Raw genomic sequence first — 115,343 nt, 5'->3', positions numbered from 1 at the left:
ACGGTATACTTTCGCCATGAGCGTTATGGGATTACTCGGTACGTTCACTTCTTCCTTCATCTCCTCTATTCATTGTACAAATAATTTACTTATTTGTTTCTATTATGTTATTGATACGTATTTCAGTAAATGCCTGAATATAATTCAAAATTTCATCACGCTCATACTCATTTAATAATTCATGATAACAATTAGGCCATTCTTTATATGCCTTATCACTTATTTTAACATTATCAAACCACATGCGGACACGTGTTTTATCTACAAGTTTATCCTCACATGCTTGCATTAGCAAGAGTGGAACGTCTGGAAACTCGTCTATTTTTTTATGAGCAATTTCAATAGACTTAATTAATTCACTATACCAACGTACTGACACTTTGCGCAAGAACAAAGAATCATTCTCCATCGCATCTCTCACTTCATGATTACGTGTCGACATTTCCACTGTAAGATTCGTTGCAAATTGCAATTTTGGTGCAACAACATTTAATATTTTTGAAGCCGCTCGAAGTGGAGCAGCAGGTGCAGCTAATACGCCTAAACATGGCGAACTTAAAATGATACCATCTATATCTTCTCTCTTCGTTTCTTGCATCATACGAATCACGATAAGACCGCCCATACTATGACCGAATAGAAAAATAGGTACCCGATATTTTCTTGCTTCTTTCACCCATAATTTAACTTCTTCTATGTATTCATCAAATGAATCAATATGTCCTCTATTTCTCGAAGTCGTTCCATGTGACGGAAGGTCTCCCATCACGACGTGGTAGCCAATATGATTCCACATTTCCGCGACCGCTTCGTAGCGTCCGTGATATTCCATTGCGCCGTGTACAATAACGACTACAGCTTTCGCTTCCTCCGCTTCATAATTCCACATACAGACCTCCTCCATTTCACTCTTTTTCATAATTTGATACACTAAAACTAGTCTCTAGGAAAGGAAGGCTTTACATGATATATCCTTATAAAGAAAAAAAACCAAAAATTTCGAGTAGTGCTTTTATCGCTGACTATGTTACGATTACAGGCGATGTTTCCATTGGTGAAGAAGCAAGTATTTGGTTTAATACAGTCATCCGAGGTGACGTATCACCGACTATAATTGGAGACCGGGTAAATGTACAAGATCAATGTACACTCCATCAAAGCCCTCAGTATCCTCTTATTTTAGAAGATGACGTTACAGTTGGACATCAAGTTATTTTACATAGCTGTCACATTAAAAAAGATGCTTTAATTGGAATGGGATCTATTATATTAGATGGTGCTGAAATTGGTGAAGGAGCCTTTATCGGGGCTGGGAGTCTCGTTTCACAAGGGAAGAAAATTCCACCAAATACGTTAGCGTTCGGTCGCCCAGCGAAAGTCATTCGTGAATTAACAGAAGAAGACCGTAAAGACATGGAACGAATTCGCACACAATACGTTGAAAAAGGTCAATACTATAAATCATTACAAAAATAATTTTCCTGCTGCCATAAGATTGGCAGCTTTTTTCATCCCGATTGGTGAAGGCTAATAATCAGTGGTGGATGAACAGAATCCCCACTGATTAAAGTTTCACTTTATAAAAACTAACTTTTTCTTTACAAAACATTATTATTCCCTCAACAAAATCTTATTAAAATAGAAGCAAATATCTCCATATATATGTAGATGAGGGAGGATAATTTTCATGAAGGTCAGTGGATTATATAAAATAGAATGTTACATTTTCAAAGGAATTAATCGCTACTTTGATCAAAAAACATTAAATATCTTTTTCAGCAATATTACTCATATTGGTGGTGCCACTTTCTCCATTGCACTCACACTTTTCTTTTTAATTTTCGCAAAAGGGACTTTGCATCAAGCTGCAATTGCAACTGCTATTTCTTTAGCAATTAGCCATATTCCTGTGCAAATATTAAAAAGATATTATCCACGAAAACGTCCTTATTTAACAATTCAGGATGCAAAATATCCAGTCCATCCATTAAAAGACCACTCTTTCCCGTCTGGTCATACAACGGCTGTTTTCTCTGTGTTCATTCCATTTATTTGCTATAATCCAAGCTTACTTGTTTTTCTATTACCGTTAGCATTATGCGTCGGGATTTCTCGCATTTATTTAGGGCTTCACTATCCGTCAGATGTATTCGTTGGTATGTGCCTCGGCACTTGCTCTGGCATCATCTCTTTTTATCAATGCATCCCACTCTTCACGTAAAGGAGTGATATGATGAGAGTCGCCATATTTACCGATACTTTTACACCACAAATCAATGGGGTTGCGAAAACATTAGAGCGATTAACACGTTACTTTCAAAAAGAAAATATCGCCTATTCTGTTTTCGCCCCTCAGCATACCGCTGAAGATAATTTCGTAGCAAATGTGAACAAAATGAGAAGTATCCCGTTAACAATATTATATCCAGAATGCCGCTTTTCTTTTCCTACTCCGCGCATTAAACGGGAACTTCTTACCTTTAAACCTGATATGATTCACATTGCTACACCTTTCAACATGGGACTTTGTGGATTGTATTATGCAAAAAAGTTAAACATTCCAGTTGTCGGTTCTTATCATACTGATTTCGATGCCTATTTACGCTATTACAAAATCGAATTCCTCTCTAATATGCTTTGGAACTATTTAAAATGGTTTCATAGTCATATGCAAAAGAATTTTGTTCCTTCCTCTGAAACATTACATCAACTAAAAAATAAAGGGTTTCAGTCCCTCTCTATTTGGGGACGTGGTGTAGATTGCACACTCTTTCATCCAGCTTATAATACAGACCTATTCCGAAAAAAATATAATATTACAGCGAAGTATGTCCTTTCCTATGTTGGACGGATTGCTCCTGAAAAAGATATTGATACGTTGCAAGACCTTATCGTTAAATCCGCGCATACTCGCAACGACATTCATTGGCTCATCGCCGGAGATGGTCCTCTAGCAGCAAACTTATGTGAATCTGTCTCGAAAACAAATGTCACTTTTACTGGCTATTTACAAGGTGAAGATTTAGCTGAAGCATATGCTTGTTCTAACATAATGGTATTTCCATCAGCTACTGAAACGTTTGGAAATGTCGTACTCGAATCACTTGCATGTGGTACCCCTGTCATTGGTGCAAATAGTGGCGGAGTTAAAAATATTATTACAGATGGAAAAACGGGAGTTCTTTGTCCACCAAAAGATGCGGATGCATTTCTATCATCCATTTATTCTTTATTACAAAATGAAGAAAAACTTATACAGATGGGAATAGCAGCTTCGTCTTATGCGAAATCCAAAAGCTGGGATGAGATTTTTCGTGGCTTACTTAATCAATATGAAGAAGTCCTTCAGCACACCACATCAGAATTACTCGCTTAAACACAAAAACTCCCTTCAAAAAAATGAAGGGAGTTTATTACACGAACACAAATTTTAGTTTAATAAATGATACATAAGGTTAAATATCACTTTATTTCTATATTCATTATAACAAAAATAAACATAACTAAACAGACTTGTAATAAAAACCCATAAAAATTAATATATGGTTATACAGTATTTTTACTGTATAGTGATTTTAAGAATTCCCCTTAAAATCAGCTTACTCACATACCTTTATACAGCAATTGTTTCCCAATTCTGTATATCAAAAAACCTTTCATTCATTTGAAAGGTTTTTTTGAGCTTGCGCATATTCATCTTTCGTATTTACATTTATAAACCATTCTGCATTTGCTTGTATATCTTCTCCGGCAACATATTTCACATTACATTGTAATAAAAGCTGCCCCATACTTCTTTTTTCTTCTTGAAGTAAAGTATAAATCTTTTCTTTCACACGGTTATGATACGCTGCAAGTAACGGTTGTTTTCTTCCATTAATAATAGGTACAACCGCATCATATTCATTGTTCGTTTGCTCTAATAAAATAGTAAACCACTCATGCGAAACATTTGGCGCATCGCAAGGCATAATAGCGTACCAATCTGCTTCTATATATTCCATTCCTGATACAATTCCAGCAAGTGGACCGTTTCCTTTATAGTGCGGAATATCTTCTATAACAGGAACTTGTACGAATTGCTCTACTCGCTCTTTTATATCAGAATGACTAATGACTACAACCTCTTGGAGCGTCCTTGTCATCACTTTCAAAATATGCTCAATAAACGTACTCCCTTGCCAGCTCGCTAACGCTTTCGGCTCACCAAACCTACTCGACATACCGCCCGCTAATACAATTCCAGCCCATTTACTCATTGGCGATGCAGCTCGAATGTAATATGACCTAACTCCGGTAAAATCAACTTATTCATCGCAAGGCGAACTGCTCCGCTAGATCCTGGCATTGAAAAGACAACTTTTCGCCCAATTGTGCCACCAATCGCTCTACTTAACATTGCACTACTTCCGATATCTTCTAAATAACTAATCATGCGGAACAACTCACCAAATCCGACAATTTCTTTATCTAATAAAGCTGATACAGCTTCAATTGTGACATCACGTTTCGTAATACCTGTACCACCATTTGTTAATACAACATCAACATCTTCCTTATGATAACCAGCTAACACTGCTTGCTGAATACTTTCTTGATCATCTTTTACAATTTCATAAGAAGTCACTGTATGGCCTGCTTCTTTTAACAATTCATGTAATAGTTGTCCGCTCTTATCTGTCTCTTCCGTACGTGTATCGGAAATTGTTACAATCTTGCAACGCATTTCTTTTGGCGCTTGTTTTTTATGTTCATTGACACTCATTTTTCCTCTTCCTTTCTTAAAGACTTTTCTTCATTTTATCATACATATCTTTACACAATTATGTATGAAGCCGATGATGCATCATGATACAATATAAGTATAGTAATCCACAAAAAGGAAAATAAAAACATTCTTTCTTATCCCCCTAGACTTCACATCATTAGCTAACCTTTAACTTTTCTTATATTTTCTACGTAGTAGAATTCAGTTTTTAAAATTGCACTACCAAATAAATCGGAGGTCTACCTATTATGGAACTATACAAAAAATTAACAACAACATTCATCCTCTTATTCGTTGCTTCCATCACTGTCGGTTTTTCTCTAAAAGGAGCAATTCCATACGCCACATTAGTAAGTATTATATTCGCAACGCTATTTTTACTAAGCAGTGCCTTTTGCGCGGGTAAAGCACGTCAAATGAAAGGTTGATTGCATATGTTACATAAGAAACGGACCATTTGTAAATCATGTGAAAAAGAAATACAAACATATGAAAAATCATGGATTCATATGCCATTTCCAGCAAGTGGTATGACTAATATGAAAAAAATATATTGAGCTAGACGGAGAAGTGTATTGTAAATCATGCATTCAAATTGTAAGTAAAACGAAATAAAAAAAGCTTTGCGCTCACTGCGCAAAGCTTTTTTTCATATATTATAGACCAGCTTGCTCTTTTAAAGTAGCTGCTTTGTCTGTACGTTCCCATGAAAGATCTACATCAGTACGTCCAAAATGACCGTAAGCTGCTGTTTGTTTGTAAATTGGGCGACGTAAGTCTAGCATTTTAATAATACCAGCTGGGCGAAGATCGAAGTTGTTACGAACTAGTTCTACTAGTACGTCTTCAGATACTTTACCAGTGCCAAATGTATCAACTGAAATTGATACTGGTTGTGCTACGCCAATTGCGTATGCAAGTTGTACTTCTGCTTTGTCAGCAAGTCCAGCTGCTACGATATTTTTCGCAACATAACGAGCTGCATATGCTGCAGAACGGTCAACTTTCGTTGCATCTTTACCAGAGAATGCACCGCCACCGTGGCGAGCGTATCCACCGTAAGTATCAACGATGATTTTACGTCCTGTTAAACCAGCATCACCTTGTGGTCCACCAATTACGAAGCGGCCAGTTGGGTTAATGAAGAATTTCGTTTCTCCATCCATTAATTCTGCTGGAACTACAGCTTTAATTACATGCTCTTTTAAATCGCGATCGATTTCTTCCCATGTAACATCTGGATGATGCTGTGTAGAAATTACAATTGTATCTACACGTACAGGTTTACCATTTTCATCATACTCAATTGTAACTTGCGTTTTTCCATCCGGACGTAAGTATGATAATGTGTCATCTTTACGTACTTCAGTTAAACGGCGAGCTAATTTGTGAGCAAGCGAGATTGGAAGTGGCATTAATTCTTGTGTTTCATTACATGCAAAACCAAACATTAAACCTTGGTCTCCTGCACCAATTGCCTCAATCTCAGCGTCAGTCATTTGACCTTCGCGTGCTTCTAGCGCTTGGTCAACACCCATAGCGATGTCAGCAGATTGCTCATCGATAGATGTTAAAACTGCACAAGTTTCTGCATCGAATCCGTATTTTGCGCGTGTGTAACCAATGCCTTGAATTGTTTCACGAACGATTTTTGGAATGTCTACGTAAGTAGAAGTCGTAATTTCCCCCGCTACCAATACTAAACCAGTTGTTACAGTTGTTTCACAAGCTACACGTGCATTTGCGTCTTTTGATAAGATCGCATCTAAAATTGAATCAGAAATTTGGTCACAAATTTTATCTGGATGTCCTTCAGTTACAGACTCAGATGTGAACAGATGACGTTTTTTTGTCATGTGGTAAACCTCCCTACAGTAATTGTATATATTGTACGGAACTCATCCTTAATTTGCCACAAACTGCGACATACATTTATTCTCCCACACAAGCATACAGAAAAACCTTTCCTACTTAACATAGAGGAAAGGTTTAATTTGCTACTTGCATACTGCTTTTTGCCCTTTGCTCTTATCGTTCGAGACCATTAGCCTCGCACAGGTTTTAGCACCTATTCACATGTATTTACCACTACAAGTGAGGTTGCTGGGCTTCATCGGGCCTGTCCCTCCGCCAGCTCGGGATAAGAGAGTATCCGTCCCAACCTATACTAAAGAAATGATATTCATTTGTCAATTAATATTCACATTTTCCTGAAAGTTTTTCTCAATACGCCTGGAATGAAATATTAATAAGGAAATAATACATTCACACAAACAAAAATAAATAAATAGTATACATTATTTATATAATTGTGTTATACTCTTGATGGGGATTACGAGAAATATTTCATTAAATGAAAAGGATGGTATATAAATATGAGTACTGTGAATGTCCAAATCGGTTTACATGAATTATTGAACGGAAGCAATGCACAGATTCAACTAAGTGTTCCGCAATTAGTGGAAAAAGTATTAATGCGAAATGAAGGGAAATTAACTTCTACTGGTGCAGTTTCTGCTTCAACAGGAAAATACACAGGACGTTCTCCTAAAGATAAATTTATTGTGAAAGAAGCATCGGTTGCTGACAAAATTGCTTGGGGAGCTGTGAACCAACCGATTTCTGAAGAACATTTTAATAAATTATATACTAAAGTTTTAGAATACTTAAAAGAAAAAGAAGAGTTATTCGTCTTCAAAGGATTTGCAGGCGCTGATCGCAACTATCGCCTACCAATTCAAGTTATTAACGAATATGCATGGCACAATCTATTTGTACATCAATTATTTATTCGTCCAACTGAAGAAGAATTAACAACTCATGAATCAGAGTTTACAATTGTTTCTGCACCGAACTTTAAAGCAGATCCAGTAATTGACGGTACAAACTCTGAAGCATTCATCATGGTTTCATTCGAAAAACGTATCGTACTAATTGGTGGTACAGAATACGCTGGAGAAATGAAAAAATCAATCTTCTCTATTATGAACTTCTTACTACCTGAACAAGATATTCTTTCTATGCATTGCTCTGCAAACGTAGGTGAAGAAGGTGACGTAGCACTATTCTTCGGTTTATCTGGAACAGGTAAAACAACTTTATCTGCTGATCCAAACCGTAAATTAATCGGTGATGATGAGCATGGTTGGTCTGATAACGGTGTATTCAATATTGAAGGCGGTTGCTATGCGAAATGTGTAAACCTTTCTCATGAGAAAGAACCACAAATCTTTGATGCAATCAAATTTGGATCTGTTTTAGAAAACGTTGTCATTAATGATCAAACACGCATCGCTGACTATAACGATACTACTTTAACAGAAAATACACGTGCTGCCTACCCTATGCATGCGATTGACAATATCGTGCTGCCAAGTGTTGCAGGACATCCAAATACAATCATTTTCTTAACTGCTGATGCATCTGGCGTATTGCCTCCAATCAGTAAGTTATCAAAAGAACAAGCTATGTACCATTTCTTAAGTGGTTACACTAGTAAACTAGCAGGAACAGAGCGCGGCGTTACATCTCCGCAAGCTACATTCTCAACTTGCTTCGGTTCACCATTCTTACCACTTGATGCATCTCGCTATGCTGAAATGCTTGGTGAAAAAATTGAGAAACACGATGCGAAAGTATTCTTAGTAAACACTGGCTGGACTGGTGGCGAATACGGTGTTGGTAAGCGTATGAACTTAGGTTACACTCGCGCAATGATTCAAGCAGCACTAAGCGGTGAACTTGCAAAAGCTGAAACTGCTAAACATGACATCTTCGGTCTTGAAGTACCTCTTCACGTACCAGGTGTACCTGACGAAGTATTAATGCCTGAACAAACTTGGGCTGATAAAGCTGCTTACAAAACAAAAGCAATTGAACTTGCAAACGAATTCAAAGAGAACTTCAAAAAGTTCGACAGCGTTTCTGAAGCTATTATTAACTTAGGCGGTCCAATCGCTTAAGTTAAAACTTTCTGTTGGAATAACCCTTTACTCATATGAATAAGTGTCGTGTAACCGAAAAGTTTCGCGTACTCACCGACAAAACCCAATGCGGCTTAACGGTTACACACACTTACATAAAAAAGAAGCTTACGTTTTTACGTAAGCTTCTTTCTATCTATTTTTTATACAAGTACGGAGCTAAAAAAGGCTCTAATCGCTTCTAACCATCGCCGGATTCTCTATTCCATCTAAAAAATTCCCGACCACAATCTACAATTCATATACTTAAATTTTCACACATATAAATCACAGATTCAAACACACAAACTTTTTTCCTACTTACTGCATCCTTCTGGTCTCACACTGCCTGGAACTAAAAAAGGCTCTAACCGCTTCTAGCCACCGCTGGATCCTCTATCCCATCTAAAAAGCAGCTTTTATCTTTTTATCTTTTTATCTTTTTATCTTTTTATCTCTTCGTTAATTCTTTCTCATCTTTCATGCTATAGTAGCCTAAATTAACAACAATTAAGAAATAACCGCCCATAATCCCTACTGCAAAAGCCCACATCACCATATGGTGCTCAATTTCGTACATAATAATAGCACCCAAAATAGCAGCGGCAAAACGGTTAAACATACCGAGCGTCGGTGCTTTCGTTTTCTTTACAATGCTATCTCCAAGCTTCTCAATTCGTCTCCCTAAAAGCCAAACACAATACATACTTACGATAAGTCCAATTCCTGCACCTAGAAAATGCGCTGAAAACGGCGTTAACATCCATCCTAATAGCAGAATACCTAGTAAATAATACGATTGAATTTTAAACGATCTTAATGACATACTAATCATGCTGTACCCCTCTTCAGTAGTTTTAATCTATCCAACAAAAGCTGTATAACTCATTTCTTTCGAGTTCATACTACTTAAAATTCTCTTCACTCAAATTAAAAACAACATAAACCCAATGTTTATGTTGTTTAAATGTTTTCAGAAAATAATATTATACAAGATTTCGAACATCATATTCTTATAATTTGTGACGTTTTTCCAAACATTTTTCGTCCATTTATGAAAAAAGTGATATCAATCTATGAACATACGGATATGATGTAATAAATACACAAATAAAGGGGGCGTCTAATGATTTATTTTTTAATGGCTCTCATTCACCTCATTGTCCCTGCACTTATTGGACTTTCGCTATATTGGTACACGAAAAATCATAGTATTTTCTACGCTGTCCTCGGTGTTCTCCTTCCAGGTATTATTCTTATCACACTCTTCCGTATTCCATTTTTAAACTTAATTCCACTTATTACTGCTATCTTATTTCTCGTCTTCTTACCAAAAATAAAAAAATAGGAAAGCAGATCATAAGTGATCTGTTTTCCTATTTTGATATAGGTTCCTGTACGGTAGTATGAACTTTTACTTTCTCCAATTTTACAAACCATAGACCAAAGAAAATGATTATCCCACCGATCATTTGTTGTAATGAAATAGATTCATTTGCCCATATAGCTGCAAATAAAACTGCTACAATCGGTGTAATATACATATATACCATCGTATGGGATGCCCCAATTTTTTGAACACCGATATACCACATTACTAAACCAAATACTGTTACAAAGAAAATAGAATATAGTAAAGCAAATAGTGTCATCCCTTTTGTAATGTGAAACGGCATGACAAATACATGTGGACCACTTAATAATAAAAGCGGAATTGCTCCAACTAATGCCGACCATGCAGTAACACGTAGTGCTGAATATTTTTTAATTAATGGCCCTGCTAAAACAGGATAAAACCCCCAGCATATTGATGTAATCATTCCAATTCCATTCCCGTAAAAAGAACTAGCTAGTGAATGCCCCGCTACTAAAACTAATGCTGCACCCACAAAGGCAATCATAGAACCAATTAACTTCCGAGAAGAAAACTTTTCTTGTTTCAAAAAAACCGCAAATAAAGTTGTAAAAATAGGTGAAATAGAAATGAGTAAAGAGGCATTTGTAGCGGATGTATATTTAACAGTTTCCATAAATAACGTTTGATATAGTACAATACCTACAAAACTAACAACGATTAATCTTGGTATATCTTTTCGCTCCACATAAAGCGACTTTTCAATAAAGAATGTAAGCAATAACAGTAACGGTGCCGCCGCCATCATCCGAATAGCAGTAAACTCAATTGCTGTAAATTCTACAAGCCCATATTTTGCAATGGTATAGTTAATACCCCAAATCATAACGACACTTAAAATTAATAACTCAATTCCCCATCTTCTCATGCGTATCCCCTCCGCAAAGAAAATTATACAGAAAATTCAATCATATGTACATTTCATTATGTGAAAAAATCTTTTTATTGTATCAAGAGCTTTACTTTGACACATGAAATTATATCGGCGATTTTTTAAGTATATCTACTTATCAACAAAAAACGGCAATAATAACACCTTATGCAATAAAAAAGACGATTCCAAAAACATATTGGAACCGTCTTTTCTTTATTATACTCGAACATGTAACTTCATATTTGGATTATAAAACTGGCTCGGGCTTTTCAACTGAAGAGTTCCTCCACCTTCATGCCAATCAACCGTTAACTTATCATCCATAAATACAAGCTTTGTACGATCGGCGATAAAGCTAAGTGTACTTGATTCAATATCTACATCACGCTCATCTTTTTCAGCTACAGCTACTAAATCAATGATTCCGCTCATAACACAACCGCAACCTTCATTATCGTAAAATAATTTTATATATTTCGCTTCATTTGGAATCGTATCCATAATTTTTTTATATGCTGCTTCTGTTACAGTAACGTACATCTGTTAATGTTCATCCCCTCTTCTCGTATCATTCATATATTGTACCACTTTTTTTCTAAAACTTTGTATACAGAAAATTAAGACTAATATACAATGTATGTGATAAAGGAGGTTCTATCACTGATGTCTCAACTAAAGCGATATCCTATTTTATTAGGCCTATTAGGTAGCTTTTTTATTTCTAGCGGAATGATATTACAACATATACTTCCCTATTCTCCTTCTATTGGTTGGATTCTAGGTTTTATTTGTTTCCTATCCGCTTCTTATTTTGCCATGAAAAACAAAAATAACTAATAGAGTAAGAATTAGTTTAAGGAGGATAACACAACATGCCAGCTTTAAAAGAAATAGAACAATCACTCAATCATATATTCCAAATCGAAAAATACGGAAAAGACATTGCCTTTAGTCGCTTTATCCCTGCTGTATATGATTCTATCCAATTCCCATGGCAACAATTTTTTGAAGCAACTTTTGTGGAGCTATTTAACGGTCTTATTTTTGTGGAGCTATTTAACGGTCTTATGATACGAGGGGCTGAAAATGTAAACAAAGTATTTTTAGCTGTATTCCCTACAGATGACGTTCTTGAAGCCTTCATTTCACAATCGACACCTGGTGATTTACTCTTTATGCATCATCCACTTGTAATGGAGTGCGGTGATCCGCTTGGAAAATCAGGCCGTGGTTTTATTCCCATTCCAGAAAAATATTTGCAGGCGATAAAAGAAAAACAACTTTCTATATATACATGTCACGGACCAATGGATTTTCATCAAACGTATGGAACAAGCATTTCAATCGCAAAAGCACTCCAAGCCAGTGTAATTGATGGATTTGCTTACGGTGGTCCAGAAAGCGAGCCAGTCGGTCTCATTTGTGAAATTGATGAAACATCAACAGAAGCACTCCAAAAACGTCTAAAAAAACTCTTCCACATTCCTTACACAGACTTCGAAGGTAAACAACACGATTCCATTAAAAAAATTGCAATTATCGCTGGATGTGGCGATATCGTATCTTTAATGAACGAAGCAGAAGAAAAAGGTGCTGAAGCATATATTGCAGGAGAAATCCATTGCCATATCGACAATGATTACGGTAGACATAAATACTCGCTCATTATGGATTACGTAAAAACAACGAATATGTCACTCATCGGTGTGTCGCACTCTGCCTCTGAATATTTAGTGAAAGAGACATTGATATATGATTGGTTTAAAGAGAACTTTCGTTTGGATATTACTTTAATTCCGCAGGAGAAATGGTGGTTATAAAAGGACGCTTTAATTAGTGAAGATGGGTACACACACCAATTGATTTTTTACAGAATAAAAAAGGAGATCGCTCTCAAGTAAGTAATCTCCCTTTTTCGAATATTTTATCATTACATCGGCAACATTACCTTTACCGTCGTTCCAACTCCAACTTCACTTTCAAAGCTCATTTTACCGTTGTGGTCTTTAATAATTTTTTCTGTAACTACTAACCCTAAACCTGTGCCCGTTTCTTTCGTTGTGTAAAAAGCTTCATTTAACTTTGGAATTTTATCTTTTGGAATGCCGCACCCCTCATCTTTCACCTGAACGACGATTCCATCTTCTACGGTAACTTTAATCGTAATCGTTCCACCAACTGACATTGCTTCAATCCCATTTTTGATTAAATTAAAAAATACTTGTTTTAATCGTTTTTCGTCGCATGTAATTGACGGTATGTCTTTACTGTAAATACCTTGTATGTGCACCCCTTGTTCTAAAGCAGGTTTACCCATAACCCGAATAACATAAGCGATAATTTCTTGTATGTTATGAGTTTCTGATTCTATCGATTTAGATTTCTCAAACCCACTAAGTTCTGTAGTAATTGTATGAATTCGTTCTACCTCTTGCTTCATAATATCGCTATAAATCTTATCCTCGGGATGCTTGTTCGCTTGTTTATTCACAAGTTTTTTTAAAGTTGCTAAAGGTCTTCTAATCTTATAGCCAATAACTGTTGCCATTTTTCCAACAGTTGCTAGTTTTTCTGTTTGTTTTATTTCTTTATCCATCATCTCAATCGTACGAATGTAAGACTGGAATCTCAAAAATATAATCCAACATATAATGGAGAATACGCTACATAATGCCATTGGGATTAAAACGAGAGAAGATTGAATAATGATTCCAATAAGAGCGTACCTTCCAACAATTATCCCTATAACTAACCAAAAATATTTTTTACTCACGAAGATTGGTGCAAATAAAATGAAAAATCCTTCTACTATATTTCCACCATCAAACTCAGCATCACTACCAGAATAAATCATAATATTATGGATAAAATCTAATACATTATAGCCAATTAAAATGATATACTTTACCGCAAATGGATTCTTCCATTTCATAAAATATATGCCGATGCAAAACAATATCACCATCCAAAAATAGAGCCATAAACCTAAACCATCTTCGAATTTTCCTACTCCTTCTTGTTCTCCCCCTATTAAAGGTACGATAAATTCATAGGCAAGATCATATACAAAAAATATAATAAAAAATAAGCTTAAAAATACTTTGAGTGCCTTTATTTCTTCATTTTTAAATATATAGCCTTTATTCATATGGTAACTCCTAGCTTTTCTTCCACTTGGATTTCATAATTTCCAAACTTCATTGGAAGAATGATGTCTATTCTTGTTCCAATATCTCTTTCACTTACAATGCATAATTCACCAAGATGCTCGGCAACAATTCGATCCGCTACCGTAAGTCCTAGACCAATTTTATCTTGTTTCGTTGTATAAAAAGCCTCTGTCACACGGGCTAAATTTTCCTTCTTAATACCGTAACCACTATCGATTATACTTATCATCACATAATCTTTCCCTTTATTTTCTAATCGCAAATCTAAAATGCCACCTTGCTCCATTGCCTCCAGAGCATTATTTATGACATATAAAAAAACTCCTCTTATTTTTCGTTCATCACATTCAACTTCCACTGTTTTTTCTTCCACATTAGAAATAAGTTGAACATTTGATTCATTCATTTTTTCGCGAAGAGTTTTTACTGCTTGTAATACAATTTCTCCTACATCATGTTTCTCATAAATAGAAGGTTTACATGTAGCAACTTCCATTAACTCGCTTATCATATTATTCATATTTTCTATTTCAAAAATCATTCGTTTATAAATAGGATCATCTTCATGCTTCTCTCGCTGTAATTGCGTAAATCCTTTTAACGAAGCAAGTGGATTTTTAATTTCATGCCCGACTGTCGCTGCCATTTTTCCGATCACTGCTAATTTTTGTGATTCACTAGCAATCATAATACTTTCCTTTACAGCTGAAAGATATTGTAAAAATCGATTTAAAATGATGTATGCAGCTATTAATAAAAGTGTGTACATAATAAGAAACATAAACGCTTTTACTTCCTCTAATACAAATAAATAAATCACATATTTCCCTATAATCGTAGCAAGTAAAAACACAAAATACTTTTTATTTAAAAATATAGGTACAAAGAAAATGAGAATAATTTCTATTATATTTACCCCATCAAATGCCGCCTTATTATAAAGAATATACGAAAGTATATTAGCCATTTCTATCCCTATGTATGCAAATAAACATGTATATTTAACAAGGTTTGCTTTCTCTTTTTTTATTAAATATATATTCACGCCGAGTATTGCTGTTCCACAAATAACTTGCCATAGTATGTTATGTCCCTTATCCGTTAGTGATTTATTTTCTAATACGATTGCATAGAAAATTTGATATGCAGTAACAGTAACAAATAGCACCCATAAGAAAATTTTTGCATTCCTTTCTTCTTCTTTATATGATAGAAAACTTTCTTTCACTTTAACACCCCTTCAAAATAATATCTCGAAGAATACCATTTATTATAATAAATGATTTTCATAGACAAACAAAGATAAATCGAACATTTGAGGAAAATCATACCAACAGTGTAATATCTTCAGACTATATGCAAGCATAAAAACTACAATCAATAATACGTATATTATGGGAGGTGTTTTATATGGACGGCAAAAAAAATAAAAAGACAGAACAGCTCCAATCCTTTACACGCGAAAATGAAGGAAAGGAGATGACAACAAATACAGGTGTTAAAATTTCAAATGATGAAAACTCTTTAACTGCCAGTGATCGTGGCCCTACCCTTCTGGAAGATTTTCTTATGCGAGAAAAGCTTTCTCATTTTGATCGTGAACGAATTCCTGAAAGAGTCGTTCATGCACGAGGATACGGAGCACATGGCATTTTTGAGTTATATGAATCTTTAGAAGAGCTAACAATGGCACACTTTCTACAAAACCCTTCAAAAACAACACCACTTTTCGTTCGTTTTTCTGAAGTAGCGGGATCAAAAGGAGCCAATGAAACGAATCGAGATGTTAGAGGATTCGCTGTTAAATTTTATACAGAAGAAGGAAATTTCGACTTAGTAGGAAATAACATACCAATTTTCTTCATTCAAGATGGTATTAAATTTCCTGATCTTATTCACGCCCTTAAACCAGAGCCACATAATGAAATTCCACAGGGCCAAACAGCACATGATACTTTTTGGGACTTCATCGCCAATAATCAAGAATCAGCTGCAATGATGATGTGGATTATGTCCGACCGTACAATTCCAAGAAGTTTTCGAATGATGCAAGGATTTGACGTTCATACATTTCGTTTCGTTAATAAAAATGGAAAGTCGCGATTCATAAAATTCCACTGGAAGCCAAAGCTCGGCGTTCATTCGTTAATTTGGGATAGAGCATACTAACACACATAAGGGGGATACTTCATGTTTGTTACGGTCGAGAAAGATGTTCATATTTTTGTGCAAGACGTTAATCCCGGTCCCGGTAGTAAAACTGTTTTTTTCGTCCATGGCTGGCCTTTAAATCATCAAATGTATCAATATCAACTCAATGTTTTACCGGAGCACGGCTTTCGCTGCATCGCCATGGATATACGCGGAAATGGGCAATCTGATAAGCCATGGACTGGTTACACGTATGACCGATTAGCTGATGATATTGCAATTGTTCTGGAAGCACTCCAAGTAGAAAATGCTACGTTAGTCGGTTTTTCAGTCGGCGGTGCTCTTTCTATTCGCTATATGTCTCGCTACAATGGGAGTCGTATTTCTAAGCTCGCATTAATTGATGCCGTCTCTCCTTCTTTCGTGAAAAATCAAGAGTCCCCTTACGGTGTACCAAAAGAACAAGCAGATACCCTCATTCATCAAATGTATGTAAATTTACCAAAATTTTTAAGTGATGTATCTTTATCATTTTTCAATAGAAACTTAGGAGCTGCAACCCTTGAATGGTTTTCTTATCTCGGTATGCAATCCGCTTCCTATGCTCTCATCAAAATTTTGCAAGCAGCTGCAAACGAAGACGTAACGAAAGACTTAAGTAAAATTAACGTTCCAACAAAAATATTCCACGGCGTTCACGACCAACTGATTCCATACAAGAGCGCTGAACTCACGCAAAAACGGATTAAAAACGCTCAACTACATGCTCTTACAAATAGTGGTCACGGCTCTCCAATCGACCAAGCAGATGAATTAAATGCAGAACTTATAAAATTTTTAAATTCATAGTTTCCTTACAGCAAATTCTTTTTTATTAACTATCTTTTTTGTTTACCCAATTAAACCGGCCCATTCGTAAGTAAGAATAACTACGATACGAATGATACATTCTGTTATCTTCCCATCTCTTTTTTTAATTTATCCCATCGAATATCATTACAACTTATTTTTCCGTTAATATAATTTATTTTTCAAAGAAAGTGAAAGTATATGCCCTATAGGTTATTTGTTGAAGTGAATGAAGTTTTCACAAAATAAAATTCACACATTTCTCACAAATCAATCAATAAAACGATTACATTTTTGTTTATACTAAATGTACAAGTAATACTCCCTAAACCCAGCTTGTCTGGTTACCCCGTTAAATACTATGAAAAAAGGACTTGTATCCTATACAAGTCCTTTTTTGTTTCCCCTATTTAAAGAGTATATCTTTACTATACTGCTTTCCAGCGAGTAAATCATATTGAATCATTTTATATTGCTCTAACATTTCTTTTTGTTTCTTTGTTAAGTCTTTAATCTCTTCGCCATTTTTATCAACTTTTAATTCATCTCTAAGCACTGGTATTTCTTCATGTAACTCCGATAAAAATTGATAAAATGGTGATTTATTTAATCCTGCGTAATCAAAAACAAGATTTGAAAAATAAATTGGACTTACTAAACCTAAATTGTCATTTGGTATATCAAAATTTGCATACATTAATAATGGCGTTTCTGCCATTGCTAATCTTTCATTTATAGTTTCTTCATTCTCAATATATCCAGCTTCTTTATAGATAGCTTTATTTGTCCCTAATACCGGTAAGTGATCCCCAAAGAAAACCAATATAGTAGGTCTTTCTAGCTCTTGAATTTGTTCTATTAAATATTTAAGAGCCTCATCAGAACGCCGTACACCCTCAGTATATGTTTCTAATTCTGCTTTCGATCCCTCATCTGTTAATCCGCTAATTTCTATTTGCTTTTCTTCAAACCTTCCTGGATTGAATGGAAAATGATTTTGCATCGTAACTGCATGAATAAACGTAGGTTGCTTTCTCTTATTCAATTCCTCTATTATTTCTTTACTAATAGATATATCGCTAATATAATCTCCATCTACCTCTACGTTTTTCATTGTATCTTCTGCATTGAAATTATCAAATCCAAAAACATTATATACATCATCCCGCTTATAAAACGATCTTCCATAAGCATGAATTGCATTCGTATAATATCCATGGTTTTTCAACTCACTTGCGATAGATGGAATTTCTTTCTGCCCCGCCACTGCTTGTTGATATGGTACAGAACCCGGCTTTAAAAAGCTCATTGAATAGCTCGTTAACGCTTCAAATTCTGTATTCGCTGTGCTTCCCCCGAATACAGGAGCTATTGTTTGTCCACCCGGAAAATTCTCAATATAGTGATGTAAATTCGCCAATGGATCTTCGCTAAATGAAAGATTCACTAGCTTTGTTGGATCCCAAAAAGCCTCACTCATGAAAAATATAATATTTGGTTTCTCTATCTTCTCTTTTTTCCCTACATTGCTTTCATATTGTTTCTTTATATTATTTGAAATTTGTATCATAGTTTCTTTTGAATATTCTTCTGGCTTCTCAATGACAGTTGTGTCTAAGTTACTGACAAATCCTAAAACAAAACCATTATCACCATAGTTTACATTTTGATTCCAAGCCACGAAGGTTACCCCATATTTTTGCAATACATTACTCATAAATGTATTAGGATAATTACTATATGCATACACCATAAACGTAGAGCCACATATTAAAATAATTCTCGTAATAATATGAGGTTTTATAACTGGAATATGCTTCCTTATATAAATAACTAAATATACAAGCAAAACAATACCAACTATTACTAGGAATATATTCCACCAACTGAAATATTCCATAACCATTGGTATAACAGACTGCATTTGAGTAATCTGTGTGAAATCAGACGGATAGAATGGATCTCCTCTAAAAATGATTTTAAAATGGTTCACAATCCCAAAAATAATTAGCACCAAACTTGTTATCGTGACACTCAAAAATATTCGTCCGAGCAAACTGTACACAAAGACATATATCATATAAATAAATAATAAGCTTAACATATACTGTCCGTATCGCTCATAAACCCAGTTATTAACTAATAAAAGGTTCATATTCTCCTGCATCATGATGTACATCCAATTCACTGTGTGGGCTATTAAAAACAAGAAAATATACCCTCGAATAACCGGTCTAAACTTATAACTAACACTTTTATTTAAATGAATGGCGTATAGTAGTACGCCCCACAAAACAATAATTAGCATACTGATTTGCATTTTCTCATTAAAAAATTCTTTAGTTTTCTCGAATTCGAAAGATTTTAGTATTACAAAAAACAATGTTTCTAAACAAATTGCCCACATTCCACTAAGAATGATTGAAGTTAATAGGTTTTTTTTCGGTTGTTGGGCCGAAAAACTAAAATGAAATTCATCTCTTCTTCGTTGTTGTGTTAAAACATTAAAACGCAATTTATTCCCTCTTTCCTTTACCCCTTGCCTCGCATTAGCAAACATATTGTCCTATACAAAATACCATATTTGTGTGTAGTTAGTCTCCCTATCTGTTTATATTATACACATGTATCCTTAATTTCCTCTTAAAAATAAAGTGAAACTTTAATCAGATTGGGGTTGTCCAGCCCGCACCAATTAGGATAAAAATTCTTCGTCTCTATATTACTAGCATAATATGAACTATGCTTTATCAAAATATTCCTCTAAGAAAAAAACCTGTCAACAGTGACAGGTTCTCCTTCATTCTAACAGACATTAGCATATTTATTATATAAAAGAAAATATCCATACTTTCCATATAATACATACGATCACTATAAATACAAAATCAAAAAAATCTAATCTCGGACCTTTTTCCATATGCATATGTAGCCACATATGAACCCATTTCATTTTTGTATATTTTTGAATGTTTTTCTTTGCAAATCGGTAAATGAGCAATTGTATAATAAAAAATCCAACTACGAAAATGAATACTAAAATGAGAAATTCAATCACGAAATTCCTTCCTATTTTTGTAGCGCTTTTTCGACGATATGGTTCTTCAAAACCCACTCCTCAAACTGAGCACTTCCAAATTCCCAGCTTAAATCACGAGCATGTACAGAAAAAACGTAATGACCAGCATATTCGTCCATAAACCTTCCTAACTCTACATCGTCTTTCTGAATACCGTATACTCCAAAATTAAAATACACATCCCACACGTCTTCATTCTTCCTCTTATAAGCAATCGATTCCATATCACATTCTGTTCCGAAATAATCAAGATGTAAATGTACGCTATCATCATATTCGTACTTCATTTTATCACCCCTTATATTTGTACTTCTTTATCACTCAAAAAATTCCTGCTATCTATACTCACATATGGGCACTTACCTACATATCATGCTTGTAGAGTGACTTCTAGGAGGTGTTATATAGTGAAAAAATTAATAGCTGTTTTTTGCATCATGTTACTAACTGTTTTCACTTTTGCTGCTTGTAGTAGTAAAAAAGAAGGGCCAAAAGATCAAACTCAAAACATTCGCGTCGGCGAAGTTACCCATTCTCTTTTCTATGCACCGTTATATGTTGGGATTGAAAAAGGTTTTTTTAAAGATGAAGGACTAAATATTGACCTACAAACAACAGCTGGCGGAGATAAGACGATGACCGCCCTATTATCTGGTGGAATTGATATTGCTCTTGTCGGTTCTGAAACGTCTATTTACGTTCATCAACAAGGAGCAAAAGACCCTGTTATTAACTTCGCACAGCTTACACAAACAGATGGGACATTTTTAGTTTCACGTAAAAAGCTAGATTCTTTTAATTGGAATGACGTAAAAGGTGTTACGTTTTTAGGTCAGCGTAAAGGCGGCATGCCGCAAATGGTTGGAGAATACGTTTTAAAGAAAAATGGCATTGATCCTCACAAAGATACGAACTTAATTCAAAACATCGAGTTTGCTAATATTGCAAATGCCTACGCGTCTGGTACGGGAGAATTTGTACAGCTCTTTGAACCGACTGCAAGTATATTCGAAAAAGAAGGTAAAGGTTATATCGTCGCTTCGTTCGGAAATGAATCTGGTACTGTTCCTTATACATCGTTCATGGCAAGAGAAAGTTTCTTAAAGAAAGATAAAACTGCTGCTGAAAAGTTCACACGTGCGCTCTATAAAGCGCAGCAATGGGTTGATACACATAGTCCCGAAGAGATCGCTGATGCCGTTTCTCCGTTATTTAAAGACACTTCAAAAGACATTACAGTAAAAGTAATTGAACGGTATAAAAAGCAACATTCTTATGCGACAAATCCGCTATTAGATGCGGAAGAATGGAAACAGCTCCAAACTATTATGAAAGACGCTGGTGAATTACAAAAAGAAGTCCCACATGAAGCGCTCGTCAATACGAAAATTGCCGAAAGCGTTATTAAGAAATAGAGGCGAAGTGTATGAGTTTTTTACAAATACGTAACGTTTCTCACTGCTTTTTCGCAAAAGAGAACGCCAAACTAATTCTCGAAGATATGAGTTTACAAGTGGAAGAAGGAGAATTTATTTCTATACTCGGTCCAAGTGGTTGCGGGAAAACAACGCTTCTCTCGATTATCGCCGGTCTACTTGATCCAATTGAAGGCATCATATTTTTAGATGGTGAACCAATTACAACAAAAAGTCCATCTATGGGTTATATGCTCCAGCAAGATTACTTGTTTCCGTGGAAAACAATTGAAGAAAATATTATGCTTGGACTTCATATTCGAAAGATTTATGATGAACGAACGAAAGAACATACTTTAAAGCTTTTAAAACAAGTCGGTTTGCATGATGTAGAACAGCAATATCCTCGTGAATTGTCCGGTGGTATGCGTCAACGCGCTGCACTCGTTCGAACATTAGCGACTGATCCAAAAATTTTATTGTTAGATGAACCATTTTCCGCTCTCGATTATCAAACAAAGTTAAAACTAGAGGATCTCGTCTTCACATTATTACGTAACTTTAAAAAAACATCTTTACTCGTGACACATGATATTGAAGAAGCAATTGCGATGAGTGATCGTATTTATTTACTACAAGCGAATCCTGGGAAAATTGCAAAAACGTTCGTCGTCCCAGAAAGTATTCGCTCCTTATCACCGTTAGAATCGCGCCATCACTACGACTTTCCAGCCCTTTTCCGAGACATATGGAAGGAGCTGGAGCGCCTTGGATAATATAAAACAGCTACATGAACAATTTCGAAAGAAAGAACGCAGGCGTGCATGGATTGCTCGCTCGCTACAACTTTTACTGCTCATTCTTTTCTTTGCATTATGGGAAATAGCTAGCAAAAACGAATGGATCGATCCTTTACTCTTTAGCTCTCCGTCGAGTATTTGGGAGCTCTTTCTTAGCAAGTGGATTGACGGTTCGCTTTGGATTCATATATGGACGACGCTACTTGAAACAGGAGTAGGCTTCATTCTTGGAACAGTACTCGGGGCTATTATTGCCACGTTCCTTTGGTGGATACCACTTTTAGCTCGCGTTCTTGATCCATATCTCGTCGTCCTAAATGCAATGCCCAAAGTCGCACTCGGCCCTATTATCATTGTAACCTTCGGTCCTAATATTTCATCGTCTATTGCAATGGGCGTAATCATTTCCATCATCATTACCATTCTCGTTATTTACAGCGCATTTCAAGAAGTCGATTCTAACTATATAAAAGTAATGGACACATTTGGCGCAAATAAATGGCAATGCTATAAGCAAGTTATACTCCCCTCATCGTTCCCTGCAATTATTTCAACGCTAAAAGTGAATGTTGGATTATCATGGGTCGGTGTTATTTTCGGTGAGCTTCTCGTTTCTAAACAAGGACTTGGCTACTTAATTAGCTATGGATTCCAAGTCTTTAACTTCACACTCGTCTTACTGAGTGTGCTACTCACATGTGTTCTCGCAACACTGATGTATGTGTTTGTAGAAGCATTTGAAAAACTTCTAATCGGAAAACGAAAAAGAAGCTGACTCAAAACGATATGCTAGAGTCAGCTTCTTTCTTTTACCTTTTATCACACATTTTTGTTTCATTTGTAACATTTCCATCAGCAACCGTAACTGTATGGAAACAGTCTTTCACACGTACTGTAACGACATTATCTTTTCGATCTATTACATGATAATCGTTGAACTTTTTATTTAGTGCACTACGAATTTGCTCCCCTTCAAAAATCGGAAAACCGTGAGACATTACCCAAATGAGACCAGCAACAGCAAGAATCGTTTTCATACGTTTCATTACCTCCTCGAGAGTAAACTTATAGTCCCTACAACACGCGCATTATAATTGTGTCTAAATTGTGACATTTTTATACTAATTCTCTTTTATAGCACTAGTTCCTTCTTCTTTTTTAAAAAAGACAGAATTTTCAACTTTCTCAACATAAAAAACGTAAAGAACTAAAATTCTTCACGTTTTCTCTTGGCTAAAATATATCGGATACATAGCTCACATTCGTGTCCAATTGGTTACTCTATCGTTTTTGAAACATCATATAATCCAGCTAACACTTCCGCTCTCATTTTTACAAGCTCAGGGAACTGATAGAAAAACGCAATTTTTTTATATTTTAACTCCGTTCCTTCTTCCACCTTTTTTGAATCTTGTAAAATAAACGCTGTAAATGTATCTGCAATGTCTTCTGCTACATTTGTCGTCCCGTAAAGAGAAACAAACTCATTTTGTTTCTCTTTAAAAAATTCAATTTGAGCTTCTTCGCTTTCTTCCACTTTCTTTTCTGTCCACTCCTGCTCAATTGGTTTCCAGAACAAATTATGGAATTGATTTATATAAGAGCTCTCCTTCGCACATCCTTCTTGCAAGAAAAGAGATTTACATTTATTTTGGTATGATGAAATATCTTTTTCTTCTTCAAAAGCCTTTAAGTATTTTTCATTTACTGATATTTGTTTATGTCCGAGTGTTAATACGTGGGCTGTCTCATGTATTAATGTTTTCATCACTTGATCAATATTTACTGCAGAATCAAGCGTATCTAAACTAAGGGTCCACTCTTTCGGATACTCTACACTCGGCATAACGTGGGCGACAATTCCGTCGTAACCATCTGTTACCATGTCAAACTCTTTTATGTCAGTGCGATACTTAGCTGGAATAAGAGTGCTATACATCTCCCATAATGATTGATGATACTCTTTATCTTGACGTTGTTTTAGTATCTCTTCTTTCGCTTCTTTATCTTCTGCGAACGCCTTATTCAATCGTTTCCGATCTAGTTTATCGAAATACGGATCTACAATTTCATCACCATCAATATAATAAGAAGCTAAAAAGAAATAATTTTCATCATCCTCTTTTTTCATTTCCGCTTCTTTCATATCATTACTTGAATTTCCTTCTAAATCATAATCCTCTAGTACTTCAAGTTCTGAAAGTCCATCTATTTTTTTATATACCTTTTGAAGCGTCTTATCACCTATTTGTGCACATTCTTCTGTCGTTTCGCACGCATCTTTTTTCTCTCTTTTTGAAGTTTGCTCCGACATATCGCATCCAGCTACTAAGCCCGTTGAAATCATAAAACACACTAACTTGCCATACAGTTTTTTCATACGCCCCTCCATTATTCCATTCTACAAAAATATCATAATCATTTTTTAACGAATATGCGATAATTAATTATAAAAACTGTATGGAGGTTTCCCATGATTCGAGCAGTCTTATTTGACTTAGATGGAACACTATTAGATCGTCGCCAATCTCTAGAGCAATTTATTCGTGATCAATATAATCGTTTCGCCTTTCATTTGATAAACATAGAAAAATTCGAGTATTGCTCTCGTTTTCTCGAGCTCGATAATAATGGTTACACGTGGAAAGATAAGGTATATTCCACTCTCCTTTGCGAATACAACATTACCACTTTAACGCCAGAGCAACTGTTGCACGACTACATTACAAACTTCCGACATCATTGTATTCCTTTCCCAAACATGCATGAACTACTTCAACAATTAAAACAGCTAAACATTAAAATTGGTATAATTACAAACGGCTTTACTGAATTTCAAATGAGCAACCTTCAAGCATTAAACATACATACGTATACAAATACAATTCTCGTTTCAGAAGCGGAAGGAATCAAAAAACCTCATCCTGAAATTTTCAAACGTGCTTTACAAAAGCTGAATGTAAAAGCCGAAGAATGTCTTTACGTTGGAGATCATCCAGAAAACGACGCGCTCGGTTCTGAACAAGTAGGAATTCTTGGCGTTTGGAAGAGAGATTTATTTTGGGGTGACTTCGAGCATTCACGTGTGATAGATGATTTATTAGATGTTCTTTCATTTTTAGAGGTAGAGATAAAAACAAGATAATAGTAAATAAATTATATAAGCGATTTACCGCCAAAAAGAGGAGGCCGTTATTCAAAAACGCCTCCTCTTCCTTTATTGTTCATAAACTGTAAACTGCGGTTTACTCGGATGATCTTTTACTAGTGCATCATCTGGAAATTTTGAAACTTTTTGATATAGAGCAATGTCACCAATACAACTTGCTGTTAGTAGAACACCTAAAAATGAAAGTGGCTCCAGATTCATGGCTAATCCTAATACAATTGGTAAAATTCCAGTCGGTAAAAATGGCAACATTAAAACTTTCTTCATTTGCTTTACTGTAATCACCTGTTTAGAATGAGCATATGCTACACCTAATTTCCAATTGACACCCCATGTTAGTTCACTCCACGGAACACCTCCGATATAACGAAACCCTATTAAATGTATCGCTTCATGAATACAAATGAGAACAATCATTCCAATAATTAAAAGAAACATAACGGGCAATGTAATTTCAACTTGAAACCCGCCTGAAAAAAGCGCATGTAAAAAACTAATTCCAATCGCTAGAGCGAATATTATAAAAAATGAATAGATATTTAATTTAACCATCGAAACAGTAACAGTCGTTTCTTTTCTTTTATCCATCTTCTCCTCCTAAAATGTAAATACATCTTTACAAAATTGTATAATATACCCAAAATTATATAAAGATATATTTACATTCTCGAACAAAAAAAGAAACCGGCCATTTTACTTCGTAAAACAGCCGATTTCTTCTATATGTTTCATCGTACGCGCTAATACATCGTCGCGCATAATAAAGCTAAATTTTCTATCAGTTTTAATGTTATCAGGAATGTCTTTTAATAAAACAGACCCTTTCGTTTCTTCGTAATGCGTATGTTCTTCTACCGCACTAATTGTTGCAAAATAAATGTTTTTAATGATTATTTTGTCTTTTCCAGATACTTTATATTGTCCTAAGTAAGTTAAATCCGAAACTATGCCGCCGGTTTCTTCATGAACTTCTCGAACCGCCGCTTCTTCCGGTGTTTCCCCTAGTTCTACTTTACCACCTGGAAATTCAAGACCGCGACGTAAATGATGCGTTAATAACCATTGATCCCCGTACCGGCATACAACCCAAACATGCTTTGGCTCAGGAGAAAATGGATAACGTTCAAACGATAATTGTACAGTGTTGTGGTAATAATCTTTAAATTTGTACATGCCATTACTCCCCTATTGATGGTTACAAGTTTTTCCTACCACAAATTGTAGCATATTCTCGCTTTTCTGCATAATATTATCCAATTACAATCTATTGATTATTCCCATTTGTTCGACTAATTCTTTCGTCTCATGATTTCCTAATTCGTAAATCATTTTATATGCTTTTTGTAGTTGTTCATCATATCGATCATTATTTGAATCGTGATGATATTCAACAAATGGAACGTGAGACCGTACAAATGAACCTAAATCCTCTACATATGCTTGATCAAAGTACGCTCTTAACTCCGTAATTTCCTCATCATTTGCGTAAACTTCAAAATTGTACGTATCTGCCGTCTTCACTTGTGAAATTTGACCATTACCTATTGATATATAATATGTTTTTTTCTTCTCCATGTAACACCCTTCTTTCATCCTTTTAGTTTCTATTGTTTTCATCAATTACAAAATTATGTAAAATAAAGAAAAGGAGGGATTTCATGTTCAAAATATTAATTATCGGTATCATAATCGTCCTATTCATACTAGTACTCTCCGTCATGACGATTAATAAAGGCTATGCATACAAACATTCCGTTGATAAACCAGAAGATAATCCTTATACAAAAAATAATAAGGAGGATTCATAATATGCTTCGTGTACTTCGCATTGCAATCGCACTCACTGTGATCATAATGTCGATAATCGGGCTCTATACAGGTCAAAATAACTTTCTACCACTTTCACAATTTTTATTAGGAGCTCTCATGTTCCTCATTGCAATGGAACAAATAAAAAAGAAGGATTCAGGAACAGGATTCATTTGTATTGTTGCCGGTGCTTTCATTTGGATTGTTCTTATCATTAGCTATATAAAATAAAGGGGATACATGTATGCTAAAAGGATTGCGAATTACTTTTTCACTTATTGCTTTATGTATAGCAATCTATAGTTTCTTTACTAGTAATAGAGAAATTATGCCTTATATGTTCATCTTTTTAGGGATGATGGCTTTCGTTATTAGTATAGAGGAAATCTTAAAACAGCAAAAAGGTGGTAGTATACTTGCTCTGTTAGCAGGAGCTGGTGCTTTATTTCTTGGCTTCTCAGAAATATTTCGATAAATAGTCTCTTTAAAGGAGGTATACAATGCTAACTGGATTACGCTATTTTTTCATGCTTCTCACATTCTCTCTTTGCACTTATTCTCTTGCTACCGACAACTTCACACTTCTCCCGTACATGCAATTTGCTCTCAGTTGTTTCTTTATTCTTCTAGGAATTAATGAACTGAAATCCGGAAGAAAATCAATGGGTATCTCGCATTTTTTCGTTTCTAGTCTTATGCTCTTCATTGTAATATCGAATTACTTTCACTAAAGATAACATGTAATTTCCAATCACCTACTGCCTTTCATTTCTTAAAAATGCTCATAAGTGAAACTCGTTGTTTTTCTATACAACCTTTACTTTTCTCTTTTACAAATAAAAAAACTGCCTTTTCACAGGCAGTTTTTCTTTATCCAAATACTTTTTCAAGTTCGTCTTTATCTTGGCTTAACCAGAAGTTCATTAAGCGTTGTGCTCCTTCTAAATCGTGAAGCTTCGCTTGGCCACATTGTGTTTCGTTTGCAGCTGGAATTTCTGTAATTTGAACCGCATCTTTTAATGTTAGTTCTAATAAATCAATGATTTCACGAACTGTTGGTGTTCCGCTTACAACAAGATAATATCCTGTTTGGCAACCCATTGGTGAAATATCGATAATATCAAAATGCGGATAACGATCAATATATTTACGTAAATTAAATGCTAATAAATGCTCTAACGTATGAATAACATCTGGTTTCATTGCTTGTTTATTCGGTTGGCAAAAACGAATATCGAATTTATTTACAATACCGTCACTACCTACGTTGTGAACTCCGCAATGTCTTACATAAGGTGCCTTTACAATCGTATGATCTAATTCAAAGCTTTCTACTGATGGCATACAACATCTCTCCCGCTTTTAATTTAATTCCGTTATATCCAATATGATATAACGGAAATTCACATTAGTAAAGTATTATGTACAGTCGTGCTATAATACTTTAAGAATATGCTGAAAAGGAGACCATTATGAAACAGATTTTTATTGGGATTATACGCTTTTATCAAAAATTCATTTCTCCGGTGACGCCGCCAACGTGCCGCTTTTATCCGACTTGTTCTCATTACGGATTAGAGGCGTTTCAAAAACATGGCGCACTCAAAGGCTTTTGGCTTACTTGTACGCGTATATTAAAATGTCACCCTTTCCACCCGGGAGGATTTGATCCTGTCCCAGATAAAAAGGATGACAAAGTAAATTCTTAATTGTCGTAACCATTCACAACTAAATCTAATTTTCCTGTATCAGGATCTATAACAAGACCGTGAACAGGTACTTCTTCTGGAAGTAATGGATGGTTGCGAAGTATTGATACGCTATGTTCTACACTTTCTTCTACACTAGAGAACCCTTGTAGGAATCTTTCTAAATCGATTCCAGAATAACGAAGTGTATCTAATTTCTCATTTGTTATACCGCGCTCTTTCATCTTCTCAATTGTACTGCTTGCTTGTATTTTTGCCATACCGCAATCATGGTGACCAACTACACAAACTTCATCGGCACCAAGTTCATATACAGCAACTAAAATACTACGCATAATACTTCCGAATGGATGGGAGATAACAGCGCCTGCTACTTTAATAATTTTCACATCACCGTTACGCATATTCATCGCTTTCGGTAATAATTCAACAAGACGAGTATCCATACAAGAGATAATTACCATTTTTTTATTTGGAAATTTTCCTGTTTCATACTCTTCGTATTTTTTCTCTTCAACAAATTTTTCATTGTATTGTAAAATCTCTTCTAATGACTTCATAGTACAGAACCCTCTTTTCTCTCATTTACATTACATATGTAGTGTACCAAAATTTGAAAAACTCAAAAAGGATATTGCATTATAGTAAAAATGAGATATTTTCAGATAACCGACATAATTCTTTCAAAATATACACACACCTTTGTAACAAGTCTCACATACTTTAAACGTATTTTCACTATAAACTGATTGTAGATAATGTAAAAAAGGAGTGAATATTTATTATGTCCGACGTTCTGTTACTAAGTCGTTTTCAATTTGCAATTACTATTTTTTATCACTTTTTATTTGTACCTTTAACAATCGGACTTGTTATTTTAGTAGCATGTATGGAAACTCAATACGCCCGCACATTGAATCCAACATACCGCAAAATGGCAAATTTCTGGGGTAAATTATTTACAATTAACTTCGTAATGGGGATTATAACCGGGATTACGATGGAATTCCAATTTGGAACAAACTGGTCTGAGTACTCCAAATATATGGGAGATATTTTCGGATCCCCTCTCGCAATCGAAGCACTCGTTGCCTTCTTCTTAGAATCTACGTTCATGGGAATATGGTTATTCGGTAAAGACAAAATTTCACCAAAGTTCCGTGCCTTCTGTATGTGGATGGTTGCACTTGGAACAAATATTTCCGCACTTTGGATTATTACAGCAAACGGCTTTATGCAAAATCCTGTTGGCTATGTAGTACGTAACGGCCGCGCTGAATTAAATGATTTCTGGGCACTTGTTACAAATCCATATGCTTGGAACATGTTCTTCCATACTGTAATTAGTTGTTATATCGTTGGTGCTTTCTTCGTTATGGCCATTAGTGCCTATCACTTGCTACGTAAAAACGAAGTGGAATTCTTCAAAAAATCATTTAAGTTTGGTTTAATGTTAGGCTTATTCGCCGCAACTATTACACCGTTTATGGGACATCAATCTGGTGTATCGGCAGCTAAATATCAACCTGCTAAAGGAGCTGCGATGGAAGCAGTTTGGGAAACTGGAAAAGGACAAGGTTTCTCAATCATTCAAATTCCTGATGTAAAAAATGAAAAGAACTTTGAACTACTTACAATTCCAAAACTCGGAAGTTTCTTCTATACAAACTCATTTGATGGAGAAATTGTTGGTTTAAAAGATATTCCGAAAGAAGATCGTCCAAACGTTAACCTCGTGTACTATAGCTTCCGCTTAATGGTCGCACTTGGCATGTTCTTTATGGCATTAACTTGGTACGGCTTCTATTTAAACCGAAAAGGAAAACTAGAAAAATCAAACCGTTATTTAAAAATTACAATGTGGTCTGCCTTACTTCCGTACATTGCAATTAATGCTGGCTGGGTTGTCGCTGAAGTAGGTCGTCAACCGTGGACAGTATATAAACTAATGCGTACAGCAGAATCTGTGTCACCTATATCCGTTCCACAAATTTGGTTCTCATTAATTAGTTTAATATTGTTCTATACTTTACTTTTAATTGCAGACGTATACTTAATGCTAAAGTTCGCAAAAAAAGGACCTGCTGCATTAGAAGAACCTGCTACTGAAGGAGGTACAGCTCATGTCTCATGATATGCTTGCAATCATCTGGTTCGGTTTATGGGGCGTAATTTGGACAGTTTACTTCATTCTTGATGGCTACGCACTCGGTAACGGAATGATTTTCCCATTCGTTGCGAAAGACCGACAAGAACGAAATCAATTACAAGAAGCAATTGGTCCATTTTGGGGTGGTAATGAAGTATGGTTAATTACAGCTGGTGGCGCAACATTTGCTGCCTTTCCAATCACATATGCAAATATGTTTAGTTACCTATACACACCACTATTTTTAGTGTTACTTGCACTATTTGCTCGTGCTGCTGGACTTGAATTTATGCATAAAGATGATTCACCAATTTGGCAAAAAACTTGTAAATGGGCATTTACAATTGGTAGTTTCCTAATCGCTTTTTTATTCGGTGTTACATTCGCTAACCTATATTACGGACTACAAATCGGAAAAAATGGCTATGAAGGAAATTTACTTAGCTTACTAAACCATTACGGTATTTTAGGTGGTCTGTTCTTCACTGCTATATTCGTCGTATCTGGTGCTCTTTGGGTTATGATTAAAACGACTGGTGAAGTATCCGATCGTGCTTATAAAATCGCAAGACCATTTTCAATGGCAGCTGCTATCATTTTAGCTATCTTCTATGTAGCAACTGCAAATCGCACAAACTTATTCCAAAACTTTACGGAATATCCGGTACTATTTACTCTTCCAGTACTTGCAATGTTAATGAGTGTACTCGCACTTATTATGGTGTACAAACATAAAATCGGCCTTGCCTTTACATTTGTTTGCTTAACAATCGCAATGTTTATGACAACTGGCTTTGCGGGTATGTTCCCAAGAATGTTACCTTCTCGCATTAACGACGCCTATAGTACAACGTTATACAACGCAGCTGGTAGCCAATTAAACTTAAAAATTATGTTCTTCGTTGCAATAGTTATGGTACCAATTGTTATTGGCTATCAACTTTGGAGCTACAGTATTTTTAAAAATAAAATCCACAAAGACTCTGCTAAAGGATATCACTAAGATAAAAAAGACACTTCGTTTGAAGTGTCTTTTTTCCGTATGATTTTCGATAAAGTGAAACTATAATCAGTGGGGGTTTTGTTCACCCCCACTGATTATTAGCCCACACCAATCGGACATTTCCGGACATTCGATCCCCTACCTAAATTGAGGTGGGAGTCTTACTGCCCGCAAATAGCAGGATAAGATGTTATACTTTCAATCTAACAACTATGATACAGAAGAATCACAAACAGCTCACAACTAAATTGTATCATAGGGCAAATTCATCATTTTATGCAATTTTACATATTGCACTATAAGGTAAATTGTATCTCTTGGTCATTTACATCATTATCCCTTACATCTGCTGTACTAATCCCGCTAAATGTTCTCACATTTAATCCAGTGTTCGATGATCCCGATCCATTATAAGCTTTCGTCTTTTCAATCGGTTGCACGTTATATTTATCCCCTAAATTAATCGTCCCATTGCAGTTTTCAATAATAACACCTTCAACAACTGCCGGCATATTGTCACCTACTTTCATTTCCTTACTTTCATTTTATGAAAATCGCCTATAAAAATAGCATGTTTCAATAAGAAAAAGCACTCAAAATGAGTGCTTTTTCTCTAAGCATGAATGGCAAGTTTGGAGACAGTTGACTTCTTCAAAATTTTATTAGGGGTAATATTTTGAAAAAGAAAGCCTTTCATATTTAACTTAACACCACTGGAATATATAGTAAATTGATAATGTTTATACGGAAGATTGCTAATGTTTAGTATAGATAGTTTCCACTATGTTAACAGTAAAAACTCATCTCCACTAAACAACAAAAAGTGCCCTCAAAGAAGACACTTTTCATAAACAGACACTATAAAACAGAATTATTTATTGTTATACGATTGTTAGATACAAAAAAGTAGAGGGAAATGCTTGTACAAAATTCTGCTTTATAAAGTCTGTCTACAACTTATATTTTAATCCTCTTCATTTGAAAATAAATATAATATGCACAATTACATACAAAAAAGAAAAGACACTCTACCGAGTGCCTTTTCAACCATTTTACTTTTAATATATCGCCTTACATACATTTTAACATATGTATCTATATGATTTATTGAGAAAATTCAAAATCCTTTTTCTTTCATTTTCACTTATGAAATCATGTAATATAAAAGATATGTCAAATTCTTATACAAGTTGAGGTGTACTATATTTATGCTGTATTTTGGAATTATTCCTCTTATTTTGTTTATTATTTTTCTTATCTCTTATTTAAAAGATCCGCGAAAAATCATAAACGGCTTTTTATTTAATGCCCTTATCTGTTTTTTCCTTCTTTTTTGCGTAATCGTATCTTTGAACTCAGATAGTGCTGTCTTGCGTTACATTATATTTTTACCTTTTTTAGCACTCCTCATTATGCTTCCTTTTGGTATTATCGCTTTAATGTTTGGATTATTTCTTAATGCAAGAATTTTAATGAAGCGAGAAGGAAGACGGTTCACTAACTGTTTAACGCTCCTTGCTGCTTTAGGGATGTTATTCTTTATGTTACTCCCTATTATAAATCCAGCAAGTTTGGTCTCATCACATTTAGAGCCTATTTTTGCAGGTATTTCTCTTATAAGCGTATATTTCTTTATACACTTATCTAACTTTTTAAGTGCTTATTTTCTATACCAATTCAACAGACCTAGACGTAATCAAGATTTCATCATCGTTCTCGGTAGTGGCTTAATTAATGATAAAGTACCACCTTTACTTGCAAGCCGCATTAATAAAGCTATCGACTTTTATTGGAAACAAGCAGCTGTGAATACACCACCAACAATTATTTTCTCTGGTGGACAAGGTCCAGATGAAGGGCTTCCTGAAGCAGAAGCGATGCAAAATTATGCGGTTGAAAAAGGAATTCCTCTTGAACATACAGTGCAAGAAAATCGTTCTGTAAACACATATCAAAATATGTCGTTCTCTAAAGAAATTATGGATTCTTTAAAACCTGAAGGTAAGTATAGAAGTATTTTTACAACGAATAATTTCCACCTTTTCCGCGCTGGTATATATGCAAGACAAGCTGGCCTGAATAGCCAAGGAATTGGATCAAAAACTGCATTTTATTACTGGCCTAATGCAATGATTCGTGAATACGTTGCGATTGTCGTAATGGGACGTAAACGTCATATGAAGTTTTGCGGAGCTATTTTAGGATTCGCTTTATTCATGTCAGTACTTAGTTTTATATTTTCTTAATAGCATCCCATCCTTTGAAAGGATGGGATTTCTTATACTCATTTCAAAAATATTTTAAAGATAACATGGCGATAATATTCCCTCCATACATCCATTAAAGGAGAATTTTTTCAAATTAAATGTTAAAATGAAATTTAGGTGTGAATGATGTAACAAACAAGAAACTAGTTTGAAACGAGGAAATTATATGGAGAAAACTATCAAAAACAAGCCCAATAAGCTAAAAATCGCTTCAAAAGCTTTGATGATTATTATTGGGGCATTTATTACAGCGTACGGATTAGAGGCTGTCTTAATTCCAAATAACGTATCCGACGGTGGTGTAACTGGTTTAAGTATCGTTAGTTCAAGATTATTTGGATTGCCATTAGGGGCTCTAATCGCAGTTATTAACATTCCTTTCGTTTGGTTAGGATATAAGCAAATCGGTAAAAGCTTTGCAATTTATTCCATTATCGGGATTGCTTCATTAGCAATAGGTACCGTTGTCATGCACGGAATACCAACTATTATTGAAGGCGATACATTATTAGTTACAGTTGTTGGTGGTATTATTATCGGTTTTGGTATGGGACTAGCATTACGTAATGGCGGAGCATTAGATGGAATCGATATGCTAGCTGTATTACTTTCTCGCAAGTTACCTTTTGGAACGAGTGACCTTATTTTATTCTTAAACATGTTCGTGTTTATTTTCGTATCAACAGTATTCGGTCTTCAAGGAGCTATTCTTTCGGCAATTGCTTACTTTATTGCTTCGAAAGTGATTCATATCGTTGAAGTTGGTTTAAGTGGTTCGAAAACATTTAAAATTATCACAAAAGAGCCTGAATTAATGGTAGAAACAATTCGCGATCGTTTAGGCCGAAGCGCAACGTATAACGAAGTATACGGTGGTTATTCAAGAGAGAAATTCAAAGAAATTTCTTGTGTAATTAACCGTTTAGAAGAAAGTAAAATGAAAGATCTTATTAATGAAATCGATCCAAATGCCTTTATTACAGTTTATGACGTAGCAGAAGTAAAAGGCGGTAATTTCAAGAAACGTGATATTCATTAATCGTTATGAAAAACGAGGCTGTGCCAACATTTTGGCACAGCCTCGTTTTATTATTAAGTTGCTATCGTTGTCAGTTTTTGTCGGTAAGTCGATATATTTCAATAATCGCTGATATATTTTGAGTTGTGGTCGATATATTCCAATAAGCGCTGATATATTTTTACTCGCCCCACCGGCTCCCTCGTTTAATCCACTCTACATACTTTTGAAAAACCGGCACTTCTTGTTGAAAACGAAGCGGAACATATAGAAAAAGAGTACATGTGCATAGTATCCATAGAATACCTACTACAAAGTGAAATTTCATCGTTGTGCTAATAAACAAACTTAAGAATAATACGAGGAACATAATTACACTAAATCTTTTATACATAGTCATAATAATCTCCTCCTTATAACTTCATTGTACCAGCTATAAGGAATTAATTTCCACGACGAAAAAAAAAGACCAAAAAGCAATTTACACTTTTCGGTCTCTATACTATCTTCTCTTCGTAATTTTCCCAGAACCACCGACCCTCGTTTTCGGAGGAGATGTATTCCTTGGCGGGGTTTTAATAGATGATTTCGGCTTCACATCTAATCCGCTTGAACCACCTGGTGTTTTTGTAATTTTCCCTTTGCTTCCGGTAGAAGGTGGAGGCGTCGTATTATTTCCTTTTTCAGTAATACTTCCCTTATCACCTACTGATGACTTCGAATCTACATTATCGCCTCGCTTAATGATAGATCCTTTCCCTTCCTTCGTAATTGGAGGCGGGGTTTTCTTTTCTTCTTTCGTAGGTGGCCTTTCCGGAATAACTGGTTTATGATTTTGTCTGTCATTATATCCTCGATAATCACCAGATGATGATTTTTTTGAACCGAATATATCGTTTAATATACTCCCCATAATATACCCTTGCAAGAAGGATGGTTGGTAATTTTGACGGACAAACTCTTTATTACTTATTTCAATTAACGTATCAGACGGTTTCTCTTTATCCTTTTGCAGATTATAAATCTTATCAGAATAAACGAGGAACATTTGATTTTCGTCTTCTTTAGATGCTTGCTTCGGTTCTCTTTCATTAATGAGTTCCTTTGCTACTTCAGGAACAGACCGATTGGCGGCCCTATACACGTAAGATTCTTGTTTACCTTCCTTTGCAACAGACTCGAGTGGATAACGGTCTTGAATCGACTTCGTCTGCCCGCCTTGACAGCCTGATAAAGCATAACCGGCAACAACAAGTAAAATAACGATAGCAAGTATAGGGATCACGAACGATTTAATCATGGTAAACAATCGGTTTGACATGATTACGCCCCCTTACGTTGCTCTTATAATTTGTACATCAGCAGGAATGATTGCTTCTCCCTCATACATCATTGTGCGACCATTTTGCCATTCAATACGTAATAATTTTCGGTTATCAGATTGAAATTCCCATACGTACTGTTCTTCTGAAGCAGCGAATGGTGTTTTCCCCATTACAACAACACGTCCGTTATATTGCTCTTCCATATGGTACTCAGTATCATCCATTTCAATTGTCGTCGGAACTTCATCAATTGAATCTAAACGACCATCAATTGGTGTATATAATTTGTAATACGTATTTTCACGATCTTCAATTTTCAAATAACGAATATCTTTCCCATCTTGCAGTGTTAAAACAATTTCCTTACGAGAATGCATGCTCGTTTTTCCAGTTAATTCGTACATGACTAATGAAACTTCAATCATATCGCCAGGAGCTAACGTTAAAAGACTCTTTTCAGGCTTCGGCGGCTCTGGACTTTTCATTATATTTTTAATTCGTTTAAATAAGCTCACAATCTACCCCCTCCTTTTCTCTTTATAAACAAGCGCCTAAAATAAGTGCACCGACAATATGTAATGATCCAGCTAACATCGCATGCGCAACACTGCCTTCTTTCGTACCTTCTTCTAAATCTAAACCAGACATTTTCTTTAGCACAAATTCAATAAACATTTCTACCACTAATAAAATAACGAAAGAAACTGCTGAAGCAAGTAGTGCTTGCCATAAGTCATTCGCTTTTGTTATTGATTGAGATAAAATGTACCCTTGTGCAAATAATTTCATGACGAAACGAGTTGTTACAGCTGTATTCCCATTTTTTATTTCTTTTAAATCATTGTATTTTGTAAAAATTGAATCAACCCACATAATTGCAAATAAAAGTACTGCACTCGCTCCAGTCCATACAAGCATGGCTACTACATTCATCCATGTCATTGCAAAACCTCCTCTAAATATAAAGTGAAACTTTAATCGGTGGGGCGTTTTCCATCCCCTACTGATTATTGGCTCCTACCAACCTCTCTGCTTTCACGAAATGTTGAGGTGGGAGTCTTACTACCGTCAAATAGCGGGGAATAGAAAACCGACATGAATTTGTTTAGACATGTCGGTTCATTTGTCTCTATTCTATATTATTTCTCATACTGCTTCATAATACGAGCTAATTCATCGTCAACAGCAGAATTTTTGTTTAAGCTTGCGAATTCATCATCTAATGACTTTTCTTTTTTGTAAACTTCACCGCTTGCTTCTGCTTCAGCTTCTAATTGAAGAGCTTTCTCTTCCATACGGCTTAAACCAGCTTTTGCTGAATTTGAATCAAACCCAGACATCGCCTGATTAATATTCTTTTGTGCTTTCGCTGCATTTACACGTGCTACAAGTGTTTCACGTTTATTTTTCAGCTCTGTTAATTGCTTACGCATTTCTTCTAACTTCGCACGAAGATTATCAGCAGCTGCTTTATTTTGCTCATAGCTTGCTTTATACTCATTCATTTTTTGCTCTGCATTTTGTTTTTCTTCTAGTGCACGGCGCGCAAGATCTAAGTTACTAGCTTGAACAGCCATATGAGCTTGATCTTCACGCTTTTTCACAAGTGCTTCTTGTTCTTCAAATAATAATTTGAACTTTTTCTCAAGCGCGATTTGAGCTGCTACACTTTTCTCAGCTTCTTGTACATCCGCTTGCATATCGCGTAAATATTGATCCGTCATCTTAACTGGATCTTCCGCTTTTTCAATTAATGAATACACATTTGACATTGTTAAATCTCGTAATCGTTTAAATACAGACATCCAAATTCCTCCTATGATATACCTCATATTTCAAATTCACTACTTGGAAAACTTAAAAATCTCCCTTTACAGTAAAGAATATTCATTTTTACAGCCTATGTGTTTATTATAACAAAACTAATATGTCCTTACATGTTATTTCCAAAATATAACCAATATAATATGACATTCCAGATATAACATTGTATTCCTAATATATTATATTAACAATATATTATAATTAAAACCATCAAAAATTGACTTATTTTTATTTACTTTCACTAAATTACATTATTGTAATGTTACTGTAAGCTAACTCGATAGTTACATTCCGATATTTCTTATACACTAATACCAGAAGCAACAAACAAGCTTCTCAAACTGTAAGAACTAATACAAAAACTGTATTTACTATAAAACATATGACAAGGAGAAATCATCATGAAAAAATTAGTAGGAATCGGATTAGCAGCAGCAATTTCATTCGGAGCATTATCAGGTTGTTCTTTATTAGGAGAAAAGGCAAACGGCTTTGTATTGTACGGATCAGAAGAGCAAGTAACACAAATTGCAGATAAAAACAAAAAAGAAGTGAAAGAAAAAGACTTCTATAAAATGAAACTTACAACGTTAGAAGATAAAAAAGTTCTTGTAATGGATAAAAAAACTGGTGAAGAACTAGTGAAGAAAGAGTTACTTAGCAAAGTGGATGCAAAAGACGACACGAAACCACTGGATAAATTACCAGCTGTAACAACAGAACAAGGTGTATTATTCGCAAAAAACAAAGTTGAAAATGCTAAAATCGATGGCGCGAAATTAAAATATGAAGGCAACATAATTATCGGAAGTGGCCGTGCATATGCAGATATGTTCGCGATTGTTGATGATGCAACTTACAACAATGTAAAAGGTGAAGAAAAATCGGTGGGTGTATTAAAATTTGATAAGGACCCGAGTAAAGAATTCCCTGGCAAAAATGGTGTAGAAACATCACAACTTGTAAAAATTAAAAAGTAAGAAAAAAGCTTTGCGAGATTCGCAAAGCTTTTTTTCTACTTGTGAGCGATTTGCTCCATATCCGGACTACAAGTTTGCGACTGGCATGACTTATTTAAAGAACATGCTGCGCATTTTCCTTTTTTACTTCTTTTTACGAAATTAACTAACGTATATGCTGCATAACCAAAAATGATAGCTCCAATTATAATATTGACCATCATCATACATCTCCTTTTAGAATCCGAGTAAAGATCCAACTTGGTATATAATAAGCGTTAATACATAAGCAACTACGAGCGGATAAACGACTGAGAAAATCGTCCATTTCGCTGATCCTGTTTCACGTTTAATAACAGCTACTGTCGCTAAGCACGGAACGTATAATAAAATAAAGAACATAAATGCATACGCTGATAATGCTGTATAATGTGCTCCCATTACGTTTCCAAGCACATCTTCTTTAACCGCATAAATAATCGCCATTGTAGAAACGACAACTTCTTTCGCTAAAAATCCTGTTAAAAGGGATGCTGCAGCTTGCCACGTTCCAAAGCCTAGCGGTGCAAATAGCGGTGCGATAAATCCACCAATCATCGCTAAGTAACTGTCTCCCATATCAACACCAAATCCTGATGGACCTGCATAATTTAATAGCCAAATGACAACCGAACCACCAAAGATGAATGTACCAGCTTTACGAACAAACCCTTTCCCTTTTTCCCATGTGCTAAGCCATAACGTTTTCGCTTGTGGCACGCGGTAAGGCGGTAGTTCAATGACGAAAATAGATTTTTCCGCTTTTAAAATAGTAAGAGACATTATTTTTGTAACTAATAACGCAAGGACAATCCCTGCAACGTATAAAGAGAACACAACAGTTGCCTGACTATGAGGGAAGAACACTCCCGCAAATAATGCATATACAGGTAAACGTGCTGAACAAGACATAAATGGTGTTACAAGAACTGTAAGTAAACGCTCTTTCTCCTGTTCAATCGTTCTCGCTGCCATAATACCTGGAACGTTACATCCAAAACCGATAATCATCGGAATAAAAGCTTTACCGTTTAATCCGAAGAACTCCATAATCCTATCCATCACAACTGCAATTCGCGCCATATATCCTGAGTCTTCTAATAATGAAATGAAAAAGAATAGTGCAAAGATTTGTGGCACAAATACTAACACAGCACCAACACCGGCGATAATACCTTCCGTAACAAGTGCTTGAATAAAATCAGAAGCTCCAATACTTGTAAGTCCAGCCGTCACCCAATCCGTAAGCTGCCCACCAAAAAACTCATCTAACATATCCGATAAAGGTGTCCCAATCCACGTAAACGTAACCTGAAAAATAAAAAACATAACTGCTAAAAAGATTGGAAGTCCTAAAATTTTATGTGTAATTAATCTATCAATTTTTTCTGAAAAAGGAATTTTTCCTTCTTTCTCATGCTTCATAACGTTTGTTTTTAACTTTTCAATATACGCTTCACGAGTTTTGTAAATGTGCTCTTCTAACGTACAATCAAGTTTTCCTTCTAAGCGAGATCGAATGGCTATGAGTTCCTTATAAATTGGTAATGCTTTCATTTCTTTTTCTACTACTTCGTTATTGCTTAAAAATTGAAGTGCTAACCATCTCGGATGCTCGTAATTCACTGTCTCTAAAAGAGCAATTACTTCTCCAATTCCTTCATCCATTTGTACACCATATGAAATAAGGAATGGCTTTTTCTCTTTTTTGTCAATTTCTTTAAGAGTCGCAAGTAGTTCTTCACAGCCTTTTCCGCTTCTTGCAACGACAGGAACGACAGTTACACCTAATAGTTCTGATAATCGTTTTACATCAATTACAATTCCTCTTTGCTTCGCCACATCAACCATATTTAAACCAATTGAAACTGGCTTGCCAAATTCGAGCAACTGCAACGTTAAATGCATATTTCGTTCAAACTGCGAGGAATCCACAATATTTAACATATGCTGAAATTCTTCTGTTAATAGAAAGTTTGTTACAACACCTTCATCACGCGAAACTGGATTTAAATCATAAACACCTGGTAAATCAATCAATGTGCCTTGCTTATCTTTTAATTTACCAACCTTCTTTTCTACTGTTACACCGCTCCAGTTTCCTACATATTCATAAGAACCAGTAAGTGCATTAAATAATGATGTCTTCCCTGTATTCGGATTCCCTAGCAAAGCTACCTTATTCACGCTAATTCCACCTTTATCATTTTCGCGTCACAATGACGAATACTAATTAACTGTCCACGACACTCCAATGTACAAGGACCTTTAAACATCGCTTTCTGTTTCAGGCGAAGTTCGCTTCCTTCAGCAAGACCGAAAGCAGCTAGTCTACGCTTTAATAGCTGATCTAAAGACTGAATACTTTTTACTAACACTTTCTCTCCAATTTTAATATCTACTAAGCTCATAACCTTCCCCCTCAGAAGAGAATGATAATTATTTTCAAAAAAATTATACCACACCCAATTTCTCTTGTACTATACCCTTTTGCTTCATATTTATTAACATTTCGCTACAATTGTATTTCAATTATTGTCATACTGTATTCGTTTGCCATTCTCATCCATTTCGCTTACAATAAACAATAGCAAATAAAGAATCTCGTTATCACTGGGGGAGCCATGCCGCTGAGAGGGAACACTTCGTTCCGACCCTTCGAACCTGTTAGTTAATGCTAACGCAGGGATTGTGCAAACGTCCGAAATACATACCTCATTTTTATTTACGTATTTCGTATCCTCCTATGATATCTATTCTTTTTTGTACAACTTGGATTTAGGGGGAGACAACATGCGTAACACTAATTTACAAGCGATGATCGAATCTGCTATTCTTGCAGCCTTCGCCATGGTCATCGACATTTTACCATTATCAATTAAACTTCCAACAGGCGGTTCTATCTCATTCGCTATGATTCCTATTTTTATTATTGCTTACCGCTGGGGCTTTAAATCAGCTTTCTTAGGTGGTTTAGTTTGGGGACTGTTACAAATTGTCGTAGGTGATGCCTACATTTTAACACCAGTTCAAGCATTCATTGAGTACTTCATTGCCTTTGCTTTTATCGGATTTGCCGGGTTATTCTATCGTCCAATTCAAAATGCACTTTTAGCATCTAATGCGAATGGCGACGAACAATCAAACTTAAGTAGCCATAAAGATAAACCTTCATCAAAACAAAACCAAGGAAAGAAAGTAATTGGATTCATTATCGTTGCTACATTTATCGGTAGTCTAGCTCGTTACTTCTGTCACTTTATTGCCGGTATTATTTTCTGGGGACAATATGCACCGAAAGGTCAATCAGCTGTGCTATATTCATTAATCGTAAATGGCAGCACAATGCTTGGTTCTTTTATTCTATGTACAGTTTTACTTATATTTTTATTTATCACTTCACCACGCTTATTCAAAAGCATCAATGCTTATCAAATAAATGCAAACAAAAAGGGCGCTTAACTAGCGCCCTTTTTTATATCAAAATTCTCAATGAGTAATATCAATAATAAATACAATAAATGCACAAAGAAAAATAAATACCATCACACCTAGTAAATTGCTATTCATGGCTAATCTACTCCTTACATAACCTCTTTTTCTAACAAGATTATATCTCTTAAAAATAAAGATTAGGTAAAGATAATATGAAAATAACTTAAAAAAAAGCGTAGCATGTATGATCTACGCTTTTTTCAGTAAGTAGAAGTAAAATAACACACCATCTTCTGTATTCTTTACCCCATATTCAGCATCGTGCAGTTCTAAAATATTCTTTGAAATAGCAAGCCCAAGCCCTGTTCCACCTTGTGAACGATGACGTGCTGCATCCACGCGATAAAAACGATCCCAAATTTTATCTAATTGCTCTTCTTCAATATGAGTACCTTTATTTTCAATACACACTTTTATACGATTTTTCTCATCTATTGTAGAAATAATAATATCCTCTTTATTCGGTGTATAACGTATGGCATTCGTAATGAAGTTCACGATGACTTGTTCAATCCGGCCTTGATTTGCGACTACTTCAAATGGACCTATATTTTTATGAACACGAAGTTCTTTTTTCTCTATTTCTACAGAAAGGTGTTCACATATATCTTCAATTACTGTATCGATATAAAATGAATCTTTTTTCATTTTATATGTACCTGACTCAAATTTAGCTAACTCAAGCATATCTAAAATTAACGTATCCATTTTATCTACTTCTCGTTCCATCGCTTGAAAATAGTACTCTTTTTTATGTTCAGCTACCCCATCCTTTAAAATAGAAATACAGCTTTTCATAATACTTAACGGTGTTTTTAATTCATGTGAAACACCAGAAATGAATTCCTTCCGCGTCTTTTCTAGCTTTCTTTCCTTTTCAATATCTTGTTCTAGCTGTCCAATATGCGAATGGAGTTTATTCGATAGCGTATTAATATTTTTCGATAAATCACCAATTTCATCTTTTGAAGTAATTGGTATTTTTTCTGTGAAATCTAAATGCGCTATTTTTTTCGTTGTATCATTTATTTTTAGTAGCGGTTTTGCAATTTGTTTCGAGTAATAAAACGAAGCTAGAAAAACCAAAACGACTACAAATGCAATAATGTAAATGTAATAATCTTGTACCATTTGTACAGCCTCATCTACTGGTTGTAAAGAAGCCATCGCATATATATATGCTACTGATCCATCTTTTTCTTTTATTGGCTTAATTAATAATTTATATTTTATATCATTCTTTTCAAAATCCATTGTTTCTATTGTATATCGTATTTTATTGCTTTCTTTTAATAATAAATCAGTTTGAAAATCCTTAATGTTATCTAAAAATATACTATTTTTATAAATTGGATTCACAGGACCTTTTACATCAGGTAACTGTACTTTTGTAACACGTCCTCCTATGTAAAAGCCTAATTCCTGAGCAGCTTCTTCCTGAACAGCTGGTTTCTTTTCCTTAACAAGTTGCTCCCCAGCTGCTCTCTTTTTCTCCTCATCTAATTTCACTTTCTCCTGAAACGCTTTTTCTAAAGGCTTATTAGATCCATTTAAATTTTGCTTACTTAACGTGAAAGAGAATGGAATGAAACTATCTTCTTGTTTCACTCCAGAAACATGCATTGTTTGTCCTAAAAACTGATCTGATGATTTATTATCAATCTCCTCTATATTGACGAGATTGTATAAGGGAATCTTGAATATTTGTTGTCCAAAGCTCTTTTGCTCCCTACGGTCTATCGTTACCTCAAAATAAAAATCATCCACATGTTTTAAATTCCCATTCTGATCTAATGTCGTAATCCACGTATTATTTTCTCTAAAAAAGTCTTGCTCCAGTTTCTGAATTCCTTCTGCATTTCCTGCATAATTTAAATAATTCTTTTCAAAGGAATTTAAATTCACTTTAATATCTTCTACTTTTCGATTTGCATAATATTGTTTGAAAAATATCGTTTGTCCAATAAAAATCGTCGCTAAAATCAACATACATAATGCTGTTGTGAGAGTAAATAATTTTAGTACAATCCCTTTTCTCATACATTCCCCTCAAACTTATATCCAGTTCGCACTACAGTTGTAATGTACTTTGCTTTCTCTCCTAATTTATTTCTTAAATTACGAATATGGCTATTAACCGTTCGATCATCACCAGCAAATTCATATCCCCAAATTCTTGAAATTAATTGTTCCCTTGTTAGTACAATTCCTTGGTTTTTCATGAAATACACCAATATTTCAAACTCCGTATGCGTTAAACTAACATCTACCTCATCAACAGTAACAGTACGTGATGGAAAATGAACGTGGATACCATGAATTGATAACGTATCATCTTCATTCTCTAAAGGTTTCTTCGATGCTTTTCTACTTTCTAATAATCGTTTCGCTCTTGCTAATAAAATTGGTGGACTGTACGGCTTCGTCACATAGTCATCTGCCCCAAGTTCAAAACCAAGTAACGTATCATCTTCATCTACGCGCGCCGTCAACATAATAATAGGCACCTCAGACGTCTTCCGAATTCTTCGGCAAACAGACCATCCATCGAGTTCCGGCAACATAATATCTAAAATAACTAAATCAACCTCTTCTTCTTCAAATACAACTAAAGCTTCTTTCCCGTCCCTTGCTTCAAACACTACATATTGTTCACTTAAAAAATAATCTTTTAATATTTCACGTAAAATCTCTTCATCTTCAACAATTAAAATGTTTTTTGACATAACCTATGTATCCCCCTCTCGCCTTCAGAAACTATAATTTTATTTTGAATAACTAGCAGTTAACTTCGCCTCGATAATATATCTATCTGGTGCATCGCCTATATACTCAAATGGATAGCAAGTCGTCAGTGTTAATATCGGTTCTTCTTTTTTTATAATAACAGTACGATCATCCGCATGGGTAATCCATGTCTTTTGAATTTCATATGTGTAAGTTTTATTATCATACTCTAAAGTAAGAGTATCCTTTTCTTTCAACTCTCCTAAATCTGTAAATACAGTATCTCGATGTCCACTCAGTACAGTATGTCCCCCTCCAGATGGCGTTGTCGTTAAATCACTAACGAACATACCAACTCCTTTTTTGAGCGTTGCATCATTTGCTCCCCAATATATAGAAAACTTCTTCTTTATTTTCGGTATATTTAACATTGCTACTTTTTCTCCTTCTTTATGTTCTATTTGAGAAGAAGGCACTTGAGAAGTTACAGGTGTTTCATGAGAAAGTTGAGTATCTTGTATATTTTTAAGTTTCTTTATTTCTTCTGCCGTTAATTCTTGCGCAGAGCTTTTTCCTTTATACCATTCCACAGCGTAATATGATCCCATGAATAGCCCTATGGCCATCAATATGATACCGATATAATTGAGTAACTTCATGTTTCATCCCTCCATGCAAAAAATGGTAGGAATAACCTACCATTTTTAATATGTGAAATTATCCCATTCTTTATAGGACAATATTTTATTTACGCCTTAACTTTATTACGACGATTCAAACCAAATAATGTACCTACCGCTACAAGACATGCGCTTAATCCCATCATTGCTACATTATTAGATGCTGTATTTGGTAATTTTTCACCTTTTACAACTGGCTTCGCTACTTCTTTTTTTGCCGCATCTTTTTTTTGTTGCACTTGTGCTTCTTCTTTTTTCCTTACTTCATTCTTTTGTTGCTCTTTTATCGCAGCTTCTTTTTTAGCCATATCACTTTTCTCTTGGACTTGTACCGCTTGCTTTTTCTCTTCTTCATTTTTTTGCTGCGCCTTAATTGCTTCTTCTTTTTTAGCTTTATCTTGTTGCACTTGCGCTGCTTCTTCCTTTGTTACTGTTCCAGTATCCGCACTTGCTACTGAAGAATATCCTACTGTTAAAAGTGCCATTGCACAGATTGGTAATAGTTTCTTTTTCATTTTATCTCTCTCCTCTTATACGTTTTACATCACTTCGCATCGGATGTATCACTAGAATAAACAAGAGATATAAATATAAGATGCAGATGAAATATATTTCATTTAAAGATTTCATTGTAAAAAATAAAAAAACATCGCAATATATACGATGTTTTTTGGGTGCGTGTCTCAATATTTACATGTTACTTTCGCGTGTTTCAGAAGTAGAATGGGCCGGAGCGATAACTAATTGTCTCGGCTCAGTTTTCTTGAAGTGATTTTTGACGTTACACTTACGACGTTGAACAACCCACGCTTTAATAGGATTTGTTAAAATAATCTTTTGCTCTTCGTTAGGGGCCTCTTCTTCCAATCTACAACTTTCGCTCCATTTACGCCATTTCATTGTAAATTGGGAAGAAGAATGATCGTCTTTACGATCAAACAAGTGCAAAAAATCCATTTCTCCAGCTAGCATTACGGTGTTACTAGTCGCTAAAAAAGAAAAGGTTGTCCAACGTTTCTCCATGCCCTCCTACTCCTTCTTCACATATAGAGTGCCTAAAACTTAATTTACCTAAAATATGCTTGCCTTTTACCTTACACCCTTAGTTTATCCAAAATACTATTATGCAACTATCGATTTGTCTTACAACTACCTTACAGTTTTGTAAGAAACGAAAAAACCTTCACTATATATACGTGAAGGTTTCTTAATTCTTATCTATATGATTTTTCATATTATCAAGTCCAGCTTCTTTGAGCTGTGATATCATACCATGGGAAATTGCGCCTAATACTAAAGTCATTCCAATTAGTGAAATGCGAATTACAGGTACATCAATTATGTAAGCCAACATACCAAGAACAATTGTTAAAAGCAATGCTTTTATAAATGTTACACTTGTATACTGTTTCTTTTTCATCATAATCACCCTTTGTGGAAGCGTTTTCTTAATGTAATCAGTATATCATATCATCTGACTATTTTGTGGGGATTTTTGTAAAAACCTTATGTCTTCTTTGACTTTTTTCTTTCTATCCTTTACAGTCGAAATGTTCACAAGTTTTACACTGTAGGAGGATTCAAATGAAAATTGAAATAAAAGACACTTTAATTTCTGAAGAACAATTACAAGCAAAAGTAAAAGAACTAGCACTTCAAATCGAGCGTGACTTTGAAGAAGAAGAAATCGTAGTAATCGCAGTATTAAAAGGTTCATTCGTATTTGCTGCTGATTTAATTCGTCACATTAAAAACGAAGTAACAATCGACTTTATCTCTGCATCTAGCTACGGAAATCAAACAGAAACAACTGGAAAAGTAAAACTATTAAAAGATATCGATGTAAACATTACTGGAAAAAACGTAATTGTCGTAGAAGACATTATCGATTCTGGTTTAACACTTCACTTCTTAAAAGATCACTTCTTCATGCACAAACCAAAAGCATTGAAATTCTGTACGTTACTTGATAAACCTGAACGCCGTAAAGTGGACTTAAAAGCTGAATATGTTGGCTTCCAAATTCCAGACGAATTTATCGTTGGCTACGGCATCGACTGCGCAGAAAAATATCGTAACTTACCATTTATCGCTTCAGTTGTAACGGAGTAATATAATAAAATAAAGTGAAACTTTAATCAGTGGTTTTTTTCTCCCACTGATTATTAGCCTTCACCAATCGGGCTTTTACGGGCAGTTAATCTCCCACCTGACTTCCTCTTATTCGGCGAAATTTGAGGTGGGAGTCTTACTGCCCGTTAAGCGGGGTAAACTTCCATCAATTACTGATGGAAGTTTATTTTCTATCACAATTCGTAAAAGACAAAGGGAGAGAATAAAAATGACAAAGACAAAATTTGAAAAGGTACTCCTCATCGTAAATCCAAAAGCTGGACAAGGCGACTTACATACAAATTTGGCGAAAATCGTACCACCTCTTGCGGCAAATTTTCCTGACTTACGTATCCTTCATACGAAAAAACAAGGTGATGCAACAAAATATTGTCAGGAATTTGCTAGTAAAGTAGATTTAATTATCGTCTTTGGCGGTGACGGAACTGTATTTGAATGCACAAACGGCTTAGCCCCTCTTGAAACTAGACCTACACTTGCAATTATTCCAGGCGGAACTTGCAACGACTTCTCCCGCACACTTGGTGTTCCGCAAAACATTGCAGAAGCGGCAAAACTTATCACAAAGGAACACGTAAAACCAATTGACGTTGCAAAAGCAAATGGACAACATTTCTTAAACTTCTGGGGCATTGGTCTCGTATCTGAAGTATCAAACAATATCGATGCAGAAGAAAAAGCAAAGCTTGGTAAAATCGGTTACTATTTAAGTACAATTCGAACTGTAAAAAACGCTGAAACATTCCCAGTTAAAATCACTTATGACGGACAAGTATATGAAGACGAAGCTGTTCTTGTTATGGTTGGAAACGGTGAATATCTTGGTGGTATTCCTTCCTTTATTCCGAACGTAAAATGTGATGACGGTACACTTGATATTTTCGTAGTTAAGTCAACAGGCATTCAAGCGTTTAAAGATTATATCGGAAAGAAACTATTTGAAGACTCAAATGAAAATGATATTTTCCACGTAAAGGCGAAATCCATTCATATTGAAACAAAAGAAGAAAAAGAAGTAGATACAGATGGAGAAAGTTCGCTTCATACACCGTGTCATATTGAATTATTACCAGGACACTTTACGATGATTTATAATCCTGCGGTTGTATAAGAAAAAACGAGTGCTATCACTCGTTTTTCTCTTCTAATCTAGTTATGTTGTTGAATCATCTCTTGTATTTCTTTAACTCTCTCCAAAGTAATTCCATTTCTTTGTTCGATCGCTAAAGTAAGTGCATTAAATGTGCATGAAGTTTAGCATATTTTAGGACATAAATAACGATAAAAAAGCAAAAAAACATAGTCTTCACTACGTTCTCTTGCTTTTTTCATTTACTAACAATCCGAAAATAAGCACGAACCGTCAACAAATAATAACCAATATAAATAACGCTATACACGCCAATGCTAATTAATAACGGGACTGCAATTTCATACGGAATAACTGTCGCTAATCCTTTCAGCGCAAATAAAGTGTGTAATATACCAAGTACTAAAGGAGTGAAGAAGATAAATCTCATTTGTTTTGCGATTGCCTTTTTCATTTCTTTTTTCGTAACACCGAGTTTTCGAAGAACGATGTACCGTTCACGGTCTGCATGTGCTTCTGTTAATTGTTTGAAGTAAATGATAGATCCTGTTGCAAGTAAAAATACAAGTCCTAAGAACATACCACTAAACATCATTAAACCTGATATTTCAATACCATCACGGAAAATAGTATAGAAATCACTGAATTGTTCTCCTCCTTCTGCATCTTCTTCCGGTATTACTTTCTTTAATTTCTCTGTTAACACTTCACTATTTCTTTCATCTTTCACATCAATATTTTTCACAGTATGAGCTCCAATTGCCTTCTTCGCTTGCTCATACACTTCATCCGGAACGACAACTAGAAGTTCATATAAGTTTGTAATATTTTTTGCTTGTACATCTTTCACTTGTACTGGTGCTACTTCTCCAATCGGGAAGATAGCTTCTCGATTTTTATATACGCCACTATCCCTCTTCCCTTCACTGTACATGCCATCAAATGCATACGCTTCTGTCTTCTTTAAAGACACAGTTTCTTCATTCAAATATTTTGCTATTTTATTAAATGCTGACTGTGCGATAATTTCAGTTGTTCTTGCATGTAAACTATCTTTATTTGAAATATCATCACCGTATTCACCTACTACTTTTACCGTCTCTAACTCATATTGATGAATGACTTCATTCTTTTCTTCTTTTAAAATCTCATTCACTTTACGATCTACATGATTATCTTTCATTTCATATGAATAACTAACTGGCTTATATTTTTTTGCTTGCATGTATGTGTTGTAATACATCGTAACAGAAGTTCCAACCGCCGTTAACGTTACTGCACTTAATACTGCAATCGTCGCTAACGATTTCGCATTTCCTTTAATGCGGTATAGTAACTGAGATGTCGTCACAATTTGCATTCCGTTATAGAATGAAGATTTTTTGTTTCGCACTCTTTTTAATACAAAGACTGTAAAGAACATAAATAATAAATACGTTCCAAGTACTGTTGCTAATAAAATGTAAAGAGCAAGTGGCATAAAGTTATCACTATTTGCATTTTTAATAGCCGTTACTGATAAGAAATACCCTGATCCAATTAATAATATAGAAATGATAGCCATTATTTTAGAACCTTTTGGCATGACTTCGCCTTCGTTATCTGCACGGAATAGCTCAATTAACTTAAATTGATAAATAACGCGGTACCCTTTAAACGATGTGTATAAAATAATGAAACAAAAAATAACTGCTGTATCTATAACCGCTCCAATCGGTACTTCAAAGTGAACTTTTACACCTAACTCCATCATATTTACAAGTAAATTCAGGAACCCTTTTGAAAGTAAACTACCTATTATAATTCCGATTACTAACGATAATAACCCCATTAACATGTTTTCATAAAAAAGCATTTTACCTATTTCTTTCTTTCGAATACCAAGTAAAGAATAAAGACCTATTTCTTTCTTACGCTTTCGTGTAAAGAAACCATTCGAATATATAATAAATATAGCAACGAAAATAATGAGCATTACACTCGCAAGCTGGAATCCTCGTCCGATGTTATCTCCAGCTTCACTTATTTGTGAATTGTATTGCAACGCCTTAAACGTAAAATAAATGACGATGCTAAAAATCATAGACGCAAAGTAAATAAAATAATCTTTAAAATTTCGTTTTATATTACGAAGCGCAATGCTAGATAAGCTCATTTATAGCACCTCCAGAAATTGAAGACATCACATCAATAATTTGTTGGAAGAATTGTTTGCGTGTCATACCCCCTCGGTGTAATTCTTTATATAACTTGCCATCTTTAATAAATACAACGCGTTTACAATAACTTGCTGCAAATGCATCATGCGTTACCATTAAAATTGTTACACGATCTTTCTCGTTTAATGTTTTCATGCTTTCTAATAAATCTGTCGCTGACTTTGAATCAAGTGCACCCGTTGGCTCATCCCCAAAAATCATGCTTGGATTTGTTACAATCGCTCTTGATGCTGCACAGCGCTGTTTTTGTCCACCTGATGCTTCATACGGATATTGATTTAAAATATGATCTATTCCAAACTTCTTCGCAATCGTCTCGACTCGTAATTCTACTTCTTTCGCCTTCACTTTTGATAAAGCGAGTGGCAGTGCAATATTCTCTCGTACTGTTAACGTATCTAACAAGTTATAATCTTGAAAAATGAATCCTAAATGATTACGACGAAATAGCGCCAATTCATCATCATTCATCTTCACAATATCTTTTCCATCAATTAAAATCTCACCTTTTGAAGCTGTATCAATGGTAGAAAGGACATTTAAAAGTGTCGTCTTACCAGAACCAGACGGTCCCATAATACCGACAAACTCTCCTTCTTTTACCTGTAAATGAATATCTTTCAACGCTTCAAACGTATTCCCGCCTGTATCATATATTTTCGAAATCCCTTTCGCCTCTAACATTGTTTTCATCTATCTGTACCTCCTGTTATGATTCTTGATGTTCTCTTTAAGCAACAGAATTCAGTATAGATACATTTTCTTAACAAATAGTGACGGGGTTTCTTAATATTTTCTTAAAAAAGAAATTTAATAATCATAAAAAAGCCTGCAGTTGTTACACTGCAGACTTTCAAATGTTTAATAAATTGATTAACCTAAATATGCTTGTTGTAATGCCTCTAAACCATCTTTATAAATTCCATGGAATAGATTAATTGCCTCTTCATCAGTAACCGCTACAGGAGTGAAGCTACCAGACCATTCAACTAATGATGTGTTAGCATCTTTACCTTCTTTCACACGAATTGTAGATAAATAGTTTGTCACAGGGAACGGTGCTTGCATAATTGAATATGTGTAGTAGCGCTCTTTCTCATTAAATGCTTCTAAACGCTCTACAATCGCATCGCCATCAGGATTAGCTAAATGGCGTACACGCCCGCCTTCCGTTACTTTACTGCTAGGAATATACGGTAACCAATCTGGAAGTGCATCAAAACCTCCAATTAATTTCCATACTTGTTCAGGTGAAGCTGGAATTTCAATAGATGTAATAGTGTTTGCCATTTTCATTACGCTCCTTTTTATTTAACGTTAATTGGTAGTGGTGCATTAGCTGCAACTAGTTTTTGTTCACGCATTTCTTCCCAGAACGCTGCCGGAATCACTGTTTTCAATGCAGCTTGGTCTTCTGCAATTCGTTCCGGTTTACTTGCACCAGGAATAACAGCTGCAACTGCTGGATTAGCCAATGCAAATTGTAAAGCAGCAGCTTTAATGCTAATTCCATGACGATCTGCAAGGTTTTTCATTTTATTAACTTTTGCAATGATTTCTGGTGACGCTTTTTGGTATTCGAAGTGAGCACCTCCAGCAAGTACACCTGAGCTATATGGTCCACCAACAACAATGTCCATATTGTTTTTTACAGCTGCAGGCATTACGCGTTGTAACGCACGCTCATGGTCTAATAATGAATAGCGACCCGCTAGTAAAGAAACATTTGGTTTTGCTTCTTCTAAGTCCAGCATAAGTTCAATTGATTCTACTTTGTTTACTCCAAGGCCCCAGCCTTTAATTACACCTTCATCACGCAATTGAGTAAGTGCACGGAATGCTCCTGTTCGAGCAATTTCAAATTGTGAAATCCACTCATCTCCATAAAAATCTTGTGCTACATCATGAATATAAACAAAATCTAGACGATCTGTTTTTAAACGTTTTAAACTATCCTCAATAGAACGAAGCGTCGCATCCGCACTGTAGTCATTGATGATTTTATTTTTACGACCAAATTCGAATAGTCCGCCCTTTTCACCTAAATCACGTGTAGATGGATCTTCCAATTCATCTGAAATAATTCGACCTACTTTTGTACTTAAGAAGTAATCATCACGATTTCGTTTCGATAGTGCTTCACCAAGACGAATCTCTGCTAAACCAGATCCATAAAGTGGCGCTGTATCGAAGTAACGAACACCATTATCCCAAGCAGCATCCACTGTTGCGATTGCTTCTTCTTCTGGAATATTACGGTACATATTACCTAGTGGTGCCGTACCAAAACCAAGTGTGCCTTTTAATAAATCTTTCATTTAAAATCTCCTCCTAAAATCTATTTAAAAATAATGAATGGATATCAATTAATGTGAAAAGGAATGACTGATCAAAAGCGATATAAAGGGTTCGAACAGTCAGAGAAGTATGCACTCCAAAGCACGATAGTTATTAAAAAAACATAGATACTTTGTAGTTTCATATTACTCATGTCCCTCTTACGTATGTAATTATGTCTCATCTAAGATCCAATAAAAAGTACGCACTTTAAAGTGTTATAGATACTAATAAGTAACAATTTTATGTTTCAACGTCTGTAGCTCCAAAATAAAATGATTTAAATTGATTTTATTAAAAAAATCCACTATTCCTGTGGAGGTCACTATAGAAGTTATCAGTGGAAAATGGAAAGTTAGTATTATTCCTTATAAAAAAAGGCAAAACGAACCGAAGTATGTTCGTTTTGCCTTTTTATCTTCTCTAAAATATTACATTACATTTTGAACAAAAAGGAGCAGAATTCCCTTTTCTAATTTTCGCATCACATTTTGGACAATATACATATCGCTCTTCTATCTTTTGCCGCTCTATCATATGTAAGGATACTATTCTCATACTACACATAACCCCAATTAATATAAGACTAACAATGAGTAGCATAACTCTCACTCCCCTTCTACATTTTACCATAAAATAACAAACCCGATTCTCTCATCAGGAATCGGGTTTATACTTACAATCCTAACTTTGCCTTTGCACCATCAGGAATTTTATCTACTTCTATTTGCACTTTATCATGTAAAAACTTCCCTCTCGTAATAACATGCCAATACGATCCTTTCGGTAATTCATCTACCCCATTAATCGTAACTTCTTTTACCTCTCCTTTTTCATCATAAGCTTTTACTGTATACTCACGACCTTTATTTCCATCTAACTCTTTTCCATCATTATCGATCACTGCATAACGATATTCTAAATCAAGAAATGGGTTCATTCGATCAATTGCAGCACTCCCATTTAATAAATATGCCGCTCCTGCTACAATCACAAGTAATGATCCTAAAATAAATCTTTTCATCTATATTCCGCCTTTCATTATGTTTTTCAATAAGACCTTTCTAAGTATAGAGAGCATTTCTTAATAAAAACTCGTACAGTTTCTTAACTTTTTCTTAATGTAACAGGGCTGTGCATCAGCACTTCGATAAATAAAGCCATACTCATAATAAAAGGAGGCTGCCGCCTCCTTTATTTACTCATCACTGTATTCCTTTTTTGTCTGTATAAATAAAACACACTCACAATCACTGCAATGATTCCTCCAAAATACACGCCATACTCTATCGCAATCGCCACAATACTTTCAATATGTTGTCCAAATATAGAACCAAGCACAAAGTAAACGAGCGTCCAAACAAAGCCTGTCGTATAGGAATATAAAACATACGTCTTAAATGACATGTTATTCATTCCAACTAAATACGGCACGATATGTCTTACAACCGGTATGAAATAACTCGTAATTAGTGCGTAATGTCCGTATGCCTCGACCATTTCTTGTGATTTTATAAAATACTTCGCCTTCTTCTTTTTCATTAATTTATGGAGTACTTTTGTCCCAAATATTTTCCCTAATATATATCCTAAAGAAAGCCCGGACACAACGCCTAAATATGTTAATAAAAACGCAGGAATAACACTTAATATACCTAATGAAGATACAAATCCTCCGCTCATCACAATCATTTCATCTGGAATTGGCATACCGATAATTCCTAACCATAAACAGAAAAATAATGCCCAATACCCGTACTGTTCAATGTATGATAATAATTCATGTAATTCCATTATGCATACGCTCTCCTTAGCTCTTTTTTACAGCTAAAGACGTAAGCTGGCGGGAAATTGAGCCACACTTTTTCTAATATAATTTCAGGGAAGAAATGCTGTATAAAGCCTTTTTTCACAAGTGAATATTGAAATGTTATGAATTCCCCATTCTCATGTATCGCTTCCATTGCATTTTTTAAAATACGTTTTGAAACTTCTTCTGGTAAAGAAGTAAAAGGCAATCCTGATAAGACGTAATCAATGCATTCTATATTGAACTCTTCCATATACTTCTTTATATTTTCAGCTGAACCGTGTACAACAATGACGTTCTGCTCATCTTTAAATTTTCTCTTTAGCTCTTTGCAAAACACTTCATTAATTTCAATAAGAAGAAATATTGTTTCCTTCTTCTTTCTCTTCATAATTTCTTTCGTAAAGACCCCTGTACCAGGACCTAACTCTACAATGCATTTCGCTTTATTAAAATCAATTACATCTACCATTTTCTTTGCTAATATTTTTGAACTTGGCGCAATTGCACCAGTATGTTTCGGATGTTTAATAAATTCATGTAAGAATGTTATGAGTTGCATGTAAACCTCTCCCCATTCGTTCAATTGTTTTTAACTTGTTTCTAAGTATAACTATCGTTTCTTAATAAAAATTGAGGAGATTTCTTAAGATTTTATGAAGAATAAAAAAACAGCTATCGCCTATAGCGATAGCTGCCCCTCATTACTTCGCACTCACGATCTTATAATAAGAACGAACCGTTAAGAAGTAATATCCAATATAAATGACACCGTATACTCCTATACTAATTAGAAGCGGAATCATAATTTCAAATGGTAATATATTTGATAAACCTTTTAGTGCAAATAAGCTGTGTAAAATACCGATTACTAACGGAATAGCGAAGATAAAGCTTACTTGTTTCGCGATAGCTTTCTTCATTTCTTGCTTCGTTACACCAACTTTATGAAGGACAATGTAACGATCACGGTCAGCACTTGCTTCTGTTAATTGTTTAAAGTAAATGATTGAGCCTGTCGCTAATAGGAAGACTAATCCTAAGAATAACCCAATAAACATCATTAAGCCTGTCGTTTCAAGCCCCATTTGGAATCCTGTATAGAAATCGTTAAATGGTTTTAAAACTTCTGATTCACCAGCTGGCATAATGCTTGCTAATTTTGCTGTTAACTCTTTACTATTTCGCTCACCTTTTACATCAATATTTTTTACAGTGCGCGTTTCGTTTACTTGTTTCACTTGCTCATATGTTTTATCAGAAACGATTACAAATAGTTCATTTAAATTTGTAAGGCTTCTATTATTTACACCTTTAATTTTTAATTCTTTTGACTCATTTCCAACAGGGAATACAGCTGTATTTCCTGTATAAAGAGGACCAAAATCCAGTTTCTCAATATATAAGCTATCATATACGAAAGCTTCATTCGCACTTAAATTTACAGGTTCTACATCTAAATGTTTCACATGTTCATTAAAGCTTGATTGAGAAATAAGCTGGTACTGATTCGTAACATTATAGTGTGTGTTCAGAACTTGATCAGCTCTTTCACCTTTAAATGTTCCTTTCACAGGAATCATTTCAACTTCTGATTCATATTTGACTGGGTGATTATTCTTCTCTCCAGCAAGTATTTCATTTACTTTTTTATCTAATGCTGCATCTTTTTTCTCATAGGAATAACTATACGGCGCAGCAACTTTTGATTGCGTAAATGTGTTGTAATACATCGTAACTGACGTACCAACCGCTGTTAATGTAACTGCACTTAAAATAGCGATTGTCGCCAGTGATTTCGCATTTCCTTTAATACGATATAGTAACTGCGATGTCGTTACCATATTCATACCATTATAAAATGCTGACTTATTATTTCTTGCACGTTTCAATACAAATACTGTGAAGAACATGAACAGTAAATAAGTCCCTGCTACTGTCGCTAATAAAATGTATAATGCAACGACCATAAAGTCTGCATACATAACTGCTTTCATGTACATTAGCGCTAAAAAATAACCTGAACCGATTAAGAAAACTGAAATTAATGCCATAATGACAGATCCTTTTGGCATTGCTTCTCCTTCACGTTCTGCGCGGAAAAGTTCAATTAACTTAAAGCGATAAATTAAACGATATCCTTGGAGTGATGTATATAAAATAATCACAAAGAAAATAATTGCTGTATCAATAATGGCAGCCATCGGTACTTCAAAATGAACGTTTAAATTTAATCCCATCATATTTACTAATAACTCAAGGAATAATTTTGAAAGGACACTACCGATTGCAATCCCGATTACTAATGACATTAATCCCATTAACATATTTTCATAAAAGAGCATTTTACCGATTTGTCTTTTTCGAATACCTAGTAAAGAATATAAGCCAACTTCTTTTTTACGTTTCCGTGTAAAGAATCCGTTTGAATATATAATGAACACTGCTACAAAAATGATAAGCATCACACTGGAAACTTGAAACGCACCGCTAATCTTTTTAGAAGCTTCTGCTGCTTTTTCCATTTGTGAATTATATTGCAGTGCTTTAAATGTAAAGTAAATGACGATACTAAAAATCATTGATGCAAAATATACAAAGTAGTCTTTAAAGTTCCGCTGTATGTTGCGGAGGGCAATGCTAGATAAGGTCATCAGCCATACCTCCTGAAATAGAAGACATTACGTCAACGACTTTTTGGAAGAACTGTTTACGCGTTGATTCACCGCGGTGCAATTCTTTATATAGTTCACCATCTTTAATAAAAATAACTCGTTTACAGTAACTCGCCGCAAATGCATCATGTGTTACCATTAAAATGGTAGAGTTATCATATTCATTTAACGATTTCATGCTTTCTAATAAATCTGTAGCTGATTTAGAATCAAGCGCTCCAGTTGGCTCGTCCCCGAAAATCATACTTGGATTTGTAACGATTGCACGTGATGCGGCGCAGCGCTGCTTCTGTCCACCCGAAACTTGATATGGGAACTGACTTAAAATATGATCAATACCAAATTTCTTTGAGATTTCAAGAACGCGGCGATCAATCTCACTCGCTTTCACCTTTGATAACGCAAGTGGTAAAGCGATATTCTCTTTCACTGTTAACGTATCTAATAAGTTATAATCTTGGAAAATGAAACCTAAATGATCGCGGCGGAATAACGCTAACTTATCGTCATTCATTTTCACGATATCTTTGCCATCAATTAAAATTTCACCGTTTGTCGCATTATCAATTGTAGAAAGAACATTTAGTAAAGTCGTCTTACCAGAACCAGAAGGCCCCATAATTCCAACGAACTCACCTTCTTTTACCTGTAAGTTAATACCTTTTAACGCTGCAAATTTGTTACCACCCGTGTCATATACTTTTTCAATATTTTTTGCTTCTAACACTGTTTTCATCTCGACATCCCTCATTTCTTCTATTCTCTATTTTCAACTATATACACTCTCTACTCTTGCCACTATCGATGTTTCTTACACAAACATGACAGTTATGTAAGGCACATAAGTAAAGACATCAAAAAGTTAACGTAATGAATTAAAGTACTTTGTTACTATAACATTGGGATATCATACCATCCATTCATTCTCCTTACAGGAACATTACAATTTTGTAAGGTGAAAAAGCTACCTACAAAGTTGTGCACGAAATGTCGGATGGAGCTATTTCGTTCCTGCTATTCTATGTACAGAGGAGGTCATAATATGGATTCACTTAAAAATATGAATGCAGCAATGCACTATATTGAAGATAACCTTACGAATGAAATTGATTTTAAAGAAGTTGCGAGGCTAGCACTCTGCTCCGAGTATCACTTTAAAAGGATGTTTTCATTTCTAGCTGGCATATCGCTGTCAGATTACATTCGCTGTAGACGTCTTACTCTCGCTGCCTTTGAACTAAAAAACAGCAATACAAAAGTCATTGATGTTGCTATAAAATATGGCTACAATTCACCAGATTCATTTGCACGTGCATTTCAAAATTTGCATGGCATAACGCCTTCAGAAGCTCGAAGTACTAGTCATTCTTTGAAAGCTTATTCACCAATGACCTTCCAATTATCCATTCAAGGAGGAACTGAAATGAACTATCGAATTGAAGAAAAAGACTCATTTCGAATTATAGGTATTACAAAACGAGTGCCAATCGTTTTCAATGGTGTAAATGAAGAAATTGCTTCTATGTGGAAAAGTTTAAACCCACAGTCCATTCAAACATTAAAGATGCTTTCAAATGTGGAACCAAATGGAATCATTAGTGCTTCTACAAATTTTTCTGAAGGAAGAATGGAGGAAAAAGGCGAACTCGATCATTATATTGGAGTAGCCACAACAAAAGATTGTCCAGAGCAATTCGCGCAACTTGAAGTCGCAGCTTCAACATGGGCTATATTTGAAGCTGTAGGTCCATTTCCTGATGCATTACAAAATGTGTGGGGACGTATTTATTCTGAATGGTTCCCTTCTTCAAACTATGAACTAGCAGGAGGTCCGGAAATATTGTGGAATGAAAGTAAAGAGATATCCTCGCCGAATTTCAGAAGCGAGATATGGATACCTGTTTTAAAAAAGTAATATAAGAGTCTAAACCTTTTCAAAATAAAAAAGCTGCTCTTCCTTTTTAAAGGAAAAACAGCTTCTTTATTTTATCCCGCTATTTGCGGGCAGTAAAACTCCCACCTCAAAATTCAGATGAAGCAAAGAAGTTAGGTGGGAGATAAACTGCCCGTAAACGCCCGATTGGTAAGGGCTAATAATCAGTGGGGATGAACATCCCCCCACTGATTAAAGTTTCACTTTATACTTCTTCTCGACTCGTTCTTATACAAGAAAATAGTAATAATCGTAAGTACTATAACAACTACAAAAGTAAATACTCTGTCGTTCGAGATAGTACCGGTACCGATTAACAAGGCAGGTATAACTGCCATAATTAAGCCACCAAACATACCGATAAACGATCCTATACTTTGTTTTATTACTTGAGTTTCTGATACCCAATCATAATAACCAAATCGATTATTAATAAAAATTCCCCATACTGCCGAAAAGAGTGAGTATGTTATCGGTGTTATTACGATGAAAAGAGAACTCCAAACATCGAGTTTTAACCCGATTATTAGCAATACGGCACTAATAAGTGATGCAGGTATACTCAATGAAAGATTCATAAGAATTTTACTGTCATAAACCATCTTTGGCGCTATAGGCAATGACTTAATAATCCATACATTTTTTCCTTCTAAAGACAATGACACACATGTTGTACACGTCATTGAAATCGCTGCTGCAATAGCAAATGGAGCAATCTTTTGCAACAAGGGCTCAATTCCAGGATACGCTATTAATTGACTTGGCCCTACTACAACTACAGCTAACGAGAAAGCTATCGCCATCACGACTCCCATTCCACTATTTATGACATACACTGTAGAAGAAAAGAAACGTTTCAGCTCTTTTTTATACAATGCGACCAATACACTTTCTTTTCTCATACTATTAATCTCATAATTTGAAAGCATATGATAAGTGGAAATCCCTGTGTTTATTTGCTTATATTTTAACGAAAGTATTTTTACAAAAAGATAATACCAACTAACTGATATCCCGACGAATAAGATGAAAGCTATAATATCAGCATGAACAATTGCTTTTTGAAACATGTTAGCTAGTGGATACACTTTAATTAATTGCTCCGAAACAATTGCACCAATTCCATTCATATCATTAAGGCTATATTGAGCATTTCCGTTTTTTAGCATAAAGAAACCGAATGTAATAATTACTATAAAACTTAAAATCGTAGTTATTTTATTCGCATTTTTAAATTTAGAAGCGATTGCCGTAATCGCAGCTCCAAAGATTGCTGCAATTGTTGTTGGAATTAAAGATGCTATAAACATACTGATGAACCACATAAAGTAAAAAGAAACTGATTGATTTTCATGTATGCCATAAACAACTCCCATCGGTAGCATAATTACGATTGAAAAGATTGTATTCAGCAAGTATAAATACAAAAATCTACTTGCAATAACAGTACTTACACGAATCGGCAATGACATTAAAAAGTCGTAATCCTTAAAAGCAAAAATTTCTCCATTTGCCTTAAATATAGTGAAAAACAACGTTAATACACTGCTAATAACTAGTGCATAAACGGGAATAATTTCACTCATTCCTAGTTTCACCAATCCATATGCCGAGGCTCCGCAATATAACATTAACATGACACCAACTAGAGCAATAGATGCTGTCAGCAAAATCTTATTCTGCTTCTTTTTCTTATCTTTTTCATATTTAAAAGTGTTTAGACCGAGCTGCGTTATTAACCGGATTTTTAAAAGTCCTAAACTATTAGTATTCATTAGCAAGCTCCTTCATAAAGAGCTCTTCCAATGAACTTTCCTTTATTAAAGAATGCACTTCCCCTGAAAGTGCTAATTTCCCTCTATTTATCATCGCTATTTTATTGCATAACTTCTCCGCTACATCTAAAACGTGCGTAGAAAAGAAAATCGCACTTCCTTTTTCACAAAGCTCTTTCATAATACCTTTCAAAACTACGGCTGCTTTTGGATCAAGACCAACGAAAGGTTCATCTAAAACTAATAATTTCGGTTTATGTAAAACCGCCGATATAATCGCTACTTTTTGTTTCATGCCATGCGAATAAGAAGATATTAAGTCTCCCAAGTAAGGTGTAATCTCAAAGGCATCCCCATACTTCTGAATCTGTTCTTCCCGATCCTTCGCCGGCACTTTATATACATCCGCAACAAAGTTCAAATATTGAATTCCTGTTAATTGCTCATATAAATCTGGATTATCAGGAATATACGCCATTACTCTCTTACATGCAATCGGATCCTTTTTTACTGAATGTCCATCAATAAAAATTTCGCCCTCTTCAAAATCTATAACTCCTACTAACGACTTAATTGTTGTACTTTTCCCCGCACCGTTATGTCCAATAAATCCAAAGATATCTCCTGCTTTAACAGTAATATTTAAATGATTTACTGCTTTCTTTCCACCTTTGTATGTCTTACTAAAATTTATAATTTCTAACATGTAAAATCCCCCCAAGTTATCTTTTTAACTGAATTTTCAGACCTTTAAACAGAAAATTTACTCAGTGAGCTTTTCATTATCCCCACTGAGTATTAAAATCTCTTAACACATAGAAACTATAACTATAAAATTTGATTAATATAGCTCACAATTGTATTTCTTTTTTATATAAAACGTAAGAATATAAATTCGTTATAATAACAGCAACTACTATAATCCCCAGCATCATATAAGATCTCCAATCAGCCGGAGCGAAAACACTTATAATCATAATAATTCCTAAAGCCACAAATACTTTTCCACTAAATCGATGTGTTTTCCGCCACACTTCTTCATTACTTAACGTCCATGGATTACGCATCCCGACAAAAAAGTTTGGCTTACACTGTGGTAAATAATTACCCATTACTAAAAATAAAACACCCACTAATAATTCTGGAACCCGATTAATAAATAAGTTATATCCTAATCCACTTGTAATAATATCTATATTCCCTACAAATAGTAGCAGGAGTACCCCATTATTCATCATCATAAAAGCTTTAGAAAATTTCTCGTAATTTGCTTTTCTTGGATCAATCTTAGGTATCACATTTAGAAATATATATAATGCAATCATAATTCCGACCATAGAAATCATTCCGTAAAATTTAGACGAATAGCCATCTACCTTACCGCCGCTCCAATGTGTCGCAATTGTATCCGGCAAATGCGGCCAAGCAAACGCCCAAGCTAAACAAGTTGTAACAATTAATATAATTGCGAAAAGATGTTTTTTCATTTCCCCTCTTCCCCCTTATTTGTAAACGTAAACACCCAAGTCAACAAATCTTGAAAGACAGTTGTGTTTAAAGAGTACACAACGAATTGCCCTCTTTTTTCATCTTGAATAAGTTCAGCATTTTTAAGTGCACTTAAGTGGTGTGAAATACTTGGTTTCGTCATATTGAAATGTTCGGCAATTTCACCAGCGGTTAGATCACCTTCTTTTAATAAGTCTAAAATTTTTCGCCTTGTTGGATCTGCTAATGCTTTGAATGCTTGATTCAATGTCTTTCTTCCTTTCGATAATTAGACATTTAGATATTTATCTAAATGTTAAAATGATTTCAGTTAATTGTCAATAATATGTAAGGCCCTTTTTACTTTTTCCACTTTTAACCTAACATTAATTACTTTATAGAGTAAAACTGTAAAGATGGAAGAAATACGAGAGATACAAAATAAAAGAAGCTCTTCTAACTAAAGGAAGAGCTTCTTTTATTTAAACTTTATGATTTTATTAACAAACGAAGAAATCCAAAAGATTATTAAACTTATAATAAAGGACATACCTACTATCGTTCCGAATTCATCTAACCAATAACTAATCATACTTTCACACACCTAGTATGGATTCTATTACATATAAGTAAGAAATCATTCGTTCTTTGTAGAGTCCTTTTGGACAGTTTTATGCGCCATATCCACTGGAATTTTCGTTGTCCAAGTTCCTTCCGTTCCTCCAATTCTGTTAATATTAATATGTACAGATAAGAAGTCTGGAAATCTTTCACCTTCTAACGGTTCAAAAACCATTACTCCTTCTGGTTTATCATGAGCAGCTAACACCGTGTCAAAACTTTCCCCTGCTTGATTCGTTACATAAAATATATCTGTATCTGATGCATCCGGATTACCAATACGATCTTTTTGATAATTATCGATACGAGTGTTACTAAGAAAATGCAAATATTGGACAGCATTAAATTTCTTATTTTTATAATACGGGCTCTCCACTTGTTTCCCGTCTTCTTTACCATCTTTTGTAATATCGAGCCCAGTTGTATTAAATTCATATGGGACGAGCGAACCATCTTGCTGTTCAAACCGATAGTAAATAAGTATTTTAGCATCTTGAATTAATATTTCTTTTATATGAAGCGTAATACCATTATCCACTATTTTTTCGTTTAACTGTATAGACTTCCCATTCGCAGCGTCCTTTTTAACTTCTTCACCAATCATTTCATTTAACTTTACCTCTGGCTTTGCAAAATAGGAATTATTTAATGCCATTGTACTCGTCGGTATAATAACAGCCGCTATTAAACCTGCTATTAATAATTTCTTTTTCGCCTTCTTTTTGTTTTCTTTTTTATACATTTGACTAAAGGATTGATAAGCACGCTCTTTAACCTCTTTTGGAACCTCTTGTTTCATTGCTTCTTTACATTCATTTGAAAACGACATTTGAATTAGATTCCTCCTCATCTATTTCTATACTAGACTGATTCCGAATTTTTTCTAACGCTCTGTGAATTCTAGACCTTACTGTACCTACAGGGATTTGTAATAGTTCTGCAATTTCTTCATACGTGTAATCGTGGTAAAAGCGATACACGATTACTATTCTAAATTTAAATGGAAGTTCTTGTATCACCGTTAATAACTGCTCTTCTGTTTCTTTTCTTAATAATACTTTTTCGGGAACGTCTACAACTGGATTATCACTTAATTGTTGTTTTTCAAATAAGCGCATCCTCTTCCATATATTTTTTCTCCACTGACTAATCTGTTTGTAAACAATTCCATTCAACCAAAATAGAAACGGTCTAGATTGATCATATGTTGAAATAGATTTCCAAAGTTGAAAGTAAACTTCATTTACGATTTCATTTGTATCATGCCGATTTTTAACTATAGCGAAGACAGTTTCATATATTCTCTGACTCGTTAAATCAAATATAAATTCAAAAGCCTCCTCATCACCTTTTAATAAACGTCCTATCCAGATATGTATATCCTCATTACTTACCAAGTAGTGCCCCCTCCTTAACGATGTTCTCACTATATATTGGACAGTAAGCAAAATAAAGTTCCAAATTTCATAAAAAATATATTATTTTTTATTCATTTCATCTATTTAAAAGGAAAATAAATTCAATTATCTCTATAATACTTTTTACTTTTCTCACTTTTAACCTATACTGTTAACTAGCTTATATTTCAACATAATGAAAAGACGTGAAACACATGGTACACTATAGCTACAATTGTTTTTTTGAGGAGGAATATACATATGTATAAAATTTTAATCGTTGAAGACGATCCAAATATTTCATCATTACTGCAATCTCACATTCAAAAATACGGGTACGACGCTGTTGTTACTGAAAACTTTGATGATATTATGGAATCGTTTAACGCCGTGAAGCCACACCTTGTTTTACTTGATGTAAACTTACCGAAATTCGATGGATTCTACTGGTGCCGTCAAATTCGTCATGAATCTACTTGTCCAATTATTTTCATTTCAGCGCGTGCTGGTGAGATGGAACAAATTATGGCGATTGAAAGCGGTGCGGATGATTATATTACGAAACCGTTCCACTACGACGTTGTAATGGCAAAAATTAAAGGTCAATTGCGCCGTATTTACGGTGACTATGCACCAAATATTTCTGAACGTATCGTTGAAGTAGAAGGTTTAAAACTATTCCCTGAACGTCCAGAAATTCACTTCGGATCTGAACAAGTTCTTTTAACGAAGAAAGAAGCAATTTTAGCCGAAATGTTATTATCTAAATTCCCTCGTACAGCGAGCCGTGAAGATTTATTAGCTGCTCTTTGGGATGATGAGAGCTTCGTTGAGGAAAATACATTAAACGTAAACATCACGCGTCTTCGTAAAAAGTTCAATGAGCTTGGTATTGAAAATGCTATTGAAACAGTACGTGGACTTGGGTATCGTTTTAACGCAACTTGGAGTGAATAAGCATGAAGCTATTTTTACGTGATCATTTTACATTTTTTCTACTGTACGTATTAAACTTCGGTATCATTTTCGTTCTCTATGATGCAGTAGATGGATTTCAAAATAATAAATTTTACTTCATCGTTTTAAGCTTATACTTATTTATTTGTTTCCTCGCTTATCGTTACGTTCGTAACCGTAGAATGTATCATAGATTAAGTGAGCAGCCAGAAAAAATGGAAGATGCGTTTATTGAAAGAGCAACCGCTCCGATGCCTCACGGTGTAAATGAACTCGTGCGTACGCAATACCGTCTCTTCCAAAAAGAACTACAATCGTATGAAGTAAAACAACAGGAACATCAATTGTTCATTAACCATTGGGTGCACCAAATGAAGACACCTGTTTCTGTTATGCAACTTATGGTACTCGAAATGGAAGACGAACATTTAATTCCGAAATTTAAAAAAGAGTTAGAGCGTCTAAACCAAGGACTTGATATGGCTTTATACATGGCTAGGTTAAATAACTTCCATGAAGATTTCCATGTTGAGACGATTTCATTAAAAGATACAGTAACAAAAAATATTAATGGATTAAAAGAATTATTCATTCGTAATGGTGTCTTCCCTGTTTTAGAAGTACATTCTGATCTAAAGGTTGCTTCTGATGCGAAATGGCTAAAATTTATTATCTATCAGTTAATGACAAATGCAGTCCGTTACTCTGGTGAGCGTGGAAAGAAAGTGTTCTTATCCGCTTATCGAAATGGAAAAGACATTATTCTAGAAGTTCGCGATGAAGGCGTTGGTATTCCGCAAGAAGATATTCGAAGAGTATTTGAACCATTTTACACTGGGAAAAACGGTCGTACATTCGGAGAATCTACCGGTATGGGGCTTTATATTGTAAGTAAAATTTGTGATTATTTAGGTCACTCCGTCAAACTAGATTCTGAAATTGGTAAAGGAACGACGATTAAAATCATCTTCCACAATGCTGCGAATAATCAAGCAGAGAATGTAGAGAAGGTGACTGAATCATGATCAGAACATATGCTAGCAAAATGTATGAGAACTCACTCTCATACATTTTTTGCAATAAAACTACATATTTCCCTGCTAACGGGAGGCATGTATTATGACATTTTGGCAATTTGCATTTAAAAATGTAACGCGCAACTCTAGGGCTTATTTTGCTTACTTTATAAGCAGTGCCTTTTCCATTGCTGTTTTCTTTTCGTTCGCTGTTTATTTGTTTCATCCGAAATTACAAAATCCCACTATGATCTCTGAAATTTCAGGATTAATGATTTTTTCAGAAGTTGTTATTGTTTTGTTCTCGTTCTTTTTTCTACTCTATTCAATCGGATCGTTTTTAAAAGTTCGTAAAAAGCAATTTGGTATTTTAACTATTTTAGGTATATCAAAAAAGCAATTACATCGACTCGTTTTCACTGAAAATATGTTAATTGGTATTTTATCTATCTTTTTCGGTATGCAGTTTGGACTTGTCTTTTCGCAGTTTTTCTTATTAGTAACAGCGAAAATTACACATCTACCGGGGATATATTTATATCCCCCTACGAACGCTTTCATTTTAACAACGATTGTGTTCCTTAGTCTCTTTATCGCTGTATCTTCATTTACACCCATGCTAATTCGTACGAAAAAGACGGTAAACCTATTAAAAACGAATGGTAGGAAACAAAAGGAAAGAAAACCATCCATATTTATCTCTCTATTTGGTGCTATCTGTTTATTAGGTGGTTATATTTTAGCTGCAAACCCTAAATATTTCTTCTCAATAAACACGCAAGTAGGCGTTATCTACATGGTTTCAAGTGTTTTTGTGATTCCAGCACTTGTTACAATTGGGACCTATTTTTTCTTTTCTCAAATTAGTTTCTTACTTATTTATATTTTAAAGAAAAGAAGAAAGTTTTATATGAAACGAATTAATATGCTTTGGATTTCGGATTTAGCAAGTCGTATTCGAACGAATATCAATATGCTTTTTATTGTAGCCATGCTTTCTACAATTGCTTTCACAATGATTACGTTCCTATATGGATTCGGAAAGTTTACAAAGCTAGATGTTGCGAGAACTTCACCTTTTCCATTTTCTTATTTTTCATATGACGCAAATCCTTTTGTTAACAAGCATTTAACTTGGCTTGAACAGCAGTTACAAAAAGAAAATTTCTCTTATAAAAAGATCAAAACTGATTTATATGAAACACCATTGAAAGAAGATGAAGGTATAACGACTTACAATGACATTTATGCAATGAAACAAAGTGACTATAATAAACTTGCAGCTTCCCTGCGAATGAAAGAACTATTCATGAGTGATAACGAAGCATATATCTTAAGCGGCGACGCTTATTTCACCTTATTCAGCCAATTTGAGCCAAGCTTCAATAGAAAATCCATTACACTTTCTAGCACAAATACGATATTACAAGTAAAGGGCTATGAACAAGCAGGGGCCATTCCCTCTGACTTTTCATATCAAACTTTAATTTTACCTGACGCTGTTGTAAACAACTTACCAAGTACAACAAAGCATGTAGCAGCGTACAATTATAACGTACAAAATTGGGAAAAGACGTATGAAATTGCTGATGATTTTATGAAAAGAATACAAAGAGATCGACAAGAATTCCAATACGAAGGACCCCTTGTACGCTCCTATGAATCAGCAAGCTCATTATATAGAATCACATCAGGAAGTGCCGCATACTTCCTAATCGGGACATTCTTAGGTGTCATTTTCTTTATTGGAGCTGGTAGCGTTCTTTACTTCAGAATGTATACAGATTTAACGAACGAACAAGAAAAATATGTAGCAATTTCAAAAATTGGTGTAACAGATGCAGAGATGAAAAGATCTGCAACCATTCAACTTAGCATTTTATTTTTTGTTCCGTACGTTATGGCGTCCATTCATACAATGTTCGCGACAAAAATGCTTCAAGACGTAATTGCTTTATCACTATTCAAAGAAATTTCAGCAGTTCTTATTATTTTTGGAGTAGTTGAATTCATCTTTTTCTTATTCATTCGTTCCTTTTACATGCAAAAGTTATCAGAGTATACGAATGGTTAAGTTTTATAAATATATTAGTACAGGAAAAGGATACCTCTTATATCCTTTTCCTCTTCATTATATTAGGAGGTTCAGGTGAATGACATTTTGGCAGTTTGCCTTTAAAAACGTAACAAGAAACGCCAGAGCTTATTTCGCCTATTTTGTAAGCAGTGCGTTTTCCATTGCTATTTTTTTCTCATTTGCAGTTTATTTATTTCATCCTAAATTGCATATGACAGACGTGAATTATGCTCTGAACATATTAATGACAATTTCAGAAGTTGTCATTGTGTTCTTTTCATTTTTCTTTTTACTCTATTCAATTGGTACATTTTTAAAGGTTCGTAAAAAACAATTTGGGATTTTAACAGTACTTGGTATATCTCAAAAACAATTAAAGCGACTCATCTTTATAGAAAATATGCTGATCGGTGTGCTTTCTATATTTTTTGGCATTCAACTTGGACTTGTCTTTTCACAGTTCTTTTTACTAGTTACCGCCAAAATTACACATGTACCTGGTCTATATTTATATTGGCCTACAGGTGCTATCGTTTTAACTATAATCATCTTTCTTGGACTCTTCATTCTCGTATCATCTTTTACACCGATGCTAATCCGTACGAGAAAAGCTGTACGTCTTTTAAAAGAAGGAACAAAACAAAAAGAAAGAAAAGCATCCGTACTCATTTCTCTATTTGGTGCGATATGTTTAATATCTGGATATGTATTAGCAGCAAATCCTCTATATTTTATGTCGCTAGGCGACATCATCGGGCTTTTATATGCCGTCTCTAGTATATTTGTCATTCCATCGCTTATTGCAGCCGGAACATATTTTTTCTTTTCACAGATTAGTTTTTTACTTATCCGTATATTAAAAACGCGAAGAAAGTTTTATATGAAACGAATTAATATGCTTTGGATTTCTGATTTAGCAACGCGCATTCGAACAAATATTAATATGCTATTTATAGTAGCGATGCTATCAACGCTCGCTTTTACAATGATTACATTCTTATATGGATTCGGGAAATTTACAAAGTTTGATGCGATTAGGCAAAACCCTTTCCCGTTTACGTATTTATCACATACTGAAAATACGTTAGCTGATGAACATTTAAACTGGTTAGAGCAAAAATTTAATGAAGAGCACTTTACTTATACAAAATTTAAAACAGACATATATGAAGTATCTTCAGCTGAAGATAACTCGCAGCTCTATTATGCCATTAAACAAAGTGACTATAATGTACTTGCTAAGGCGTTAAACTGGGAAACTCTCTCGGTGAATAAGAATGAATCTTATATTCTTATGAAAGACTTAGACGATCAAGTTGTTGGAACAATTCATACTAAAGAAAAGAAAAATACTCTTACACTTGCTCAAAACAATTTACAACTACAAGTGAAAGAATATAAAAGTTATAACCCATTCCCAAACAGCTTAATATACCAATTGCTCATACTATCTGATGAAAATGTAGAAACATTATCCACCGTTTCAAAACAAATGAGTGTATATAACTTTAAAGTTAACGATTGGGAAGAAGCACATACTATCGGTTCAGCATTTATAACAAAAATCGATAACGACAATGCAGCGATTCAAGCAGAGCATCCACCGTTTCATGCAAGTGAAGCAAGCGACTCTTTATACAACACGAAACTAAACGTTGCTTCATTCTTCTTAATCGGAACTTTTCTTGGCGTTATTTTCTTCATCGGTGCGGGCAGTGTTCTGTATTTCCGAATGTATACTGATTTAACAAATGAGCAAGAAAAGTATATAACGATTACAAAGATTGGATTAACAGCAGACGAAATGAAACAGTCTGCTACAATCCAACTTGCGATTCTTTTCTTTGTCCCTTACATTATGGCATCCATCCATACGATGTTCGCGACAAAGATGCTACAAGAGATATTACATCTCTCGTTCTTCGCTGAAATTACAGTCGTACTTATGATTTTTGGAACGGTTGAAATTCTCTTTTTCCTTTTAATTCGTTCCTTTTATATGCAAAAATTATCACAACATATTAAGTTTTAAAAATAGAAAGGTGATTATTATGGAAGAAGTATTACACATAAAAAACGTCTCAAAAGTGTATGAAGGGAAAGTCCCTCATACCGCTTTAAAAAATATAAATTTACACGTGGATAAAGGTGAATTCGTCGCAATTATGGGGCCTTCTGGAAGTGGTAAATCTACGTTTTTAAACGTTATTTCTACAATTGATTCTCCTACTTCTGGAGAAGTCGTAATTAACGGCAAACAACCTCATACATTTCGTAGAGAAAAATTAGCAATTTTCCGCCGTCAAGAATTAGGATTTGTTTTCCAAAACTTTAACCTATTAGATACGTTAACGATTGGAGAAAATATCGTATTACCTTTAACGTTAGATAATGTTCCTTTAAAAGAAATGGACGAAAAGCTCGATAACATCTCAAAGAAACTTGGAATTGATCATATTTTGGACAAACGTATTTTTGAAGTTTCAGGAGGGCAAGCACAGCGTACTGCGGTAGCACGTGCTGTCATTCATCATCCGTCTCTTTTACTTGCGGATGAACCAACAGGAAACTTAGATTCAAAAGCAGCGATTGATGTAATGGAGTTATTTACGAAATTAAACAAAGAAGAAGATGCAACGATTTTAATGGTTACGCATGATCCGTTTGCAGCAAGTTATTGTAACCGTGTTATTTTCATTAAAGATGGAGAGCTTTACAATGAACTGCATCGTGGATTGTATCGTGAGAAGTTTTATCAAGAAATATTAGATGTCCTAGCATTATTAGGAGGAAGACGTGGATGACATTTTGGCAGTTTGCATTTAAAAATGTCTCGCGTAATTCTAAAGCATATTTCGCTTATTTTGTAAGTAGTGCTTTTTCTATTATGGTTTTCTTTTCATTTACTGTATATGCGTATCATCCGCGCTTACAAAGTGTACAAGGCTTTCAAGATCGGGATCCTCTAATGAACTTAGCTAGTACAGCACAGCTTGTGATCGTTATGTTCTCGTTCTTCTTTCTCTTATATTCAATTGGAACATTTTTAAATGTTCGGAAGCAGCAATTCGGGATACTCACTATTCTTGGTATCTCACAGAGACAATTAAAAAGATTGTTATTTACCGAAAACATGATAATTGGGATATTATCTATCTTTATCGGTATACAGGGTGGTCTTGTATTTTCTAACTTTTTCTTATTAGTCACTTCGAAATTAACAAGTTCGAAAGGTCTTTATTTATATTGGCCAACAGAAGCGGTTATCGTTACAACCGTAACGTTTATCATTTTATTTTTAATCGTTTCTACGTTTACACCAATGTTTATTCGTACTCGAAAAACAACGCAGCTTATTAAGGGAGTTAACAAAAAGAAGAGCGAAAAAAAACCATCTATACTCATTTCACTATTTGCTTTAACTTGTTTAGGACTATGCTATTATATTGCCGGTTATCCGCAAGGCTACATAACGGAAAAAAATGCACAAAATGGGTCTGTATTCTTAATTATGCTATCTATTTTACCGCTCGTAGTAGTTGGGACGTATTTGTTTTTTTCACAAACATTTCTTCTCTTTATCTATATTTTAAAGAAACGAAGAAAGTTTTATTTGAAACAAATAAATATGTTATGGATTTCAGATTTAGTTTCTCGTACCCGCAGTAATATTAATGTACTCTTTATCGTTTCTATGCTATCTGCACTTGCATTTACAATTATTATCGGGTTATTTGCTGCAAACAATCATACGAAAGCATCCATACTAGAACGATATCCAATACCATTCACCTATACATCAGAAGGTGTTAATGCATTTGAACAAAAGCATATTACTACGATTGAAACTGAACTTACAAATGCTAATTTTCAATATGACAAATATAAGTTTACCGTTTTAAAAGATACAGCTTCAAAAGAATCAATTTCCATTATGAAAATGAGTGATTATAACGCAATAGCAAAGCAATTAAACAGACCAGAAATCACTCTTGATTCTACACAAGTTTATAATATTTCTCGCTATTCACCAGCGTTATTAAATCTCGTGTCTAACCCATTTGCGAAGCAGGACACGATTACACTTGGCTCTAATAAAAAAGAATTTCAAATTAAAGGCTTTATTAATAGAGGAATTGAGCCTCCCTTTGCATTACCTCACTTAATTGTGATGCAAGATGAAGTAATTGAAAATATGATTCCGCATATTGAAACAATTACAGTTTATAACTACTTCGTGGAAAATTGGGAAAACGCAATTGTCCCAACAAAAAATATATTAAAAAGCTTAGATCATGATGCAGAAACCTTGTATGAAGCACATAAGGATGAAGAAGATTTCATTAAACCATTTCATATTTATACAGCTACGGATGAACTCGTTCATAGTAAAGGAAATGCGGTTGCTCAGTTCTTTATTTGGGCATTTCTCGGCTTTATTTTCTTTATCGGTGCGGCTAGTGTTTTATACTTCCGTATGTATAACGACTTAACGAATGAAAAACAAAAATACATTACGATTACAAAGCTTGGCTTAACTGAATCAGAAATGTTTCGCTCTGCAACAATTCAATTAGGAATTTTATTTTTCGTTCCTTACATCGTTGCTGGTGTTCACACGTTATTTGCGGTTAAGTTTTTACAAAGTATGTTTTCTTTTTCATTACTAAAAGAGACATGTATCGTACTCACCTTTTTCGGGATTATCGAGATTATTTTCTTCTTCTTAATCCGTTCTCTGTACATTAATAAATTATCACAACATATTAAAACGTGAATAAAATGGCCTTGTGCAATACGCACAAGGCCATTTTCAATAGTTTTTAATTAGCAGCAATATCCACCATAGCCGCCTGCATAACCGCCGTAACCACCATAACCACAACCGCCGCCTCCGCCGAAGCAGCTAGCACCGATGATAATTAATAAAATAAACAATACGATTAGAAGCGCAAAACCGCCGCCGCACCCATGTCTGCGGTTACAATCATCATGTCTGTGTTCACACTTTTCGCTCATTACTCTATTCCTCCTTTAGTATCATTCATAACAAGTTCACCTTGCTCTAAATGAGGGGATTCCATTTATATTATGTTTTCAGGGCGAATAGGAAGCTTGGCTTACTTAAAAACGGGCTTGTTTTGGCAATTGGACTTCATCAAAAAAAGATACCTATTCAGGTATCTTTTAAAGAAACATATTCAACACAAGGGCAAAACCGAATGCAATAAATGATAACAATGTTTCCAGCACCGTCCACGTTTTAAACGTTTCCTTCACCGTCAAACCTAAATACTCTTTTACAAGCCAGAAGCCTGCATCATTTACGTGAGAAAACATTAGTGAACCTGCACCGGTTGCTATAACGAGCAATTCTAAATTTACACCAGACATGTGCTGAATAACTGGTGAAACAATTCCTGCTGCTGTCGTTAATGCTACTGTAGCTGATCCGGTCGCTATTCGAATTAATCCAGCTACCATGAAAGCTAAGACGATTGGTGATAACGATATATGTTCTGCCATTTGCGCAATCGCCGTTCCAACTCCACTTTCAATTAATATTTGTTTAAACCCACCACCTGCACCAATTATTAAAATAATTGAGCCTACAGGTAGTAAACTTTCATCTGTTAATTTTTTTATCATCTTTTTATTAATTCCTTGTTTGATGCCAAGTAAATAAAATGCTGCAAAACATGAAATAAGTAAAGCGATTACTGGACTTCCTATAAAGACTAAAAATTCAGTTATTTTTATTGATAAAGAAATATACGGTGCAACTACTGATAAAATCATTAACACGACTGGCAGTAAAATAATAAAAAACGAAACTTTACGACTTGGTAAATCGGTTGATACAGTCGTAACTCGAACAAGCTCCGGTTCATTTTCAGGTATAACCCTCTTATGTACCCACTTCGCAAATATCGGCCCTGCGATGATGGCTGTTGGTAACGCGATAATTAATGAATATAAAAGCACTTTTCCTAAGTTCGCATTATAAATACCTATCGCTGTCATCGCACCTGGATGCGGAGGCACTAGCCCATGCACAATTGATAATCCAGCAATAACAGGTAACGCAATTAACAATATATTTTGCTTCGCCGTTTTTCGAATGGAAATAACAAGTGGTAATAAAATGACGATTCCCACTTCAAAAAAGACTGGAATCCCTATAACAAACCCTGCAAATAACATTGCCCAAGGTAATTTTTTTACGCCGAAAAATCGAATAAAGAAATCTGCAACTTGCATGCCTGCCCCTGAATCAGACATCATTTTCCCTAAGATAGTTCCAAGTGCCAAAATGCCAACTAAATGCCCTAGTACACTACCAACACCAGTTTCATAGGCAGCCACTATTTTCGTTAAGTTCAGTCCAGACATAATAGCTAAAAATAAACTAGCAACTGTTAAACTAATAAATGCATGCCATTTCCACCATGATACCCCTAAAATGACAATTGCGATCGCAAGTAACGTGACGATTAATAAGTATATATCCATCTCTCATTCCCCTTACTTTTATAAAAAAAGAGGGAAAATCCCCTCTTTTTTATACGTCATAATTAACTACATAATGCTGCATTTCTGTATTGTAGTAGCCTTCGCTATATTCAATTACTTCGCCAACTTCATCGTAAGAATAGCGCATACGTTTTAATAACGCTGTCCCCTCTTTTTCACCTAACGATTCTGCAACGAAACTGGGCGCAAGTCCAACTGCGAATTCATCTCTGAAGTTTTCTAAATGTATACCTCGGTCTTCGACTAAATCATAAAGTGATTGTAAATCAAAGTCCGATAAGTCTGTACTTGCCATTTTCGCTGAGAAATAGTGCGTATAATGAATATATGGTGCATCATTTAACGTATATAAACGTTCAATACGAAAACTCTCTTTACCGAATAAGCGAAATGGCACTGTTCCTTCTTCATTATGAACGACTTCTGCCTTTAGCAATTTCTTTTGTACTTTATATCCTTCTTCCACTAACACTTCTGTAAATTTCTTACCCTTTGACAGTTTTGTCGCAGAAGTATTACGAATCACTTTCGTTCCTTTGCCGCTCTTCTTTTCCAAATATCCTTCTTGAGCGAGTTCTTTAATCGCATTACGCACTGTAATCTTACTAACTTTGAACTCTTCTTCTAATTGCGGTTCTGAAGGAATATTCGTATGAATCGCATATACGCCATGCAATATTCGATCACGAATAATATTTTTTATTTGTAAATATAATGGTCCTTTTTTCCTCGTTACGTTCACTGTTACACCCACTACCTTTCTACATCACCTACTGATGCCGTCATCGCCCGAAGTATATCTTTCTCTGATGACATTGGCGTATCACCGACGATTGTATGTGCTAGCATTCCAGCTGCTGACGCAAATGAAACAGCTTTCTCTGGTGCAAACTCTTTTATCTCGCCATGAATAATTCCGCTCGTATAAGCATCTCCAGCACCTATTCTATCATATACAGAAAACGTAAGTGTTTTTGCAAAAGTGAACGAACCATCTTTACATATAAACCCGCGAAGCGAATGTGTATTATCACTGTTAATAGAGCGATGAGTACCAGCGATTGTAGCGATATGATACGTTTCAGCTACCTTTGGAATGAGATCCAGCAGCTGCGCCTCACGCTCCGTCTCTTCTGTTTTCATCCCAAGAACGAACATCGCATCTTTTTCATTCATCATAACGATATTAGCAAGTCCTAGCATTTCTTCATAATGCGGTTTTGCCTGTTCATATCCGTCTTCTCCCCAAAGTGAGGGACGATAATTACAATCAAAAACGACGGTTCCTCCGTTTTCTTTAACTGCTCTCGCTAAAGACTTCATATGATGGCGCACCGTATCATTCATCGCAAGTGTAATACCGCAAAAATGAACGATATCAATCTCCTTAGCAATTTCTTCAAATTGGTACATCTCTTCAGACGCCGTATTGAAGCTACTTTCTAGTCGATTCGAATACGTAACGCGGCTTGCACGTGCACCAAATCCATTTTCTAAAAAGTACATGCCGACATATTTGCCGCCCCTTGAAACAAGCGGGGTTTGCACACCTAACTTTTGAATGTATGATAATGCCGCATCTCCAACCGGATTTTCCGGTAAAGTTGAGATAAGAAGTCCTTCATGCCCTAGATGAGAAAGCGCCGCTGCAACATTCACACCTGTACCAGAAAATGAGTAATTTAATGTGTTTGCTTGCGACAATAATTCATATCCAGGTACTTGCAGGCGCATCATTACTTCGCCGAATGCTGCAATTTTCTTACGCATATTGATCAACTAACTTCTTCACGACTGCTAATAATTCACGCACATCTTCTGTTTTCGTATTACTAGTTTCTTTATCAATAATAGAAGAGTACACGTGCGGGATAACTTGCTCTACATTTGCTTCAAGCGCAATGCGTACAATTGTTTCAAAGTTCTCTTTATCAATTCCGCCTGTTGGCTCTAATGCGAATCCTTCTTCCGCACAAGCTTTCGCAACTGCGCGATATTCTTCTTCATGAGCTAAACCTTTCATTGGGAAGTATTTCAATGAATTTCCGCCCATATCACGTACAAGTGCGATCGCTGTTTTAATTGGAACGATTGCTTTTTCTTCCCCAGCTGCACTAATTGGGCCAGTAGAAATGTTTACGTAACCTACTTTTCCTGTTGGCGATACTAAACTATTAATCCAGCTATCTTTTTCGCCAAGATTTGCACGTGTCGCTCCAACTGAAGGGAACACTTGGTTAATATGGCTACCAGGATAATGCTTCGCAATTTCAGCCACAACTGCCGCTTGGCGATTATCTCCTGCTCCTAGTCCGATTGATACAGCATCCTCAATTTCTTTTCCGTATGCTTTCATCGCCGTAACTGCTTCTTCTACAGTCGGATAGTCTTTTGATAGCACACCGACTACTACATAACCTTCTGCTGCTTCAAAAATATCTTTCGCATTTTCTATATTGTTTGCCAATACATTTAATGCTACGCGGCCTTTATAAAAACGTTTTTGAATGTTTGTCATTTTAGTTTCCCCCTACAATTTCTCTCATTTTTTCTTCAATTACATGTATGTCATCACCTTGAAGTGGACGTGGATCGATATCAAAGAATCCTTGTCTTACTCCGTAATCACGTGTATAAATGGCAATTTCCCCTTCGCGTAATGCTGTCACAACATCTTTTGCTGATTTATTTAATTGTGTCTCGTTAATATGAATACGAGCTCTAAAGATTGCTCTTCCGGCTTCATCTTGAACGATCGTTACATTTACGCCGTTTAATTCTTTTAGCGGCATAAGTACTTGTAACAATTCTTTTTCTTGCTCGCTCTTATCTTCTTTTACTCCGTACTCATCAAGCGCTTGAAGTAAGCCAAATGTTGTTTCTTTCCCAACCTTCATACTTCTTCCGATGCAATGTAATTGCACTTTCAGCCACTCAATATACTTTCTTTTACCGCCCACAATACCAGAAGTAGGCCCTTCAATCGCCTTTGAACCACTATAAATGGCAAGGTCTGAATACTTCACATATTTTTGAATGTTTTCTTCAGCTGCCGCATCAACGATAAGCGGGATGTTATTTCGCTGCGCAACTTCCCATGCTTCTTCAACAGAAATCATATTTTTTTGTACTGCATGATGGGATTTCACATAAAGAATCGCCGCTGTATTTTCACCAATCGCATCTTCAATATGCTCTGCTTTCCCTTCATTTGCATAGCCAACTTCTACAAGTTTACCGCCGCCTAAGTAAATCATCGTTTCAACAGGGGCACCGTATTGAACGTTATGACCCTTTAACATAATCACTTCGTTTTTCGCGATTACTTCTTGATGAAGTCTTTCACTTTTACGGCGATTTCCTTCTGTAACGATACCAGCGATAGAAAGCGCAATTCCGCTCGATGCTGAATTCACAACAACTGCTGCCTCTGACTCTAGAATTCTCGCAATATGGTCTCCTGCTTTATCTACTAAATCTGCAATTTCCACATAATTTTGTCCCCCATGTTTCATTGCATCCATAACTGTATCTGTCGGAGCGGATACACCTAAAATACTCATTCTACCGCTCGCATTAATTACTCTTTTTAATCCGTACTTAGCATTCAATGAATGACCCATTGATTACAACCCCTTTCGTATCAATCCTTCTTTCAGCAATGCGCTGATCCCCTTCTGAATCAATTAACGTAACCTTCTCATCTTTAACCGTAAATAAAGTTAAGTTTGCAATATCTCCTTCTTGAATACGGCCAAGCTCTGGTTTCTTAAGCCACTCTGCCGCATTTTTCGTAACCGCATCAATCACTTCTTCTAGCGGATAACCTAAGTAAAGGAATTTCGAAAGAACGTGAGCCATACTATACACTGGACCATATATACGATTCTTCCGGTAAATATCCGTACTAATTGTATTAAAGGCAATATCGTGACGCTTCGCCGCTTCTGCTACTTTAAAAGAAAAGCTAGCATTACCGTGACCAACATCTAAATGCACGCCGCGATTCACCGCATCTAACAACACAGGTAGCGGTTTCCCTTCTTCATCAAATAAATTATTTTCTTTCCCGTTTAAATAATGTGTAATCACATCATCTTTTTCTAAAAGAGGTACAACTTCCTCTATACGAGGAGGCGCTGAACCGATATGTACCATAATCGGTAATGATGTTTCACGAGATAAAGAACGGGCAACATGAAGCGGTTCAATTCCACTATCACAAACGACACTTTTACTCATTCTCGCCTTTAACCCAACTATTACATCTTTATACTTTTCTACTGCTTCTATCGCTTTCTCTTTATCTATCCATTCCATATTGGATAATTCATCAATTCGTTTCAAACCGATGCGAGAAATATTTAAAAAGGCAAATAAATTTGTCTTTGCCTGCTCTCTACTTTTTACTAAATCTGCAATGCGATCAGCACCGCAACTACCCGCATCAACAATTGTCGTTACCCCTTGCTTAACGCCAATTTCATCTACCTCATCACCATACGGATCAAACTCTGGAAAAGCATGAACGTGCAAATCAATCCAGCCACTCGATACGTAAGTACCAGAGTAATCAAGAACCTTTCCACCTTCAGCAGCACCAGCTTTCGTCACCTGTGCGATTTTATTATTTTCAATTACAATGTCAATCTCTTCCCCGTTCACACGTTTCACATTACGTAGTACGAATCGTTCTGTCATTGTATTTCCACCCTTTTCTATAGGAAGCCATAAGAATACGCTTACATTAAAATTTCATTTTTCTTTATCTCTTTCACACATTTAGAGTAGCACAAAAAAAGGGAGAAGTAAATATAACGTTATAATGTTTAAAAGTAAATAAAAAGATGCTCCTCCAAAATGCTAATAGTATAGGAAATTATATCAACGATTTTTTGAATATATCTATCATAACTTACAATATATCAACGATTTTTCAATTATATCTATCATAACTTATAATATATTAACGATTCGACAAAGAATATCGATTTACCGACAAAAAACGTCACTTCCTTTCTTATATAAGAAAAGGCTGTCCCAAATGGCACAGCCTTTTTCTCTATTCCTGAACCGTCACAATAACCCCATCCATATTGTTCCCGGAAATTTCATACTGCTTGTTTGCTGGAACGTTCACTTTCGTATTCTCAGAAACTTTATAATAAGAAATAGTATATTTCTTACCTTCTACTTCAGTTGAAACCTCTTTTTCCTCTTTTAAAAACTCTAAATATTCCTCTAGTGTAAAATTCTTTTTTTGCATAATTGCGCTATGAGGTAGGCCGACATAACGGATATGCCATGGCTCATATTGAATTCCAGTAATGTTACTTTTATTTTTCGGATAACGTAATACAAAGCCATGCTTCCATACGTTCTCTTCAATCCATTTTCCTTCAGGCGCTTTCTCCATTTTCTTTTGAGTAGACCCAATGTCCAGTGATAATCCTAAATTATGTTCACTGTATCCTGCTGGAAGTGCATAATCAGATCCCATTTTTTCATATAGCTGTTTTTGCTCTTGGAAATCTCTATAACCACTACTAATCAAAAAATGGTTAACACTTTCTTTGCCAGCCGCATCGACAACGTTCAAAAACTTTTTCACAACATCCTTTGATAAACGAAGATTTCTATCAAATATTACATAGCCTCTCACTAATTCACTATTATGATTTACATTTATAATATCAGACCTAATACTATCTTTTTTTACTGGATAATCCCTATTAACTAATAATAAATCACCCTTATAAATTTGTTCCTTCGTAATCTCTTTCCTCTCGGTGTTTGCCGCCTTTACTAGCTCATCTTTCCCGACAATTTTAACATCGATTTCCTTTTGAAATAACGGTGATATATAAACGCCTACACATACTGTGCATGCTATAAAAAAAGAAATAAATACCCACTTTTTCATTTCTAGTTCCTCCTTAACGTAACTTACGTATAGAATAGAAAAAACTATTAAAATAAAAAGTGGGGTAAAGTTTAAATTTTTATTAAATTGTTACGTTCTCGTCTTTTGGCAATCTCACTTCAAATAGCGTTCTAACTACATTACTTTCAGCAGAAATCGTACCGTTATGCTGCTCGACAATATTTTTTGCAATAAATAGTCCAAGGCCTGTCCCGCCACGGTTCTCGGTTCTCGCTTTATCACCTGTATAAAACATATCAAATAGATACGGTAAATCTTCTTCTGGAATGCTATCTCCGTAATTCATAACTTGCACGACAACTTCTCCATTATCGACATACCCATTCATATCAATAAATTGTCCATCATATCCGTATCGAACAGCATTTGTTAACAAGTTTTCAAATACTCTAGCTAACAATTTTCCATCACCGTGCATCGGTAAATGAGCATCAACATGCAATCTAGCTTCTAAATGATGTTTCTCTAATAACGGATATAATTCCTCTTCTAACTGTATAAGCAACTCACTTATATCAATAGGCTTTTTATCCAGCTTTAGCATGCCATAATTCATACGTGTAATTTCAAATAGCTCATCAATTAAACTTTCCAGCCTTTGTGATTTCGTATATGCAATCGTGGAAAAATGTTTAATTTGTTCCTTCGTCAAATTCTCATCTTTAAGAATTAAATCTAAATATCCTAACACGGATGTTAATGGCGTTCTTAAATCATGAGCTAAATTCACAACGAGCTGATCTTTACTACTTTCAGCAAAGTCGCCTCTTTCCACAGCTTCTTTTAACTTTTCACTCGCAACATTTATTTCGCGCGCGATATTTCCAAACTCATCATTTGATGAAACTTGAACTTTATTTGTAAAGTTACCGTTCGCAAGATGATGAATCCCTTTAGAAATTTCATCAAAGTATTTTAAATACGGTTTTGTCAAAAAGAAGAAAAAGATAATAGATAACGGAATAAAGAAAATTAAAAAGAAGTTAATGTCCCCAAATTCCCTTACCATTGATCGAAATTGCGCTAAAGGCTCTTCGTAGCGAACCATCTTTTTATAATACAGCTGCAATCCTTTATAAATTATATAAGTTACAGTTGCTGCAAGCACCATACTTAATGCAAATAAGGCAATCATTTTAAAACGAAAGCTTTTCATCATGTTAGCCATTGAAAGTATAACCTACCCCCCACACTGTTTTTATTAACTTATCCTTTCTTTTATCTTCCCCAAGCTTTTTCCGTAACGTACGAATATGTACCATAACTGTATTTCCACCTTCATAATAATCATCTGCCCATACTTGCTGAAAAATATTTTCCACATTGTACACTTTCTTCGGATGACTCGCTAATAAATATAAAATGTCAAATTCTTTCGGTGTTAACTCAATTTGCTCTCCATATACATTTACCGTTCGGCGCTCAGGATCAATAATGACTCCGCCAATCTCTAAAGCAGACTTACTCTCCGCTACTTTCGGTTGATTTAACGTAAAAAACCTACGCAGTTGTGCATTTACACGTGCAACTAGTTCTATTGGTGTGAAAGGCTTCGTCATATAATCATCCGCACCTAGTACAAGACCTGTCACCTTATCGAAGTCAGATGTTTTCGCGCTTAAGAAAATAATCGGCATATGATATTTGGCGCGAATCTGTCTCGTCACTTCATACCCATCCATTTTCGGCATCATAATATCTAAAACGACTAAGTCAATTGACTGCGTTTCAATAATATGAATTGCCTCTTCCCCATCAGCCGCTTTCACAACGTGGTACCCTTCTTTTTCTAAATGTATCTCAATTAAATCAGCAATTTCTGCCTCATCATCAGCTATCAAAATTGAAATGCGCTTCATCTTACTCCCCCTTTATACGCTCGATTTTAAACTAGTCTATCCAATTTGTACAATACAAAAAAGGCTACCCGTTTGAGTAGCCTTAGTAAATGAAATTATATCGACCATAACTTGAATTATATCGGCGATTTTCCAATTATATCGACCGTAACTCGAATTATATCAGCGATTATTGAAATATATCGACTTACCGACAATTAACGACAAAACCCTCTCGCTATTTGCGGACAGCCTAACGAAACTTCCATTTACCGCTCAAACACAATCCGCTGCTTCGTGATTTCATCCAGTCTCCCACGATCTACTTCATACTCAGCTTCAACACTTTGCGGTACAATCACTTTCCCGCCCTTAAGCATCACTTCCGGCGAAATAATATCCTGCTCCCAATGTCGACTAGAAGCGGATATATCACCAGGAATCGTAAAGTTCGGCAATGAAGCAAGCGCAACGTTTTGTGCTCGTGATATCCCCATCTCTACCATACCACCGCACCAAACGGGTATGTTATGCTCCATGCAATAATTATGGATTTGAATAGATTCTGTTAATCCGCCCACTCGCCCTGGTTTAATGTTAACAATTTGGCAACTACCAAGCGTAATCGCAACGCGCGCGTCTTCTAAACTATGGATGCTTTCGTCTAAACAAATCGGCGTTTCAATTTTCTTTTGCAGCTGTGCATGATCAAGAAAATCGTAATCCGCTAGCGGTTGTTCAATCATCAGCAATTGAAATTCATCTAGTCGTTTCAGCCTCTCCGTATCCGCTAATGTATAGGCTGAATTTGCATCAGCCATTAACGGGATATTCGGAAACTCTTTACGAATTTCTTTCAATAATTCGTAATCATGCTCTGGCTTTATTTTCACTTTAAAACGCTCGTATCCTTCTTCCGCGTACTTCTCGATTTGTTTTAGCATAACCGGAATCGTATTGATCCCGATTACAACGCCGACCTCAATTTCAGACTTCGTTCCGCCAAGCAATGTCGCTAGCGGTTTCTTTTGACGCGTCGCATATAAATCCCAAACAGCCCCTTCTATTCCGGCCTTTGCCATTCGGTTTCTCTTTATATGCTGGAACAAACTCGGCACTTCATTCGGATGAGAAATTTCAGTTTCCAATAAATCCGGTATTAAAAAATCCTGAAGTACATGCAGTGCTGTCTTCACCGTTTCTTCCGTATACCACGGTTCAGAAAAAGCAACGACTTCACCAAAACCAACGTATCCATCTTTATCTTCTAATTCAACGACGATACTCTCACGCCTTTCGTAAGTTCCGTAGCTTGCAGCAAACGGGATTACGAGTGGCATTTCCGTTATATAAAGTGTCACTTTTTTTATCTCCACCTACATCTCCTCCACTAATTGTCTTAACTCTCGTCTTAACAATTTTTTCGAAGCGTTTCGTGGTAATTCCTCTAAGAAACACACTTTCTTCGGCACTTTATATTTCGCTAATTTCTCCTCGCAAAAATGAAGAAGTTCTTCTTCTGTTACCTCTCCGCTTTTTACAACAAAAGCAGCTGGCACTTGTCCCCAACTTTCGTCAGCCATACCGACAACACCGGCTTCTGCTACTGCAGGATGAGAGAGTAACACTTCTTCAATTTGAGCTGGATATATATTTTCTCCCCCAGAAATAATTAAATCACTGCGGCGGTCTAATACGTATAAAAATCCTTCTTCATCTAAATAACCGAGGTCACCAGTATGAAGCCAGCCATTTTGAATTGTTTCACGCGTCGCATCTTCACGGTTAAAATAGCCACCTGTTACGTTCGGTCCTTTTACAACAATTTCTCCTTCAGCATGTGGAGGCACTACTACGCCGTCTTTTTCAATACGAAGCTGACATTGGAATAGTGGTTTTCCAGCTGATCCTACTTTCGTTAACATGTAATCTGCTGATAACGTACAAATTTGCGAAGACGTTTCTGTCATACCGTACGTTTGATACACAGGAATTCCTTTTTCTACACACGTTTCTAATAACGGTTTCGGCACTGGCCCTCCGCCTAGTAACATGCATCGTAAAGAAGAGGGATATGTCTCTTCTCCAAGTCGCTCTAAAAGATCTGTTAACATTTTAGAAACGACAGAAATAATCGTAACGCCTCTCGTTTGAAGTGCTTCATGAATAAAATTAGCATCATATTTCGGAACGAGTAAAATGCGCATACCGTACATAATATTTTTCATTAACAGAGATAGCCCGCCAACGTGGAACATCGGCATACAAGCTAACCAGCAATCATCATCACGAAGCCCTAAATTAAGCGAAGAACCGACTGCGCTTGCCCAATGATTACCGTACGTTAAAATAACGCCTTTCGGCTTCCCTGTCGTCCCAGACGTATAAATAATTGTCATCGCTTCTTCTAAAGAGAATTCTTCCTGTATAGATGCTTCTGCCTTCGATCCATTCATCACTTCAGCGAATGAATATACAGGAACATCTGTAGTCTCAAAATCTTGATCCGTCACTAAACAAACAACTTCAGCATCATCCATTTGCCAAAGTAGCTCTTCTCTTGAAAGACGCGTATTTAAAAGCACAGCTACTGCACCTACGTAAGATAGGGCGTGAATAACTGTAATCATCTCCATACCATTTTTCATCAGAACAGCCACCTTTTGTCCACGCTTCACTCCAACATGCGTGAGACGTTCACAAACAGATACTACTTTTTCATGCAGCTGCATAAAAGTAACCTTTTCATCCTCTATTTCAATTGCAGTGCGATCTGGTGTTAAAAATGCACGTTGCTTTAACCAGTTAGGCATCGTCTCCATCATTCATTCTCCTTTCATGAAAGAAAGAGACTTGATGTGACATCAAGTCTCTTAGTTGTTTTGTTTCCGGTTGATTCCATCTAGCTACAGCGGCTAAACAGTCGGCTCCGCTTTTGGTTTGATCACGGGAAACGAGGGAATTGACCGAAGTCCGGACTGCGTTTTTCTTTGAACGCGTCACGACCTTCTTTTGCTTCGTCAGTTGTGTAGTACAATAACGTTGCATCTCCAGCTAATTGTTGAATACCAGCTAGACCGTCTGTATCTGCGTTGAATGCAGCTTTTAAGAAACGAAGTGCCATTGGGCTGTTTGCTAAAATTTCTTGTGCCCATTGTACTGTTTCTGCTTCAAGCTCTTCTAATGGTACTACTGTGTTTACTAAGCCCATATCAAGCGCTTCCTGTGCGCTGTATTGACGACATAAGTACCAAATTTCGCGAGCTTTCTTGTGGCCTACCATACGAGCTAAGTAACCAGCTCCGTATCCACCGTCAAAGCTTCCTACTTTAGGACCTGTTTGTCCGAATACAGCGTTGTCTGCAGCGATTGTTAAGTCACATACGATATGAAGTACGTGTCCTCCACCGATTGCATAACCTGCTACCATTGCGATAACTGGTTTAGGAATTGCGCGAATTAGACGTTGTAAGTCTAATACGTTTAGACGTGGGATTTGGTCGTCACCTACATATCCACCATGACCGCGAACTTTTTGGTCGCCGCCAGAACAGAATGCACGTCCACCTTCACCTGTTAAAATGATAACGCCAACATTTGCATCATCACGAGCGTGTGCAAAAGCGTTGATTAACTCCATTACCGTTTTAGGACGGAATGCGTTATGTACTTCAGGGCGGTTAATCGAAATCTTTGCGATACCATTGTATGTTGAATAAATAATATCTTCGTAATTGCCTTCTTTTACCCATTCAATAGCCATTACAACTACCTCCTTGTATATTTCTGATCTCCTCTATAAGTGTAGCTTCCCTCTTAGGTGAAAAAAGCATCACTGCATAGTTTTTAGAAATCCCTTTACCATTGTATCAAACTTTTCTGGTTGTTCCACATGAATTGCATGGCCAGCACCATCAATTTTGACAAATTTCGCGTCAGAGACGCATTTTTCGATATTTTTTAATATGCGAAAGAACTTTTCATCATGCTCACCGTTCACTAAAAGAACAGGCATTTTTAAGTTTTGTAGCTCATTCCACCATGAAGGCTGAGCCCCTGTTCCCATGCCTCGCAAGCTATTTGCAAGTCCTTTTGAATTGTTAGCAAGTCGTTCTTTTCGCACTGCTTCTTGTACCTTTTCTGCTAAACGTTTTTGCGTTTCGAACAGCGGAATATTTTCCCACATCGCTACAAAACTTTCGATTCCTTCTCGCTCAATTTTATGAGCAAGTCGCTCATCTTTTTCACGACGTTCTTTTCTAGCCTCTTCACTTTCAAGCCCAGCTGTACAATTTTCTAATAAAAGAGAACGTACATATTCTGGATATAGGCATGCCATCGTAATCGCCAGCCTACCGCCCATTGAATAGCCGAGTATGTGCGCTTTTTCAATATGAAGGTAATCTAGCAGCTCTTTCATTTGTAATGCCGCATTTCTAATATCATAATGCGTCACAGCTTCAGGACTTTCCGTTTTTCCGTGCCCAACAATGTCTACTAAAATGACTTGAAATTTCTCGCTCCAAGAAGGAACGAAAAAACGCCACGTTTCCATGCTTCCCGTAAAACCATGAAGAAGTAGAAGTGGTTCACCGCTTCCGACTACTTCATATTCATACGATACACCTTGCAACGTTACTTTCATCGTGATTCACCTTGTAAAGATGTAGTAATTACGTCCATCGTTTTTGCCCATAATGTACGGTGCAATGTTAAGTTCTCATCACGATTCGTACAAATTTCCACAACGTGTAAACCTTCCGCCCTTGTTCCCTTTTGTACCTCTTCTCGGAATTGCTCCCAACCATTTACACGGCTAAATGAACCACCGTACATTTTAACAACGTGTTCATAATCAAGCCCAATCGGTGTTCCAAATAATGATTCAAAATGTTCCTTTTTCTCATACTGTGGTAAGAATGAGAAAATACCGCCACCGTCATTATTTACAACGACAATTGTTATGTTTAATTCATGTAATTTCGCTGCTAACAGTCCATTTAAATCGTGATAAAATGATAAATCACCGATGACTAATACGAGCGGATCACAAATAACGCTCGCGCCTAAAGCTGTTGAAATGATTCCATCGATACCATTTACACCGCGATTTGCCATCACCTGAATGTTTTTATTTGATGTGAAGAAGAATGAATCTGTATCACGAATTGGCATACTATTACTCGCAAATAACGTTGCCCCATCTGGTAATACGCGTACAATATCCGTAATAACCTTTCCTTCAAATGCCGTTTCATATGTTTCCATTTCACGAAGCGTTTCCTTCGTTTTTTCGTTTATATGTTGCCACATCCCGAACCAATCATTCTTTTTCATAGCTGGCATTTTTTCTATTAATGCACTACAAAATGCAATATCATTTGCCTGTACAACTTCTGTCGCAACAAGAGCTGGATCTCTCCATTGTCCGGATTCGTCGACAACGATATGAACGGCTTTCGTCTGTTTTTTAATAAACTGCGTTAATGCTTTCGAAACAGGCATACCACCAAAGCGAATCATAACTTCTGGCTTCCACGTTTCTTTTAACAACTCATTTCGTAAAAATGTATCGTAACAGTCGATTACCATCGTTTTATCGTGATGTCCGCTACGAATGTTAGAAAGTGGATCCGCTAATATTGGATATCCTGTTTTTTTAGCTAATTGTGCCGCAAACTCTGCGATTTCTGAATGACTATCATCTCCACAAATAATAAGCCCCTTTTCCATATGTGAAAGGCGCCCTACAAGAGAATCTACATATTCACTCGGCATCACCGCGTTCCCTTGCTGAACTACTCCTGTATATTCCCCGCGTCCTTTATCCCATAAACTTTCTAATGAAAAGTCCGGGATAAGCGGTTCACGAACTGGAAAATTAAGATGAACAGGTCCTTGCGGCGTTAAAAGTGCGCTTGCTATCATGCGCTGCGTCGTCATGCGAGCATAATGATACATCGCTTCACTCGCTTCTGGAATCGCCATCTCTGTAAATTGCTTCACAAACGTACCGTATAAATTAATTTGATTCATCGCTTGTGGTGCACCGACATCTCTTAATTCATGCGGTCTATCTGCCGTTAAGACGATAAGCGGCACTCGTGAATGAAAAGCTTCACATACAGCTGGGTAATAGTTCGCTGCTGCCGTTCCTGACGTACATAATAATGCAACAGGACGCTTTTTTGCTTTTGCGATACCAAGCGCAAAAAATCCTGCTGATCTTTCATCTACGTGTAAATATGTGTTCATTCCTTCATGTTGTTCCATTAGTAGAGCAATCGGCGTTGACCGTGAGCCTGGACTAATGACAACATCACATACATTTAGACGCGTCAGTTCATCCACGAACGCGCCTAAATAATATGATAATGCTTCTATATGATTGTTCATTTCATTAATTCCTCCAAAGCACCAAGCATCGGTCTAAACTTCAAACTTGTTTCTTCATATTCAAGTTGCGGTACAGAATCAATTACAATCCCACAACCGGCAAATAAGGATGCTTTCTCGCCATTTAATAATCCGCAGCGAAGCGCAACCGCAAATTCACCATTTCCTTCATCATCTATCCACCCAATCGGTGCACCGTACAATCCTCTGTCTAACAATTCCACATCACGAATGAGCTTCATCGCTTCCAAACGAGGCGTCCCGCCAAGAGCTGGTGTTGGATGTAATTCTTCTACCATTGTTAAAAGACTCACATCACCTTTTGCTTCTACAGGCGTATATAAATGAATTAAGTTTTTCGTTGTTAATAAACCCGGACTTTCCGGAATATTAACGACGTTGCAATGCTCATTTAATACACCGCGAATCATGTTCACTACATAACCATGTTCAGCTAAATTCTTTTCATCATGAAGAAGCGCATTACCATTTTGTTTACTTTCTTCTATAGAATGACCATGACCGATTGAACCAGCAAGACACATCGACGTAAACTTCTCATCTTCTTTGCGAATTAATCTCTCTGGTGTCGCTCCTAGGAAACATGCTCCTTTATAATCAAAAGAAAATACGTAACAATCCGGTTGCCCAATGCGAAGCGCTTCTAAAACAAGAGCAGAATCAATAGAATGATTCACCTCTACTTTTAACTCCCTCGCTAATACAACCTTCTGCACGTTACCCTGCTTCATCTCATCTTGCACTTTCTCAATTGCTTTCATCCAGCCTTTCGGATCAACTTCTACTTTAGAAGTAACAATTAATTTCGATCCTTCTAGCGCACATTTACTCTCCCCAAAAATTTTCTCTTCTAAAGAAATCATTTCGTTATAAAGAATTTCTGCACAATCTGTTTCTGAAACAAATGTATTCATCGTTAACCACGCTTTTTCATTTTTTACAGTTAATAAAAATGCGGGTAGTGAAAATGTTGTATCTTTAAATTCTTTCCATAGGTCTGTTTTCTCTTTTTCTGGATCAAATGAAAACCCACCAAATAAAAGAGGACCTGTTCCAAATTCATATTCATCTCTTTGCACAAATGCATTCTCTTTTACTTTCTCCCACTCATCACGAGCAGTTTGAAAGCGCTTATGAGAAGAATTTGCTATAGTGAAAACAGAGCCAATTCCTGCAAATATTACATGCTGAGCTGGGTCTGCAAAATAACATCTATTTTCGAATGAAGTCCTTTTTCCTGCTGCATAAAACAGAAGTGGATCCACCCAGTCTATTTGTTTGACAAAACTAACTAATGTTTTTTCATTCTTTACACGCTTAATGGCCGCACTAAGAACTTCTTGCAAGCCTTTTTGTTTCGTTTGAATCACAATTGTCTCCCCCCTATGGGCGAAAAATAGTCATAATTACGCTTGATTTTAAGATACACCTCAAACGAAAGGCCTGTCAACGTTTAGCATTTCTGAGAAATTCACCTTCTCTTCCTAGAAAATAAACGTTGACACTAAATGATGCTTTTTCTACACTTAATTGTGTACAATATGTGACCTAAGGAGGATTCAACATGGAAATGAACGTCGAAACGAATTCCTCTCCTACGGCGCCAAAGCCAAGCAAACAAACAGGCTGGCGCATTTGGTGGAGTTTACTACGCCCCCATACATTAACAGCAGCTTTCGTTCCTGTTTTCATCGGAACAGCATATGCGATGCAGGTCGGAGGTATAAATCAAATACATCTCCCTCTTTTCCTTATGATGCTTCTTGCTTGTCTTCTCATTCAAGCAGCAACAAACATGTTTAATGAATACTTTGATTATAAAAGAGGACTCGATCATGAAGGTTCAGTTGGAATCGGCGGCGCTATCGTTCGCGATGGCATTCAGCCAAAAACAGTACTGAACTTAGCATTTGGATTTTTCGGCATCGCAATGCTATTAGGCGTTTATATTTGTATGAATTCTAGCTGGTGGCTTGCTGCAATCGGTCTTATTTGTATGGCCGTTGCTTACCTTTATACAGGCGGCCCACTTCCAATTGCCTATACACCATTTGGTGAGTTAACAGCCGGATTATTTATGGGTGTCATCATTATTGGTATTTCATTCTTTATTCAAACTGGAACTGTAACGTCAGAAGTCATTTTACTATCTATTCCAAGCTCCATTTTAATTGGTGCCATTTTACTAGCTAATAACATCCGTGACTTAGATGGCGATAAAGAAAACGGTCGTAAAACGTTAGCAATTCTCGTTGGACGTGAAAGAGCCGTTGGTGTACTTGCTTCTATGTTCATCGTTTCCTACATTTGGACAATTGCTTTAATTATCGTGGGCATCGTATCACCATGGATGCTGATCGTATTTTTAAGTGCACCGAAAGCATTTAAAGCGACGAAAGGTTTTATCGGCAAAAGCATTCCAATGGAAATGGTACCTGCGATGATTTCAACAGCAAAAACAAATACAATCTTCGGTCTCCTCATGGGAATCGGATTATTACTTGGATATTTCCTTTAAAAGGAGCTGCTAATGCGGCTCCTTTTTCATATACCAATTTCAGCTCATAATTCCTACTCGCAACGCTCATACTATGTAAAGAAACTGAATTGTAGGAAGGTGGACGACTATGTTAACTCCACAACAAATAAATCAATTTAAATCCGTTTTAGAAAAACAAAAACAAGAACTAGAGCAAACAATACAAACTCATGAAAATGAAAATCGTGCCTCTGAACGCGATTCCGTCGGAGAATTGTCTAGCTATGATAACCATCCAGGTGATATGGCTACAGAGCTATATGAACGTGAAAAAGATTTCGGGCTTATTGAGCTTTGGCATAAACAGCTAGAGGATACGAAACATGCCTTGCAAAAAATAGAAGCAGGTACGTACGGTATTTGTGAAGTGTCTGGCGTGGAAATTCCATTTGCAAGATTAGAAGCAATGCCGACTGCTACAACATGCATACAGCACGCGACAAATAAATTAAATATGGAGACCCGTCCAGTTGAAGAAGAAGTATTGGCTCCTTCTTTCCATAAGCACGATGAAGATCATTCTGTTGAGTACGATGCAGAAGATGCGTGGCAAGATGTCGCAAATTATGGAACGTCTGAAACACCGTCTGATTTAGAAAGACAAGATTCAAAAAATTATAATGGTATGTATGTAAATAGTGAAGAGAATGTTGGATATGTAGAGGATTTCGAAAACTTTATCGGTACAGATATGTATGGAAAAAACCCACAAGTTTTCGCCACAGAAGAACATGAAGAGTATGAACAAATGCTTGATGACTTTGAAGAGCGTACCTTCAAAGGCGAATTATCTTCAAATGAATCTAGTTCCAAAGAGTAAAGTGAAACTTTAATTAGTGTGGGGACCATCCCCCACTAATTATTAGCCCACACCTTTCGGACGTTTACGGGATAAAAAAAAGCATTCCGAAATTCGGAATGCTTTTTATCGCTAGCTAATTAGTTTTTTGTAACGTTAGCTGCTTGTGGTCCGCGGTTTCCTTCAACGATTTCGAAAGAAACTTCTTGACCTTCTTCTAAAGTTTTGAAGCCTTCGCCTTGGATAGCTGAGAAATGTACGAATACGTCTTCTCCGCCTTCAACTTCGATGAAGCCAAAACCTTTTTCGCCGTTAAACCATTTAACTTTACCTGTTTGCATGTCATGTACCTCCTAAATAAAAATGAAACTATGAATCCACATGAAAAGGTGGATATAAAGGACATGAATGTATAACAAGCTTACAGCCTTTAATACAACGTGCTTTATTTCCGTACCACATTATGTAGCTCAATAGTGCTTTCACTATATCACGCTATATGAAAAACGTCAAATGAGAACACTTTCATTCCATCATTTTTTTATAATTTTAATATAATGTTGAATTTCCATCTCCTTATTTTATTTGAAAATTAACAAAACTAGAGTATTCTAATACTATTAAATTCTGTACAATATAAATATATATTACATATGAGGTGAAAAAAAATGAAGGCACATGAAATCGAATATAAGTTATACGGTGACGATATGCAGTTCGTTGAAATTGAATTAGATCCAGAAGAGAGTGTTATCGCAGAAGCTGGGGCAATGATGATGATGGAAGACTACATCGAAATGGAGACAATTTTCGGTGATGGTTCTGGACCATCTAACGGTCTATTCGGAAAATTAATGGGGGCTGGTAAGCGTCTTGTTACAGGTGAAAGCATGTTTATGACTGTATTTACAAATACAGGTCACGGCAAACGCCACGTCTCATTTGCTGCTCCTTATCCTGGTAAAATTGTTCCTGTTGATTTAACAGAATATCAAGGGAAAATAGTTTGCCAAAAAGATGCGTTTCTTTGTGCTGCAAAAGGTGTTTCTATCGGAATTGAGTTTACTAAAAAAATAGGAACTGGTTTCTTTGGTGGTGAAGGTTTCATCATGCAGAAACTTGAAGGTGATGGTCTAGCTTTCATGCATGCAGGCGGAACTGTATATAAGCGCGAATTAAAACCCGGCGAGAAACTTCGCATTGATACAGGTTGTCTCGTTGCCATGACAAAAGACGTTAACTATGATATTGAATTTGTAGGAAAAGTAAAAACAGCTCTATTTGGCGGTGAAGGTTTATTTTTCGCAACGCTAGAAGGTCCTGGAACGGTTTGGATTCAGTCCTTAACACTTAGCCGCTTAGCAGCACGCCTTACGAGTCCAGCAGCTCAAAGCACCGGTGAAGGCAGTGTTTTAGGTGGACTTGGTCGTTTATTAGATGGAAAAGAGTAAAAGTGCCCTTATGGGGCGCTTTTTATTTAGGTGGACTACGCTTCCCCTCCCCCCTCATATAACTAAATGTTCCATCCTCATTTTCAAAACCCTCAAAAAGAATGAATCAAGTCCCTCACTGCATATATTTAACCATACCTTTTCTTAAGGAGGGCTTCCTTAATGCGTACTCCTTTATCCTTTGATAAAGACACTGCCATATTGTTAGCTTCTTGTTGTGAGTTAACGTATGAACAATATAAACAAAATGGGATTTTTGAAATACCAGATGGTTTTCAATATGTACAAGGTTTTCAAGGAAAAACCATTCAAATGACAGAATGGTTTGGATTCATATTAGAATCTGAGGATACAATTATTGTAGCTTTTCGGGGCACACAAACAGATACAGACTGGATTATCGATTCACTCGTCAACCAAAAGCCATACCCATATGCTTTAAACAGCGGAAATGTCCATAACGGCTTTCTTTCTATTTATGAATCTTGCCGAGATTCTATTATGGATATGCTCGTATCATTGCCAGCCCATAAAAAACTACTAGCTACCGGACATAGTTTAGGTGGTGCGCTTGCTACATTACACATATTAGATGCACGTATCAATACTGCCTTCGCACAGTATGGCCTTTATACATTCGCTTCTCCAAAAGTAGGAGATATCGCTTTTCGAAATTATTATAAACTACAAGTAGCTAGTAGCTTTCGTTTTGTAAATTTATTCGATGTCGTTCCACTTCTCCCTCCGCGAAACATAAATTTTAATGATCGTGATTGGGAATATGCCCACGTTCATCACAATATGACATTTACAAAAAATACAAAATCTATTACGAATAATCATTCCATGACAACATACAAAACATGTCTGACTTCTCATTTTTAACCAGTAAACAATTGGAAATTACACATTCGTATACTATAATAATATATGAATTTACTTTTGGATGAGGGGACCTTACATGTTAAAGTTTATCTTTGCACTTTTTCTCATTGTAATTTTTTCGGTTACAGGTTTCTTTACATTTTCATACTTTGCGACAGGAGAATATGGTGGAACAGGCATAATCTATACCGCTATCCCATTTCTTTCTTAAGCAAAATAAGTAAACCGAGCTTAGTCTCATTTAGCTCGGTTTACTTTGCGAAGCAATCGTATTCCTGTTTTAAAAGCGAATACACTTTAGAATCACTGTACGTATTATTCATTTTTACATTTTGCCTCAATGTACCTTCATATACCATTTTTAATTTTTGCATCACACGTTCAGAAGCTACATTTTTCACACTACATCTCCCTTCAATACGATTCAAATTTAATTCTTGAAAACCAACTTTTATAACTTGTTCTAACGCTTCAACAATAACTCCTTTCCCCCAATATGTTGGGCTAATTACAGCTCCAATCGATGCACTATTATGTGGCATAAGCCATATTCCACATGTTCCAATTACCTTTTGGTTATCATTCAGCATAATAGACCATATAAGAGCCTTACCATCTCGTATCGTTGTAAACATATTTTCTAATAAACGATGAGTTTCCTCTTTCGTTTTATGTACTTCCCTCGGTACATATGTCGCTGTTTCCGAATTAGAATATACTTCAAATAAATCAGCTGCATGTGCACCGTGTATCTTCGTTAAAATTAATCTATTTGTTTTTAAATCTCCTTGTTCATACATACCCTTCATATGCCATTCACCACACTTCTGTATAATGAGTAAAAGTCCCTTCAAAAGGGACTTTTACTTAATGTTGTTTAACCGTATTACCAATACCCCAAATTTCATTACTGTACTGCAAAATCGTTCGATCGCTCGCAAAATGACCTGATTGTGCAATATTTAAAATCGACATTTCTAGCCATTTCGTTCGATTTTCATAAGTACGCCCTACAGCTTCTTGCCTTTCCGCATATGGACCAAAATCTCGCAAAACGAAATATTCATCATTTTGAATAACGAGAGAATCGTAAATTGCTTCAAATTCAGCTCCCGACTGTGCAAAGAAACCATTCGTTAACTGATCTACTACTTTTTTAATATGCATATTGTGGTGATAATAATCACTTGCACGATATCCACCATTTTGATAGTAATGAAGAACCTCTTCCGCCGTTAAACCGAAAATGAAACAGTTATCATCACCGACCCTGTCTTTTATTTCAATATTAGCTCCGTCTAATGTGCCGAGTGTAATCGCACCATTCATCATAAATTTCATATTTCCTGTTCCTGATGCTTCTTTACTCGCAGTTGAAATTTGTTCACTTACATCCGCCGCTGGGAATATATCTTCCGCTACAGAAACTCGATAGTTTTCTAGAAAGATAACTTTCATATATTGGCTTACGTACGGATCGTTATTTACTTTCCTTGCGAGTTCATTAATTAATTTAATAATTTTTTTCGCATAATAATAGCCAGGTGATGCTTTCGCTCCAAAAATAAAAGTACGCGGATAAAATGTAAAACTAGTATCCTCTTTCAAACGGTTATACAAATATAAAATATGAAGAACGTTTAATAATTGTCGCTTGTAAGCATGCAGTCTTTTTACTTGCACGTCAAAAATAGAATTTGGATCAATTGTAATCCCCATTTTATTATGAATACGCTCCGCTAAAATCTCTTTACGCTCTTGTTTTACCTCTGCAAATTTCTCTTGGAAACTCGCATCATATTGAACTGTTTGCAACGCCTGCAGCTTAATCGGTTCTTTCTTCCACTCTGTTCCAATCGCTTCTGAAATAAGGTTCGTCAGCTGCGGATTTGCCTTCATTAACCAACGTCTATGAGCGATTCCATTCGTCTTATTATTAAACTTATCTGGATAAAACTCATAAAACAATCGCATTTCACGTTGCTTCAAAATTTCCGTATGAATTTTTGCTACACCGTTTACGCTATGGCTACCGACAATTGCTAAATGAGCCATTTTCACAAGATCATGTGCAATAATCGCCATATCTTCAATGCGACGCCATTCGTACGGATAACGTTCCCAAAGTTCATGACAGAAACGTTCATTAATCTCTTCAATAATCATATAAATTCTCGGTAATAACGGTTTAAAAATGTGAATTGGCCACTTCTCAAGCGCTTCTGATAACGTCGTATGATTCGTATAAGAAATCGTTTGCGTCGTTATGTGCCAAGCCTCTTCCCATGCTAATTTTTCTTCATCTAATAAAATACGCATCAGTTCTGGAATCGCTAAAACCGGATGTGTATCATTAATATGAATCGCAATTTTTTCATGTAATTGACGAAGGTCACCATATCTTTCTCTATGCGTACGAACGATATTTTGTAAACTTGCTGATACGAGGAAATACTGTTGTTTTAAGCGAAGTATTTTCCCCTCTTCATGCGTATCATCTGGATATAAAAACTCCGATACCGCCTCTGTTTCACGCTTATATTTCAAAATATCTTTGCAGTTTTGCGGGAAAGGAACTGGTTCAGCATTCCAAAGCCTAAGCGTATTTACAGTACTCGTCTCATAGCCTACTACTGGAACATCATATGGTACCGCCATAATGACTTCTGCATTCGTATGCCTGAACTCTAAACGTCCATCCATTTCTAACGGCTCCACACTGCCAAAATAGCTTACTTCTACAGCTTGATCATGCCTTCTTACTTCCCATACATTTTCATGAAGAAGCCATTGTTCTGGAAACTCAACTTGATAACCATCAACAATTTTTTGATCAAACAAGCCATGTTTGTAACGAATCCCACAGCCGTGTCCTGGTAAGTTTAAAGATGCGAGTGAATCAAGAAAACAGGCTGCTAGACGTCCAAGCCCACCATTTCCAAGACCTGCATCTGCTTCCACCTCTTCTAACTCTTGCAAAGAAATCCCAAGCTCCGAAAGGCCCTGCTCACATACATCCCTGATGCCTAAATTTAAAATGTTACTTCCAAGCAAACGTCCAAGTAAAAACTCAATGGATAAGTAATACATTTGCTTTTGCTCTCCAGACCGATAGCTTTCGTTCGTTGCAATCCATTGACTATTCATATACTCACGTACCATGTACCCAAGCGTATTATATTGATCACGAGTTGTAGAGTCTTTGAAACTTTTCCCATACATCGTCTCTAACTTTTCTAGAAAGGCTGATTTGAAACTTTCAACATGAGTAAACATTTTTTCACCACCTACATGTTATTCCATGAGACTTTTATACAATTTCTTATAAGCAAGAGCTGATTTCTCCCAACTATAATCTTCAGTCATCGCTTGTGTTACAAGCTGTTCCCATACCGGCTTATCGTGATAAAATTCAATTGCACGGCGAACCGTATACAACATGTCATGTGCATTGAAGTTCGTGAAACTGAAACCATTTCCTTCTCCTGTTTCTTCATCATAAGATTGTACAGTATCGTTTAATCCACCTGTTTCTCTTACAATCGGAATCGTACCGTACGCTAATGCGATAAGTTGTCCAAGTCCACACGGTTCAAACAGTGACGGCATTAAAAATAGATCGCTTCCCGCATACACTTGATGCGCAAGCTCCTCATTAAATCCGATATATACCTTCACCTTCTCTGGATACTCATATGCCATCCATTCAAAGAACTGCTCGTATTCTGAATCACCGGATCCTAAAATAATACATTGTACATCTTCTTCCATTATTTCACGGAATACAGTACGTACTAAATCAAGACCTTTTTGTTTCGTTAATCTCGTGACCATTGCAATAATTGGTGTATCCTCTTTTTCTGGCAAACCAAAATAACGCTGCAATGCACGTTTATTTTCATTTTTTTCATATAATGACTCTGCATCATACTGAGCTGTAATATACGAGTCCGTTTCTGGGTTATATACGCTCGTGTCAATTCCATTTACAATGCCACTCAGCTTATCATTATATTTTCGTAGCAATCCATCTAATTTCTCACCGAAAAACTCATATTGTATTTCTTCTTTATATGTCGGGCTAACCGCTGTAATTTGATCAGAAGCGATAATACCGCCTTTCATAAAGTTCACATTTCCATAAAACTCTAGCTGCTCACTATGAAAGTATTCATCACCAAGCTCTAACAGGTCGTACATCACTTCAGGAGAAAATACACCTTGGAACTGCAAGTTATGAATTGTATATACCGTTTTAATACGCTCATATAATGGGTTGTCTTGATACTTTTCGCGAAGTAAGAAATTAACCATAGCGGTATGCCAATCATGGCTATGAAGAACATCCACTTCAAAATCAAGATGCGGAATACACTCTAAAACTGCCTTCGAAAAATAAGAAAAACGCTCTCCGTCATCATAATGACCGTACAAAGAATCCCTCTTAAAATAATATTCATTGTCTATTAAATAATACGTAATCCCGTCTTGCTCACCTTTTAAAATTCCGCAATATTGATTTCTCCAGCCAAGAGGAACGTTAATTACTTTATGAAGCGTACATCCATCTCTTAATTTTTGCGGAATAAGACTATAATTCGGAAGTATAATACGTACATCCACACCTAATTTTTTAAGCTCTTTTGGGAGCGCACCTGCTACATCAGCTAATCCTCCCGATTTAACAAACGGTACACATTCTGATACTGCAAATAAAATATTCACTTGTTGTCCCACTGCTCGAAAAGCATATATTACCCTTCTTGCAGCTTCCTCCCTTCGAGTTTTCATTTAAATTAAAACTTTAATCAGTGGAGGAAAGACCCCCACTGATTCTTCAAGAATAACTATTAATCGTACTGTTTTGAATGCTTCCTTTTTCTACAACGTACGGCTCATCGGTGTTTCCTTTTAAAACGACACCGTCACCAATTTTCACGTCTTTATCAATAATAACACCGTCTATTATACAGTTATCTCCAATTTGGCTCTTTTGCATAATAATACTATTACGAACAATTGAACCTTTTCCAATTTTAACAGAACGGGAAACAACACTGTTTTCTACTTCCCCTTCAATAATACTGCCATTTGCAATCATTGTATTTTTCACGACTGCACCCTTTAGGTAACGAGTTGGTGGCTCATCTTTTACTTTCGTAAAAATCGGTGCTTCTTTCTTAAATAATTGCTTCCAAATAGCAGGTTGCAAAATTTCTAAGCTATGTTTATAGTAACCTTCAATCGAGTCAATAATAGCTACATATCCTGTATGCTCATACGTAGCAATATGCAGTGATTTTCCGCGCTTTTCTCTCACTACATCAAATAAACTGTATTGCTCCACATCTTTATATGTCTCAAATAAATCTAACAATAATTGTTTCTTTAACACGTATGTTTGAAGCGAAACCCCTTCATGGCAAACTTCAGTAATATCAGCTGCCGTATGTATATGCCGCTCTAACACCGCCTGGAAATTTAATGCTGTTACGAGATGGCTATTCGTAATAACAACGTATTCTTCTCTGCTTCTTAGAAAATAATCAATATGTCTTCTAAAATGTGCAAAAGATCCAAACTCATCTTGGTCACATTGGCAATTTGGTGGGAATAAAAACAATCCGTCACGTTTTCTATCTAAATCCCACTGTTTCCCTGAACCAACATGGTCCATTAACGAACGGTTTTTATGGCTTGTAAAAACCGCCACACTATGAATATTAGAATTCACCATATTGGAAAGCATGAAATCAATGAGTCGATAACGGCCCCCAAACGGTAGCGCCGCTAGTGAACGATGCCCTGTTACTTTCTGTAAGGAAGTAAAACTTCCCGTTGCATTAATAATTCCTAACATTTTTTCTCCCATTCATTTCATCCCCCTTTTCTATTTCCCTTCAGCAATTAATACTACATCGTCAACATTTTTTTCTGGACGAATGATTGTTCCATCTTCAATAACCATTTCCGATCCAACAATTGCTCTTTCAATCACAACATTTTTCCCAATCTTCGCTCCTGGCATAACGACGGAATCAATAACCATACTACCTTCTTCCACCGTCACCCCTTGGAATAAGACAGAATGCTTCACGTCCCCTTCAATGACGCACCCTTCGTTAATCAGTGATTCTTCCACTTTTGCCTTTTCCGCAATATATTGAGGCGGTTCGTTTGGATTGACAGAATAAATACGCCAGTTACGATCATTTAAATTCAATGATGTTTCATCGCGAAGTAAATCCATATTCGCTTCCCATAAGCTTTTCACTGTTCCAACATCTTTCCAATATCCTTCAAACGGATACGCCATTAGCTTCTTCCCTTCATCTAATAAAAGCGGAAGTACATCTTTTCCGAAATCATTACTAGATTCAGGATTTCTTGCATCCATTTCTAAATACTCTTTCAAAATTGCCCAGTTAAAAATATAGATTCCCATTGATGCAAGATTACTTCTTGGAAATTGCGGTTTCTCTTCAAACTCAACAATTTCCATCTCTTCATTCGTATTCATAATGCCAAAGCGACTCGCTTCATCCCAAGGCACTTCAATAACAGAAATCGAAACGTCCGCTTCTTTCTCAACATGGTAATCTAGCATTTTACTGTAATCCATTTTATAAATATGATCGCCTGATAAAATAAGGACATACTCTGGTTCGTACTGACTTAAATAGTTTAAGTTTTGATAAATGGCACTTGCCGTACCTGTGTACCACTTCACACCTGAAGACTCCGCATAAGGAGGTAATACTGTGACTCCACCGTTTACTCGGTCTAAATCCCAAGCATTGCCGATTCCGATATAATTATGAAGTTCAAGCGGTTGATACTGCGTCAAAATCCCAACCGTTTCAATACCAGAATTCGCACAATTACTTAACGTAAAATCAATAATGCGATATTTACCACCAAATGGAACAGCTGGCTTGGCTAAATTTTTTGTTAATGCACTTAAACGACTACCTTTTCCCCCTGCTAGTAACATTGCTACGCACTTTTGTTTTTGAGCCATCTTGTTTTTTGCTCCCCTTTCTAGTCTTCACTGGTCGTAATATGGATACGCCAAATGGTGGAATTGTAATTTCTACATGTGCCTCTTGATTATGGTACGGTTCTAGAGTCGCCTTAAGACGTTTTTTATTCACTTGCCCCGAGCCGCCATATTGCTCCGCATCACTGTTTAAAATCTCGTTATAATACTCGAAATCTGGCACACCTACTTTATAGTTTTCATATGTAGCTTTCGTAAAATTACATACGACAACTAACGCATCTTCTTGTTTATCTCCTTGACGAATAAACGAGAAAATACTTTGCTCATTATTATTAGCATCAATCCACTGAAATCCTTCAGGTGAATGATCAAGCTGCCAAAGTGGTTTTGAGCGCTTATACAATGCTATGAGCTCTTTAAAGTAATCATGCATATAACGATGCATTTCAAAATCATGTAAATTCCAATCTAAATCTTCAAGGTCTTTCCACTCATCAAACTGCCCAAATTCTCCTCCCATGAAAAGTAATTTCTTTCCTGGGTGAGTAAATAAATATCCATATAATAAACGAAGCTGAGCAAACTTATCCCAGTAATCTCCTGGCATTTTATTTAATAACGACTTTTTCCCGTGAACGACTTCATCATGAGAAAGCGGTAATATGAAGTTTTCAGAGTAAGCATATAGTAAAGAGAATGTTATTTTCTCATGAATATACTTCCTGTATTCAGGTGCACACTCCATATATTTCAGCACGTCATTCATCCAGCCCATATTCCATTTGTAATTGAATCCAAGTCCACCTTCATAAGTTGGAGCTGTTACAAGTGGCCAAGCTGTTGAATCTTCTGCTGTCATAAGAAAGTCTTCATCCTCTGCAAATACCGCTTCATTTAACTCTCGTAAAAATGAAACAGCGTGCTCATTACTTTGCTCCTGTCCTTCTTTATTCCAGTACAACATATTCGCAACTGCATCCACCCTGAAACCGTCAATATGGAAATATCTCATCCAAAATAACGCATTTGAAATTAAGAAATTACGTACTTCCCTTTTTCCTAAATCAAAATTGACAGTTCCCCATACTTGGTTTTCTTGTACATCCTTATCTTTATATTCATAAGTCGGTGTCCCATCAAACAAATATAGACCGTGAGCATCTTTACAAAAATGCCCCGGCACCCAATCTAAAATGACACCGATTCCATATTTATGACATTCATCGACAAAATACATCAAATCATGTGGTGTGCCGAATCTACTCGTTGCTGCATAATATCCCGTCCCTTGATATCCCCAAGAACGATCATATGGATGCTCAACAAGCGGCATGATTTCAATATGTGTAAATTGATGTTCCACCACATACGGAATGAGTTCTTCTACCATTTCCCTATAAGAATACAGCGTTCCATCTTCTTTCTTCTTCCAGGAACCGAAATGTAATTCATAAACTGTCATCGCTTCTTTATAAACCGGCTTTTTCTTTTTCTTACGACTCCAGTTTTTATCATTCCATTCGTATCCCTTCATATCAAAAACTACAGATGCCGTATTCGGTCTTACTTCTGCATATACAGCGTACGGATCTGCCTTAAAAATGACGTCACCAGCCATCGTTTCAATCGCATATTTATATATTTCCCTTTCTTCAATATGCGGTATAAACAAGGACCAAATTCCCTCTTCTGTCTCTTGTAGCATCTTATGTTGCTCATAATCCCATTCATTAAAATCGCCAACAACACTCATTGCTTTCGCATGAGGAGCCCATACTGTAAATCGTACCCCTCGCATCTCATCTTCCGTTACAATATGTGCGCCAAAGATGCTATAACTCTCATAGTACTTTTCTGTATGAAACTCATCTCGTTTCACTTTTTCACAATTTATTACACTCAATATGCTCACCTCACTAAGATGACAGAATTTTTTATACTTTAACTATTTCTGCAAAAAACTGTGATATCCTTGTTGATTCATAAAAAATATTCGTTTTTTTCTTAAAAACGTTGGTTTTTCTTCACATTTCCGTGTAAAATATCGAATTTTGACGAATATTCATTGCAAACGCTTCATTTTCCCCTATCTTTTTTACTATCATTTTTTTCTCAACCTCTATTTTATTAGGTTTAGCCTATTTTTCATGCTATTTTCTACTTAAAACCGTAGCAAAACAATCTGTCATAAAAAAATATTTCTCAATATTTTTTGTCATAATTTTATTGAAATGCAAAATTCATCAGCATATACTTGTTCTCAATAAAGAACATTACGCTTTCGTAAATATAATTCATACTAGAATACTGTGTTTACTTTGCGAACGTTTCATAAAAAATCATATTAGGGGGCTTTCTTATGTCATTGAAACAAAAAGTAGGAATGGGAGTTGTCACAGCAACGCTTGGCTTATCACTTACATGCGGCGGTGTATTCGCCTACTTCAGTGATTCTGAAACATCTAGTAACTCATTTCAAGCTGGAACACTAGATCTTTCTATTAATCCAAGTGTAATCGTTGATGTGAAAGATTTAAAGCCAGGTGACTTTATTGAAAAAAATTTCACGCTTGAAAATAAAGGGTCATTGGATATTGCAAAAGTAGCACTTGAAACATCATATGAAGTTACAGATGCAAAGCTAAATAATGACGGTGAAGATTTAGGCGACCACATTATCGTAAAGTTTCTAGTGAATGATGGAAAGCCATCGAATCCAAACGATGATCATGAAATTTTGTGGGAAACAAAACTATCAAAATTAAAAACTATGAAACCTGAGAATGTATCTACATCTTTAGAACGTCATAACTTAATAGACGGTATTACATCTGGTGAAACAGATTATTTACACGTGCTCTTCTCCTTTGAAGACAACGACCAAGATCAAAATAAATTCCAAGGTGATTCCTTACAGCTAAACTGGACATTCCATGCCGAGCAAACAAAAGGCGTGGAGAAATAATTTTTAAAATACAAATTACCGGAGGCCTATAAATGAAAAATAAAAATCGTTTCGTTACCGGAATTGTAACGGCTGGCGTTCTATTTTCAACTGCCCTTCCGTTCAATGTACTTGCTGAAAATCCTACTAATCAAATTGACTCTGCAAACGCTCAGTCTTTATTATCAAAGCTTTCTAAAGAACAGCGCCTGGCATTACAAACTGTAGATGCCAATCCCGGCTTTACAATTTCGCCAGATATTAATACGAGTAGTTCTGAGCCTGTAAATATCATTGTAGAATTTCAAACTGCCCCAGTAAAAATTAATGAATTAAAACAAAAAGCGAAAGGCTTACAAGCTACTCCTGAAAGTATACAAGCGCGCATCAATCAAGAGCACAAAGAATTCCAGGAAGGATTAAAACGCCTTCACCAATTCAGTCCATCAGTAAAATCGGGAAATTTCCAGTCTGTACAAATTAAACGTTCTTATAAGCATGCGATAAATGGTGTTGCGCTGACATTACCGGCAAATACAGTTGAAGAATTGTTACGGATCGGTGTTGTAAAACGTATTTGGAAAGATTACGAAGTGAAATTAAATTTACCGAAACAAGCTGAGCAAAAAGCACCTCAAAAACTAACAGATAGCATCCCGCAAATCGGGGTAGATAAGTTACATAGTGAGGGCATTACCGGAAAAGGTATTAAAGTTGGTGTATTAGATACAGGCATCGATTACAATCACCCTGACTTAAAAGACGTGTATAAAGGCTATCGTTCAAAATTTGGCGAGGATTCTAGTAAGATAGATCCAAACTCTGTAAAAGGTTGGGACTTTATTAATAACGATGCAGATCCGATGGAAACAACTTATTCAGAGTGGCAACAATCTGGTGCTCCTGAATTTGATAACCGTGGCTCTGCCTTCTACACATCACACGGCACTCACGTAGCAGGTATCGTTTCTGCTCAAAAGAAAAACAAATCAGATTCAGCAATAAAAGGTGTTGCACCTGACATTGAACTATATAACTATCGTGTACTCGGTCCATATGGAAGTGGAGATAGTTCAGGTATTATCGCTGCAATTGACAAATCCATTTCTGACGGTATGAACGTTATTAACTTATCGTTAGGTGACGATAGCAACAATCCGCTGGATCCAACATCTATCGCTGTCAATAATGCGATGCTTTCCGGCCTGGTTACAGTCGTTGCTGCTGGGAACTCTGGACCAAATCCATCAACACTCGGATCACCAGGTGCTTCTCCATTTGCTATTACGGTTGGAGCAAGCGATAGTTCTATTTCCTTACCGAAACTATCAAGTCATGCTGGACAATTACAATTCCCTAACTTGCTTTTATTTGGCAAAAATTTCACTGATAGCATAGAAGATTTCAAAGGACAATCTTTACCTATTGAATCTGTAGGAATCGGTACAGCCGACGAGTTTAGTAAAAAGGATGTAAAAGGAAAAATCGCTCTCGTTGCACGTGGTACAACCTCATTTGATGAAAAAATTGCTAACGCAAAACAAGCCGGTGCAAAAGCCGTTATTATTTATAACAATGTGGATGGAGAGATTCCTTTCTACGTTGGTGAAAGCACAAAATACATTCCAGCATTCCGCCTAACGAAAGAAGATGGTGAAAAACTAAAAGCTCAAATCGAACAGGGTAGCACATCCTTAACTTTCGATGAAATTAATTACATTCAAACAGAAGGCGATCATCTTGCAGACTTTAGCTCACGCGGTCCTGTTACAACAAATGATGACATTAAACCTGATATTACAGCGCCTGGTGTTGCTGTCCTTTCAACAGTACCTGAATATATTAACGATCCGCAAGAGGGCGAAAACTATGACGTTTCCTATGAGCGTATGCAAGGAACATCCATGGCTTCTCCTCATATCGCTGGCGTTGCTGCTCTTATTTTACAAGAACACCCAGAATACTCTCCATTTGATGTAAAAGCGTCTCTCATGAACACTGCTGATGATTTAAAAGAAAAATATTCCGTGTATGAAGTTGGAGCTGGGCGAATAGATGCTTACAACGCCGTTCATACGGAAACAAGCTTTAAAGTGTTAGATACGACACAAACTGTTGTAAATGATGAAGTGATTGAAGTACCTGAAGAAACTGGATCCATTGCATTCGGTAAGTTTTATCAAAAAGACGGCGAAGCTCTTGAACAAAAACGAAATATAAAAGTAGCTAATCATAATAAACAAGAGAAAAAAGAATTTAAAACAGAAATTTCTTATACACCAGCCTCTTCCACTATTAACAATGCTACCGCAAATGGGGTAAAAGTTTCTGTTCCAGAAACAATTACTCTTGATGCTGGAAAATCAGATGAAATTGAAGCGAAAATTAATGTGCCAGCTGGTGTGAAACAAGGCCGATATGAAGGTTATATTCATATTACAAATACGAAAAATAAAGAAGAAACATATCAAATTCCATTTTCTATTCGCATATCAGAACCTGGTATTGAAAATGCGCTATTATCAAGAAAAGCAATTTCAACTGATACATCTAAATTTAATCCATACGGCGAATCATATGTTCACGGGGCATTCCAATTAAACAGCCCACTTGAAACGTTAGATCTTATTGTGAAAGATTCAAAAACAAATAAAGCGCTCGGCTTCATTGGAACATTAAACACGAGTGGTCTAAAAACTGATGTGTATTACTACCTAGACTCATTCTTTAACGGAAAAGTGTATCCTTTTACAAATGATCCAGCGAAACCAATTGGTGATGAGAAAATCAATTTACCAGAAGGAGACTACACAATTGAGTTTGTCGGCTATGATAAAGCTGGGAAAGCACGTGTAAAAGGCGATTATGTCGTAATCGATAATACACCACCTGAAGTGAAATTAACTGGATTAAAACCTGGCATTTATGAGTTAAATGAAGAAAATTATACAGTAGAAGACGGTAAAAAAGCGTTATGGATTAAAGGAAATGTGTATGATTCGAACGTTGATTACTTAAAAGGAAAAGGTTTAAACATTACGCAAGAAGCGAACGGAGTTATGTATTATGACTATTCTCCATACTTGCATAAGTTTTTACCTATTAATGCAGATGGTGACTTTAAAGTTGGCATTACCCCTGAATCCTTTAAAGTAGAAGGACCAATGAACACAGGCGTATATATTTTCGATTATGCAACTGCAGGTCCTGATTATCCAAGCGGTGTAAATAACTATTGGTTTATCCCACAAGGTGCTCAATATGCGAAAACTAGTTATGATAAAAAAGAAGTATACAAAAATGATGAACTTACTGTAACACTAAACGCAAAACACGTAAAACAATTTGTTGCAGGGGAATTTAACGTAAAATTCCTAGAGAAAAATTTCAAATTTGCAAATGCGAAATTGAATCCTACTTTTGAAAAGCTACTTTCTGAAAAAGGTGTAATCGCAAAAGTGAATGAGCCGAAATTAGAAGCCGGTTCTGTTACAGTAGGCGGATCTATCGATGATAAAAACTTCGCCGGATTAGATGGTGATTTCCCGTTCATTGATGTAACTTTCAAAGTAGAAAATGATGAATTTTATGAAGCAAATGCCCAATTAGAATCACCAATTTTTGTTTACTGGAAACAAGGTGAAACAGAACCGAATAGAATGCGTGTACTTCAAGATCAAACATTCTCAGTTATGTCCTTAAACTCACTAGTAGAAGGAAATATTAAACCTGGTGCATTCTTAAATGAACGTGGATATTTAGATGAAAAGCTCGATTATACAAAGCTTGGTGTAAAAGTATATGCAACTGATTCTTACCGTCATAAGTTTGAAGGCTCACTAGATAAATACGGATACTTCAAACTGAATGGACTTCCTGTTAATAATCGTAACTATAATTTATACGTAGAAGTACCAGGGCATTTAACAAGCCGTCTAACAACAAAATTAGGTACTGAAAAAGATGGTAAGCTACTTGGCCAATATTATTATGCACGATCTGACGAGAACCTTGCCGGTGATGTAAATGGTGATAAAGTCATTGATATTAAAGATGCTGAAATTATCGCTAGCAACTATGGTAAAAAAGGAGTATCTGTAAAAAGCGGCGACCTTAATAGCGACGGAATTGTCGATGAAAAAGACATTCGCTTCGTTGAAAAGAACTTCTTGAAAAAAGGACCAGATGCATCTAAATCACAAACAGCTGTAGAAAAATCAAAAAGCGGTACACTCGCAGATATTTTAAAGAAATTGGGCTTAACGCCTAAAAAATAATAAAGTGAAACTTTAATCAGTGGGGATTTTGTTCATCCCCACTGATTATTAGCCCACACCAATCGGGGTCTTACTGCCCGGCAAATAGCGGGATAAAAAAGAGCACTCTACTTTACGTAGAGTGCTCTTTTTCTATAAACGACCCTTATCCAGCAAAAGGGGTATATTGGGGATATACAAGGGAAACCGGAAAAGGAATTTATATTAAATTATATAAGTTCAGAGGTAAGAAGCAGTTTCCCACCTCTGAATTATTTAGCAATTATTATAGTACTGGTGCCATTGTTTCTTTTAATACTTTTACAGAATGAGCGAATTTCACTTTTTCTTCTTCATTTAGCTCAAGTTCTACAATTTCACGTACACCTTCGCGGTTAATTACAGCTGGAACACCTACGTAAGCATCTTTCTCACCGTATTGACCTTCAAGGTATGCAGATACAGTTAATACGCTGTTCTCGTTGTTTAAGATTGCTTTAGTTACACGAAGTAGTGACATACCGATTCCGTAGTAAGTTGCACCTTTACGCTCAATGATATGATAAGCTGCGTCACGTACGTTTTCGAAAATTTTATCTAAGTCTTCTTGATTGTACTGTTCGTTGTTAGCTAAGATTGTTTCTAGTTTTTGTACACCGATAGTAGCGTGGCTCCATACTGGAAGTTCAGTATCACCGTGCTCACCAACGATGTAAGCATGAACGTTACGTGGATCTACATCTAAGTAGTCACCTAACATGTAACGAAAACGAGCAGAGTCTAAAGTTGTACCAGAACCGATTACGCGCTCTTTTGGTAGACCAGATTCTTTCCAAGTTACGTAAGTTAAAATGTCAACTGGGTTAGTTGCGATTAAGAAGATTCCATCGAATCCGCTATCCATAATACCGCGAACGATTTGTTTAAAGATCTTTGTATTTTTCTCAACTAAGTCTAAACGAGTTTCACCTGGTTTTTGTGGTAATCCCGCAGTGATAACTACTAAATCTGCATCTTTACAATCTGCATAGCTACCGCTCCAAACTTTTGTTGGTGATGGAGAGAATGGTACCGCATGGCTTAAGTCCATTGCTTCCCCTTCTGCTTTTGCTTCATTAACATCTACAAGTACGAATTCTTCAGCTACACCTTGGTTGATCATTGAGTAGGCGTAACTACAACCTACAGCTCCTGTTCCTACTAATACTACACGATTGATACCTTTTTTCATGTTAATTTCCCCTCTCTATTGTTCACATATATTTTTTTATGATTGTTTAAGTAATTAATTAAAATACTAATTTAATGTTGTTTAACTTCTTTACATTCATATTGTAGCACGTATCATTGTGAATTACTTCACAAATTATGACCTATTTGTGAACTTTTTCACATAGAGTGTAAAGTTATTGGAATAGGTGTGGAATCCATTTCAATGGAGGCGTTTTCTTTAGATTGTGAAAGGGTTTTTCTTATGGTTTTTGTCCGTGAAGTAAAATTATATCGACTTATCGATACACCCCACAATAATAACAGTATAAAAAAGCTGTCTTCAGTAGATTACCTATTGATAGACAGCTTCTTCTATATATTATTTATAATCGGCCGTAGCCCCTAATACAGCAGCCTTTACATAATTTTGACCATTTAACTTTTGTAAATCAGCAGCAGTTCCTGTCACAACAACACCAATTACTTTTACATCCTGCTCACTTGATTTTGGTTTCTTCCCTTTTAGGTAGTCATATATGCGCTTATATTCCTCATAATACTTTCCCTTTTGCTCCAGTCCATTTTGAATTGCTAAAAGAAAATCTTTTTCTGTTCCATTTCCAAATTCAATATCACCTGGTTTTGCTTTAAAACCGTACACATTATAAGCACTTTCGGTCATATCATCAATAGAATATGATTTTTTATCATCATACGTATCTACCCAATACCAAACAGGATGCACCCCTTCTGGAAGTATCTCTTTTATTTCAGACACTTTATACAGTTTATCAAAAGATATAGCCAATTCAGCTACTTTCTTTTCATCTTTTATTTTCTCTATATCATTTATATAACGATTATATGAAGCAAATGGGAGATAAAACTGCATCTCTCTTTCCATCGTTTGATTATTATACAATTCACTTGTCTTATTAATACGTTCATTCCCCATTACAACATTATCTGATATTGTTAATGGATTTACATTCGATAATCGGCGAAATGTATTCCAAACTTTATACTCATACACTTCATCTTCCCACTTAACAGGTTTCCCTTCAATAACCTTATATGTTTTATACTCTACTGTGCTTTTAAATAAACCGTTAGAAGTAATTGCTACGCCTCTTTCCGTATTAGGTCTTGTAATTTGTCTTATCATATTTAAGTCACGATCCATAGTTAAGTAAGCTCTATTGTTCAATTGTGAAATTACTATTATAAAACCAAAGAATAGAACAATAAAAAGTGAAATCGAAATTACTGTAATTTTTAATAATTGTCTTCGCTTCGCCTTCTTCAACATTTTTGATACTTTACTTGAATCTATATCAAAATCGAAATCATCTCTGCTCATCTTCAAACCTCCCATACAGCTTTTTAAACTCATTGCGAGCCCTATACAAAGAAACACGTACTGTCTCTTCTTTCATCTCTAATACGGTTGCTATTTCCTTATATGAGAGTTCATAGTCACACTTTAATAAGAGAATATGTTTATATACTGGATTCATCTTTCCAAGTATGCTTTGTATTTCTACTTGAAGCTCTTTTCTTAAAAGTGGTTCATCTAATCCTTTTGCTCCAATTAATTGAACAGATTCAATCGGGATTTGTTCAATACGCTGTTGCCTTCTTGCTACATCACGATGCCTATTAATCGCAACTTGAAATAACCATGTTTTTATATACGTAATTTTCATATTCGGTATAGATACTAATGCCTTATGTATCGTGTCTTGAACGATATCTTCTGCTTCTACTGGTGGTACTCCAATTTTAAGTAAATACCTATAAATGCTTTTAGATGTTTCTATAATGATTTTTTCATACTCCATCGCTCTCTCCTTTCTATTAGTTAGACGATTCAAATAGAAAAAAGTATACAAGAAATCCATAAAAAAAAGCAGACTATCCAAAGTCTACTTTTACACAACAAAAAAGAGATAGCAGATTATGCTATCTCTTTTAGTATGACCCGTACGGGATTCGAACCCGTGTTACCGCCGTGAAAGGGCGGTGTCTTAACCACTTGACCAACGGGCCAATTCTGGCAGAGAAGAAGGGATTCGAACCCTCGCACCGCGTTCGCGATCTACTCCCTTAGCAGGGGAGCCCCTTGAGCCACTTGGGTACTTCTCTATAATATGGCTCCGCAGGTAGGACTCGAACCTACGACCGATCGGTTAACAGCCGATAGCTCTACCACTGAGCTACTGCGGAACAATTATGGTGGGCCTAAATGGACTCGAACCATCGACCTCACGCTTATCAGGCGTGCGCTCTAACCAGCTGAGCTATAGGCCCATAATTGAAAAGCGGGTGAAGAGAATCGAACTCTCGACCAGAGCTTGGAAGGCTCTTGTTTTACCACTAAACTACACCCGCATTAAATTGTAAATGGTGAGCCATGAAGGATTCGAACCTTCGACCCTCTGATTAAAAGTCAGATGCTCTACCAACTGAGCTAATGGCTCATTTTGAAAGTGGTGCCGGCTAGAGGACTTGAACCCCCAACCTACTGATTACAAGTCAGTTGCTCTACCAATTGAGCTAAGCCGGCTTGCGATTTCAAAATGGTGGCTCGGGACGGAATCGAACCGCCGACACGAGGATTTTCAGTCCTCTGCTCTACCGACTGAGCTACCGAGCCTTTATGTAAAAAAATGGCGGTCCCGACCGGGGTCGAACCGGCGATCTCCTGCGTGACAGGCAGGCATGTTAACCACTACACCACGGGACCATTTGGTTGCGGGGACAGGATTTGAACCTGCGACCTTCGGGTTATGAGCCCGACGAGCTACCGTGCTGCTCCACCCCGCGATGATAAAATATTTAATTTAGAAAAAATGGAGGAGGTAGAGGGATTCGAACCCCCGCGCGACTCTCGCCGCCTGTCGGTTTTCAAGACCGATCCCTTCAGCCGAACTTGGGTATACCTCCGAGATATAAACTTTGAGTGGTGGACCTTGTAGGACTCGAACCTACGACCGGACGGTTATGAGCCGTCTGCTCTAACCAGCTGAGCTAAAGGTCCTTATGGTAGCGGCGGAGGGGATCGAACCCCCGACCTCACGGGTATGAACCGTACGCTCTAGCCAGCTGAGCTACACCGCCATAAGTAATATAAAAATAAGTGGAGCCTAGCGGGATCGAACCGCTGACCTCCTGCGTGCAAGGCAGGCGCTCTCCCAGCTGAGCTAAGGCCCCATGTTTTTGGGAATATCGGGAAGACAGGATTTGAACCTGCGACCCCCTGGTCCCAAACCAGGTGCTCTACCAAGCTGAGCCACTTCCCGTTAATAAAAGCGCGCCCGAGAGGAGTCGAACCCCTA

The 115,343-nt window shown here is 36.0% G+C and carries 115 protein-coding genes, 15 tRNA genes, 3 pseudogenes and 2 riboswitches (1 of these 135 running past the window's edge); of the genes and pseudogenes, 40 read left to right on the top strand and 93 right to left on the bottom strand.

Annotated features, from left to right (window positions below; all coding sequences use genetic code 11):
• On the bottom strand, window positions 1-48 hold the 5' end (the start) of the coding sequence (locus tag ACS2MN_RS27210) for a tetraprenyl-beta-curcumene synthase family protein (RefSeq protein ID WP_001102465.1). 1,017 nt of this gene lie to the left of the window's left edge; 48 of the gene's 1,065 nt are visible here — the first part of the coding sequence; its start codon is at window positions 46-48; its stop codon lies beyond the left edge, outside the window.
• Between the two features lie 37 nt (window positions 49-85).
• Window positions 86-889 (bottom strand): alpha/beta hydrolase, encoded by an 804-nt coding sequence (locus tag ACS2MN_RS27205; protein WP_000267436.1) that lies wholly within the window; start codon window positions 887-889, stop codon window positions 86-88.
• Between the two features lie 74 nt (window positions 890-963).
• Between ACS2MN_RS27205 and ACS2MN_RS27200 the strand changes: the two genes are divergently transcribed.
• The 3 genes from ACS2MN_RS27200 to ACS2MN_RS27190 all read left to right on the top strand — a co-directional run bounded on the left by ACS2MN_RS27200 (window position 964) and on the right by ACS2MN_RS27190 (window position 3,376).
• On the top strand, window positions 964-1,476 hold the full coding sequence (locus tag ACS2MN_RS27200) for a gamma carbonic anhydrase (RefSeq protein ID WP_000640192.1): 513 nt from the start codon (window positions 964-966) through the stop codon (window positions 1,474-1,476).
• A 211-nt stretch (window positions 1,477-1,687) separates the two neighbouring features.
• Window positions 1,688-2,221 (top strand): phosphatase PAP2 family protein, encoded by a 534-nt coding sequence (locus tag ACS2MN_RS27195; RefSeq protein ID WP_000868586.1) that lies wholly within the window; start codon window positions 1,688-1,690, stop codon window positions 2,219-2,221.
• 12 nt (window positions 2,222-2,233) lie between these two features.
• Window positions 2,234-3,376, top strand: a complete 1,143-nt coding sequence (locus ACS2MN_RS27190) for a glycosyltransferase family 4 protein (RefSeq protein ID WP_001261594.1) — start codon at window positions 2,234-2,236, stop codon at window positions 3,374-3,376.
• Between the two features lie 280 nt (window positions 3,377-3,656).
• On the opposite strand, the gene ACS2MN_RS27185 is transcribed toward ACS2MN_RS27190, so the two are convergent.
• The gene (locus ACS2MN_RS27185; RefSeq protein WP_000049465.1) at window positions 3,657-4,259 is read right to left on the bottom strand and encodes a molybdenum cofactor guanylyltransferase; all 603 of its coding nucleotides are present in this window, start codon (window positions 4,257-4,259) and stop codon (window positions 3,657-3,659) included.
• The gene (locus tag ACS2MN_RS27180) at window positions 4,256-4,765 is read right to left on the bottom strand and encodes a MogA/MoaB family molybdenum cofactor biosynthesis protein (RefSeq protein ID WP_000115580.1); all 510 of its coding nucleotides are present in this window, start codon (window positions 4,763-4,765) and stop codon (window positions 4,256-4,258) included. The genes ACS2MN_RS27185 and ACS2MN_RS27180 overlap by 4 nt, the downstream gene beginning before the upstream one ends.
• A gap of 251 nt (window positions 4,766-5,016) precedes the next feature.
• Between ACS2MN_RS27180 and ACS2MN_RS27175 the strand changes: the two genes are divergently transcribed.
• Both ACS2MN_RS27175 and ACS2MN_RS27170 read left to right on the top strand, forming a co-directional pair.
• Window positions 5,017-5,196, top strand: a complete 180-nt coding sequence (locus ACS2MN_RS27175) for a hypothetical protein (protein ID WP_000424805.1) — start codon at window positions 5,017-5,019, stop codon at window positions 5,194-5,196.
• A 6-nt stretch (window positions 5,197-5,202) separates the two neighbouring features.
• A pseudogene (locus ACS2MN_RS27170) lies at window positions 5,203-5,383 on the top strand (hypothetical protein).
• A 41-nt stretch (window positions 5,384-5,424) separates the two neighbouring features.
• Here the strand turns inward: ACS2MN_RS27170 and metK are convergent.
• Window positions 5,425-6,624 carry a methionine adenosyltransferase gene (gene metK / locus ACS2MN_RS27165; protein ID WP_000163114.1) on the bottom strand — a complete coding sequence of 400 codons (1,200 nt, stop codon included), beginning with the start codon at window positions 6,622-6,624 and terminating at the stop codon, window positions 5,425-5,427.
• A gap of 169 nt (window positions 6,625-6,793) precedes the next feature.
• Window positions 6,794-6,915: riboswitch (SAM riboswitch) on the bottom strand.
• A 228-nt stretch (window positions 6,916-7,143) separates the two neighbouring features.
• Here metK and pckA point away from each other — a divergent pair.
• Window positions 7,144-8,730 (top strand): phosphoenolpyruvate carboxykinase (ATP), encoded by a 1,587-nt coding sequence (gene pckA / locus ACS2MN_RS27160; protein WP_000108810.1) that lies wholly within the window; start codon window positions 7,144-7,146, stop codon window positions 8,728-8,730.
• Window positions 8,731-9,181: 451 nt separating this feature from the next.
• Here the strand turns inward: pckA and ACS2MN_RS27155 are convergent, their stop codons facing one another.
• Window positions 9,182-9,565 carry an ATP synthase subunit I gene (locus ACS2MN_RS27155; protein ID WP_000624935.1) on the bottom strand — a complete coding sequence of 128 codons (384 nt, stop codon included), beginning with the start codon at window positions 9,563-9,565 and terminating at the stop codon, window positions 9,182-9,184.
• Between the two features lie 291 nt (window positions 9,566-9,856).
• Between ACS2MN_RS27155 and ACS2MN_RS27150 the strand changes: the two genes are divergently transcribed.
• On the top strand, window positions 9,857-10,078 hold the full coding sequence (locus ACS2MN_RS27150; protein ID WP_000639048.1) for a hypothetical protein: 222 nt from the start codon (window positions 9,857-9,859) through the stop codon (window positions 10,076-10,078).
• 28 nt (window positions 10,079-10,106) lie between these two features.
• On the opposite strand, the gene ACS2MN_RS27145 is transcribed toward ACS2MN_RS27150, so the two are convergent.
• Together ACS2MN_RS27145 and ACS2MN_RS27140 are read right to left on the bottom strand one after the other, a co-directional pair.
• Complete coding sequence (locus tag ACS2MN_RS27145) at window positions 10,107-11,012, bottom strand: DMT family transporter (RefSeq protein WP_001255425.1); 906 nt, start codon at window positions 11,010-11,012, stop codon at window positions 10,107-10,109.
• A gap of 222 nt (window positions 11,013-11,234) precedes the next feature.
• The gene (locus ACS2MN_RS27140) at window positions 11,235-11,558 is read right to left on the bottom strand and encodes an iron-sulfur cluster biosynthesis family protein (protein ID WP_000289564.1); all 324 of its coding nucleotides are present in this window, start codon (window positions 11,556-11,558) and stop codon (window positions 11,235-11,237) included.
• A 332-nt stretch (window positions 11,559-11,890) separates the two neighbouring features.
• Between ACS2MN_RS27140 and ACS2MN_RS27135 the strand changes: the two genes are divergently transcribed.
• On the top strand, window positions 11,891-12,838 hold the full coding sequence (locus ACS2MN_RS27135) for a Nif3-like dinuclear metal center hexameric protein (RefSeq protein WP_346994437.1): 948 nt from the start codon (window positions 11,891-11,893) through the stop codon (window positions 12,836-12,838).
• 110 nt (window positions 12,839-12,948) lie between these two features.
• Here the strand turns inward: ACS2MN_RS27135 and ACS2MN_RS27130 are convergent, their stop codons facing one another.
• Both ACS2MN_RS27130 and ACS2MN_RS27125 read right to left on the bottom strand, forming a co-directional pair.
• Window positions 12,949-14,166 carry an ATP-binding protein gene (locus ACS2MN_RS27130; protein WP_001032642.1) on the bottom strand — a complete coding sequence of 406 codons (1,218 nt, stop codon included), beginning with the start codon at window positions 14,164-14,166 and terminating at the stop codon, window positions 12,949-12,951.
• The gene (locus ACS2MN_RS27125; RefSeq protein ID WP_000664870.1) at window positions 14,163-15,416 is read right to left on the bottom strand and encodes an ATP-binding protein; all 1,254 of its coding nucleotides are present in this window, start codon (window positions 15,414-15,416) and stop codon (window positions 14,163-14,165) included. The genes ACS2MN_RS27130 and ACS2MN_RS27125 overlap by 4 nt, the downstream gene beginning before the upstream one ends.
• Window positions 15,417-15,598: 182 nt before the next feature.
• Here ACS2MN_RS27125 and ACS2MN_RS27120 point away from each other — a divergent pair.
• Window positions 15,599-16,351, top strand: a pseudogene (locus ACS2MN_RS27120) (catalase); the annotation flags it as partial.
• A 27-nt stretch (window positions 16,352-16,378) separates the two neighbouring features.
• Window positions 16,379-17,188 (top strand): alpha/beta fold hydrolase, encoded by an 810-nt coding sequence (locus tag ACS2MN_RS27115; RefSeq protein WP_000498283.1) that lies wholly within the window; start codon window positions 16,379-16,381, stop codon window positions 17,186-17,188.
• A gap of 406 nt (window positions 17,189-17,594) precedes the next feature.
• Here the strand turns inward: ACS2MN_RS27115 and ACS2MN_RS27110 are convergent, their stop codons facing one another.
• From ACS2MN_RS27110 to ACS2MN_RS27100, 3 genes are all read right to left on the bottom strand, one after another.
• Window positions 17,595-19,748 (bottom strand): LTA synthase family protein, encoded by a 2,154-nt coding sequence (locus ACS2MN_RS27110; RefSeq protein ID WP_142344992.1) that lies wholly within the window; start codon window positions 19,746-19,748, stop codon window positions 17,595-17,597.
• Window positions 19,749-20,015: 267 nt separating this feature from the next.
• Window positions 20,016-20,246 (bottom strand): hypothetical protein, encoded by a 231-nt coding sequence (locus tag ACS2MN_RS27105; RefSeq protein ID WP_098805869.1) that lies wholly within the window; start codon window positions 20,244-20,246, stop codon window positions 20,016-20,018.
• Between the two features lie 11 nt (window positions 20,247-20,257).
• Window positions 20,258-20,554 (bottom strand): DUF3986 family protein, encoded by a 297-nt coding sequence (locus tag ACS2MN_RS27100; RefSeq protein ID WP_000873106.1) that lies wholly within the window; start codon window positions 20,552-20,554, stop codon window positions 20,258-20,260.
• A 120-nt stretch (window positions 20,555-20,674) separates the two neighbouring features.
• Between ACS2MN_RS27100 and ACS2MN_RS27095 the strand changes: the two genes are divergently transcribed.
• From ACS2MN_RS27095 to ACS2MN_RS27085, 3 genes are read left to right on the top strand one after another with little or no spacing between them, the layout of a single operon-like run.
• On the top strand, window positions 20,675-21,682 hold the full coding sequence (locus ACS2MN_RS27095; RefSeq protein WP_000733218.1) for an ABC transporter substrate-binding protein: 1,008 nt from the start codon (window positions 20,675-20,677) through the stop codon (window positions 21,680-21,682).
• 11 nt (window positions 21,683-21,693) lie between these two features.
• The gene (locus ACS2MN_RS27090) at window positions 21,694-22,458 is read left to right on the top strand and encodes an ABC transporter ATP-binding protein (protein ID WP_000009037.1); all 765 of its coding nucleotides are present in this window, start codon (window positions 21,694-21,696) and stop codon (window positions 22,456-22,458) included.
• Window positions 22,451-23,257, top strand: a complete 807-nt coding sequence (locus ACS2MN_RS27085; RefSeq protein WP_098805868.1) for an ABC transporter permease — start codon at window positions 22,451-22,453, stop codon at window positions 23,255-23,257. Before ACS2MN_RS27090 ends, ACS2MN_RS27085 begins: the two co-directional genes overlap by 8 nt.
• A gap of 34 nt (window positions 23,258-23,291) precedes the next feature.
• On the opposite strand, the gene ACS2MN_RS27080 is transcribed toward ACS2MN_RS27085, so the two are convergent.
• Window positions 23,292-23,519 (bottom strand): hypothetical protein, encoded by a 228-nt coding sequence (locus ACS2MN_RS27080; RefSeq protein WP_000849116.1) that lies wholly within the window; start codon window positions 23,517-23,519, stop codon window positions 23,292-23,294.
• Between the two features lie 239 nt (window positions 23,520-23,758).
• Window positions 23,759-24,862, bottom strand: a complete 1,104-nt coding sequence (locus ACS2MN_RS27075; RefSeq protein ID WP_000737834.1) for a hypothetical protein — start codon at window positions 24,860-24,862, stop codon at window positions 23,759-23,761.
• A 93-nt stretch (window positions 24,863-24,955) separates the two neighbouring features.
• On the opposite strand from ACS2MN_RS27075, the gene ACS2MN_RS27070 reads away from it, so the two are divergent.
• The gene (locus ACS2MN_RS27070; protein WP_087950969.1) at window positions 24,956-25,627 is read left to right on the top strand and encodes an HAD family hydrolase; all 672 of its coding nucleotides are present in this window, start codon (window positions 24,956-24,958) and stop codon (window positions 25,625-25,627) included.
• Between the two features lie 72 nt (window positions 25,628-25,699).
• On the opposite strand, the gene ACS2MN_RS27065 is transcribed toward ACS2MN_RS27070, so the two are convergent.
• The 3 genes from ACS2MN_RS27065 to ACS2MN_RS27055 form a co-directional block, all read right to left on the bottom strand.
• Window positions 25,700-26,239, bottom strand: a complete 540-nt coding sequence (locus ACS2MN_RS27065) for a DUF3267 domain-containing protein (protein WP_000361298.1) — start codon at window positions 26,237-26,239, stop codon at window positions 25,700-25,702.
• A gap of 105 nt (window positions 26,240-26,344) precedes the next feature.
• Window positions 26,345-26,824 carry an antimutator 8-oxo-(dGTP/GTP)ase gene (mutTA, locus tag ACS2MN_RS27060; protein WP_000276384.1) on the bottom strand — a complete coding sequence of 160 codons (480 nt, stop codon included), beginning with the start codon at window positions 26,822-26,824 and terminating at the stop codon, window positions 26,345-26,347.
• An 84-nt stretch (window positions 26,825-26,908) separates the two neighbouring features.
• Window positions 26,909-27,226, bottom strand: coding sequence for a hydrolase (locus tag ACS2MN_RS27055; protein WP_346994438.1), 318 nt, complete (start codon window positions 27,224-27,226; stop codon window positions 26,909-26,911).
• Between the two features lie 83 nt (window positions 27,227-27,309).
• On the opposite strand from ACS2MN_RS27055, the gene ytzI reads away from it, so the two are divergent.
• From ytzI to ACS2MN_RS27040, 3 genes are read left to right on the top strand one after another with little or no spacing between them, the layout of a single operon-like run.
• On the top strand, window positions 27,310-27,459 hold the full coding sequence (gene ytzI, locus ACS2MN_RS27050) for a YtzI protein (protein WP_438894801.1): 150 nt from the start codon (window positions 27,310-27,312) through the stop codon (window positions 27,457-27,459).
• Window position 27,460: 1 nt separating this feature from the next.
• Complete coding sequence (locus ACS2MN_RS27045; RefSeq protein ID WP_000946673.1) at window positions 27,461-27,691, top strand: DUF3953 domain-containing protein; 231 nt, start codon at window positions 27,461-27,463, stop codon at window positions 27,689-27,691.
• 13 nt (window positions 27,692-27,704) lie between these two features.
• Window positions 27,705-27,935 carry a DUF3953 domain-containing protein gene (locus ACS2MN_RS27040; protein WP_000911975.1) on the top strand — a complete coding sequence of 77 codons (231 nt, stop codon included), beginning with the start codon at window positions 27,705-27,707 and terminating at the stop codon, window positions 27,933-27,935.
• A gap of 395 nt (window positions 27,936-28,330) precedes the next feature.
• Here the strand turns inward: ACS2MN_RS27040 and luxS are convergent, their stop codons facing one another.
• Window positions 28,331-28,804, bottom strand: coding sequence for an S-ribosylhomocysteine lyase LuxS (gene luxS, locus ACS2MN_RS27035; RefSeq protein ID WP_001141371.1), 474 nt, complete (start codon window positions 28,802-28,804; stop codon window positions 28,331-28,333).
• Window positions 28,805-28,932: 128 nt separating this feature from the next.
• Between luxS and yidD the strand changes: the two genes are divergently transcribed.
• Window positions 28,933-29,169: a membrane protein insertion efficiency factor YidD gene (gene yidD, locus ACS2MN_RS27030; protein ID WP_000809336.1), complete on the top strand. Its 237-nt coding sequence runs from the start codon at window positions 28,933-28,935 to the stop codon at window positions 29,167-29,169.
• On the opposite strand, the gene ACS2MN_RS27025 is transcribed toward yidD, so the two are convergent.
• The gene (locus ACS2MN_RS27025; RefSeq protein WP_000838168.1) at window positions 29,166-29,729 is read right to left on the bottom strand and encodes a beta-class carbonic anhydrase; all 564 of its coding nucleotides are present in this window, start codon (window positions 29,727-29,729) and stop codon (window positions 29,166-29,168) included. The two genes, yidD and ACS2MN_RS27025, sit on opposite strands and share 4 nt — an antisense overlap.
• 224 nt (window positions 29,730-29,953) lie before the next feature.
• Here ACS2MN_RS27025 and cydA point away from each other — a divergent pair, with 224 nt between their 5' ends.
• Together cydA and cydB are read left to right on the top strand one after the other, a co-directional pair.
• On the top strand, window positions 29,954-31,303 hold the full coding sequence (gene cydA / locus ACS2MN_RS27020) for a cytochrome ubiquinol oxidase subunit I (protein ID WP_346994439.1): 1,350 nt from the start codon (window positions 29,954-29,956) through the stop codon (window positions 31,301-31,303).
• The gene (gene cydB / locus ACS2MN_RS27015) at window positions 31,293-32,321 is read left to right on the top strand and encodes a cytochrome d ubiquinol oxidase subunit II (protein WP_000017647.1); all 1,029 of its coding nucleotides are present in this window, start codon (window positions 31,293-31,295) and stop codon (window positions 32,319-32,321) included. Before cydA ends, cydB begins: the two co-directional genes overlap by 11 nt.
• A 296-nt stretch (window positions 32,322-32,617) precedes the next feature.
• Here cydB and ACS2MN_RS27010 read toward each other — a convergent pair whose 3' ends face one another.
• Window positions 32,618-32,851 carry a spore germination protein gene (locus tag ACS2MN_RS27010; protein WP_002039815.1) on the bottom strand — a complete coding sequence of 78 codons (234 nt, stop codon included), beginning with the start codon at window positions 32,849-32,851 and terminating at the stop codon, window positions 32,618-32,620.
• A 678-nt stretch (window positions 32,852-33,529) separates the two neighbouring features.
• On the opposite strand from ACS2MN_RS27010, the gene ACS2MN_RS27005 reads away from it, so the two are divergent.
• Both ACS2MN_RS27005 and ACS2MN_RS27000 read left to right on the top strand, forming a co-directional pair.
• On the top strand, window positions 33,530-34,567 hold the full coding sequence (locus ACS2MN_RS27005) for a YdcF family protein (protein WP_346994440.1): 1,038 nt from the start codon (window positions 33,530-33,532) through the stop codon (window positions 34,565-34,567).
• 187 nt (window positions 34,568-34,754) lie between these two features.
• Window positions 34,755-35,627: a YitT family protein gene (locus ACS2MN_RS27000; RefSeq protein WP_000415908.1), complete on the top strand. Its 873-nt coding sequence runs from the start codon at window positions 34,755-34,757 to the stop codon at window positions 35,625-35,627.
• Between the two features lie 160 nt (window positions 35,628-35,787).
• Here the strand turns inward: ACS2MN_RS27000 and ACS2MN_RS26995 are convergent, their stop codons facing one another.
• From ACS2MN_RS26995 to ACS2MN_RS26975, 5 genes are all read right to left on the bottom strand, one after another.
• Window positions 35,788-36,006 carry a hypothetical protein gene (locus ACS2MN_RS26995; RefSeq protein WP_000180099.1) on the bottom strand — a complete coding sequence of 73 codons (219 nt, stop codon included), beginning with the start codon at window positions 36,004-36,006 and terminating at the stop codon, window positions 35,788-35,790.
• A gap of 102 nt (window positions 36,007-36,108) precedes the next feature.
• Complete coding sequence (locus ACS2MN_RS26990; RefSeq protein WP_346994441.1) at window positions 36,109-36,927, bottom strand: DUF4247 domain-containing protein; 819 nt, start codon at window positions 36,925-36,927, stop codon at window positions 36,109-36,111.
• A gap of 12 nt (window positions 36,928-36,939) precedes the next feature.
• On the bottom strand, window positions 36,940-37,446 hold the full coding sequence (locus tag ACS2MN_RS26985) for a DUF4178 domain-containing protein (RefSeq protein WP_000051752.1): 507 nt from the start codon (window positions 37,444-37,446) through the stop codon (window positions 36,940-36,942).
• Window positions 37,447-37,468: 22 nt separating this feature from the next.
• Window positions 37,469-37,873 carry a DUF350 domain-containing protein gene (locus ACS2MN_RS26980; RefSeq protein WP_000220091.1) on the bottom strand — a complete coding sequence of 135 codons (405 nt, stop codon included), beginning with the start codon at window positions 37,871-37,873 and terminating at the stop codon, window positions 37,469-37,471.
• Between the two features lie 197 nt (window positions 37,874-38,070).
• Window positions 38,071-38,736 (bottom strand): PspA/IM30 family protein, encoded by a 666-nt coding sequence (locus ACS2MN_RS26975; RefSeq protein WP_000110292.1) that lies wholly within the window; start codon window positions 38,734-38,736, stop codon window positions 38,071-38,073.
• A 420-nt stretch (window positions 38,737-39,156) separates the two neighbouring features.
• Between ACS2MN_RS26975 and ACS2MN_RS26970 the strand changes: the two genes are divergently transcribed.
• The gene (locus ACS2MN_RS26970; protein ID WP_000737473.1) at window positions 39,157-39,735 is read left to right on the top strand and encodes a lipoprotein BA_5634 family protein; all 579 of its coding nucleotides are present in this window, start codon (window positions 39,157-39,159) and stop codon (window positions 39,733-39,735) included.
• Window positions 39,736-39,770: 35 nt separating this feature from the next.
• Here ACS2MN_RS26970 and ACS2MN_RS26965 read toward each other — a convergent pair whose 3' ends face one another.
• The 3 genes from ACS2MN_RS26965 to ACS2MN_RS26955 are packed head-to-tail and all read right to left on the bottom strand — an operon-like array spanning window position 39,771 to window position 42,164.
• Window positions 39,771-39,938 (bottom strand): FeoB-associated Cys-rich membrane protein, encoded by a 168-nt coding sequence (locus ACS2MN_RS26965; RefSeq protein WP_000989597.1) that lies wholly within the window; start codon window positions 39,936-39,938, stop codon window positions 39,771-39,773.
• A gap of 13 nt (window positions 39,939-39,951) precedes the next feature.
• Window positions 39,952-41,940: a ferrous iron transport protein B gene (gene feoB / locus ACS2MN_RS26960; RefSeq protein WP_198130138.1), complete on the bottom strand. Its 1,989-nt coding sequence runs from the start codon at window positions 41,938-41,940 to the stop codon at window positions 39,952-39,954.
• Window positions 41,937-42,164, bottom strand: coding sequence for a FeoA family protein (locus ACS2MN_RS26955; protein ID WP_000060512.1), 228 nt, complete (start codon window positions 42,162-42,164; stop codon window positions 41,937-41,939). The genes feoB and ACS2MN_RS26955 overlap by 4 nt, the downstream gene beginning before the upstream one ends.
• A 194-nt stretch (window positions 42,165-42,358) precedes the next feature.
• Window positions 42,359-42,460: riboswitch (TPP riboswitch) on the top strand.
• 86 nt (window positions 42,461-42,546) lie between these two features.
• On the opposite strand from ACS2MN_RS26955, the gene thiT reads away from it, so the two are divergent.
• Window positions 42,547-43,215 carry an energy-coupled thiamine transporter ThiT gene (thiT, locus tag ACS2MN_RS26950; protein ID WP_098709530.1) on the top strand — a complete coding sequence of 223 codons (669 nt, stop codon included), beginning with the start codon at window positions 42,547-42,549 and terminating at the stop codon, window positions 43,213-43,215.
• Window positions 43,216-43,437: 222 nt separating this feature from the next.
• On the opposite strand, the gene ACS2MN_RS26945 is transcribed toward thiT, so the two are convergent.
• The 6 genes from ACS2MN_RS26945 to ACS2MN_RS26920 all read right to left on the bottom strand — a co-directional run bounded on the left by ACS2MN_RS26945 (window position 43,438) and on the right by ACS2MN_RS26920 (window position 48,078).
• Window positions 43,438-45,288: a sensor histidine kinase gene (locus ACS2MN_RS26945; RefSeq protein ID WP_087950962.1), complete on the bottom strand. Its 1,851-nt coding sequence runs from the start codon at window positions 45,286-45,288 to the stop codon at window positions 43,438-43,440.
• Window positions 45,285-45,974, bottom strand: coding sequence for a response regulator transcription factor (locus ACS2MN_RS26940; protein ID WP_000041867.1), 690 nt, complete (start codon window positions 45,972-45,974; stop codon window positions 45,285-45,287). Before ACS2MN_RS26940 ends, ACS2MN_RS26945 begins: the two co-directional genes overlap by 4 nt.
• A gap of 39 nt (window positions 45,975-46,013) precedes the next feature.
• Complete coding sequence (locus tag ACS2MN_RS26935) at window positions 46,014-46,634, bottom strand: class D sortase (protein WP_000771581.1); 621 nt, start codon at window positions 46,632-46,634, stop codon at window positions 46,014-46,016.
• Between the two features lie 89 nt (window positions 46,635-46,723).
• Window positions 46,724-47,170, bottom strand: a complete 447-nt coding sequence (locus ACS2MN_RS26930) for an LPXTG cell wall anchor domain-containing protein (protein ID WP_087950959.1) — start codon at window positions 47,168-47,170, stop codon at window positions 46,724-46,726.
• Between the two features lie 175 nt (window positions 47,171-47,345).
• Window positions 47,346-47,678, bottom strand: a complete 333-nt coding sequence (locus ACS2MN_RS26925; protein WP_000415607.1) for a hypothetical protein — start codon at window positions 47,676-47,678, stop codon at window positions 47,346-47,348.
• A 184-nt stretch (window positions 47,679-47,862) separates the two neighbouring features.
• Window positions 47,863-48,078, bottom strand: coding sequence for a hypothetical protein (locus ACS2MN_RS26920; protein WP_140154206.1), 216 nt, complete (start codon window positions 48,076-48,078; stop codon window positions 47,863-47,865).
• A 161-nt stretch (window positions 48,079-48,239) separates the two neighbouring features.
• On the opposite strand from ACS2MN_RS26920, the gene hpt reads away from it, so the two are divergent.
• Together hpt and ACS2MN_RS26910 are read left to right on the top strand one after the other, a co-directional pair.
• Window positions 48,240-48,767 (top strand): hypoxanthine phosphoribosyltransferase, encoded by a 528-nt coding sequence (hpt, locus tag ACS2MN_RS26915; protein ID WP_000687582.1) that lies wholly within the window; start codon window positions 48,240-48,242, stop codon window positions 48,765-48,767.
• A gap of 229 nt (window positions 48,768-48,996) precedes the next feature.
• Window positions 48,997-49,899 carry a diacylglycerol/lipid kinase family protein gene (locus ACS2MN_RS26910; RefSeq protein ID WP_000167883.1) on the top strand — a complete coding sequence of 301 codons (903 nt, stop codon included), beginning with the start codon at window positions 48,997-48,999 and terminating at the stop codon, window positions 49,897-49,899.
• A 38-nt stretch (window positions 49,900-49,937) separates the two neighbouring features.
• Here the strand turns inward: ACS2MN_RS26910 and ACS2MN_RS26905 are convergent.
• The 11 genes and pseudogenes from ACS2MN_RS26905 to ACS2MN_RS26855 all read right to left on the bottom strand — a co-directional run.
• Window positions 49,938-50,015 (bottom strand): annotated as a pseudogene (locus tag ACS2MN_RS26905) (DUF2199 domain-containing protein); the annotation flags it as partial.
• Window positions 50,016-50,116: 101 nt separating this feature from the next.
• Window positions 50,117-52,033 (bottom strand): ABC transporter permease, encoded by a 1,917-nt coding sequence (locus ACS2MN_RS26900; protein ID WP_088055579.1) that lies wholly within the window; start codon window positions 52,031-52,033, stop codon window positions 50,117-50,119.
• Window positions 52,020-52,790 carry an ABC transporter ATP-binding protein gene (locus ACS2MN_RS26895; protein WP_000855629.1) on the bottom strand — a complete coding sequence of 257 codons (771 nt, stop codon included), beginning with the start codon at window positions 52,788-52,790 and terminating at the stop codon, window positions 52,020-52,022. Before ACS2MN_RS26895 ends, ACS2MN_RS26900 begins: the two co-directional genes overlap by 14 nt.
• 180 nt (window positions 52,791-52,970) lie before the next feature.
• On the bottom strand, window positions 52,971-53,387 hold the full coding sequence (locus ACS2MN_RS26890) for an SRPBCC family protein (RefSeq protein ID WP_000024115.1): 417 nt from the start codon (window positions 53,385-53,387) through the stop codon (window positions 52,971-52,973).
• A 17-nt stretch (window positions 53,388-53,404) separates the two neighbouring features.
• Window positions 53,405-54,415, bottom strand: coding sequence for an aldo/keto reductase (locus ACS2MN_RS26885; RefSeq protein WP_000653976.1), 1,011 nt, complete (start codon window positions 54,413-54,415; stop codon window positions 53,405-53,407).
• Between the two features lie 442 nt (window positions 54,416-54,857).
• Window positions 54,858-55,037 carry a hypothetical protein gene (locus ACS2MN_RS26880; protein WP_000924680.1) on the bottom strand — a complete coding sequence of 60 codons (180 nt, stop codon included), beginning with the start codon at window positions 55,035-55,037 and terminating at the stop codon, window positions 54,858-54,860.
• Between the two features lie 73 nt (window positions 55,038-55,110).
• The gene (locus tag ACS2MN_RS26875) at window positions 55,111-55,458 is read right to left on the bottom strand and encodes a YxeA family protein (protein WP_087950954.1); all 348 of its coding nucleotides are present in this window, start codon (window positions 55,456-55,458) and stop codon (window positions 55,111-55,113) included.
• 170 nt (window positions 55,459-55,628) lie between these two features.
• Window positions 55,629-56,228, bottom strand: coding sequence for a DedA family protein (locus ACS2MN_RS26870; protein ID WP_000418929.1), 600 nt, complete (start codon window positions 56,226-56,228; stop codon window positions 55,629-55,631).
• Complete coding sequence (locus ACS2MN_RS26865; RefSeq protein ID WP_346994442.1) at window positions 56,228-56,806, bottom strand: class I SAM-dependent methyltransferase; 579 nt, start codon at window positions 56,804-56,806, stop codon at window positions 56,228-56,230. Before ACS2MN_RS26865 ends, ACS2MN_RS26870 begins: the two co-directional genes overlap by 1 nt.
• A 142-nt stretch (window positions 56,807-56,948) precedes the next feature.
• Window positions 56,949-58,898: an ABC transporter permease gene (locus ACS2MN_RS26860; RefSeq protein ID WP_098709521.1), complete on the bottom strand. Its 1,950-nt coding sequence runs from the start codon at window positions 58,896-58,898 to the stop codon at window positions 56,949-56,951.
• Window positions 58,885-59,655 carry an ABC transporter ATP-binding protein gene (locus ACS2MN_RS26855; protein WP_000859656.1) on the bottom strand — a complete coding sequence of 257 codons (771 nt, stop codon included), beginning with the start codon at window positions 59,653-59,655 and terminating at the stop codon, window positions 58,885-58,887. The genes ACS2MN_RS26860 and ACS2MN_RS26855 overlap by 14 nt, the downstream gene beginning before the upstream one ends.
• Before the next feature lie 306 nt (window positions 59,656-59,961).
• Between ACS2MN_RS26855 and ACS2MN_RS26850 the strand changes: the two genes are divergently transcribed.
• Window positions 59,962-60,834 (top strand): AraC family transcriptional regulator, encoded by an 873-nt coding sequence (locus tag ACS2MN_RS26850; RefSeq protein ID WP_087950950.1) that lies wholly within the window; start codon window positions 59,962-59,964, stop codon window positions 60,832-60,834.
• A 218-nt stretch (window positions 60,835-61,052) separates the two neighbouring features.
• On the opposite strand, the gene ACS2MN_RS26845 is transcribed toward ACS2MN_RS26850, so the two are convergent.
• From ACS2MN_RS26845 to ACS2MN_RS26820, 6 genes are all read right to left on the bottom strand, one after another.
• The gene (locus tag ACS2MN_RS26845; RefSeq protein WP_087950949.1) at window positions 61,053-62,627 is read right to left on the bottom strand and encodes a putative ABC transporter permease subunit; all 1,575 of its coding nucleotides are present in this window, start codon (window positions 62,625-62,627) and stop codon (window positions 61,053-61,055) included.
• A complete protein-coding gene (locus tag ACS2MN_RS26840; protein WP_000889768.1) occupies window positions 62,617-63,333 on the bottom strand; it encodes an ABC transporter ATP-binding protein in 717 nt (238 codons plus the stop codon). Before ACS2MN_RS26840 ends, ACS2MN_RS26845 begins: the two co-directional genes overlap by 11 nt.
• A gap of 145 nt (window positions 63,334-63,478) precedes the next feature.
• Entirely contained in the window at window positions 63,479-64,114 is a 636-nt protein-coding gene (locus ACS2MN_RS26835; protein WP_000716342.1) for an SdpI family protein, read from the bottom strand.
• Window positions 64,111-64,383: an autorepressor SdpR family transcription factor gene (locus ACS2MN_RS26830; protein WP_001070532.1), complete on the bottom strand. Its 273-nt coding sequence runs from the start codon at window positions 64,381-64,383 to the stop codon at window positions 64,111-64,113. The genes ACS2MN_RS26835 and ACS2MN_RS26830 overlap by 4 nt, the downstream gene beginning before the upstream one ends.
• A 369-nt stretch (window positions 64,384-64,752) precedes the next feature.
• Window positions 64,753-65,565 (bottom strand): DUF4179 domain-containing protein, encoded by an 813-nt coding sequence (locus tag ACS2MN_RS26825; RefSeq protein WP_098820878.1) that lies wholly within the window; start codon window positions 65,563-65,565, stop codon window positions 64,753-64,755.
• A complete protein-coding gene (locus ACS2MN_RS26820) occupies window positions 65,549-66,133 on the bottom strand; it encodes a sigma-70 family RNA polymerase sigma factor (RefSeq protein ID WP_087950948.1) in 585 nt (194 codons plus the stop codon). Before ACS2MN_RS26820 ends, ACS2MN_RS26825 begins: the two co-directional genes overlap by 17 nt.
• Window positions 66,134-66,394: 261 nt before the next feature.
• On the opposite strand from ACS2MN_RS26820, the gene ACS2MN_RS26815 reads away from it, so the two are divergent.
• The 6 genes from ACS2MN_RS26815 (at window position 66,395) to ACS2MN_RS26790 (ending at window position 74,960) form a co-directional block, all read left to right on the top strand.
• Window positions 66,395-67,090 (top strand): response regulator transcription factor, encoded by a 696-nt coding sequence (locus ACS2MN_RS26815; protein WP_000276732.1) that lies wholly within the window; start codon window positions 66,395-66,397, stop codon window positions 67,088-67,090.
• Between the two features lie 2 nt (window positions 67,091-67,092).
• Window positions 67,093-68,115, top strand: a complete 1,023-nt coding sequence (locus ACS2MN_RS26810; protein ID WP_000765357.1) for a sensor histidine kinase — start codon at window positions 67,093-67,095, stop codon at window positions 68,113-68,115.
• A gap of 94 nt (window positions 68,116-68,209) precedes the next feature.
• Complete coding sequence (locus ACS2MN_RS26805; RefSeq protein ID WP_098820879.1) at window positions 68,210-70,180, top strand: FtsX-like permease family protein; 1,971 nt, start codon at window positions 68,210-68,212, stop codon at window positions 70,178-70,180.
• 79 nt (window positions 70,181-70,259) lie between these two features.
• A complete protein-coding gene (locus ACS2MN_RS26800; protein WP_000144987.1) occupies window positions 70,260-72,215 on the top strand; it encodes an FtsX-like permease family protein in 1,956 nt (651 codons plus the stop codon).
• A gap of 19 nt (window positions 72,216-72,234) precedes the next feature.
• Window positions 72,235-72,987 (top strand): ABC transporter ATP-binding protein, encoded by a 753-nt coding sequence (locus ACS2MN_RS26795; protein ID WP_000393256.1) that lies wholly within the window; start codon window positions 72,235-72,237, stop codon window positions 72,985-72,987.
• Window positions 72,984-74,960, top strand: a complete 1,977-nt coding sequence (locus ACS2MN_RS26790) for an FtsX-like permease family protein (RefSeq protein ID WP_000144930.1) — start codon at window positions 72,984-72,986, stop codon at window positions 74,958-74,960. The genes ACS2MN_RS26795 and ACS2MN_RS26790 overlap by 4 nt, the downstream gene beginning before the upstream one ends.
• A gap of 50 nt (window positions 74,961-75,010) precedes the next feature.
• On the opposite strand, the gene ACS2MN_RS26785 is transcribed toward ACS2MN_RS26790, so the two are convergent.
• The 16 genes from ACS2MN_RS26785 to ACS2MN_RS26710 form a co-directional block, all read right to left on the bottom strand.
• Window positions 75,011-75,202 carry a YjcZ family sporulation protein gene (locus ACS2MN_RS26785; protein ID WP_001290392.1) on the bottom strand — a complete coding sequence of 64 codons (192 nt, stop codon included), beginning with the start codon at window positions 75,200-75,202 and terminating at the stop codon, window positions 75,011-75,013.
• Between the two features lie 168 nt (window positions 75,203-75,370).
• Window positions 75,371-76,696, bottom strand: coding sequence for a gluconate permease GntP (gene gntP, locus ACS2MN_RS26780; RefSeq protein WP_346994444.1), 1,326 nt, complete (start codon window positions 76,694-76,696; stop codon window positions 75,371-75,373).
• A 49-nt stretch (window positions 76,697-76,745) separates the two neighbouring features.
• The gene (locus tag ACS2MN_RS26775) at window positions 76,746-77,471 is read right to left on the bottom strand and encodes a GntR family transcriptional regulator (protein WP_000539290.1); all 726 of its coding nucleotides are present in this window, start codon (window positions 77,469-77,471) and stop codon (window positions 76,746-76,748) included.
• On the bottom strand, window positions 77,471-78,487 hold the full coding sequence (locus ACS2MN_RS26770; protein WP_098954547.1) for a sugar kinase: 1,017 nt from the start codon (window positions 78,485-78,487) through the stop codon (window positions 77,471-77,473). Before ACS2MN_RS26770 ends, ACS2MN_RS26775 begins: the two co-directional genes overlap by 1 nt.
• A complete protein-coding gene (gene dagF / locus ACS2MN_RS26765; protein WP_000181924.1) occupies window positions 78,480-79,235 on the bottom strand; it encodes a 2-dehydro-3-deoxy-phosphogluconate aldolase in 756 nt (251 codons plus the stop codon). The genes ACS2MN_RS26770 and dagF overlap by 8 nt, the downstream gene beginning before the upstream one ends.
• 1 nt (window position 79,236) lies before the next feature.
• Window positions 79,237-80,340, bottom strand: coding sequence for a DgaE family pyridoxal phosphate-dependent ammonia lyase (locus ACS2MN_RS26760; RefSeq protein WP_098690583.1), 1,104 nt, complete (start codon window positions 80,338-80,340; stop codon window positions 79,237-79,239).
• Window positions 80,318-81,418: an amidohydrolase/deacetylase family metallohydrolase gene (locus ACS2MN_RS26755; RefSeq protein ID WP_000139928.1), complete on the bottom strand. Its 1,101-nt coding sequence runs from the start codon at window positions 81,416-81,418 to the stop codon at window positions 80,318-80,320. Before ACS2MN_RS26755 ends, ACS2MN_RS26760 begins: the two co-directional genes overlap by 23 nt.
• Before the next feature lie 361 nt (window positions 81,419-81,779).
• A complete protein-coding gene (locus ACS2MN_RS26750; protein ID WP_087950942.1) occupies window positions 81,780-82,640 on the bottom strand; it encodes a M15 family metallopeptidase in 861 nt (286 codons plus the stop codon).
• An 82-nt stretch (window positions 82,641-82,722) separates the two neighbouring features.
• Window positions 82,723-83,829 carry a sensor histidine kinase gene (locus tag ACS2MN_RS26745; RefSeq protein WP_346994445.1) on the bottom strand — a complete coding sequence of 369 codons (1,107 nt, stop codon included), beginning with the start codon at window positions 83,827-83,829 and terminating at the stop codon, window positions 82,723-82,725.
• Window positions 83,822-84,520, bottom strand: coding sequence for a response regulator transcription factor (locus ACS2MN_RS26740; protein ID WP_000822496.1), 699 nt, complete (start codon window positions 84,518-84,520; stop codon window positions 83,822-83,824). The genes ACS2MN_RS26745 and ACS2MN_RS26740 overlap by 8 nt, the downstream gene beginning before the upstream one ends.
• 248 nt (window positions 84,521-84,768) lie before the next feature.
• Window positions 84,769-85,875, bottom strand: a complete 1,107-nt coding sequence (gene menC, locus ACS2MN_RS26735) for an o-succinylbenzoate synthase (RefSeq protein ID WP_000403450.1) — start codon at window positions 85,873-85,875, stop codon at window positions 84,769-84,771.
• Window positions 85,876-87,321, bottom strand: coding sequence for an o-succinylbenzoate--CoA ligase (locus ACS2MN_RS26730; RefSeq protein WP_346994448.1), 1,446 nt, complete (start codon window positions 87,319-87,321; stop codon window positions 85,876-85,878).
• A gap of 122 nt (window positions 87,322-87,443) precedes the next feature.
• Window positions 87,444-88,262, bottom strand: coding sequence for a 1,4-dihydroxy-2-naphthoyl-CoA synthase (gene menB, locus ACS2MN_RS26725; RefSeq protein WP_000963888.1), 819 nt, complete (start codon window positions 88,260-88,262; stop codon window positions 87,444-87,446).
• Between the two features lie 69 nt (window positions 88,263-88,331).
• A complete protein-coding gene (menH, locus tag ACS2MN_RS26720) occupies window positions 88,332-89,144 on the bottom strand; it encodes a 2-succinyl-6-hydroxy-2,4-cyclohexadiene-1-carboxylate synthase (RefSeq protein ID WP_087950940.1) in 813 nt (270 codons plus the stop codon).
• Entirely contained in the window at window positions 89,141-90,895 is a 1,755-nt protein-coding gene (gene menD, locus ACS2MN_RS26715) for a 2-succinyl-5-enolpyruvyl-6-hydroxy-3-cyclohexene-1-carboxylic-acid synthase (protein WP_001059231.1), read from the bottom strand. Before menD ends, menH begins: the two co-directional genes overlap by 4 nt.
• The gene (locus ACS2MN_RS26710; RefSeq protein ID WP_088055585.1) at window positions 90,892-92,286 is read right to left on the bottom strand and encodes an isochorismate synthase; all 1,395 of its coding nucleotides are present in this window, start codon (window positions 92,284-92,286) and stop codon (window positions 90,892-90,894) included. Before ACS2MN_RS26710 ends, menD begins: the two co-directional genes overlap by 4 nt.
• 194 nt (window positions 92,287-92,480) lie before the next feature.
• Here ACS2MN_RS26710 and ACS2MN_RS26705 point away from each other — a divergent pair, with 194 nt between their 5' ends.
• Complete coding sequence (locus tag ACS2MN_RS26705; protein ID WP_000425757.1) at window positions 92,481-93,434, top strand: 1,4-dihydroxy-2-naphthoate polyprenyltransferase; 954 nt, start codon at window positions 92,481-92,483, stop codon at window positions 93,432-93,434.
• Between the two features lie 109 nt (window positions 93,435-93,543).
• Entirely contained in the window at window positions 93,544-94,275 is a 732-nt protein-coding gene (locus tag ACS2MN_RS26700; RefSeq protein ID WP_200203459.1) for a yteA family sporulation protein, read from the top strand.
• A 119-nt stretch (window positions 94,276-94,394) separates the two neighbouring features.
• Here the strand turns inward: ACS2MN_RS26700 and cspD are convergent, their stop codons facing one another.
• On the bottom strand, window positions 94,395-94,595 hold the full coding sequence (gene cspD, locus ACS2MN_RS26695; protein ID WP_001193053.1) for a cold-shock protein CspD: 201 nt from the start codon (window positions 94,593-94,595) through the stop codon (window positions 94,395-94,397).
• Between the two features lie 327 nt (window positions 94,596-94,922).
• Here cspD and ACS2MN_RS26690 point away from each other — a divergent pair, with 327 nt between their 5' ends.
• The 3 genes from ACS2MN_RS26690 (at window position 94,923) to ACS2MN_RS26680 (ending at window position 96,801) form a co-directional block, all read left to right on the top strand.
• A complete protein-coding gene (locus ACS2MN_RS26690; protein ID WP_000643604.1) occupies window positions 94,923-95,705 on the top strand; it encodes a TIGR00266 family protein in 783 nt (260 codons plus the stop codon).
• Between the two features lie 162 nt (window positions 95,706-95,867).
• Window positions 95,868-96,590 (top strand): lipase family protein, encoded by a 723-nt coding sequence (locus tag ACS2MN_RS26685; RefSeq protein WP_001260116.1) that lies wholly within the window; start codon window positions 95,868-95,870, stop codon window positions 96,588-96,590.
• A gap of 76 nt (window positions 96,591-96,666) precedes the next feature.
• A complete protein-coding gene (locus tag ACS2MN_RS26680; RefSeq protein WP_000911069.1) occupies window positions 96,667-96,801 on the top strand; it encodes a hypothetical protein in 135 nt (44 codons plus the stop codon).
• A gap of 40 nt (window positions 96,802-96,841) precedes the next feature.
• On the opposite strand, the gene ACS2MN_RS26675 is transcribed toward ACS2MN_RS26680, so the two are convergent.
• From ACS2MN_RS26675 to glgB, 6 genes are all read right to left on the bottom strand, one after another.
• Window positions 96,842-97,399, bottom strand: a complete 558-nt coding sequence (locus ACS2MN_RS26675) for a GNAT family N-acetyltransferase (protein WP_000677948.1) — start codon at window positions 97,397-97,399, stop codon at window positions 96,842-96,844.
• A 58-nt stretch (window positions 97,400-97,457) separates the two neighbouring features.
• Entirely contained in the window at window positions 97,458-99,866 is a 2,409-nt protein-coding gene (glgP, locus tag ACS2MN_RS26670; protein WP_346994446.1) for a glycogen phosphorylase, read from the bottom strand.
• An 18-nt stretch (window positions 99,867-99,884) separates the two neighbouring features.
• Complete coding sequence (glgA, locus tag ACS2MN_RS26665; protein WP_002106619.1) at window positions 99,885-101,315, bottom strand: glycogen synthase GlgA; 1,431 nt, start codon at window positions 101,313-101,315, stop codon at window positions 99,885-99,887.
• Window positions 101,316-101,427: 112 nt separating this feature from the next.
• Window positions 101,428-102,462 (bottom strand): glucose-1-phosphate adenylyltransferase subunit GlgD, encoded by a 1,035-nt coding sequence (gene glgD / locus ACS2MN_RS26660; protein WP_080326629.1) that lies wholly within the window; start codon window positions 102,460-102,462, stop codon window positions 101,428-101,430.
• Window positions 102,463-102,480: 18 nt separating this feature from the next.
• Complete coding sequence (gene glgC, locus ACS2MN_RS26655) at window positions 102,481-103,611, bottom strand: glucose-1-phosphate adenylyltransferase (protein WP_000057608.1); 1,131 nt, start codon at window positions 103,609-103,611, stop codon at window positions 102,481-102,483.
• Entirely contained in the window at window positions 103,559-105,496 is a 1,938-nt protein-coding gene (gene glgB / locus ACS2MN_RS26650; RefSeq protein ID WP_000111417.1) for a 1,4-alpha-glucan branching protein GlgB, read from the bottom strand. The genes glgC and glgB overlap by 53 nt, the downstream gene beginning before the upstream one ends.
• A gap of 456 nt (window positions 105,497-105,952) precedes the next feature.
• Here glgB and ACS2MN_RS26645 point away from each other — a divergent pair, with 456 nt between their 5' ends.
• Together ACS2MN_RS26645 and ACS2MN_RS26640 are read left to right on the top strand one after the other, a co-directional pair.
• The gene (locus ACS2MN_RS26645; RefSeq protein ID WP_438894800.1) at window positions 105,953-106,558 is read left to right on the top strand and encodes a TasA family protein; all 606 of its coding nucleotides are present in this window, start codon (window positions 105,953-105,955) and stop codon (window positions 106,556-106,558) included.
• 32 nt (window positions 106,559-106,590) lie between these two features.
• Window positions 106,591-110,814 carry a S8 family serine peptidase gene (locus ACS2MN_RS26640; RefSeq protein ID WP_346994447.1) on the top strand — a complete coding sequence of 1,408 codons (4,224 nt, stop codon included), beginning with the start codon at window positions 106,591-106,593 and terminating at the stop codon, window positions 110,812-110,814.
• A 265-nt stretch (window positions 110,815-111,079) separates the two neighbouring features.
• Here ACS2MN_RS26640 and ACS2MN_RS26635 read toward each other — a convergent pair whose 3' ends face one another.
• The 18 genes from ACS2MN_RS26635 to ACS2MN_RS26550 all read right to left on the bottom strand — a co-directional run bounded on the left by ACS2MN_RS26635 (window position 111,080) and on the right by ACS2MN_RS26550 (window position 115,307).
• Window positions 111,080-112,024, bottom strand: coding sequence for an L-lactate dehydrogenase (locus ACS2MN_RS26635; RefSeq protein WP_000715347.1), 945 nt, complete (start codon window positions 112,022-112,024; stop codon window positions 111,080-111,082).
• A gap of 360 nt (window positions 112,025-112,384) precedes the next feature.
• On the bottom strand, window positions 112,385-113,365 hold the full coding sequence (locus ACS2MN_RS26630) for an anti sigma factor C-terminal domain-containing protein (protein WP_438894799.1): 981 nt from the start codon (window positions 113,363-113,365) through the stop codon (window positions 112,385-112,387).
• On the bottom strand, window positions 113,352-113,846 hold the full coding sequence (locus tag ACS2MN_RS26625; protein ID WP_000455500.1) for an RNA polymerase sigma factor: 495 nt from the start codon (window positions 113,844-113,846) through the stop codon (window positions 113,352-113,354). The genes ACS2MN_RS26630 and ACS2MN_RS26625 overlap by 14 nt, the downstream gene beginning before the upstream one ends.
• A 136-nt stretch (window positions 113,847-113,982) precedes the next feature.
• Window positions 113,983-114,054, bottom strand: a tRNA-Glu gene (locus tag ACS2MN_RS26620).
• A gap of 5 nt (window positions 114,055-114,059) precedes the next feature.
• Window positions 114,060-114,150, bottom strand: a tRNA-Ser gene (locus ACS2MN_RS26615).
• A gap of 6 nt (window positions 114,151-114,156) precedes the next feature.
• Window positions 114,157-114,231 (bottom strand) — tRNA-Asn (locus tag ACS2MN_RS26610).
• A 7-nt stretch (window positions 114,232-114,238) separates the two neighbouring features.
• Window positions 114,239-114,315, bottom strand: a tRNA-Ile gene (locus tag ACS2MN_RS26605).
• Window positions 114,316-114,325: 10 nt separating this feature from the next.
• Window positions 114,326-114,396 (bottom strand) — tRNA-Gly (locus ACS2MN_RS26600).
• A gap of 13 nt (window positions 114,397-114,409) precedes the next feature.
• Window positions 114,410-114,485, bottom strand: a tRNA-Lys gene (locus ACS2MN_RS26595).
• A gap of 10 nt (window positions 114,486-114,495) precedes the next feature.
• A tRNA-Thr gene (locus ACS2MN_RS26590) sits at window positions 114,496-114,571 on the bottom strand.
• A gap of 14 nt (window positions 114,572-114,585) precedes the next feature.
• Window positions 114,586-114,661: transfer RNA gene (locus ACS2MN_RS26585), tRNA-Phe, on the bottom strand.
• A gap of 14 nt (window positions 114,662-114,675) precedes the next feature.
• Window positions 114,676-114,751: transfer RNA gene (locus ACS2MN_RS26580), tRNA-Asp, on the bottom strand.
• 3 nt (window positions 114,752-114,754) lie between these two features.
• Window positions 114,755-114,831 (bottom strand) — tRNA-Met (locus ACS2MN_RS26575).
• 27 nt (window positions 114,832-114,858) lie between these two features.
• Window positions 114,859-114,951 (bottom strand) — tRNA-Ser (locus ACS2MN_RS26570).
• A gap of 17 nt (window positions 114,952-114,968) precedes the next feature.
• Window positions 114,969-115,045, bottom strand: a tRNA-Ile gene (locus tag ACS2MN_RS26565).
• A gap of 3 nt (window positions 115,046-115,048) precedes the next feature.
• Window positions 115,049-115,125: transfer RNA gene (locus tag ACS2MN_RS26560), tRNA-Met, on the bottom strand.
• Between the two features lie 20 nt (window positions 115,126-115,145).
• Window positions 115,146-115,218 (bottom strand) — tRNA-Ala (locus tag ACS2MN_RS26555).
• 15 nt (window positions 115,219-115,233) lie between these two features.
• Window positions 115,234-115,307 (bottom strand) — tRNA-Pro (locus tag ACS2MN_RS26550).
• Window positions 115,308-115,343: the final 36 nt, after the last annotated feature.

This window comes from Bacillus cereus group sp. BceL062 (assembly GCF_051780025.1).
In the GTDB taxonomy this organism is placed as follows: Bacteria; Bacillota; Bacilli; order Bacillales; family Bacillaceae_G; genus Bacillus_A; species Bacillus_A toyonensis.
This window is presented reverse-complemented; position numbering and strand designations above follow the sequence as displayed.

Excerpts from the sequence above, each read along its gene's own strand:
- ACS2MN_RS27205 (WP_000267436.1), bottom strand. The coding sequence starts at position 889 with ATGTGGAATTATGAAGCGGAGGAAGCGAAAGCTGTAGTCGTTATTGTA.
- ACS2MN_RS27200 (WP_000640192.1), top strand. The coding sequence starts at position 964 with ATGATATATCCTTATAAAGAAAAAAAACCAAAAATTTCGAGTAGTGCT.
- ACS2MN_RS27195 (WP_000868586.1), top strand. The coding sequence starts at position 1,688 with ATGAAGGTCAGTGGATTATATAAAATAGAATGTTACATTTTCAAAGGA.
- ACS2MN_RS27190 (WP_001261594.1), top strand. The coding sequence starts at position 2,234 with ATGAGAGTCGCCATATTTACCGATACTTTTACACCACAAATCAATGGG.
- ACS2MN_RS27185 (WP_000049465.1), bottom strand. The coding sequence starts at position 4,259 with ATGAGTAAATGGGCTGGAATTGTATTAGCGGGCGGTATGTCGAGTAGG.
- ACS2MN_RS27180 (WP_000115580.1), bottom strand. The coding sequence starts at position 4,765 with ATGAGTGTCAATGAACATAAAAAACAAGCGCCAAAAGAAATGCGTTGC.
- ACS2MN_RS27175 (WP_000424805.1), top strand. The coding sequence starts at position 5,017 with ATGGAACTATACAAAAAATTAACAACAACATTCATCCTCTTATTCGTT.
- metK (WP_000163114.1), bottom strand. The coding sequence starts at position 6,624 with ATGACAAAAAAACGTCATCTGTTCACATCTGAGTCTGTAACTGAAGGA.
- pckA (WP_000108810.1), top strand. The coding sequence starts at position 7,144 with ATGAGTACTGTGAATGTCCAAATCGGTTTACATGAATTATTGAACGGA.
- ACS2MN_RS27155 (WP_000624935.1), bottom strand. The coding sequence starts at position 9,565 with ATGATTAGTATGTCATTAAGATCGTTTAAAATTCAATCGTATTATTTA.
- ACS2MN_RS27150 (WP_000639048.1), top strand. The coding sequence starts at position 9,857 with ATGATTTATTTTTTAATGGCTCTCATTCACCTCATTGTCCCTGCACTT.
- ACS2MN_RS27145 (WP_001255425.1), bottom strand. The coding sequence starts at position 11,012 with ATGAGAAGATGGGGAATTGAGTTATTAATTTTAAGTGTCGTTATGATT.
- ACS2MN_RS27140 (WP_000289564.1), bottom strand. The coding sequence starts at position 11,558 with ATGTACGTTACTGTAACAGAAGCAGCATATAAAAAAATTATGGATACG.
- ACS2MN_RS27135 (WP_346994437.1), top strand. The coding sequence starts at position 11,891 with ATGCCAGCTTTAAAAGAAATAGAACAATCACTCAATCATATATTCCAA.
- ACS2MN_RS27130 (WP_001032642.1), bottom strand. The coding sequence starts at position 14,166 with ATGAATAAAGGCTATATATTTAAAAATGAAGAAATAAAGGCACTCAAA.
- ACS2MN_RS27115 (WP_000498283.1), top strand. The coding sequence starts at position 16,379 with ATGTTTGTTACGGTCGAGAAAGATGTTCATATTTTTGTGCAAGACGTT.
- ACS2MN_RS27110 (WP_142344992.1), bottom strand. The coding sequence starts at position 19,748 with ATGTTTGCTAATGCGAGGCAAGGGGTAAAGGAAAGAGGGAATAAATTG.
- ACS2MN_RS27100 (WP_000873106.1), bottom strand. The coding sequence starts at position 20,554 with ATGAAGTACGAATATGATGATAGCGTACATTTACATCTTGATTATTTC.
- ACS2MN_RS27090 (WP_000009037.1), top strand. The coding sequence starts at position 21,694 with ATGAGTTTTTTACAAATACGTAACGTTTCTCACTGCTTTTTCGCAAAA.
- ACS2MN_RS27080 (WP_000849116.1), bottom strand. The coding sequence starts at position 23,519 with ATGAAAACGATTCTTGCTGTTGCTGGTCTCATTTGGGTAATGTCTCAC.
- ACS2MN_RS27075 (WP_000737834.1), bottom strand. The coding sequence starts at position 24,862 with ATGAAAAAACTGTATGGCAAGTTAGTGTGTTTTATGATTTCAACGGGC.
- ACS2MN_RS27070 (WP_087950969.1), top strand. The coding sequence starts at position 24,956 with ATGATTCGAGCAGTCTTATTTGACTTAGATGGAACACTATTAGATCGT.
- ACS2MN_RS27065 (WP_000361298.1), bottom strand. The coding sequence starts at position 26,239 with ATGGATAAAAGAAAAGAAACGACTGTTACTGTTTCGATGGTTAAATTA.
- mutTA (WP_000276384.1), bottom strand. The coding sequence starts at position 26,824 with ATGTACAAATTTAAAGATTATTACCACAACACTGTACAATTATCGTTT.
- ACS2MN_RS27055 (WP_346994438.1), bottom strand. The coding sequence starts at position 27,226 with ATGGAGAAGAAAAAAACATATTATATATCAATAGGTAATGGTCAAATT.
- ytzI (WP_438894801.1), top strand. The coding sequence starts at position 27,310 with ATGTTCAAAATATTAATTATCGGTATCATAATCGTCCTATTCATACTA.
- ACS2MN_RS27045 (WP_000946673.1), top strand. The coding sequence starts at position 27,461 with ATGCTTCGTGTACTTCGCATTGCAATCGCACTCACTGTGATCATAATG.
- ACS2MN_RS27040 (WP_000911975.1), top strand. The coding sequence starts at position 27,705 with ATGCTAAAAGGATTGCGAATTACTTTTTCACTTATTGCTTTATGTATA.
- luxS (WP_001141371.1), bottom strand. The coding sequence starts at position 28,804 with ATGCCATCAGTAGAAAGCTTTGAATTAGATCATACGATTGTAAAGGCA.
- yidD (WP_000809336.1), top strand. The coding sequence starts at position 28,933 with ATGAAACAGATTTTTATTGGGATTATACGCTTTTATCAAAAATTCATT.
- ACS2MN_RS27025 (WP_000838168.1), bottom strand. The coding sequence starts at position 29,729 with ATGAAGTCATTAGAAGAGATTTTACAATACAATGAAAAATTTGTTGAA.
- cydA (WP_346994439.1), top strand. The coding sequence starts at position 29,954 with ATGTCCGACGTTCTGTTACTAAGTCGTTTTCAATTTGCAATTACTATT.
- cydB (WP_000017647.1), top strand. The coding sequence starts at position 31,293 with ATGTCTCATGATATGCTTGCAATCATCTGGTTCGGTTTATGGGGCGTA.
- ACS2MN_RS27010 (WP_002039815.1), bottom strand. The coding sequence starts at position 32,851 with ATGAAAGTAGGTGACAATATGCCGGCAGTTGTTGAAGGTGTTATTATT.
- ACS2MN_RS27005 (WP_346994440.1), top strand. The coding sequence starts at position 33,530 with ATGCTGTATTTTGGAATTATTCCTCTTATTTTGTTTATTATTTTTCTT.
- ACS2MN_RS27000 (WP_000415908.1), top strand. The coding sequence starts at position 34,755 with ATGGAGAAAACTATCAAAAACAAGCCCAATAAGCTAAAAATCGCTTCA.
- ACS2MN_RS26995 (WP_000180099.1), bottom strand. The coding sequence starts at position 36,006 with ATGACTATGTATAAAAGATTTAGTGTAATTATGTTCCTCGTATTATTC.
- ACS2MN_RS26990 (WP_346994441.1), bottom strand. The coding sequence starts at position 36,927 with ATGTCAAACCGATTGTTTACCATGATTAAATCGTTCGTGATCCCTATA.
- ACS2MN_RS26980 (WP_000220091.1), bottom strand. The coding sequence starts at position 37,873 with ATGACATGGATGAATGTAGTAGCCATGCTTGTATGGACTGGAGCGAGT.
- ACS2MN_RS26975 (WP_000110292.1), bottom strand. The coding sequence starts at position 38,736 with ATGTCTGTATTTAAACGATTACGAGATTTAACAATGTCAAATGTGTAT.
- ACS2MN_RS26970 (WP_000737473.1), top strand. The coding sequence starts at position 39,157 with ATGAAAAAATTAGTAGGAATCGGATTAGCAGCAGCAATTTCATTCGGA.
- ACS2MN_RS26965 (WP_000989597.1), bottom strand. The coding sequence starts at position 39,938 with ATGATGGTCAATATTATAATTGGAGCTATCATTTTTGGTTATGCAGCA.
- ACS2MN_RS26955 (WP_000060512.1), bottom strand. The coding sequence starts at position 42,164 with ATGAGCTTAGTAGATATTAAAATTGGAGAGAAAGTGTTAGTAAAAAGT.
- thiT (WP_098709530.1), top strand. The coding sequence starts at position 42,547 with ATGCGTAACACTAATTTACAAGCGATGATCGAATCTGCTATTCTTGCA.
- ACS2MN_RS26945 (WP_087950962.1), bottom strand. The coding sequence starts at position 45,288 with ATGAGAAAAGGGATTGTACTAAAATTATTTACTCTCACAACAGCATTA.
- ACS2MN_RS26940 (WP_000041867.1), bottom strand. The coding sequence starts at position 45,974 with ATGTCAAAAAACATTTTAATTGTTGAAGATGAAGAGATTTTACGTGAA.
- ACS2MN_RS26935 (WP_000771581.1), bottom strand. The coding sequence starts at position 46,634 with ATGAAGTTACTCAATTATATCGGTATCATATTGATGGCCATAGGGCTA.
- ACS2MN_RS26930 (WP_087950959.1), bottom strand. The coding sequence starts at position 47,170 with ATGAAAAAGAAACTATTACCAATCTGTGCAATGGCACTTTTAACAGTA.
- ACS2MN_RS26925 (WP_000415607.1), bottom strand. The coding sequence starts at position 47,678 with ATGGAGAAACGTTGGACAACCTTTTCTTTTTTAGCGACTAGTAACACC.
- ACS2MN_RS26920 (WP_140154206.1), bottom strand. The coding sequence starts at position 48,078 with ATGATGAAAAAGAAACAGTATACAAGTGTAACATTTATAAAAGCATTG.
- hpt (WP_000687582.1), top strand. The coding sequence starts at position 48,240 with ATGAAAATTGAAATAAAAGACACTTTAATTTCTGAAGAACAATTACAA.
- ACS2MN_RS26910 (WP_000167883.1), top strand. The coding sequence starts at position 48,997 with ATGACAAAGACAAAATTTGAAAAGGTACTCCTCATCGTAAATCCAAAA.
- ACS2MN_RS26900 (WP_088055579.1), bottom strand. The coding sequence starts at position 52,033 with ATGAGCTTATCTAGCATTGCGCTTCGTAATATAAAACGAAATTTTAAA.
- ACS2MN_RS26895 (WP_000855629.1), bottom strand. The coding sequence starts at position 52,790 with ATGAAAACAATGTTAGAGGCGAAAGGGATTTCGAAAATATATGATACA.
- ACS2MN_RS26890 (WP_000024115.1), bottom strand. The coding sequence starts at position 53,387 with ATGGCAAACACTATTACATCTATTGAAATTCCAGCTTCACCTGAACAA.
- ACS2MN_RS26885 (WP_000653976.1), bottom strand. The coding sequence starts at position 54,415 with ATGAAAGATTTATTAAAAGGCACACTTGGTTTTGGTACGGCACCACTA.
- ACS2MN_RS26880 (WP_000924680.1), bottom strand. The coding sequence starts at position 55,037 with ATGCTACTCATTGTTAGTCTTATATTAATTGGGGTTATGTGTAGTATG.
- ACS2MN_RS26875 (WP_087950954.1), bottom strand. The coding sequence starts at position 55,458 with ATGAAAAGATTTATTTTAGGATCATTACTTGTGATTGTAGCAGGAGCG.
- ACS2MN_RS26870 (WP_000418929.1), bottom strand. The coding sequence starts at position 56,228 with ATGGAATTACATGAATTATTATCATACATTGAACAGTACGGGTATTGG.
- ACS2MN_RS26865 (WP_346994442.1), bottom strand. The coding sequence starts at position 56,806 with ATGCAACTCATAACATTCTTACATGAATTTATTAAACATCCGAAACAT.
- ACS2MN_RS26860 (WP_098709521.1), bottom strand. The coding sequence starts at position 58,898 with ATGACCTTATCTAGCATTGCCCTCCGCAACATACAGCGGAACTTTAAA.
- ACS2MN_RS26855 (WP_000859656.1), bottom strand. The coding sequence starts at position 59,655 with ATGAAAACAGTGTTAGAAGCAAAAAATATTGAAAAAGTATATGACACG.
- ACS2MN_RS26850 (WP_087950950.1), top strand. The coding sequence starts at position 59,962 with ATGGATTCACTTAAAAATATGAATGCAGCAATGCACTATATTGAAGAT.
- ACS2MN_RS26845 (WP_087950949.1), bottom strand. The coding sequence starts at position 62,627 with ATGAATACTAATAGTTTAGGACTTTTAAAAATCCGGTTAATAACGCAG.
- ACS2MN_RS26840 (WP_000889768.1), bottom strand. The coding sequence starts at position 63,333 with ATGTTAGAAATTATAAATTTTAGTAAGACATACAAAGGTGGAAAGAAA.
- ACS2MN_RS26835 (WP_000716342.1), bottom strand. The coding sequence starts at position 64,114 with ATGAAAAAACATCTTTTCGCAATTATATTAATTGTTACAACTTGTTTA.
- ACS2MN_RS26825 (WP_098820878.1), bottom strand. The coding sequence starts at position 65,565 with ATGTCGTTTTCAAATGAATGTAAAGAAGCAATGAAACAAGAGGTTCCA.
- ACS2MN_RS26815 (WP_000276732.1), top strand. The coding sequence starts at position 66,395 with ATGTATAAAATTTTAATCGTTGAAGACGATCCAAATATTTCATCATTA.
- ACS2MN_RS26810 (WP_000765357.1), top strand. The coding sequence starts at position 67,093 with ATGAAGCTATTTTTACGTGATCATTTTACATTTTTTCTACTGTACGTA.
- ACS2MN_RS26805 (WP_098820879.1), top strand. The coding sequence starts at position 68,210 with ATGACATTTTGGCAATTTGCATTTAAAAATGTAACGCGCAACTCTAGG.
- ACS2MN_RS26800 (WP_000144987.1), top strand. The coding sequence starts at position 70,260 with ATGACATTTTGGCAGTTTGCCTTTAAAAACGTAACAAGAAACGCCAGA.
- ACS2MN_RS26795 (WP_000393256.1), top strand. The coding sequence starts at position 72,235 with ATGGAAGAAGTATTACACATAAAAAACGTCTCAAAAGTGTATGAAGGG.
- ACS2MN_RS26790 (WP_000144930.1), top strand. The coding sequence starts at position 72,984 with ATGACATTTTGGCAGTTTGCATTTAAAAATGTCTCGCGTAATTCTAAA.
- ACS2MN_RS26785 (WP_001290392.1), bottom strand. The coding sequence starts at position 75,202 with ATGAGCGAAAAGTGTGAACACAGACATGATGATTGTAACCGCAGACAT.
- gntP (WP_346994444.1), bottom strand. The coding sequence starts at position 76,696 with ATGGATATATACTTATTAATCGTCACGTTACTTGCGATCGCAATTGTC.
- ACS2MN_RS26770 (WP_098954547.1), bottom strand. The coding sequence starts at position 78,487 with ATGCGTAAGAAAATTGCAGCATTCGGCGAAGTAATGATGCGCCTGCAA.
- dagF (WP_000181924.1), bottom strand. The coding sequence starts at position 79,235 with ATGACAAACATTCAAAAACGTTTTTATAAAGGCCGCGTAGCATTAAAT.
- ACS2MN_RS26760 (WP_098690583.1), bottom strand. The coding sequence starts at position 80,340 with ATGGGTCATTCATTGAATGCTAAGTACGGATTAAAAAGAGTAATTAAT.
- ACS2MN_RS26755 (WP_000139928.1), bottom strand. The coding sequence starts at position 81,418 with ATGACAGAACGATTCGTACTACGTAATGTGAAACGTGTGAACGGGGAA.
- ACS2MN_RS26750 (WP_087950942.1), bottom strand. The coding sequence starts at position 82,640 with ATGAAAAAGTGGGTATTTATTTCTTTTTTTATAGCATGCACAGTATGT.
- ACS2MN_RS26745 (WP_346994445.1), bottom strand. The coding sequence starts at position 83,829 with ATGGCTAACATGATGAAAAGCTTTCGTTTTAAAATGATTGCCTTATTT.
- ACS2MN_RS26740 (WP_000822496.1), bottom strand. The coding sequence starts at position 84,520 with ATGAAGCGCATTTCAATTTTGATAGCTGATGATGAGGCAGAAATTGCT.
- ACS2MN_RS26730 (WP_346994448.1), bottom strand. The coding sequence starts at position 87,321 with ATGGAGACGATGCCTAACTGGTTAAAGCAACGTGCATTTTTAACACCA.
- menB (WP_000963888.1), bottom strand. The coding sequence starts at position 88,262 with ATGGCTATTGAATGGGTAAAAGAAGGCAATTACGAAGATATTATTTAT.
- menH (WP_087950940.1), bottom strand. The coding sequence starts at position 89,144 with ATGAAAGTAACGTTGCAAGGTGTATCGTATGAATATGAAGTAGTCGGA.
- menD (WP_001059231.1), bottom strand. The coding sequence starts at position 90,895 with ATGAACAATCATATAGAAGCATTATCATATTATTTAGGCGCGTTCGTG.
- ACS2MN_RS26705 (WP_000425757.1), top strand. The coding sequence starts at position 92,481 with ATGGAAATGAACGTCGAAACGAATTCCTCTCCTACGGCGCCAAAGCCA.
- ACS2MN_RS26700 (WP_200203459.1), top strand. The coding sequence starts at position 93,544 with ATGTTAACTCCACAACAAATAAATCAATTTAAATCCGTTTTAGAAAAA.
- cspD (WP_001193053.1), bottom strand. The coding sequence starts at position 94,595 with ATGCAAACAGGTAAAGTTAAATGGTTTAACGGCGAAAAAGGTTTTGGC.
- ACS2MN_RS26690 (WP_000643604.1), top strand. The coding sequence starts at position 94,923 with ATGAAGGCACATGAAATCGAATATAAGTTATACGGTGACGATATGCAG.
- ACS2MN_RS26685 (WP_001260116.1), top strand. The coding sequence starts at position 95,868 with ATGCGTACTCCTTTATCCTTTGATAAAGACACTGCCATATTGTTAGCT.
- ACS2MN_RS26680 (WP_000911069.1), top strand. The coding sequence starts at position 96,667 with ATGTTAAAGTTTATCTTTGCACTTTTTCTCATTGTAATTTTTTCGGTT.
- ACS2MN_RS26675 (WP_000677948.1), bottom strand. The coding sequence starts at position 97,399 with ATGAAGGGTATGTATGAACAAGGAGATTTAAAAACAAATAGATTAATT.
- glgP (WP_346994446.1), bottom strand. The coding sequence starts at position 99,866 with ATGTTTACTCATGTTGAAAGTTTCAAATCAGCCTTTCTAGAAAAGTTA.
- glgD (WP_080326629.1), bottom strand. The coding sequence starts at position 102,462 with ATGGGAGAAAAAATGTTAGGAATTATTAATGCAACGGGAAGTTTTACT.
- glgC (WP_000057608.1), bottom strand. The coding sequence starts at position 103,611 with ATGGCTCAAAAACAAAAGTGCGTAGCAATGTTACTAGCAGGGGGAAAA.
- ACS2MN_RS26645 (WP_438894800.1), top strand. The coding sequence starts at position 105,953 with ATGTCATTGAAACAAAAAGTAGGAATGGGAGTTGTCACAGCAACGCTT.
- ACS2MN_RS26640 (WP_346994447.1), top strand. The coding sequence starts at position 106,591 with ATGAAAAATAAAAATCGTTTCGTTACCGGAATTGTAACGGCTGGCGTT.
- ACS2MN_RS26635 (WP_000715347.1), bottom strand. The coding sequence starts at position 112,024 with ATGAAAAAAGGTATCAATCGTGTAGTATTAGTAGGAACAGGAGCTGTA.
- ACS2MN_RS26630 (WP_438894799.1), bottom strand. The coding sequence starts at position 113,365 with ATGAGCAGAGATGATTTCGATTTTGATATAGATTCAAGTAAAGTATCA.
- ACS2MN_RS26625 (WP_000455500.1), bottom strand. The coding sequence starts at position 113,846 with ATGGAGTATGAAAAAATCATTATAGAAACATCTAAAAGCATTTATAGG.